Origin of the sequence: Duganella sp. LjRoot269 (genome assembly GCF_964254095.1) — a bacterium.
Lineage (GTDB): Bacteria > Pseudomonadota > Gammaproteobacteria > Burkholderiales > Burkholderiaceae_D > Rugamonas > Rugamonas hordei.
The window spans coordinates 4381640-4494681 of sequence record NZ_CAXUSL020000001.1 but is presented as its reverse complement, the minus strand read 5'-3'; the positions used below and the strand labels follow the sequence as shown (position 1 = coordinate 4494681).

97 protein-coding genes, 2 tRNA genes and 2 riboswitches (2 of these 101 running past the window's edge) are annotated in these 113042 nt (G+C 65.2%); of the genes, 56 read left to right on the top strand and 43 right to left on the bottom strand.

Annotated elements, in window-relative coordinates:
- The 3 genes in view from tssG to ACSQ3S_RS20090 are tightly spaced (at most 13 nt apart) and all read left to right on the top strand, a layout consistent with a single transcriptional unit that may run on beyond the window.
- Positions 1–768 carry the 3' portion of a type VI secretion system baseplate subunit TssG gene (tssG, locus tag ACSQ3S_RS20100; protein ID WP_436143545.1) on the top strand. 321 nt of this gene lie to the left of the window's left edge, so the window shows 768 of its 1089 coding nt (coding positions 322–1089); its start codon lies off the left edge, out of view; the stop codon is at positions 766–768.
- A gap of 13 nt (positions 769–781) precedes the next feature.
- Positions 782–3436: a type VI secretion system ATPase TssH gene (tssH, locus tag ACSQ3S_RS20095; protein WP_436143544.1), complete on the top strand. Its 2655-nt coding sequence runs from the start codon at positions 782–784 to the stop codon at positions 3434–3436.
- Positions 3437–3447: 11 nt separating this feature from the next.
- Entirely contained in the window at positions 3448–4134 is a 687-nt protein-coding gene (locus ACSQ3S_RS20090; RefSeq protein WP_353403816.1) for a hypothetical protein, read from the top strand.
- A 35-nt stretch (positions 4135–4169) separates the two neighbouring features.
- Here the strand turns inward: ACSQ3S_RS20090 and tssA are convergent, their stop codons facing one another.
- From tssA to ACSQ3S_RS20055, 7 genes are read right to left on the bottom strand one after another with little or no spacing between them, the layout of a single operon-like run.
- Positions 4170–5219, bottom strand: coding sequence for a type VI secretion system protein TssA (tssA, locus tag ACSQ3S_RS20085; RefSeq protein ID WP_436143543.1), 1050 nt, complete (start codon positions 5217–5219; stop codon positions 4170–4172).
- 15 nt (positions 5220–5234) lie between these two features.
- Positions 5235–5999 (bottom strand): OmpA family protein, encoded by a 765-nt coding sequence (locus ACSQ3S_RS20080; RefSeq protein WP_176651177.1) that lies wholly within the window; start codon positions 5997–5999, stop codon positions 5235–5237.
- A gap of 3 nt (positions 6000–6002) precedes the next feature.
- Complete coding sequence (gene tagF, locus ACSQ3S_RS20075) at positions 6003–6989, bottom strand: type VI secretion system-associated protein TagF (protein WP_176651176.1); 987 nt, start codon at positions 6987–6989, stop codon at positions 6003–6005.
- Positions 6986–10903 (bottom strand): type VI secretion system membrane subunit TssM, encoded by a 3918-nt coding sequence (gene tssM, locus ACSQ3S_RS20070; protein ID WP_436145056.1) that lies wholly within the window; start codon positions 10901–10903, stop codon positions 6986–6988. Before tssM ends, tagF begins: the two co-directional genes overlap by 4 nt.
- 28 nt (positions 10904–10931) lie before the next feature.
- Positions 10932–12389 carry a hypothetical protein gene (locus ACSQ3S_RS20065; RefSeq protein ID WP_436143542.1) on the bottom strand — a complete coding sequence of 486 codons (1458 nt, stop codon included), beginning with the start codon at positions 12387–12389 and terminating at the stop codon, positions 10932–10934.
- Between the two features lie 3 nt (positions 12390–12392).
- On the bottom strand, positions 12393–12656 hold the full coding sequence (locus ACSQ3S_RS20060) for a PAAR domain-containing protein (RefSeq protein ID WP_176651174.1): 264 nt from the start codon (positions 12654–12656) through the stop codon (positions 12393–12395).
- 9 nt (positions 12657–12665) lie between these two features.
- Positions 12666–13505 carry a M15 family metallopeptidase gene (locus tag ACSQ3S_RS20055; protein ID WP_353403820.1) on the bottom strand — a complete coding sequence of 280 codons (840 nt, stop codon included), beginning with the start codon at positions 13503–13505 and terminating at the stop codon, positions 12666–12668.
- Positions 13506–13678: 173 nt separating this feature from the next.
- Here ACSQ3S_RS20055 and ACSQ3S_RS20050 point away from each other — a divergent pair, with 173 nt between their 5' ends.
- Genes ACSQ3S_RS20050 through ACSQ3S_RS20035 form a run of 4 tightly spaced genes read left to right on the top strand, consistent with a single transcriptional unit; the run spans position 13679 to position 20174 of the window.
- Entirely contained in the window at positions 13679–14476 is a 798-nt protein-coding gene (locus tag ACSQ3S_RS20050) for a hypothetical protein (RefSeq protein WP_436143541.1), read from the top strand.
- On the top strand, positions 14473–17469 hold the full coding sequence (locus ACSQ3S_RS20045; RefSeq protein WP_436143540.1) for a type VI secretion system Vgr family protein: 2997 nt from the start codon (positions 14473–14475) through the stop codon (positions 17467–17469). The genes ACSQ3S_RS20050 and ACSQ3S_RS20045 overlap by 4 nt, the downstream gene beginning before the upstream one ends.
- Before the next feature lie 9 nt (positions 17470–17478).
- Positions 17479–19197: an esterase/lipase family protein gene (locus tag ACSQ3S_RS20040; RefSeq protein ID WP_436143539.1), complete on the top strand. Its 1719-nt coding sequence runs from the start codon at positions 17479–17481 to the stop codon at positions 19195–19197.
- Complete coding sequence (locus ACSQ3S_RS20035) at positions 19194–20174, top strand: T6SS immunity protein Tli4 family protein (RefSeq protein WP_353404447.1); 981 nt, start codon at positions 19194–19196, stop codon at positions 20172–20174. Before ACSQ3S_RS20040 ends, ACSQ3S_RS20035 begins: the two co-directional genes overlap by 4 nt.
- A gap of 99 nt (positions 20175–20273) precedes the next feature.
- Here the strand turns inward: ACSQ3S_RS20035 and ACSQ3S_RS20030 are convergent, their stop codons facing one another.
- Both ACSQ3S_RS20030 and ACSQ3S_RS20025 read right to left on the bottom strand, forming a co-directional pair.
- On the bottom strand, positions 20274–21632 hold the full coding sequence (locus ACSQ3S_RS20030) for a dicarboxylate/amino acid:cation symporter (protein WP_436143538.1): 1359 nt from the start codon (positions 21630–21632) through the stop codon (positions 20274–20276).
- 146 nt (positions 21633–21778) lie between these two features.
- On the bottom strand, positions 21779–22573 hold the full coding sequence (locus ACSQ3S_RS20025) for a 3-hydroxybutyrate dehydrogenase (protein WP_436143537.1): 795 nt from the start codon (positions 22571–22573) through the stop codon (positions 21779–21781).
- Between the two features lie 124 nt (positions 22574–22697).
- Here ACSQ3S_RS20025 and ACSQ3S_RS20020 point away from each other — a divergent pair, with 124 nt between their 5' ends.
- Genes ACSQ3S_RS20020 through ACSQ3S_RS20010 form a run of 3 tightly spaced genes read left to right on the top strand, consistent with a single transcriptional unit; the run spans position 22698 to position 26215 of the window.
- Positions 22698–23576: an alpha/beta fold hydrolase gene (locus ACSQ3S_RS20020; protein ID WP_436143536.1), complete on the top strand. Its 879-nt coding sequence runs from the start codon at positions 22698–22700 to the stop codon at positions 23574–23576.
- A gap of 28 nt (positions 23577–23604) precedes the next feature.
- Positions 23605–23955: a RidA family protein gene (locus ACSQ3S_RS20015; RefSeq protein WP_353404451.1), complete on the top strand. Its 351-nt coding sequence runs from the start codon at positions 23605–23607 to the stop codon at positions 23953–23955.
- Positions 23956–23962: 7 nt separating this feature from the next.
- Positions 23963–26215: a RelA/SpoT family protein gene (locus ACSQ3S_RS20010; RefSeq protein ID WP_176651166.1), complete on the top strand. Its 2253-nt coding sequence runs from the start codon at positions 23963–23965 to the stop codon at positions 26213–26215.
- A 5-nt stretch (positions 26216–26220) separates the two neighbouring features.
- Here ACSQ3S_RS20010 and ACSQ3S_RS20005 read toward each other — a convergent pair whose 3' ends face one another.
- Entirely contained in the window at positions 26221–26868 is a 648-nt protein-coding gene (locus ACSQ3S_RS20005; RefSeq protein ID WP_436143535.1) for a CatA-like O-acetyltransferase, read from the bottom strand.
- A complete protein-coding gene (locus ACSQ3S_RS20000; RefSeq protein WP_353404453.1) occupies positions 26861–27808 on the bottom strand; it encodes a cation diffusion facilitator family transporter in 948 nt (315 codons plus the stop codon). The genes ACSQ3S_RS20005 and ACSQ3S_RS20000 overlap by 8 nt, the downstream gene beginning before the upstream one ends.
- A gap of 151 nt (positions 27809–27959) precedes the next feature.
- Between ACSQ3S_RS20000 and ACSQ3S_RS19995 the strand changes: the two genes are divergently transcribed.
- From ACSQ3S_RS19995 to ACSQ3S_RS19940, 12 genes are all read left to right on the top strand, one after another.
- Positions 27960–28036: transfer RNA gene (locus ACSQ3S_RS19995), tRNA-Val, on the top strand.
- A gap of 57 nt (positions 28037–28093) precedes the next feature.
- Positions 28094–28170 (top strand) — tRNA-Val (locus tag ACSQ3S_RS19990).
- Positions 28171–28362: 192 nt separating this feature from the next.
- Positions 28363–30270, top strand: a complete 1908-nt coding sequence (gene thrS, locus ACSQ3S_RS19985; RefSeq protein WP_413449259.1) for a threonine--tRNA ligase — start codon at positions 28363–28365, stop codon at positions 30268–30270.
- A gap of 20 nt (positions 30271–30290) precedes the next feature.
- Positions 30291–30830, top strand: coding sequence for a translation initiation factor IF-3 (infC, locus tag ACSQ3S_RS19980; protein WP_071658961.1), 540 nt, complete (start codon positions 30291–30293; stop codon positions 30828–30830).
- A 212-nt stretch (positions 30831–31042) separates the two neighbouring features.
- Complete coding sequence (gene rpmI / locus ACSQ3S_RS19975) at positions 31043–31240, top strand: 50S ribosomal protein L35 (RefSeq protein ID WP_008449407.1); 198 nt, start codon at positions 31043–31045, stop codon at positions 31238–31240.
- 23 nt (positions 31241–31263) lie between these two features.
- Entirely contained in the window at positions 31264–31623 is a 360-nt protein-coding gene (rplT, locus tag ACSQ3S_RS19970; protein ID WP_090313948.1) for a 50S ribosomal protein L20, read from the top strand.
- A gap of 101 nt (positions 31624–31724) precedes the next feature.
- Positions 31725–32744 carry a phenylalanine--tRNA ligase subunit alpha gene (pheS, locus tag ACSQ3S_RS19965; protein WP_436143534.1) on the top strand — a complete coding sequence of 340 codons (1020 nt, stop codon included), beginning with the start codon at positions 31725–31727 and terminating at the stop codon, positions 32742–32744.
- Between the two features lie 116 nt (positions 32745–32860).
- A complete protein-coding gene (pheT, locus tag ACSQ3S_RS19960) occupies positions 32861–35287 on the top strand; it encodes a phenylalanine--tRNA ligase subunit beta (protein WP_436143533.1) in 2427 nt (808 codons plus the stop codon).
- A gap of 140 nt (positions 35288–35427) precedes the next feature.
- Positions 35428–35775, top strand: a complete 348-nt coding sequence (locus tag ACSQ3S_RS19955) for an integration host factor subunit alpha (RefSeq protein WP_019919772.1) — start codon at positions 35428–35430, stop codon at positions 35773–35775.
- Between the two features lie 17 nt (positions 35776–35792).
- A complete protein-coding gene (locus tag ACSQ3S_RS19950; RefSeq protein ID WP_176651161.1) occupies positions 35793–36209 on the top strand; it encodes a MerR family transcriptional regulator in 417 nt (138 codons plus the stop codon).
- Between the two features lie 145 nt (positions 36210–36354).
- Positions 36355–36987 carry a response regulator gene (locus ACSQ3S_RS19945; RefSeq protein ID WP_090313944.1) on the top strand — a complete coding sequence of 211 codons (633 nt, stop codon included), beginning with the start codon at positions 36355–36357 and terminating at the stop codon, positions 36985–36987.
- Between the two features lie 121 nt (positions 36988–37108).
- Entirely contained in the window at positions 37109–38686 is a 1578-nt protein-coding gene (locus ACSQ3S_RS19940) for a CHASE3 domain-containing protein (protein WP_436143532.1), read from the top strand.
- Here the strand turns inward: ACSQ3S_RS19940 and ACSQ3S_RS19935 are convergent.
- Complete coding sequence (locus tag ACSQ3S_RS19935; protein ID WP_176651159.1) at positions 38583–39392, bottom strand: Crp/Fnr family transcriptional regulator; 810 nt, start codon at positions 39390–39392, stop codon at positions 38583–38585. The two genes, ACSQ3S_RS19940 and ACSQ3S_RS19935, sit on opposite strands and share 104 nt — an antisense overlap.
- 228 nt (positions 39393–39620) lie before the next feature.
- Between ACSQ3S_RS19935 and ACSQ3S_RS19930 the strand changes: the two genes are divergently transcribed.
- From ACSQ3S_RS19930 to ACSQ3S_RS19890, 9 genes are all read left to right on the top strand, one after another.
- Entirely contained in the window at positions 39621–40304 is a 684-nt protein-coding gene (locus tag ACSQ3S_RS19930; protein ID WP_176651158.1) for a response regulator transcription factor, read from the top strand.
- Positions 40301–41362, top strand: a complete 1062-nt coding sequence (locus ACSQ3S_RS19925; RefSeq protein WP_176651157.1) for a sensor histidine kinase — start codon at positions 40301–40303, stop codon at positions 41360–41362. Before ACSQ3S_RS19930 ends, ACSQ3S_RS19925 begins: the two co-directional genes overlap by 4 nt.
- A 98-nt stretch (positions 41363–41460) precedes the next feature.
- Positions 41461–41901 carry a type IV pilin protein gene (locus tag ACSQ3S_RS19920; RefSeq protein ID WP_176651156.1) on the top strand — a complete coding sequence of 147 codons (441 nt, stop codon included), beginning with the start codon at positions 41461–41463 and terminating at the stop codon, positions 41899–41901.
- A complete protein-coding gene (locus tag ACSQ3S_RS19915; protein WP_436143531.1) occupies positions 41886–42524 on the top strand; it encodes a pilus assembly FimT family protein in 639 nt (212 codons plus the stop codon). The genes ACSQ3S_RS19920 and ACSQ3S_RS19915 overlap by 16 nt, the downstream gene beginning before the upstream one ends.
- Positions 42521–42961, top strand: a complete 441-nt coding sequence (locus ACSQ3S_RS19910; protein WP_353404466.1) for a type IV pilus modification PilV family protein — start codon at positions 42521–42523, stop codon at positions 42959–42961. Before ACSQ3S_RS19915 ends, ACSQ3S_RS19910 begins: the two co-directional genes overlap by 4 nt.
- A gap of 1 nt (position 42962) precedes the next feature.
- Positions 42963–44162 carry a PilW family protein gene (locus ACSQ3S_RS19905; protein ID WP_436143530.1) on the top strand — a complete coding sequence of 400 codons (1200 nt, stop codon included), beginning with the start codon at positions 42963–42965 and terminating at the stop codon, positions 44160–44162.
- Entirely contained in the window at positions 44159–44749 is a 591-nt protein-coding gene (locus tag ACSQ3S_RS19900) for a pilus assembly PilX family protein (RefSeq protein ID WP_436143529.1), read from the top strand. Before ACSQ3S_RS19905 ends, ACSQ3S_RS19900 begins: the two co-directional genes overlap by 4 nt.
- A 14-nt stretch (positions 44750–44763) precedes the next feature.
- Positions 44764–49356, top strand: a complete 4593-nt coding sequence (locus tag ACSQ3S_RS19895) for a PilC/PilY family type IV pilus protein (protein ID WP_436143528.1) — start codon at positions 44764–44766, stop codon at positions 49354–49356.
- A gap of 71 nt (positions 49357–49427) precedes the next feature.
- Complete coding sequence (locus ACSQ3S_RS19890; RefSeq protein WP_436143527.1) at positions 49428–51095, top strand: peptide chain release factor 3; 1668 nt, start codon at positions 49428–49430, stop codon at positions 51093–51095.
- A gap of 99 nt (positions 51096–51194) precedes the next feature.
- Here ACSQ3S_RS19890 and ACSQ3S_RS19885 read toward each other — a convergent pair whose 3' ends face one another.
- The 3 genes from ACSQ3S_RS19885 to xth are packed head-to-tail and all read right to left on the bottom strand — an operon-like array spanning position 51195 to position 53640.
- Positions 51195–52088 carry an NAD(P)H-hydrate dehydratase gene (locus ACSQ3S_RS19885; protein ID WP_436143526.1) on the bottom strand — a complete coding sequence of 298 codons (894 nt, stop codon included), beginning with the start codon at positions 52086–52088 and terminating at the stop codon, positions 51195–51197.
- A gap of 2 nt (positions 52089–52090) precedes the next feature.
- Positions 52091–52858, bottom strand: a complete 768-nt coding sequence (locus ACSQ3S_RS19880) for a histidine phosphatase family protein (protein ID WP_436143525.1) — start codon at positions 52856–52858, stop codon at positions 52091–52093.
- On the bottom strand, positions 52855–53640 hold the full coding sequence (gene xth / locus ACSQ3S_RS19875; protein WP_436143524.1) for an exodeoxyribonuclease III: 786 nt from the start codon (positions 53638–53640) through the stop codon (positions 52855–52857). The genes ACSQ3S_RS19880 and xth overlap by 4 nt, the downstream gene beginning before the upstream one ends.
- A gap of 104 nt (positions 53641–53744) precedes the next feature.
- Here xth and ACSQ3S_RS19870 point away from each other — a divergent pair, with 104 nt between their 5' ends.
- From ACSQ3S_RS19870 to ACSQ3S_RS19855, 4 genes are all read left to right on the top strand, one after another.
- Positions 53745–54017, top strand: coding sequence for a hypothetical protein (locus ACSQ3S_RS19870; protein ID WP_436143523.1), 273 nt, complete (start codon positions 53745–53747; stop codon positions 54015–54017).
- Positions 54018–54098: 81 nt separating this feature from the next.
- Positions 54099–54497, top strand: a complete 399-nt coding sequence (locus ACSQ3S_RS19865) for a GntR family transcriptional regulator (RefSeq protein WP_176651146.1) — start codon at positions 54099–54101, stop codon at positions 54495–54497.
- Positions 54494–55366, top strand: a complete 873-nt coding sequence (locus tag ACSQ3S_RS19860) for an ATP-binding cassette domain-containing protein (protein WP_436143522.1) — start codon at positions 54494–54496, stop codon at positions 55364–55366. Before ACSQ3S_RS19865 ends, ACSQ3S_RS19860 begins: the two co-directional genes overlap by 4 nt.
- Complete coding sequence (locus ACSQ3S_RS19855) at positions 55363–56832, top strand: hypothetical protein (RefSeq protein WP_436143521.1); 1470 nt, start codon at positions 55363–55365, stop codon at positions 56830–56832. Before ACSQ3S_RS19860 ends, ACSQ3S_RS19855 begins: the two co-directional genes overlap by 4 nt.
- Positions 56833–56843: 11 nt before the next feature.
- On the opposite strand, the gene ACSQ3S_RS19850 is transcribed toward ACSQ3S_RS19855, so the two are convergent.
- From ACSQ3S_RS19850 to ACSQ3S_RS19825, 6 genes are all read right to left on the bottom strand, one after another.
- Positions 56844–57575 carry a hypothetical protein gene (locus tag ACSQ3S_RS19850; protein WP_436143520.1) on the bottom strand — a complete coding sequence of 244 codons (732 nt, stop codon included), beginning with the start codon at positions 57573–57575 and terminating at the stop codon, positions 56844–56846.
- Positions 57576–57639: 64 nt separating this feature from the next.
- Positions 57640–58056: a cupin domain-containing protein gene (locus ACSQ3S_RS19845; RefSeq protein WP_176651142.1), complete on the bottom strand. Its 417-nt coding sequence runs from the start codon at positions 58054–58056 to the stop codon at positions 57640–57642.
- Positions 58057–58140: 84 nt separating this feature from the next.
- The gene (locus ACSQ3S_RS19840; RefSeq protein WP_436143519.1) at positions 58141–60054 is read right to left on the bottom strand and encodes a putative bifunctional diguanylate cyclase/phosphodiesterase; all 1914 of its coding nucleotides are present in this window, start codon (positions 60052–60054) and stop codon (positions 58141–58143) included.
- Positions 60051–60626 carry a YfiR family protein gene (locus ACSQ3S_RS19835; protein WP_436143518.1) on the bottom strand — a complete coding sequence of 192 codons (576 nt, stop codon included), beginning with the start codon at positions 60624–60626 and terminating at the stop codon, positions 60051–60053. Before ACSQ3S_RS19835 ends, ACSQ3S_RS19840 begins: the two co-directional genes overlap by 4 nt.
- A gap of 1 nt (position 60627) precedes the next feature.
- On the bottom strand, positions 60628–62643 hold the full coding sequence (locus tag ACSQ3S_RS19830) for a TonB-dependent receptor plug domain-containing protein (RefSeq protein ID WP_436143517.1): 2016 nt from the start codon (positions 62641–62643) through the stop codon (positions 60628–60630).
- Between the two features lie 90 nt (positions 62644–62733).
- Positions 62734–63069 (bottom strand): DUF6677 family protein, encoded by a 336-nt coding sequence (locus ACSQ3S_RS19825; protein ID WP_176651138.1) that lies wholly within the window; start codon positions 63067–63069, stop codon positions 62734–62736.
- 106 nt (positions 63070–63175) lie between these two features.
- On the opposite strand from ACSQ3S_RS19825, the gene ACSQ3S_RS19820 reads away from it, so the two are divergent.
- Together ACSQ3S_RS19820 and ACSQ3S_RS19815 are read left to right on the top strand one after the other, a co-directional pair.
- Complete coding sequence (locus ACSQ3S_RS19820) at positions 63176–63619, top strand: cache domain-containing protein (RefSeq protein WP_436143516.1); 444 nt, start codon at positions 63176–63178, stop codon at positions 63617–63619.
- A 6-nt stretch (positions 63620–63625) separates the two neighbouring features.
- A complete protein-coding gene (locus tag ACSQ3S_RS19815; RefSeq protein ID WP_436143515.1) occupies positions 63626–65257 on the top strand; it encodes a methyl-accepting chemotaxis protein in 1632 nt (543 codons plus the stop codon).
- On the opposite strand, the gene ACSQ3S_RS19810 is transcribed toward ACSQ3S_RS19815, so the two are convergent.
- From ACSQ3S_RS19810 to gcvT, 6 genes are all read right to left on the bottom strand, one after another.
- On the bottom strand, positions 65254–65661 hold the full coding sequence (locus ACSQ3S_RS19810; RefSeq protein ID WP_436143514.1) for a hypothetical protein: 408 nt from the start codon (positions 65659–65661) through the stop codon (positions 65254–65256). The two genes, ACSQ3S_RS19815 and ACSQ3S_RS19810, sit on opposite strands and share 4 nt — an antisense overlap.
- A 23-nt stretch (positions 65662–65684) precedes the next feature.
- Positions 65685–65942 (bottom strand): hypothetical protein, encoded by a 258-nt coding sequence (locus ACSQ3S_RS19805; protein ID WP_436143513.1) that lies wholly within the window; start codon positions 65940–65942, stop codon positions 65685–65687.
- Between the two features lie 8 nt (positions 65943–65950).
- Entirely contained in the window at positions 65951–66283 is a 333-nt protein-coding gene (locus tag ACSQ3S_RS19800; protein WP_436143512.1) for an ArsR/SmtB family transcription factor, read from the bottom strand.
- Positions 66284–66386: 103 nt separating this feature from the next.
- Positions 66387–69281, bottom strand: coding sequence for an aminomethyl-transferring glycine dehydrogenase (gene gcvP, locus ACSQ3S_RS19795; RefSeq protein ID WP_353404494.1), 2895 nt, complete (start codon positions 69279–69281; stop codon positions 66387–66389).
- Positions 69282–69381: 100 nt separating this feature from the next.
- Positions 69382–69762, bottom strand: a complete 381-nt coding sequence (gene gcvH, locus ACSQ3S_RS19790) for a glycine cleavage system protein GcvH (protein WP_436143511.1) — start codon at positions 69760–69762, stop codon at positions 69382–69384.
- A gap of 36 nt (positions 69763–69798) precedes the next feature.
- Entirely contained in the window at positions 69799–70926 is a 1128-nt protein-coding gene (gene gcvT, locus ACSQ3S_RS19785; protein ID WP_436143510.1) for a glycine cleavage system aminomethyltransferase GcvT, read from the bottom strand.
- A 75-nt stretch (positions 70927–71001) separates the two neighbouring features.
- Positions 71002–71110, bottom strand: a riboswitch (glycine riboswitch).
- A gap of 5 nt (positions 71111–71115) precedes the next feature.
- A riboswitch (glycine riboswitch) is annotated at positions 71116–71214 on the bottom strand.
- Between the two features lie 140 nt (positions 71215–71354).
- On the opposite strand from gcvT, the gene ACSQ3S_RS19780 reads away from it, so the two are divergent.
- Positions 71355–71915 (top strand): ATP-dependent Clp protease proteolytic subunit, encoded by a 561-nt coding sequence (locus ACSQ3S_RS19780; RefSeq protein ID WP_176651129.1) that lies wholly within the window; start codon positions 71355–71357, stop codon positions 71913–71915.
- A gap of 61 nt (positions 71916–71976) precedes the next feature.
- Here ACSQ3S_RS19780 and ACSQ3S_RS19775 read toward each other — a convergent pair whose 3' ends face one another.
- Entirely contained in the window at positions 71977–72189 is a 213-nt protein-coding gene (locus ACSQ3S_RS19775; RefSeq protein ID WP_176651128.1) for a hypothetical protein, read from the bottom strand.
- Between the two features lie 158 nt (positions 72190–72347).
- Entirely contained in the window at positions 72348–74150 is a 1803-nt protein-coding gene (locus ACSQ3S_RS19770) for a methyl-accepting chemotaxis protein (RefSeq protein WP_436143509.1), read from the bottom strand.
- 244 nt (positions 74151–74394) lie between these two features.
- Between ACSQ3S_RS19770 and ACSQ3S_RS19765 the strand changes: the two genes are divergently transcribed.
- On the top strand, positions 74395–76956 hold the full coding sequence (locus tag ACSQ3S_RS19765; RefSeq protein WP_436143508.1) for a DUF1631 family protein: 2562 nt from the start codon (positions 74395–74397) through the stop codon (positions 76954–76956).
- Between the two features lie 12 nt (positions 76957–76968).
- Here the strand turns inward: ACSQ3S_RS19765 and ACSQ3S_RS19760 are convergent, their stop codons facing one another.
- Together ACSQ3S_RS19760 and ACSQ3S_RS19755 are read right to left on the bottom strand one after the other, a co-directional pair.
- Entirely contained in the window at positions 76969–77634 is a 666-nt protein-coding gene (locus ACSQ3S_RS19760) for a LysE family translocator (protein WP_176651125.1), read from the bottom strand.
- Positions 77635–77653: 19 nt separating this feature from the next.
- On the bottom strand, positions 77654–78277 hold the full coding sequence (locus ACSQ3S_RS19755) for a glutathione S-transferase family protein (protein ID WP_436143507.1): 624 nt from the start codon (positions 78275–78277) through the stop codon (positions 77654–77656).
- A gap of 145 nt (positions 78278–78422) precedes the next feature.
- On the opposite strand from ACSQ3S_RS19755, the gene ACSQ3S_RS19750 reads away from it, so the two are divergent.
- The 7 genes from ACSQ3S_RS19750 (at position 78423) to ACSQ3S_RS19720 (ending at position 88614) form a co-directional block, all read left to right on the top strand.
- Positions 78423–79052, top strand: coding sequence for a phosphatase PAP2 family protein (locus tag ACSQ3S_RS19750; protein ID WP_436143506.1), 630 nt, complete (start codon positions 78423–78425; stop codon positions 79050–79052).
- Positions 79053–79151: 99 nt separating this feature from the next.
- Positions 79152–82679, top strand: coding sequence for a chromosome segregation protein SMC (gene smc, locus ACSQ3S_RS19745; RefSeq protein WP_436143505.1), 3528 nt, complete (start codon positions 79152–79154; stop codon positions 82677–82679).
- Positions 82676–83839, top strand: a complete 1164-nt coding sequence (locus ACSQ3S_RS19740) for a cell division protein ZipA C-terminal FtsZ-binding domain-containing protein (RefSeq protein WP_436143504.1) — start codon at positions 82676–82678, stop codon at positions 83837–83839. Before smc ends, ACSQ3S_RS19740 begins: the two co-directional genes overlap by 4 nt.
- Before the next feature lie 9 nt (positions 83840–83848).
- Positions 83849–86185 (top strand): NAD-dependent DNA ligase LigA, encoded by a 2337-nt coding sequence (gene ligA / locus ACSQ3S_RS19735; protein WP_353404502.1) that lies wholly within the window; start codon positions 83849–83851, stop codon positions 86183–86185.
- A gap of 15 nt (positions 86186–86200) precedes the next feature.
- A complete protein-coding gene (galU, locus tag ACSQ3S_RS19730; protein WP_176651119.1) occupies positions 86201–87103 on the top strand; it encodes a UTP--glucose-1-phosphate uridylyltransferase GalU in 903 nt (300 codons plus the stop codon).
- Positions 87100–87636 (top strand): peptide deformylase, encoded by a 537-nt coding sequence (gene def / locus ACSQ3S_RS19725; RefSeq protein ID WP_436143503.1) that lies wholly within the window; start codon positions 87100–87102, stop codon positions 87634–87636. The genes galU and def overlap by 4 nt, the downstream gene beginning before the upstream one ends.
- 12 nt (positions 87637–87648) lie before the next feature.
- A complete protein-coding gene (locus ACSQ3S_RS19720) occupies positions 87649–88614 on the top strand; it encodes an ion channel (protein WP_176651117.1) in 966 nt (321 codons plus the stop codon).
- On the opposite strand, the gene ACSQ3S_RS19715 is transcribed toward ACSQ3S_RS19720, so the two are convergent.
- From ACSQ3S_RS19715 to ACSQ3S_RS19705, 3 genes are all read right to left on the bottom strand, one after another.
- A complete protein-coding gene (locus ACSQ3S_RS19715) occupies positions 88611–89042 on the bottom strand; it encodes a hypothetical protein (protein ID WP_436143502.1) in 432 nt (143 codons plus the stop codon). The genes ACSQ3S_RS19720 and ACSQ3S_RS19715 overlap by 4 nt on opposite strands.
- Before the next feature lie 58 nt (positions 89043–89100).
- Complete coding sequence (locus tag ACSQ3S_RS19710) at positions 89101–90213, bottom strand: DNA topoisomerase IB (protein WP_436143501.1); 1113 nt, start codon at positions 90211–90213, stop codon at positions 89101–89103.
- Positions 90214–90286: 73 nt separating this feature from the next.
- A complete protein-coding gene (locus ACSQ3S_RS19705) occupies positions 90287–90514 on the bottom strand; it encodes a hypothetical protein (protein WP_436143500.1) in 228 nt (75 codons plus the stop codon).
- Positions 90515–90649: 135 nt separating this feature from the next.
- Between ACSQ3S_RS19705 and ACSQ3S_RS19700 the strand changes: the two genes are divergently transcribed.
- The 6 genes from ACSQ3S_RS19700 (at position 90650) to urtE (ending at position 97304) form a co-directional block, all read left to right on the top strand.
- On the top strand, positions 90650–91777 hold the full coding sequence (locus ACSQ3S_RS19700; protein WP_218087722.1) for a porin: 1128 nt from the start codon (positions 90650–90652) through the stop codon (positions 91775–91777).
- 77 nt (positions 91778–91854) lie between these two features.
- The gene (urtA, locus tag ACSQ3S_RS19695) at positions 91855–93054 is read left to right on the top strand and encodes an urea ABC transporter substrate-binding protein (RefSeq protein ID WP_353404588.1); all 1200 of its coding nucleotides are present in this window, start codon (positions 91855–91857) and stop codon (positions 93052–93054) included.
- Positions 93055–93149: 95 nt separating this feature from the next.
- A complete protein-coding gene (gene urtB, locus ACSQ3S_RS19690) occupies positions 93150–94715 on the top strand; it encodes an urea ABC transporter permease subunit UrtB (protein WP_436145055.1) in 1566 nt (521 codons plus the stop codon).
- On the top strand, positions 94712–95794 hold the full coding sequence (gene urtC / locus ACSQ3S_RS19685) for an urea ABC transporter permease subunit UrtC (protein WP_413449322.1): 1083 nt from the start codon (positions 94712–94714) through the stop codon (positions 95792–95794). Before urtB ends, urtC begins: the two co-directional genes overlap by 4 nt.
- Positions 95791–96600 (top strand): urea ABC transporter ATP-binding protein UrtD, encoded by an 810-nt coding sequence (gene urtD, locus ACSQ3S_RS19680; protein ID WP_176651111.1) that lies wholly within the window; start codon positions 95791–95793, stop codon positions 96598–96600. Before urtC ends, urtD begins: the two co-directional genes overlap by 4 nt.
- A gap of 5 nt (positions 96601–96605) precedes the next feature.
- Positions 96606–97304 carry an urea ABC transporter ATP-binding subunit UrtE gene (gene urtE, locus ACSQ3S_RS19675; protein ID WP_436143499.1) on the top strand — a complete coding sequence of 233 codons (699 nt, stop codon included), beginning with the start codon at positions 96606–96608 and terminating at the stop codon, positions 97302–97304.
- Here urtE and ACSQ3S_RS19670 read toward each other — a convergent pair.
- From ACSQ3S_RS19670 to ACSQ3S_RS19630, 9 genes are all read right to left on the bottom strand, one after another.
- Positions 97301–98107, bottom strand: coding sequence for a substrate-binding periplasmic protein (locus ACSQ3S_RS19670; RefSeq protein ID WP_436143498.1), 807 nt, complete (start codon positions 98105–98107; stop codon positions 97301–97303). The two genes, urtE and ACSQ3S_RS19670, sit on opposite strands and share 4 nt — an antisense overlap.
- A gap of 55 nt (positions 98108–98162) precedes the next feature.
- Positions 98163–99446, bottom strand: a complete 1284-nt coding sequence (locus ACSQ3S_RS19665; RefSeq protein ID WP_436143497.1) for a DUF445 domain-containing protein — start codon at positions 99444–99446, stop codon at positions 98163–98165.
- A gap of 25 nt (positions 99447–99471) precedes the next feature.
- Positions 99472–100377: a response regulator gene (locus ACSQ3S_RS19660; protein WP_436143496.1), complete on the bottom strand. Its 906-nt coding sequence runs from the start codon at positions 100375–100377 to the stop codon at positions 99472–99474.
- The gene (locus ACSQ3S_RS19655) at positions 100361–103756 is read right to left on the bottom strand and encodes a hybrid sensor histidine kinase/response regulator (protein ID WP_436143495.1); all 3396 of its coding nucleotides are present in this window, start codon (positions 103754–103756) and stop codon (positions 100361–100363) included. Before ACSQ3S_RS19655 ends, ACSQ3S_RS19660 begins: the two co-directional genes overlap by 17 nt.
- 68 nt (positions 103757–103824) lie before the next feature.
- A complete protein-coding gene (locus ACSQ3S_RS19650; protein ID WP_176651104.1) occupies positions 103825–104496 on the bottom strand; it encodes a flagellar brake protein in 672 nt (223 codons plus the stop codon).
- Positions 104497–104723: 227 nt separating this feature from the next.
- The gene (locus ACSQ3S_RS19645; protein ID WP_008449305.1) at positions 104724–105473 is read right to left on the bottom strand and encodes a pseudouridine synthase; all 750 of its coding nucleotides are present in this window, start codon (positions 105471–105473) and stop codon (positions 104724–104726) included.
- 30 nt (positions 105474–105503) lie between these two features.
- Positions 105504–108086 (bottom strand): [protein-PII] uridylyltransferase, encoded by a 2583-nt coding sequence (locus tag ACSQ3S_RS19640; RefSeq protein WP_436143494.1) that lies wholly within the window; start codon positions 108084–108086, stop codon positions 105504–105506.
- 6 nt (positions 108087–108092) lie between these two features.
- Positions 108093–108929, bottom strand: coding sequence for a type I methionyl aminopeptidase (gene map, locus ACSQ3S_RS19635; protein WP_353404521.1), 837 nt, complete (start codon positions 108927–108929; stop codon positions 108093–108095).
- 138 nt (positions 108930–109067) lie between these two features.
- Positions 109068–109931 (bottom strand): MHFG family PEP-CTERM protein, encoded by an 864-nt coding sequence (locus ACSQ3S_RS19630; RefSeq protein WP_436143493.1) that lies wholly within the window; start codon positions 109929–109931, stop codon positions 109068–109070.
- A 396-nt stretch (positions 109932–110327) separates the two neighbouring features.
- Here ACSQ3S_RS19630 and rpsB point away from each other — a divergent pair, with 396 nt between their 5' ends.
- The 4 genes from rpsB to frr all read left to right on the top strand — a co-directional run.
- Entirely contained in the window at positions 110328–111080 is a 753-nt protein-coding gene (rpsB, locus tag ACSQ3S_RS19625) for a 30S ribosomal protein S2 (protein WP_176651293.1), read from the top strand.
- Between the two features lie 116 nt (positions 111081–111196).
- Entirely contained in the window at positions 111197–112111 is a 915-nt protein-coding gene (tsf, locus tag ACSQ3S_RS19620) for a translation elongation factor Ts (protein ID WP_176651101.1), read from the top strand.
- 142 nt (positions 112112–112253) lie between these two features.
- The gene (pyrH, locus tag ACSQ3S_RS19615) at positions 112254–112970 is read left to right on the top strand and encodes a UMP kinase (RefSeq protein WP_176651100.1); all 717 of its coding nucleotides are present in this window, start codon (positions 112254–112256) and stop codon (positions 112968–112970) included.
- 27 nt (positions 112971–112997) lie between these two features.
- Positions 112998–113042 carry the 5' end (the start) of a ribosome recycling factor gene (gene frr / locus ACSQ3S_RS19610; protein ID WP_176651099.1) on the top strand. Its footprint extends 516 nt past the window's final position, so only the first 45 of its 561 coding nucleotides appear in the window; its start codon is at positions 112998–113000; the stop codon falls past the right edge of the window.

The window sequence follows — 113042 nt, the reverse complement described above, 5'->3', positions numbered from 1 at the left end:
AGCGGCACGCTGCCGGCGCACTACACCGAACGGATCGCCGCGCATGCGCTGTACCAGAAGGACGACGGCCCGCGCGCCTTTCTCGACACCTTTTCCAGCCGCGCGCTGGCGCTGTTCTATGAAGCGTGGCGCAAGTACCGGCTGGAACTGAAGTACCAGATCGACGGCAAGGATGGCTTCCTGCCGCTGCTGCTGTCCTTGGCCGGCATGCACCAGCCGTCGCTGCGACAGCGGCTGTCGGACGACGGCAACGGCGTGCTCGATGAGTCGGTGGCTTATTTCGCCACGGCGATGCGCCAGCGTCCGGCATCGGCAGTGCAGATCGCGCGCGTGCTGTCGGAGTACTTCCGTCAGCCGGTGCGCGCCGAACAATTCATCGGCTGCTGGTACGACGTGCCGGGCAGCCAGCAGACCACGCTGGGCATGGCCAACGCCGTGCTGGGCGGCGGCGCGATGGCGGGCGAGCGCGTATGGCAGCGCGACCTGCGCCTGCGCCTGGTGATCGGTCCGCTGGACCGGGAAGGCTACGAATCCTTCCTGCCCGGCGCCAAGGCGGCGCTTGCGCTGGAGAGCATGCTGACCATGTTCACCGGCCTGACGCTGGAATACGAGGTGCAGCTGGTGCTGCGCGCCGAAGACGTCGAAGGTGCGCGCCTGGACGAGCAGGGCAGCGGTGGACGCCTGGGCTGGGACAGCTTCCTGGTCACGGAGGCGCAGCAGCACGACCGCGGCGACGTGCGGTATGAAATACACGCAATGACATCATAAAAAGGACAACAACATGAGCACCAACCTGAAAACGCTGATCGGAAAACTCAACGATACCAGCCGCACCGCGGCCACGCGCGCGGCCAGCCTGTGCATGTCGCTGGGCCATTACGAGGTCGATATCGAGCATCTGTTCCTGGCGCTGCTGGAGCAGCCGGCCAGCGACGTGGCGCTGATCGCCCGCCACAGCGACATCAGCATCGGCCAGCTGGAAGCGGACTTGCGGGCGGAGGTCGGACGCTTCAAGACCGGCAACGCGCGCACGCCGGTGTTTTCGCCGCGCCTGCCCAAGCTGTTCGAGAACGCCTGGCTGATCGCGTCGCTGGATTTGCAGGACAACCCGCAGGCGCGTATCCGCAGCGGCCACCTGCTGCAGGCGATGCTGACCGAGCCGGAACTGGCGCAGCTGGCGGCGCGCAGTTCCAAGCTGTTTAGCCGCTTCGACGTGGAACAGATCAAGCACAATCTCGACAAGATCACCGCCGGTTCCGACGAAGCACCGCTGGCATCGTCCGCATCGCAGCCGGACGAGGGCGGCGATCCGGTCGGCGAACTGGCCGCGCGCGCACCAGGCAAGACGCCGGCGCTGGACCAGTTCACCACCAACCTGACGCAGCGCGCGCGCGAAGGCAAGGTCGATCCGGTGATCGGCCGCGACCAGGAAATCCGCCAGGCCATCGACATCCTGATGCGCCGGCGCCAGAACAATCCCATCCTGACCGGCGAGGCCGGCGTCGGCAAGACCGCCGTGGTGGAAGGACTGGCGCTGCGCATCGCGCAGGACGACGTGCCGGACGTGCTGAAATGCGTGGAGATCCACACGCTGGACATGGGCCTGCTGCAGGCCGGCGCCAGCGTCAAGGGCGAGTTCGAGAACCGCCTGAAGAACGTCATCGACGAAGTGAAGAAAAGCCCGCACGCCATCATCCTGTTCATCGACGAGGCGCATACGATGATCGGCGCCGGCGGACAGGCCGGCCAGAACGACGCGGCCAACCTGCTCAAGCCTGCGCTGGCGCGGGGCGAACTGCGCACCATCGCCGCCACCACCTGGGGCGAGTACAAGAAGTATTTCGAGAAGGATGCCGCGCTGGCGCGGCGCTTCCAGGTGGTCAAGGTGGAGGAGCCGAGCGAGGAACTGGCCTGCGCCATGTTGCGCGGCATGGCGCCGCTGATGGAGAAGCACTTCGGCGTGCGCGTGTACGACGAGGCGATCACCGAGGCGGTGCGGCTGTCGCATCGCTACATCATGGGCCGCCAGCTGCCGGACAAGGCCATCAGCGTATTAGACACCGCCTGCGCCAAGGTGGCGCTGGGCCAGAACGCGACGCCGGCCCGCATCGAACAACTGGCGCGGCAGATAGAGCGCATCGACGTCGAGGCCAGCTCGCTGGAACGCGAGCAGGCCGAAGGCGGCGCCGCACAGAAGGCGCGTCTGCAGGAGTTGCGCGAGACCCGCGCCGCAGCCGATGCGCAGCACAAGACCCTGTCCGAACGATGGGAAAAGGAAAAGGCGTTGAGCGCGAAGATCATCGCCGCGCGCGTCGAGGCGTCCGCACAGGCGGGCGATAGTGGCGGCCAGGGGCGCGATATCCAGGCGATGGTGGCGGAATTGCGCGAGCTGCAAGGCGAAACGCCGATGGTGCCGGTGCAGGTCGACGGTCACGTGGTGGCGGAAATCGTCGCCGGCTGGACCGGCATCCCGCTCGGGAAAATGGTCAAGGACGAGATCAAGACCGTGTTGCGCCTGAAGGAAATGCTGGAGCAGCGCGTGCTGGGCCAGCCGCATGCGATCGAGGCGGTGGCGCAGCGGGTGCGCACCTCGCGCGCCAACCTGGACGATCCGAACAAGCCGAAGGGCGTGTTCCTGTTTGTCGGCCCGTCCGGCATCGGCAAGACGGAAACCGCGCTGGCGCTGGCCGATGTGCTGTACGGCGGCGAGCGCAAGCTCATCACCATCAACATGAGCGAATACCAGGAAGCGCACAGCGTCTCCGGCCTGAAAGGTTCGCCGCCCGGTTATGTGGGCTACGGCGAGGGCGGCGTGCTGACCGAGGCCGTGCGCCGCAATCCCTACAGCGTGGTGTTGCTGGACGAAGTGGAAAAAGCCCACCCGGATGTGCTGGAGCTGTTCTTCCAGGTGTTCGACAAGGGTGTGCTGGACGATGCCGAAGGCCGCGAGATCGACTTCAAGAACACGATCATCATCCTGACGTCGAACGTGGCGTCGGCGGCGATGATGCAGGCTTGTCTGAACAAGCCGCAAGAGGAACTGCCGTCGGTGGAGGAGCTGGAGCAGCTGATACGCCCGCAGCTGATGAAGCAGTTCAAGCCCGCGTTCCTGGGGCGCCTGAAGGTGATTCCATACTATCCGATCGCGGACGATGTGCTGGTCGATATCATCAAGCTCAAACTGGGCAGGATCGAGCGCCGCATCGCCGCCAACCACAAGGCGGAGTTCAGCTACGACGAGGCGCTGGTGGAGGCGGTGCTGGCGCGCTGCACGGAGGTCGACTCCGGCGCGCGCAATGTGGACAACATCCTCAATGGCACGCTGCTGCCTGAGATCGCGGAATCGGTGCTGGCTCGTATGGCGGAAGGCGCCGCGATCGCGAAGATCAAGGTCAGCGCCAACAAGCAGGGTCAATTCAAATACACAGTCAAATAAGGAGAATTGCCATGAAACGCCAAGTTACCATCGCAGTATTGATGTCCACGCTGATACTGACGGCGTGCCAGAAGAAGGACAAGCAGGAGGAGGCACCAGCCGCCGCGCCGGCGCCGGCGGCAGCCCCCGCGCCAGCGCCTGCAGCAGCGGCGCCGGCAGCCGCGGCTCCGACCGCAGAGCAGGAAGAACTGGCCAGGAAACAGGCCTTGCTGGACTACGGCACCATGGAGGACAAGTACCTGAACGATCCGAAGGGGCAGTGGGCCGCGACGGCAAAGGCCAGTTCGACCTTCGGCGACGACAATGGCAGGGAGCCTTCGCCGGTCAATATGGCAAAGAACGCCGCCGGTCCATCGGATGACAACGATTGGAGCAACAACAACCAGGACAAGGGCTTCGACTGGCTGGAGCTGGGCTACGCCAAGCCGGTCAACGCGACCGAGGTCCGCGTCATCGTCCCGGGCGGCGACGGCGTAGAGGCGATCAACAAGGTGGAGTTGCAGGACACGGACGGCAAGTGGAACACCGTATGGTCCGGCATCAGCGACGTGAAGCAGGACCGGCGCGGCAACCGCACCTGGTTCGTGCGGACCTTCGACAAGACCGCCTACAAGGTCAAAGGCGTCAAGATCACCATCGCCAACAATATCCAGCGCGGCTACAAAAAGGTCGATGCGGTGCAGCTGGTCGGCGAATGACCGTGCCGGGGCCGTTAAGGCGGCCCCGGATTTTTTCAGTTCGGCGGCTGGACACCCAGCAGCTCTTCAATGTGGGCCAGTGACGCCTGGTCCTTCACCACAGTGCGCAGCCAGGTGTGCAGGTCCTGTTCGCCGGCCGCCGCCGCCTTGTCGGCGTAGTAGGACGAGGGGCTATGCGGCTCGGTGCGGCGGAAGAACTCCGCCACGGCGCGCAGCAAAGCCACCGCCTGCGCGCGGTTGGCGATGACGCCGGGTGCGGTGGGGGCCTGGACGTATTCGTTGCCTGATTCCGGCATCGGCATGCCGGGCAAAACCACTGGACCGCCCGGCGCGGCAGGCTGCGTGCCGTTCCCGGATACCGCATTGGCCGGCGCCGGCATCGCATGCAGCATCGCCTTCACCGCGTCGCGGGCGGAGGAAAACCCCGGGCTGTCGTTGCCGAGTTTTGCATCGGCCACGCGTTCCAGCTGCTCCAGCGCCTCGACGCAGAAGTGCGCGTCGGCGAGGAAGCTGGCGGCAAATTGCGCCGAGTTGTTGCGCCTGGCCGCTTCAATATCTGCCAGCTTGGGCGCGCGGTTTTGCAGCGCCTCGTCGTTGCTGGCCGCGCGCTTGCGGGCCTGCTCGAAATCGAGGGTGGAATAGTCGCCGTTTTCGGTCAGGCCGATCTCGCGCACCAGCGCCGGCGTGCGGGCCAGTATCCAGCCAAGGTTGCCGACGCGCTGGTCGTTGTCGCCATTCTCGGCTTCCGGATACAAGCCCTGGTCCCAGTATTGATCGCATAGGCCGGCCAGCAGCAGATAGCCTTCGCCCAGTCCGCGCAGCTGGTGGACACGCGCGCCGGCCTCGGTCAGCCAGACGGCCAGCCGCAGGTCCTTGCTGGTATTTTTAAGCAGGTGGGCGCAGCGGTCGACCACCAGCGGCCAGTCAGCCTCTTTCAGTTCGGTGACCCATTCGCCCTGGTCCAGCGACGGATCGTCGAATTTTCGCGCCTGCGCGATGGCGTCCAGTTCCGGGGAAAACGTCAGGTCGGCGCCGGCGGGCTGGGTGTCGTTGATAGGTTGCAGCAGCTCTTGTGCGGAATACATCGTGTCCTCTTGGGTTTATTGCGCCATGCGAAATTCAATGCGGCGGTTGCGCGCGCGGCCTTCGGTGGTGTCGTTGCTGGCGACGGGACGGTCCGGTCCCTGACCGCTGGCGGTCAGCAGGTCGCCGTTGATGCCGTGGCCCGACAGGTAAGCCTTCACCGCCTCGGCGCGCGCCTGGCTCAGGCCCTGGTTGGTGGCGCGCAGGCCGGCGCTGTCGGTGTGGCCGATGATCTCGACCTTGCGGTCCTTGAGCTTGCGCAGCGCGGCCACCATCTCGTCGAGGATGGCGCGGCCGGCTGGCGTCAGCTCCGCCTTGCCGCTTTCGAATTCGACGATGCGGTTGGCCAGTGCGCTATCGAGCACGCCCTGGTCGGCCGCCGATACGCGCAGGCCGTTGTTGACGGTATAGGTCGGATTCAGACTGGTGGCGATATTGCTGGCGATGCGCTGGCGGACGGCCTCGTTGCCCACTTCGCCGCGCAGGCTGACGGTGCTGCCGTCGATCTTCAACTGGCCGCGGCCGATCTGTTTCAGGTCGGCGGTGATCAGCTTTTGCACGTAGTTGTTCCAGTTGGCGGGCGTGGAGACCTTGTCGATGGAGATCTGGTCGACCACCTTGTCGGCGCCGTACACCTCGCGCAGTTTGGCCAGCACCGCCGCCTTGCTGGCTTCATCGGGCAAGGTGCCGCTGGCCAGCACCTGGCCAGGCTGCGGCGCGGCGGCCTGCGCGAACGCGGCGCCGGTGGACAACAGCAGCATGCTGAAAAGGAGAGTGCGCATGATTCAGGTTCCGATAAACGCCGCGCTGACGGATTCCAGCGCGGACTTGAGTGACAGGGAAGGTTGCGACAGATAGGTGGAGAGCTTCTTGACGCCGTAGTCGCTGTCGGCCTGCTCCTCGACCCATTCCAGTTCCTCGAAGGCGATCTGCCGTTCGCGCGCGGCCTGCGGATCCATGATGCCGTGCAGCGTTTGCGGCGACGCACCGCTGAAGCCGACCAGCAGCACCGACTGCTCGCGCAGGCGGGTGAGGAACAGCGCCAGTTCGAAATCGGCGCGCGCCAGGAACGGCGTGATCAGATGCATCCAGAACGCCGCCACCAGGTTGCGGTACATCGGATCCCTCGGCAGCGGCAGCAGCAGGGTTTTGTCCAGGCGGCTGGAACCGCTGGCCAGCACCGGCTGCAGCAGCATGCCCAGGGCCAGCAGCACCTGGCGCGCCGAGCCGCGAAAGCCCGCTTCCGCCAGCAGCATATCGAGTCCGCCCACGGTCTGCAGTTCGAGGAAGTCGTCGAAGCTGGCCTGGTAGGCGGCGCCGCGCAGATCCAGCTCGACCGCCTCGCTGGCCGCCAGCTGCAGCGGCACGGTGGGGTCGCCGGCGTTGACCACGCCGCTGCTCAGCGCCGCCAGCCGCGTCCACAGCCGGTTGAACACCAGCGGCGAAGTCGCGACGAAAGCGGCGGGATCCGCCACCTCGACGCTGCTGGTCATCAGGAAGGGGAATCGGCGCTGCGACTGGTCGCTGCTGGCGACGATGTGGCCGGCGATCGCGTGGCGCCGGCGCGGGCCGACGAAGGCGAAGTGCAGCGGTGCGACGGCGTCGTAGTTGAGTTTCCAGCGCGCGTCTGCGCTCATCAGGTCCATGGCCTGGGCCAGCCAGTCGTCCAGCACCTTGATCAAAGCCGGGCTGTCGCCGCCTTTGACGAAATCGCCGCGTCCGGGCACCTTGCCGAAGTAGCCGATGTTGGCGGTGGTGGCGCCGCGGCTCATGGCTGTGCTCCCGCGGTGCGGATCACGCCGACCGGCGCTGGCGCCGGCGCGGTGGCCGGCGCCGGGACTGGGGCAGATGCGGGTGCTGGCACCGGCGTGGCCGGCGACGGCGCCGATGGCGCCGGCGGAGCCAGTGGCGCCACCGGTGCGGCGGCGGTCAGCGTGTCCGGCAGGCGCAGGCGCTTGAAGCCTGCCGACTGCGGCACCGCAGCCGGTGCCGCTGGCGCCGGCGCTGTGCCGACGATTTTCAGGTTGGCGGTGACGGCCACGCCGGCATTGTCCCAGGTCAGTTCGAATACGCCGTTGTCCTTGCGCTTGCGCTTGGCGGCATCGACCATTTTCTTCAGGCCGAAATGCCCGGTCTCGTTAAACAGCACCACGCTGCGGCCTTCCGGCGTGATGGCGGTGACGCGCGCGCCCGGCACGCCCTGCGGATTCGGCCAGACCATGTGCACCCAAGGCTGCGGCTGGCCGCGCCAGCGCAGCGCCTGGCCGTCGATCTCGATGGTGAACTCGGTGGCGCTGACGCCGCCCAGCGCCTGAAGGTCGAAGTTGGTCTGCGCTTCGCCGCCGCTCGATGCGGCCGCGTTGGCGACGCCGTTGGCGGCCAGCGGCGCTATCCAGCCGGGGAAGCTGGCCACCACCGGCGGCGCCAGGTTGATGCCCATGTTGGCCCAGGTCTTGGCGCTGAGCGTGTCGCCGCGCCGTACCACCAGCGGCCCGATGGTGGTGTTGAAAAACTTGGCGATGGCGCCGTCCGGCCCGAACACCACGGCGATTTCGGCGTTGCTCGCTTCGGCGCGCGATTCGGTGGCGAACGGGTACTTGAGCGCCAGCGTCTGGCGGAACGGCTGCACGACCTGCGCCGCCCACACCTTGTTGATCTCGGCCTCGGTGGGCTGCACGATGACGGCAAAGGTTTGCATCAGCGGACGCACCAGCAGCGGACGGATCGCGGTTTTCTGCGCATCGGTCATCCCGGTCAGCATCTGCTCGTCGACGTATTTGAGGGCGTCGGCCAGTTCCGAGCCGCTGCCGTCCAGCGTCTGCTGCATCAGCTGCTTGGCGCCTGGTCCGGGGTCGCCCTGGTTCTTGATCTGGTTGAAGCGCCCGCGCAGCTTGGACAACTGCTCCATGTAGCCGCGCATCAGCGACGCATCCTTGTCCTTGGCCACCACCATGCGCGCCACGCCGGAGAACTCGCGGCCCACGGGACCGAGCGGCAGGGCGGCGTTCTGCACGTTGCCGGTGTTGTTGAGGTTGACGTTGAGCTGCGACGGCTTCTGGCGCAGGATGGTCTCCTTGAACCAGCCGGCCACGCCGCGTTGCGCGCGTTGCAGGCCTGCGTCCAGCAGCGACGGGTTGTCCCACGAGGTCTGCTCGTAGACGGTGTTCATCAGCTTGTTCATGGGCGAGGTTTGCGGATCGCCCAGGCGGTTCATGGCGCCGGCGGCCTGGTCGAAGTTGTTCAGGTCCTTGATCGTGACGCCCTGGACGAACTTCTGCCATTCGCGGGCATAGTCGTTCTTGTACAGCTCCACCAGCGATTTCTGGATTTGTTCCGGGCTGCCTTCGAGCGTCAGGTCGTCGCGGGACGAGGTTTTCAGCACCCAGTCGGCGCTTTGCAGTTCGCGGTTGGCCGCCTCGCGGAAGGCGTCCTGCACGAAGCCCTGCCAGGCCTGGCGGGTAAAGCTGCCCGGCACGGCGTAGCTGCCCAGGACCAGTTCCTTGTCCTGTTCGCCGACGATGGAGGCCACCGTCACCGCCGGGAAGCGGGTGGCGGCGCGGGCCTTGACGTCGGCGTAGACGCGTTCGCGCGCCGGCATGCCGCGCACCACGCGGCGCAGGTTGTCGCGGGTCTGGTCGACCAGCGCCAGGCGGGTGTCGATCTTCGGCCACGACGTATCGTTGATTTGCGACAGATAGAACGAGATCATGCGCTCGGCGCTGCGTATCATCTGCTCGCGCGACATGCTGCCGCGATTGGTGTCCAGCCACACGCGCCAGAAACGCGTCAGCTGGTCGTTCAGGTGGCCGGCTTCGGCGCGCGATTTATCGCCCAGCATCAGGTAGGTCTTCAGCGCATTGTAGGCGTCTTCCGCGTTGGCCGGGGAGGCGTCCTTGAACTGCTGCGCGCCGCTGTTGATGGCGGCGGCCGCCTCGGCCTGGGTGGCGTTGGGTGGCGCCGAGTTGCCGGAGCTGCCGGCTACCGTCACCGGCTTGTTCATCGGCTGCAGCTGGGCCGCGCCGCTGTTGACTTCCGCGAGGAAGGCTTCCAGCGACTGGCCGACCGGCTTGAGCATGATCTCGCGCACGCCGTTGAAGTATTCCTCGCGCAGCTTGCGGTCGAGCAGCGTGCCCTGGTACAGGCCCAGGCTGAGCGACAGCGGCCGGCTTTCCTCATGCTTGTCCAGCTGTTCGATGCGGTCCTGCAGGATCTCCAGCGCGGTGAAGCGCGATTGCAGGTCCATGGATTTTTCCTGCACCTTGATGGCCTGGTCCAGGTCCGCCTGCACATTGGCCACCAGCTGGCGGTTGTTCATGTACGACCAGCTCCAGCCGGCCAGCGCCAGGCCGGCCAGCGCGGTGGCGCCGAAGAAGGCGGCGTAGCGCACGCGGATCTTGGCCGGACTGGCGTATTGCGCCACCAGGTCCTTGTCGGCGAAGATCACGCGGCGGAACAGGTTGAGCAGGAAGTAGCCTTGCTGCTGGTGCGTCGCTTCCTGGTCGGCCGGCTTCAGTTGCAGGTCGAAGCGCTGCGCCACGCGCTGCGACGAGGCGGACACCGACTCGCCTTCCTGCAGGGCGCTGGTGAAGTAGAAGCCGCGGAACACGGGCTTGAACTGGAACGGGTTTTCCTCGAACAGCGTGGCGATGAAGGTGCGCAGCGGCGCCTTGATCGAATTGAACTCCAGCGGGAAGGTGAACACGCCGGGCGGCATGCGTTCGCGCCACTGCAAGGCCATGTTGGCGGCGCTCTGGTCTTTCAGGCCTTCGTACAATTCCTCGAAGCGGGCGTCGAATTGGTCCAGCACCTGCTCGCTGCTGGTGTTGCGGCTGTAGGGCAGGGTGGCGCCCCATACTTTGTCGCGTTCACCGCGTTCGCTGTCCTGGAAGAATTCGTTGAAGCCTGTGATCAGGTCGGCCTTGGTGAACACCACATACACCGGCGCATGCACCGCCAGCCGTTCGGTCAGTTCCTGCACGCGCTGGCGCAGGTTCTTGGCCAGATTGATGGCGAATTCCGGACGGTTGCGCGTCAGCTCGGCCACGCTGACGGCGATGATGATGCCGTTGATCGGCGCCTTCTTGCGATATTTTTTCAGCAGGTCGAGGAAGCCGAACCACTCGCCGCGGTCTTCGTCGACCACCGAGTAGCGGCCCGCCGTGTCGAGCAGGATGCCGTCGGTGGTGAAGAACCAGTCGCAGTTGCGGGTGCCGCCCACGCCCTGGACGATTTTGCTGTCGGCGAAGGGGAACTGCAGGCCGGAGCTGGCGATGGCCGTGCTCTTGCCGGCTGCCGGGTTACCGATCACCATATACCAGGGCAGCTCGTACAGCGCGGCGTTGCCGGAGGTCTGGCCCAGCTTGGAGTTCTTGATGGTGCTGATCGCATCGAGCATGCGGGTGCGCAGCGCTTCGGTTTCCTGGCGTTGCGCCGGATCGGCCTTGGTGGGCTTGGCCGCCTGCTGCTCCAGCATGTCGCCCAGTTTGCCGGCGGCGCGCTCGCTCTTGCGGCGTCGCCAGTACCAGACGGCGGCACCGAAGGCCAGTGCCACGGCCAGCACGATCCACGGCAGGGCGGTGGGCCATTGCAGCAGCGCGGCGGCGATGAACAGCAGCGCGGCAAAGGCCAGCCAGCCGATGATGATCAGCGTGCGGCGTTGGGTCAGGAATAGCCAGAATTTTTGCATCATGATAGGACTCGGTTGCTGTGAGTGGTCACGCCGCCAACGCTGGGCGCAACAGCGCGGCGTAGCGGCGATAGGGATCTTCGTTGCTGATGCAGAGGACGGGCGCGGCGCGGTCGCGCACCTCGGCGTCGGCCACGGCCAGCGCGGTCAGCCAGGTGACGGCGCCGCAGCTGCCGCAACTGGCGCCGATGCCGATGACGTCGGCGCCGGGATCGAGCTGCGGCGTGGCCGTGGTCACGACCTGCATCAATTCCGTCACGCGGCTGGTGCGGTGGCCGGTATCGGCGGCGACCAGTGCGACGGTGGCCGCGTCGGCCTGGCTGTCGTGCAGCACTTGCGCGGTGATGTCGGCCAGGCTGGTGTCGGTGTCGCGTTTGACGTCGTCGGCGGAAGCGCTGCGGCGGCTGGTGCCGACCGCCTGCAGCAGGCTGCCGCCGACGTTGCCGCCGGTGCCGCCGTCGATCGGGGCGGACGCCGCGTCGGCCAGCAGCAAGCCTGCCGCGCCTTCGCCGGGGATCAGGCCCTGCGGGTGGGCCGACGTGAACAGCGCGTTCTGGCTCGACAGGCGGTTGACGCCGTCCTCGCTCAGGTGCGAACCGGCGGCGATGACGATCGCCAGGCAGGGATGGCGGGCATCGCCGCAGCGTGCCAGCAGGGCTGCCAGCATCTGGCCGGCGTCGTCGCTGTCCTGGGCTTCCGGCGCCAGCAGCTGTTGCGGCCAGCCGGCCTGCGTCGTCAGGTAACGCAGCCATTGCTGCGCGAGGTGGCGCTGCTCCGGCTTCCATTCGAGCGGCCACATTGTCAACAACTGAAGGACGGGCGGAGCGGCTGCCGGTACCGCGTCGGGCGGCAGCAATCCTTGCTGGCGCTTCTGCTGTTGGTCCTGCCATGGCGCCAGCAACTGGTGACCGCAAGCTTGCGCGGCCAGTTCGCCTGTCACTGCGCTGGCGGCGGCCAGCGCGCGCCATTGGCCTGCATCGAAGCGCGGATCGCCCAGCCGGTGCAAGTTGCGCCATTCGTTCAATTCGTCGCGCAGCGCGGCGTCGTCGGCATTTGGCAGACGCGCGCTCATGATCGGGTAGCCGTCGTCGTCATACAGTTCGCGATCCAACCCGGGCCTGGCGCGGTTGCCGGCCAGCGCAGCGCGCAGTTCGTCGACCGAATCGCCGTGCGGTGCGCGCAGCGCGGTCGCGGCGATGGATAACGCGGGTGCCAGCGGCGGCGGGGCGGGCGTGTCCGACGCGGCCGAAGCCGATGCCGCGCCTGCGGCCGCAGCCGATCCAGCCGCAGCGGGCATGCTGACGCGGGCCCAGGCCTTGCGGCCCAGCCACCACGCGGCCAGCAACGCCAGCGGCAAGACCAGCATGTAGAGCGCCAGTTCGCTGGTGGCCGGCATGCGGTTGGTCTCGCGCCAGTACCAGATCGCGCCGCTCCAGCTGCCGCCGAAGGCGACGCCGGTCAGGGCGAGGTTGCGCAACACGGTCATCGCTTACACCTGGTCCAGTGTCGCTTGCTGGGCGGCGATCAGCGTCGCGCCGCAGGAGGTCTTGTCGCCGTGGCGCGCGACCGGCTTGCCGTCGACCAGCATGCTCGGATCGCCGCTGCTGATGGTGCCGTTGCCGTGGCGCGGGCAGGTGATCTTGTCGCCCACGCGGGCGATGCCCTTGCCGCCGCTGTCGCTCATCTGCGATGCCTCGACCACGGTGCCGTTGTGGGATGTTTTGTCGCCTAATACGATGACTGGTCCTGCCATGCTGCTCTCCTATTTTTTCATCACGCCGGGCTGGCGCAGTTCCGTGTGCCCGAAATCCATCATCTTCCAGCGGCCGCCCCAGGTCAGGCCCAGCGACTCGGCCACTTCGCCGTACAGCTGGTAGCCGCGCATGGCCCATGGGTCGCGTTCCGAGATTACCAGCCTGCCGTCGCGCAGGAACGCGCAGTCGGCGGCCAGGCCGTATTGGTGCCAGCTCTGGAAGGCGGCGGCGTTGGTGACGCTGCCGCCCATCGCTGCCAGCGTGTCCTGGCGCTCGGGGCTGCGGTAGCCTTCCAGCAGCGCCATGTCGTAGCCGTATTTCTCCTTCATGATGCGGAACGCCATCAGCAGGCGCTGCGCATACGCGCTATCGAGCAAGGCCCAGTCGCGACTGGCCGAGACCAGCATGGGCCGCGCCAGTTGTACCTCGGCGGTGCTGAACACGAGCGGCGGCAAGGCCGGCGGCGGCACCAGCTGCTCGCCTTCCAGCAGGCCGGCCACCTGCGGATTGATCTCGCGGGTGGGGGCGTCGAAACCGTTCAGCGCCGGTTTGCCCGCCAACAGCAAGGCCAGCATCGGCGGCACGGACAGCAGCGCCAAGCCACCCAGGCACAGCACGTAATGCTCGGCGAAGAAATCCCGCAGGCCGTGCGCCGAGGCGCGCCCCGTTTGCGTCCACGCGCCCAGATCCTGCCGGCGGCGCCGCGCCAGCCGGCCCAGGCCCTGCTGCAGGCGCGCGCCGGCGCCGGCCAGCGCGGCGATGACAAATTCGCGCCCGGACGGGAACAACACCATCCAGCTGATGAGGCAAGCCAGCACAAAATAAAGGGATACAGCCAGTAAAAACACGTCGTCCTCGATGCGCCGCCCGGCGCCAATATTAGTGTCTAAAAAGCATTGCTCTGGAGTATATATTAGAGTTATGACAATCCTGCGCACGATTGAAAAGCCTGTTTGCTATCCGTGCGTCACGTTTTTCTTGAATGTCGTAAAGTAATATGAAATTTACAAGGGAGCTTATTTTGCAACGTGATGATGAACGCCCGTCGCCCAGTGGCCGCCCCAGTTTGCTGTCCGAGGCGCAGCAGCCCGACAGCGGTCGCGGCGGCATATTGCATGGCCTGGAAGGCAAGCGTCCGGCGGCGGCCGCGCCATCGGGGAAACGGAGAGGCGGCAGGATGGAGCTCGCCGCGGCTGGCGCGGCGCTGGTTGCGCTGGCGGTGATGATAGGCGTGGCGGTGTGGATGAACAGCGATGACGAACCGGCGACGCCGCCTTCCGCCGCAGTCCCCGTTGCGCCGGCGATTGCCGAAGTCAGCGCGCCCGCCCCGGCGGCGCCGGTGGCGACCATCGTCGAGGATACCGCCGCCGTCAGCCCGCCGGCCGACAACACGCGGTCGCTGAAGGACTTGCTGAACGACACGCCGGCCACGCACGACCATGACGAGCTCAGCGCCGCGCTGGAGCGGCCGCACGCAACACCTGCGCCTGTACCGGCCAAGGTCAAGCTGGCCGAGCACAAAAAAGCCGAGAAGCCCAGGAAGCCGGTGCAAGTGGCCAAGAAGGCCGACGGTAGCGGCAAGCCCAAGCCTGCCGCCCAGGACAGCGACGTCACGCTGCTGGCCGCGCTGATGGCGCATGTTCAGTCAGGCAATCCCGGCAAGGCGCCATCGACGCCGGCTTACCAGCTCAAGCAATGCAGGCTGATGAACGAGGCCGGCGCCGCGCAATGCCGTGAACACTTGTGCTCGACCACCGCCCGCAAAGAGCCTGAATGTAAGGCGCAGCCGGCAACCGTCAAGACCGCTGCCGAATCATGAGCGTGGCGTTGATTGAGCGGATCACCGCGGCGCTGGCGCAGTTCTCCAGCGCCACCCGTTTGTACGAGCTGACGCTGGCGCAGGACGACAACGCCGAACTCGGCGCCGGCGGTCTGCTGGTCGAAGCGTTTGCCGCCGACGACGGCGTGCAGGACGCCGGCGCGCGCGACGTCATCGTGCTGTCGACCAACGCGCTGATCGACCTGGCGCCGCTGCTGGGGCAACAGGCCAGCCTCGCCGTCAGCCTGGCCGACGGCAGCCGCACGCAATTTCACGGCGAGATCACGCAGGCCGCCATGCTGGGCAGCGAAGGCGGCCTGGCGCGCTATCGGCTGCGGCTGACGCCGTGGCTGTGGCGGCTGAGCCAGGTGCGCAACAGCCGCGTATGGCAGGACAAGACGGTGATCGAGATCGTCGACGCCGTGTTCGAGGGCTACGCGCCGCTGGCGCAGTGGCGCTGGAGCGAAGAGACCGAACCCTTCATGGCCGACGCGGTGGCGCGCAGCTACTGCTGCCAGTACCGCGAATCGGACCTGGACTTCGTGCGGCGCCTGCTGATCGAAGAAGGTCTGGCCTGGCGCTTCGAACAGCTCGACGACGGCGTCGGCGTGGTGCTGTTCGCCGACAGCAGCCAGGCCAGCGCCACGCCGGAGGACGCCAGCAGCGCGGCCGGCGGCGGCATCCGCTTTCACGGCGTGCGCGCCGGCGAGGCATCGGACACCATCCAGGCGCTGCAGGCGCGGCGCCGCGTGACGGCATCGCTGACGACCCTGCTCAGCTACGACTACAAGGCCAAGCAGGCCGTGTCCGCCAGTACGCCGTCGCAGCTCGTTTCCGGCAAGCTGCCGGCGCTGGAAAGCTATGACGTGCCGGGTCAGTACGCCTACGCCAACGGCGCCCAGGCGCAGCGCTACGCCGACATGCAGATGCAGGGCCGGGAGGCCGCAGCCCAGTTGTGGCGCGGGCGCTCCACGGTGCGCACGCTGGCGGCCGGCACCCGTTTCAACCTGACGCAGGGACCGCTGCAATCGAGCTCGGACGCCGTGCCGGCCTATGTGGTGCTGCGCGTGCGCAGCGTGGGCGTCAACAACCTGCCGTCGCCGGCGCAGCAGGCGCTGGCCGAGTTGTTCGGGCCGATACCGGAACTGCTGCAAGAGATAGCCCTGGACCTCCCGGACGATTACGCACTGACCATCGCGCAAGCGCGTGAGACCGGCTACGCCAACAGCTTCGAGGCGGTGGCTGCCAACGCGGTCTGGCGGCCGCAGCTGCCGGGCAGCGACGGCCGCAGCCATCCGAAGCCGACCGCACGCGGCGCGCAGAGCGCCATCGTGGTCGGCGCCGACGGGCTGGCGCAGCCGTCGGGCGCCGACGAGCTATATTGCGACAAGCTGGGACGGGTGCGCATCCGCTACCACTGGCAGGACAATGCCGATGCCACCTGCTGGGTGCGCGTGGCGCAGCGCTCGGCCGGCGGTGGCATGGGCAGCCAGTTCCTGCCGCGCATCGGACAGGAAGTGCTGGTGCAGTTCATCGAGAACGATATCGACCGCCCGATCATCATCGGCGCGCTGTACAACGGCCAGGGCGAGGGCGGTGTGACGCCGACGCCGGGCGCGCAAAGCGCCGGCGCCGACCAGGCGGAGCGCTTCCAGCCGGCGGCCGACCATGCTCCATCGGGACAGGGCAACCTGGCAGGCGGCAACAGTCCCTTGTGGCACGGCGCCTCGGCCGACAGCGCCGGCCACCGCAACGCCGCCGCGCAGTGGGGCGTGCGCAGCAAGGAATTCGGCGGGGCCGGCTACAACCAGCTGCTGTTCGACGACACCGACGCGCAGGGGCGGGTGCAGCTGCGGTCCACGCACGCGGCCAGCGAATTATCGCTGGGCCACCTGATCCACAGCGCCGACAACTATCGCGGCAGCCTGCGCGGGCAGGGCGCCGAACTGCGCACCGATGCTTACGGCGCGGTGCGCGGCGGCGCCGGCCTGCTGATCAGCAGTTACAAGATCAATCACAGCGCCGACGTGCGCGACCCGGCCGGCGACAACGCGGCCGGCATCGCGCTGCTCAAGCAGGCGGTCAAGCTGGGCGAGACGTTCAGCGAGGCGGCCAGGACGCATCAGACGGTGGCGCTGGCCGGCCACGTCGGGGCGGCCAAGGCCGGTGCCAGCACGCTCGACGACAAGGCCGCGCCGCTCAAGGCGATGCTGACGGCCGTGTCCGGCATGGTCGGCAACGCCAGTATTGATGCGGCCAGGGCCGACGCCGGCGACAAGAAAACCGCGCCGGGCGACGACCAGCTGCCGCACGCCAGTTCGCCGATCATCGCCATCAGCGGTAAGAGCGGCATCGGCGTCACGGCAGGACAGGCGGTGCAGCTGGCCAACGGCGAGACGATCACGCTGATGAGCGGCAACGACAGCCAGTTCGTCACCGGTGGCCAGATGCGGGCGCACAGCGGCCAGGCGATCGGTGTGCTGGGCGGCGCGGTGAAGGCGGGCGATGGCGGCCTCGGCCTGCAACTGATCGCGGCCCAGGACGCCATCGACATCCAGGCGCAGGCCGACGAGTTGAAAGTGCAGGCGCGCGACGAGATCAGCATCGTCAGCGCCAATGCCGAGGTGGACTGGGCTGCGGCCAAGAGCATCAGCTTGTCGACGGCGGGCGGGGCGAATATCACCATTGAAGGTGGCAATATCACGGTGCAATGCCCTGGTAAATTGACCGTCCATGCTGGCAAGAAGGCGTTTGCCGGCCCAGCGAGCATGAACTCTGAGATGCCAGTTTTGCAGCGTGGGACTCTGGCGTTTGATGAAAAATTCCAATTGCTTGATCCATCAGGCGATCCCGTCAAGAACATGCGGTATGCGATCATGAAAGAAGATGGTGCGCGTATTGAAGGCGTCACTGATGGCGAAGGTCGAATCCCATTGCAGCAAGGATTCCGGCCGGAGAATATTCAGATCGTGATTTTAGGTATGTTGAAATAAGGATTGATCATGTCGTACGTGCCACCCGATAAAGAGCGTGCTCAGCAAGCCCAGCCTGGCACAAATGGCAAACCTACTTTTGACTGGCAACTAACCGGTACTAGCTTGCTGGACACAGTGAAATTGACCTTGCCGCCCATGGTCTCTTTGCCTGTCGTGTTCGTGCCTGGCATTATGGGTAGCAATTTGGCAGATCAGGACGGAGAGCCGGTCTGGCTTCTCAATAGCACAAAGGGGCAACCTATTGGTTTGGCTTGGCGTTGGGCGAGCAAAGGGCCTGGCGCGCGTCAGCAAGTGCTCCATCCGCAGCGGACCCAAGTCTATAGCGATGGAAGTGTTCCAAAAAAAATGGCGGGCATGGTGAGCCGGCGTGAAACCTATAAAGATCGCGGTTGGGGCGAAGTTGGCGAAACCAGTTATCACGAATTTCTGCTCTGGCTTGAAGATAAAATGAATGGGCAAGGATTTAACCCTGCCAAGTGGGATGATTTCTTTTATACCTCCGTCAGTGCCGCGCCTGCGCCAGGCGCACGCCCTCCTGAGCCCAAGCTGTATCCCGGCATTGCCATGGAGATGAACGGTTTGCCCAGGATGGCAGAAGAAGGTCATGTGACAGCGCCCGTGATGTCGGACGATTTGCTAAAGCGTGCAAAATGCAGGTTCCCGGTATATGCGTGTGGATACAATTGGCTTGCGTCCAATGAGGTGGCGGGAGCAAGGCTCAAAGCTCGCATAGAAACCATCATAGCGGAGAACAATAGCGGAGCGTTTAAATGTCAGCAGGTAATTTTGGTGACGCATTCTATGGGAGGGCTGGTAGCTCGCTTTTGCTCGCAATTGCCCGGCATGCAGGAAAAGATCGCCGGCATCGTACATGGTGTCATGCCCGCAGTAGGCGCTGCAGTTGCGTATCGACGATGCAAAGTGGGCATGCGCGACGAGGATTTTGGCGCGGCTCTGGTGATCGGCTCAACGGGACAAGAAGTGACTGCAGTATTTGCTCAGGCGCCGGGCGCGCTGCAATTGCTGCCGGCAAATGGGTATCGTCCACGTTGGCTGTCAGTATCAGATGCTCAAGGCAAGAATCTAGTCAATCTGCCTGCCGGCGATCCGTATGAGGAAATTTATCTGGTTAAGGACCGTTGGTGGGGATTGGTACGCGAGGAATGGCTGTCACCGACCAATGGAACACCGATCGATTGGAATGAGTTCAGCAAGAACGTCAAACGTGCAAAGGATTTTCATAGCAAAATCTCCGGCCACTATCACCCGCATACGTTTGTATATTACGGCGCAAGTGGCGGCCCGCAGGCCAGTTTTGAAACGATCAAGTGGAGCATGCGCAAAGGACTGCAGCCTGAAAAAGGGATGCGGCCAACAGAGCAAGAGATCTCCAGCTATACCCATCAGATGGTGCGGGAACAAGGGAGGAATGAGATTTTTGTTGGGGGAGAAACCAAGGTGCAGTCAACTTATGGCCCAGGTGGTGGTGGCGTGACCAGCTACGAAACCAGTTTTTGGGAGATTCAATCTGCTATGCAGGACGGAAATGGCGACGGCACCGTGCCGGCCAGCTCTGGTATGGCGCCACGCCGCGATGGAGGTACTAATATTCAACAGCAGTTTCGTCTGCAGGGATTCTCACATGAGCCGTCGTTCAAAGATCCAACTGCGCAGCGTGTGACCCACTATGCAATTACCAAAATAGCCGCAATGGCCAAACTATGAGAATTTTTGCTTGTTCTGTCCTGGTATTGATTGCTGCAGGATGTGATGGAAAAAAGACCGACGACCTAGCCCATTCGAAAATGAACCCAGTCATGAAAACACAGTGTATCGGCCGGAATCTTGTTGATCTGCCCGACGGATATGCGTTGAAAACCGGCGCGAGCGCCATGTTCACGCCAATACAGGATGCCGTGGAAAGCGCCAAGATTGATCTCCGTGTCACGCCGGTTACCGACATGGCGGCGTTTGTTGCTCAGGTCAAGGCGCGTCATGCTGAACTGGCCGCCGCCGGTTCTGGAGAGACAGACCGGCTTACACTGGCGCGGGAAATCTCCGATGGAGGTATGTTATATCGGGTCAGGGAGATCGATGATGCATATCAAAGCGAAATTCATTGGCTCTTACGTGACCAATATTTAGTTGCAACCATTCATTCTTATAAAAACCAAATGAATGAAGCGGAGGAGCTGCTATATTCTTTAATGAAAAATATCGCGTACCAAGGTGAGCCCGCAGCTGCTTCGAAAGCGTTTTGTTTCAGCCGCGTGGCGGTTGGTGGCAACTATCGCGCGGAATCCGCGAGTTTGCGTTTCAAGAATGCTCTAAGGCCCGATATCTCGTTTTCTATCGATGTGGATACCTTCAGACGGGACGATACTGAAACATTGCTGCAACGTGTAGGCGGTCCCAATTCCCTCTTGAGAAAGTTCAAGGCGAAAGAGTCGGTGCTGCGCAAGGGGGAATTGGAAGTGGCGGGAATGCGAGCACAAGAGTGGGGGGCGTCAATTATGCTTGGCGAGGACGAGGACGAGAAAAAACTTGGCCTGACGCTGGAAACCATGCGCCCAGTTCCCTCTCTGTCTGCACCCAAGATTCATTTGGAAATGGACGTGAGTGGCAGCAGCGCGCACGACGAGAAAGGAGCGCTTTTACTGTGGGACAGCGTCGTAAGAACTATACGCCAGCATCCGCACTAGCTCGGCTCTTAGCTGGAGAGTTTACATTCAAGGTTGTGGAATGAAAAAAACCCGCCGGGCTGCACAGCCGGGCGGGGAGCGGAAGGAAGGCGGGGGCGATCAGTGCGCGTGGCGGGTCAGCGGCTGCAGGTCGGGATCGGTCACGGTCGAGCCGGGATTGTTCAGCTCCTTGTGCAGCGTGTCGTGATTCAGTTCTTTTTCCCAGTGCGACACCACCACCGACGCCACGCCGTTGCCGATGAAGTTGGTCAGCGCGCGGCATTCGCTCATGAAGCGGTCGATGCCCAGGATCAGCGCCATGCCGGCCACCGGGATGGTCGGCACCACGGCCAGGGTCGCGGCCAGCGTGATGAAGCCGGCGCCGGTGATGCCGGACGCGCCCTTCGAGGTCAGCATGGCGACGCCGAGGATGGTCAGTTCCTGCGTCAAGGTCAGGTCGGTGTTGGTGGCCTGCGCCACGAACAGCGCGGCCATCGTCATGTAGATGTTGGTGCCGTCCAGGTTGAACGAGTAGCCGGTCGGGACCACCAGGCCCACCACCGATTTGGAGCAGCCCAGGCGCTCCAGCTTGGTCATCAGCGAAGGCAGCGCGCTTTCGGACGAGCTGGTGCCCAGCACGATCAGCAGTTCTTCCTTGATGTAGCCGATGAACTTGAAGATCGAGAAGCCGGTCAGGCGCGCCACGGAGCCCAGCACCACCACCACGAACAGGCCGCAGGTTAGGTAGAAGCAGCCCATCAGCGTGGCCAGCGGTTTGAGCGAGGCGATGCCGTATTTGCCGATGGTGAAGGCCATCGCGCCGAACGCGCCCAGCGGAGCGACTTTCATGACGATGGCGACCACGCCGAAGATGGCGGACGACAGCTCGTCGATGAGCTTGGTGACAGGCTTGCCGCGATCGCCCAGCAGCGACAGCGAGAAGCCAAACAGGATGGCGATCAGCAGCACTTGCAGGATGTCGCCCTTGGCGAAGGCGTCGACCACGGTGTTCGGGATGATGTTCATCACGAAGTCGATGGTGGACTGGTGCTTGGCTTTCTCGGTGAACTCGGCGATGGCCTTGGTGTCGAGCGTGGCCGGGTCGGCGTTGAAGCCGGCGCCCGGGCGCACGATGTTGGCGACGAACAGGCCGATCACCAGCGCGAAGGTGGAGATCACCTCGAAGTACAGCAGGGCCTTGCCGCCGACGCGGCCGATTTTCTTGATGTCCTGCATGCCGGCGATGCCGGAGACGACGGTACAGAAAATCACCGGCGCGATGATCATCTTGATCAGCTTGATGAAGCCATCGCCCAGCGGTTTCATGGCGACCGCATCGGATGGGTAGAAAGTACCCAGCAGGATGCCGCAGGCGATGGCGAACAGCACCTGTACGTATAGAATTTTATAAAACGGCTTTTTCACGGGATCTCCTCGCGTTCTTGTGAGGAGTTCATCATCCGTCAAAATAAGAGACATCACCATTGTGGTTAACCGCATTCATCGCGGTGATATCTCTTATGGAAGTTGCTACAAACCGGGCTCAGCGAGGCGTGGCGCCGAAGGCAGTGCGCCTGCACGGCGAGGTGCCACAACGAAGCTGGGGCCGGTTTTTAGCGACTTCCTTATTGTGCTACCCAGCCGCCGTCCATATTCCAGGCGACGCCGCGCACCTGCTTGGCCGCGTCGGAGCACAGGAATACCGCCAGCGCGCCCAGTTCCTCCGGCGTGACGAACTCGCCGGACGGCTGCTTGTCGGCCAGCAGCGCCTTTTTGGCGGCTTCATTGCTGATGCCATCCTTCTCGGCGCGCGCGTCCACCTGTTTCTGCACCAGCGGCGTCAGCACGAAGCCGGGGCAGATGGCGTTGACCGTCACGCCAGTGGTGGCCGTTTCCAGCGCGTTGGTCTTGGTCAGGCCGACCAGGCCGTGCTTGGCCGCCACATAGGCCGACTTGCCGGCCGACGCCACCAGGCCGTGGGCGGACGCGATGTTGATGATGCGGCCCCAGTTGTTGGCGCGCATGCGCGGCAACACCAGGCGCGACGTGTGGAAGGCCGACGTCAGGTTGATGGCGATGATGGCATCCCATTTCTCGACCGGGAAATCCTCGACATTGGCCACGTGCTGGATGCCGGCGTTGTTGACCAGGATGTCGACGCCGCCGAACTTCTCGCCGGCGTAGGCGATCATGGCTTCGATTTCCACCGGCTTGGTCATGTCGGCGTTGTGATAGCCGGCCTTGACGCCGAATTCCCGGGCCATATCCTGTTGCAGCTGTTCGATTTCGGCGGCGTCGCCGAAGCCGTTCAGCAGCACGTTGGCGCCTTCGGCCGCCAGCGTGCGTGCGATGCCCAGGCCGATGCCCGAAGTCGAGCCGGTTACCAGCGCTGTCTTGCCGCTCAAAGTCTTGTTTGTCATGGAGTCCTCTGCAGGGTTGGAGAATAAAATGGGGCTGCGCTACACTTCGGTAGGATTTTAAGTGCAACGCCCGGTAAAATGGTGATTCTGAACATCATTACATAAAAACTATCAAGGAAGCCGCATGTTCGAAGCGAAAATAAAGTCTGTTCAATGCCTGTCGCTGGCCGGTTTGCATCGCATGTCGTACAAGGAATGGGGCGACGCGGCCAATCCCAATGTGCTGGTCTGCGTGCACGGCGTGACGCGTGTGGGCGACGATTTCGACGCCATGGCGCGCGCGCTGGCCGGCGACTACCGCGTGATCTGTCCGGACATCGTCGGCCGCGGCCGCTCCGACTGGCTGAAAAACCCGCAGCTGTACCGCATTCCGCAGTATGTCAGCGATATCGTAACCCTGCTGGCGCGCGTGCTGCCAGAGGGCGAAAGGCAGAGCGTCGACTGGTTCGGCACCTCGATGGGCGGCCTGATCGGCCTCGGCCTGGCGTCGCTGCCGGGCAATCCGGTGCGCAAACTGGTGCTCAACGACATCGGCCCGGTGCTGGCGCCGGTCGCCATGCAGCGCATCGGCGACTACATCGGCCAGGACCTGCGCTTCGACACCTTTGAGGACGGCGCCAAATTCATCCGCGACGTGTCGCTGTCCTTCGGCCAGCACACCGAGGCGGAATGGCATAAACTGTGCAGCGATGTCCTGCGCCAGGACAAAGACGGTCATTGGGTGCGTCATTACGATATGGGATTGGCCACGCCATTCCGCTCGGCGACGCCGGAATCGGCCGATGCCGACCAGGCGATGCTGTGGGCGGCCTACGATGCGATCAAGTGCCCGACCTTGCTGGTGCGCGGCGCCGATTCCGACCTGCTGTCGCCGGAAACGGCGGCCGAGATGACGCGGCGCGGCCCGCAAGCCAGGCTGGTGGAGATTCCGAACGTCGGCCATGCGCCGACCTTCATCCACGAGGACCAGATCGCGATCGCCAGGAAATTCCTGTTGGGCTAACAATAAAAGAACGGTAAAGAAGAGAAGTATGGAAATCAAACGACTGCATGTAGGCAAACGCTTGTCCGAAGTGGCAATTCACAATGGCACCGTGTATCTGGCGGGCCAGATCGCCGAGGAAACGTCCGCCGACATCAAGGGGCAGACCCGCGAAGTGCTGGGCCATGTCGACCGCCTGCTGGCCGAATCGGGTAGCGACAAGACCTGCATCCTCAGCTGCCAGATCTACATCAAGGACATGGCCGACTTCGAAGGCATGAACGAGGAGTGGGACATCTGGGTGCCGAGCGGCCACACGCCGCCGCGCGCCACGGTGGAATCCAGGCTGGCCAATCCGGACGTGCTGGTCGAGATCGTTATCGTCGCTGCGCAGCGCTAGGGGCATCATGGTTTCCATCACCGCACTGACAAGCGCCGCATCGGAGCAGCTGGTCCAGGGATTGTCGCCCGACGACAGCGCGCGCATGCTGGCGGCGCTGGACTTCGCCAGCACCAGCTACGCCGACAAGACCAGCGCCGGCGGCCAGTCGGCATTTGACTTCTCGGTCGGCGTGGCCGGCACGCTGGCCTTCATGCGCACCGACGTCGAGACCCGCATCGCCGGCCTGATGTTCGAGCTGACCTTGCTGGACACCGCGCAGGCGGCCATCATCGAGCCGCGCTTCGGCCAGGAGGTCGGCGACCTGGTGGCCGGCGTGCGCCAGCTGATCCGCCTGCGCGAGCTGACGCAGACGCAGGGCCCGCAAGGCGCCGTCGCGCGCGGCCGCAACGCCGCGCAGCAGGCGGTGGCGCAAGTGGAAACCTTGCGCAAGATGCTGCTGGCGATGGCCTCCGACATGCGCGTGGTGCTGGTGCGGCTGGCCTCGTGCGTGACGACCCTGCGCTACTTCGCCGACATCAAGCTGTTCAACGACATGACCTGCGCCTACGGCCGCGAGACGCTGGACCTGTACGCGCCGCTGGCCAACCGGCTGGGGATCTGGCAGCTGAAGTGGGAGCTGGAGGACTTGTCGTTCCGCTTCATCGAGCCGGAGGCGTACAAGCGCATCGCCAAGATGCTGGAAGAAAAGCGCATGATGCGCGAAGGCTTCGTCACCAGCGCGATCGCGCGGCTGCAGTCGGAGATGGCCTCGGCCGGCATCCAGGCCGAGGTGTTCGGCCGGCCCAAGCACATCTACTCCATCTGGAGCAAGATGAAGGGCAAGGAGCTGGACTTCACCGACCTGTACGATGTGCGCGCCTTCCGCGTGATCGTGGCCGACGTCAAGACCTGCTACACGGTGCTGGGCGTGGTGCACAACATCTGGACGCCGATCCCGAAGGAATTCGACGACTACATCTCGCGGCCGAAATCGAACGGCTACCAGTCGCTGCACACGGTGGTGACGGCGGAAGACGGCCGGCCGCTGGAGGTGCAGATCCGCACGCAGGAAATGCACAGCTTTGCCGAGTACGGCGTGGCGGCGCACTGGCGCTACAAGGAGGAGGGCGGCTCCAACTTCGCCGGCCAGAAGTACGACGAGAAGATCGCCTGGCTGCGCCAACTGCTGGCGTGGAAGACCGACGTCGCCGACGCCGTGGTCGGGCAGGAAGACCAGCAGCGCGAATGGGTGGAAAAGCTCAAGGCCGCGGCGCTGGACGACCGCATCTTCGTGCTGACGCCTCAGGCGCGCGTGCTGGAATTGCCGGTCGGCGCTACGCCGGTGGACTTTGCCTACCACCTGCACAGCGATGTCGGTCACCGCTGCCGTGGTGCGCGGGTGGACGGCGTCATGGTGCCGCTGAACACGCCGCTGAAAAACGGCCAGACCTGCGAGATCATCACCGCCAAGGGCGCGCCCGGCACGGCCGGTCCGTCGCGCGACTGGCTCAGCGACGAATACACGGTGGCCACGCGCACGCGCTCCAAGATCCGCGCCTGGTTCCATGCGATCGACATGCAGGAAACGCTGTCGCACGGCCGTGCGATGGTGGAAAAGTCATTGCAGCGCGAAGGCAAGACTGCGGTCAACCTGGAGGCGCTGGCCAACAAGCTGGGCTTCGCCAAGGTTGACGACCTGTTCCTGTCGGTGGGCAAGGATGAGTTCAGCCTGCGCCACGTCGAGCAGGCGCTGCACGACACGGGCGAGCCGGCCGAACCGGAAGACGCGGTGGTGCTGGGCAAGAGCAAGGCGTCCAGCGTGGACCAGGGCGCCAAGTCGGGCGTGCTGGTGGTCGGCACGGACGGCCTGATGACGCAGCTGGCCAAGTGCTGCAAGCCGGCCCCGCCGGATGGCATCGTCGGTTTCGTCACGCGCGGCAAGGGCGTGTCGATCCACCGCGCCACGTGCAAGAACTTCGCCGAGATGCGCGCCAAGGCGCCGGAGCGGGTGATCGTGACGGAGTGGGGGCGGGCCGTATCGGACACGGTCTACCCGGTCGACATCTTCATCCTGGCGGGCGACCGCCAGGGGCTGCTGCGCGATATTTCCGAGATCTTCTCGCGCGAGAAGATCAACGTCATCGGCGTCAACACGCAAAGCGCGAAGGGCTATGCGCGCATGACCTTCACGGCAGAAATCGGCGCCACCGCGCAACTGCAAAAAGCGCTGAACGCCATCGCGGAAGTGACCGGCGTGCAGGAGGCCCGCCGGGCCTGATTGCTTCAGCGCGGCTGCATCGCTTCCGCCACTTGCGCGGCGATGGCTTCGGCCAGCAAATGCACGTGGTAGCCGTCGACGAAGCCGTGGTGGGCCAGCACCGACATATTCATCTCCAGCTTGCCGTCAGCGCGCGGATCGCTGAAGCGTCCCCACGCCAGCGATGGGATGTCGTAGCTCTTGTGGTGGTAGATAGGATGTTCGATCGCCACCAGTTTCAACCACGGCGTGCAGGTGATGTGGATGTTGCGCTTCTTGTCGAGCGGACTCAGTGCTTCGGTAGTGTTGATCAGCACGTCGCTGGCCTCGGCGATCCTTTTCGCCGCCACGCTGCGGGCGACGAATTCGTGCAAGTCCGGCGACATCGAGAAGCGTGCGAAGTTCAGGTTCTTGTCCTGGTTAAGCACCGTGTACGAGGCCATGAAATCGTCGATCTTGATGACCTCGCCATCCAGGATGCGGTACATGAAGTTGTCGATTCCCTTTAATGCATGCAGCACGCAGTACAGGAAGAAGTGGAACGGCGCCAGCTTGTGTTCCTTGCAGTAGGGCCGGAAGTCCGGCACGGTCAGTTCGAAACTCAGGTTGACCAGCGGGTTTTCAAATGAGGCAAAGGCATTGTATCGGTCGCGGCGTTTTTCGAAATTATGCATCGTGAGTGACTTCTGCTTGTAGGGTAATGTGGTCGATGCCATGCTTTTCCAGCAGCATGGTTTTGATGGCATGCAGGATATCGGGCCAGCGCGCGAGGTCGGTGATTTCGACGTGGCCGATCAGGGCCGGCTGGCCCGGCGACATGTCCCAGACGTGCAGGTCATGCACCGAACGAACGCCTGCCACTTGCTCCAGGTCCGCGCCCACCTTCAGGTAATCGATCTGATCCGGCACGCCCTCCATCAGGAAGTGGTATGACTCGCGCAGCACGTCGACGGTGGATTTCAATATCAGCAGCGCGACAAACAGCGACAGCAGCGGGTCGATCTGCATCCAGCCGGTGTAATAGATGACGGCGCCTGCGATCAGCGCGGCCACCGAACCCAGCAAGTCGCCGATGACGTTGACCAGCGCGGCACGGGTATTCATATTGCTGTCGCCGCGCGAAAGAATGTAGGCCAGCACTACGTTGATGAGCAGCCCGATCAAGGCCACCACGAACACGGTGCCGCCTTGCACTTCCTGAGGCTGAGAGAAGCGGTGCACCGCTTCATAAACAATCCAGCCCACCAGCAACAGCAGCGCCAGGCTGTTGACGAAGGCCGCCAGCGCCTCGGCGCGGCCGAAGCCGAACGAGTGGCGCGCCGACGGCGGCCGCTTGGCGATCAGTTGCGCCAGCAGGGCCAGGCCCAGCGCGGCGGCGTCGGTGACCATGTGGCCGGCGTCGGAAATCAGCGCCAGCGAGTTGGACATGAAGCCGGTCACCACCTCCACCACGGCAAATCCCAGCGTCAGCGCCAGCGACCACGCCAGCACCGACTGGCTGCGCTGCTCGTTAAAATGGACGTGCTTGGCGTCGCCGTCGCGGTGCTCGTGCAGGTGGGCGGAAGGCGAGGGCGGTAGTTCTACGCCAGTGTTGGCGCGGGTTTCGGCTTGCATGGGCTTCTTGTTCGAGTGGGAATACCCGTAGTTTAATGGATGCGGATGACCCGCGTATGGCATCTCACAGTAACTTCATAGTGCATTCTGTAAATGTTTCCTATGAATGCCCTTGTTTTTCTTCGGGACGCTCTCTATAATGCTGGTCTTCGGGCGGTTAGTTCAGCTGGTTAGAATACTTGGTCGACATCCAAGGGGTCGCAGATTCGAATTCTGCACCGCCCACCAGATTACGCAGCACAGTAGTAAAAAGCAGTAAAATTAGCAGTAATGAGTAGTACCCCCGGGCGGTTAGTTCAGCTGGTTAGAATACTTGGTCGACATCCAAGGGGTCGCAGATTCGAATTCTGCACCGCCCACCAGAACATGTAAGAGCGAGAAAGGCAATCCGGTTATGACACCGCGAACTACTACCAAGCTTTGGGAGTGACGCTAGTCGATCGGGATTCTTTTTGCTCAAAAAAAGAGAAAACGCGGCTAGCCCGCGTTTTTTTTCGTCCGCGTTTTTTATTGTTTGTTCTACACCTGGCCTGAGTGCCGAAATGGAGATCGTTATGCTTTCAGTTCGCCTTCCTGATGGTTCTGCCCGTGAATTCGACGGCCCAGTCACCGTTGCTCAAGTGGCGTCCAGCATCGCCACCAGCCTGGGCAAGGCTGCCCTGGCCGGCAAGGTCGACGGCAAAGTGGTGGATACCTCTTTCCTGATCGAGAAAGATTCCGATCTGGCCATCATCACCGACAAGGATCCCGAAGGCCTGGATGTGATCCGTCATTCGACCGCCCACTTGCTGGCCTACGCCGTCAAGGAGCTGTTCCCCGACGCGCAGGTGACCATCGGTCCGGTCATCGAAAACGGCTTCTACTACGACTTCTCATACAAGCGTCCATTCACGCCCGACGACCTGGTCGCCATCGAAAAGAAAATGACCGAGCTGGCCAAGAAGGATGAGCCGGTCACCCGCAAGGTGCTGCCGCGCGACGAGGCCGTGGCCTACTTCAAGTCCATCGGCGAAGCCTACAAGGCCGAGATCATCTCGTCGATTCCCGCCGACCAGGACGTCTCGCTGTACACCGAAGGCAGCTTCACCGACCTGTGCCGTGGCCCGCACGTGCCGTCGACCGGCAAGCTGAAAGTATTCAAGCTGATGAAGCTGGCCGGCGCCTACTGGCGCGGCGACAGCAAGAACGAGATGCTGCAGCGCGTCTACGGCACCGCCTGGACCAAGAAAGAAGACCAGGAACAGTACCTGTTCCAGCTGGAAGAGGCGGAAAAACGCGACCACCGCAAGCTGGGCAAGCAGCTGGACTTCTTCCACTTCCAGGACGAGGCGCCGGGCCTGGTGTTCTGGCATCCGAAGGGCTGGACCATCTGGCAGCAGGTTGAGCAGTACATGCGCAACAAGTACCAGGTCAACGGCTACCAGGAAGTCAAGGCGCCGCAGATCCTGGACTCCAGCCTGTGGGGCAAGACCGGCCACTGGGACAACTACCGCGAAAACATGTTCGTGACGGAATCGGAAAACCGTTCCTACGCGCTGAAGCCGATGAACTGCCCGGGCCACGTGCAGATCTTCAACAGCAATATGCGCAGCTACCGCGACCTGCCGCTGCGCTACGGCGAGTTCGGCCAGTGCCACCGCAACGAGCCTTCGGGCGCGCTGCACGGCATCATGCGCGTGCGCGGCTTCACCCAGGACGACGGCCACATCTTCTGCACCGAAGAGCAGATCGAGCCGGAAGTCGTGTCGTTCCACACGCAGGCGATGGAAGTCTACAAGGACTTCGACTTCACCAACATCGAAGTCAAGCTGGCGCTGCGTCCGGACAACCGCATCGGCACCGACGAAGTCTGGGACGAGGCCGAGGACGCGCTGCGTTCGGGCCTGCGTGCCTGCGGCGTGAGCTGGACCGAATTGCCGGGCGAGGGCGCGTTCTACGGTCCGAAGATCGAGTACCACCTGAAGGATTCGCTGGGCCGCCCATGGCAGGTCGGCACCATGCAGGTCGACTTCTTCATGCCGGAGCGCCTGGGCGCCGAATACGTGGCGGCCGACAACAGCCGCCAGGTGCCGGTCATGCTGCACCGCGCGATCGTCGGTTCGATGGAGCGCTTCATCGGCATCCTGATCGAGAACTACGCGGGCGCGCTGCCGATGTGGCTGGCGCCGGTGCAGGTGTCGGTGCTGAACATCTCCGATGCGCAGGCCGAATATGTGGCGCAAGTGGCTGAAAAGCTGCGCCGCAGCGGGTTCCGTGTACAGACCGATTTGCGCAACGAGAAAATAACCTATAAAATACGCGAACATTCCGTCCAAAAACTGCCCTACATCCTTGTAGTCGGCGATAAAGAGCGGGATGCCAACACCGTGGCCGTGCGGGCGCGGGGCAATGTCGATCTGGGCGTCATGTCCGTCGATGCCCTGATCGAGCGACTCCAGCAAGACGTCGCCAACAAAGCCTGATCGCACTGGCCTTTCATTAGATTTTAAAAGGAATCACCATAGCTACTGACAAGTCGCATCGCATCAATGGCGAAATCACTGCCCCTGAAATGCGTTTAAGTGGGGTCGATAACGAGCCTCTCGGTATCGTGAGTTTGGCCGAAGCCTTCCGCCTGGCGGAAGAAGCAAACGTCGACCTGGTTGAGATCGCGCCTACCGCGGTTCCGCCGGTCTGCCGTTTGATGGACTACGGCAAATTCAAGTATTCGGAGCAGAAGAAGGCTCACGAAGCGAAATTGAAGCAGAAAATCATCGCCGTGAAGGAAGTCAAATTCCGCCCGGGCACCGATGACGGCGACTACAATATCAAGCTGCGCAACCTCATCAAGTTCCTCGATGAGGGTGACAAAACCAAGATCACGCTGCGTTTCCGCGGCCGTGAAATGGCGCACCAGGATATTGGCTTCCGTATGCTGGAACGCCTGAAGGCCGATCTGGAGCCGTACGGCCAGGTCGAGCAGTTCCCGAAGATGGAAGGCCGCCAGATGATCATGGTCCTTTCGCCTAAGAAAAAGAAGTAATCTTGCCGTAAATGCAAGCATAAGGGGCGCCGAGGCGCCCCTTATAATTTGTGGTGCAGAATTGCAGCAACTGGTCTATAATTGCCGGCTGTTGTAAATGTAGTGGACTCGCATCTGCTGCAAAAACAAGTGAAAGCAGGCATCTAAGCGCAGCGTAGTGTTGCCACCTGCAATCCTGTTTGATATGGAGCTACCCAAGAGGGTAGATTGCTATGCCAAAAATGAAAACCAAAAGCTCCGCGAAAAAACGTTTTCGCGTGCGTCCAGGTGGTACTGTTAAGTCGGGTATGGCGTTCAAGCGCCACATTCTGACCAAGAAAACCACCAAAAACAAACGTCAGCTGCGCGGCACCCGTAACATCAACGCATCGGATGTCACGTCCGTCATGCGCATGATGCCAACCGCTTAATCTCACACTTTTAAGGAGTTACTATGCCTAGAGTAAAACGTGGGGTTACAGCTCGTGCCCGTCATAAAAAAGTATTAAACCTGGCCAAGGGTTACCGCGGTCGTCGCAGCAAGGTTTACCGTGTTGCCAAGCAAGCAGTCATGCGCGCTGGCCAATACGCCTACCGCGACCGTCGTAACAAGAAGCGCGTCTTCCGCCGTCTGTGGATCGCTCGTATCAACGCCGCTTCCCGTGAGCATGGCGTTACCTACAGCGTCTTCATGAATGGTCTGAAGAAAGCTTCGATCGAACTGGACCGTAAAGTCCTGGCCGATATGGCAGTGATGGACAAGCCGGCCTTCGCCGCGATTGTCAACGCTGTGAAAGCAAAAATCGCTGCTTAATACGCATTGATTTGGGATCGCAATCCCTGCGGGGGTTGCGCAGAGAACGGGGCAAAGGTATATACCTGTGCCCCGTTTTTGATTGAGGATAAGAAAAACGCATGGACTCCCTGGAACAACTCGTCGCCTCAGCAGTGCAGGATTTCGACGCGGTCAAAGATGACGCCGCCGCACTGGAAAATGCCAAAGCCAAATATCTGGGCAAGACCGGCCAGATCACCGAATTGATGAAGGGGTTGGGCAAGCTCGACCCCGAAGCACGCAAGGCGCAGGGCGCCCTGATCAATGCTGCCAAAGGGCGGATTGAAGCGGCGCTGACGGCCCGGCGCGACGCGCTGGCCGACGCCCAGATGCAAACCCGTTTGAACGCCGAGGCCATCGATGTCTCGCTGCCTGGCCGCGGCCGCGCCGGCGGCGGCATCCACCCGGTGATGCGCACCTGGGAGCGGGTCGAGGAGATCTTCCGCTCCATCGGTTTCGACGTGGCCGACGGCCCCGAGATCGAAAACGACTGGACCAATTTCACCGCGCTCAACAGCCCGGAAAACCATCCGGCCCGCTCGATGCAGGACACCTTCTACATCGAAGGCAACGACAGCGAAGGCAAGCCGCTGCTGCTGCGCACGCACACCAGCCCGATGCAGGTGCGCTACGCCCGCAGCCACACGCCGCCGATCAAGGTCATCGCGCCGGGCCGCACCTATCGCGTCGACAGCGACGCCACCCACTCGCCGATGTTCCACCAGGTCGAGGGCCTGTGGATCGCCGAGAACATCAGCTTTGCCGACCTGAAGGGCGTGTACCTGAACTTCGTCAAGGCCTTCTTCGAGACCGACGACCTGCAGGTGCGTTTCCGTCCGTCGTATTTCCCGTTTACCGAGCCGTCGGCGGAGATCGACATCGCCTTCGGTTCCGGTCCGCTGAAGGGCCGCTGGCTGGAGATTTCCGGCTCGGGCCAGGTACACCCGTCGGTGGTGCGCAACTTCGGCCTGGATCCGGAAAAGTACATCGGCTTCGCGTTCGGCTCCGGCCTGGAGCGCCTGACGATGCTGCGCTACGGGGTCGGCGACCTGCGCCTGTTCTACGAGGGCGACCTGCGCTTCCTGAAGCAGTTCAATTAAATACGGATGACGTCATTCCCGCGCGGGCGGGAATCCATGGAACGCCGGCCAAGCCGCTTCAGCATGGATCCCCGCTTTCACGGGGACGACGCGATAACTGACTAGAAAGTTTGATTATGCAATTCTCCGAAAACTGGCTCCGTACCATGGTCGATCCGAAGATGACTTCGGATGAGCTGGCCCATCTGTTGACGATGTCAGGCCTGGAAGTGGAAGAAGTCGAAGCCGTGGCGCCGCCGTTCTCCAACGTGGTGGTCGGCCTCGTGCGCGAAATGGCCAAGCACCCGAACGCGGACCGCCTGAACGTGTGCCAGGTCGATGTCGGCACCGGCACCTTGCTCAACATCGTCTGCGGCGCGCCCAACGTGCGCCCGGGCCTGAAAGTCGTCTGCGCGATGGCCGGCGCCATGCTGCCGCCCGGCGCCGACGGCAGGCCGTTTGAAATCAAGGTTGGCCAGCTGCGCGGCGTCGAGTCGCAGGGCATGCTGTGCTCGGCCAAGGAACTGAAATTGTCGGAAGAGGGCAGCGGCCTGCTGGAGCTGCCGGACGACGCCCCGGTCGGCCAGAACTTCCGCGACTACTACGCGCTCAACGACCTCAAGTTCACCATCAAGCTGACCCCGAACAAGGCGGACTGCCTGTCGGTGCTGGGCGTGGCGCGCGAAGTGTCGGCGCTGACCGGCGTGCCGCTGCATGCGCCGTCGTACCGCACCGCGGCCGTCAACAGCGCCGAAGTGTTGCCGGTGAAGATCTCGGCGCCGGACCTGTGCGGCCGCTTCTCCGGCCGCGTGATCCGCAACCTGAACGCCAAGGCCGCCACGCCGGACTGGATGAAGCAGCGCCTCGAGCGCAGCGGCCAGCGCTCGGTGTCGGCGCTGGTGGACATCTCCAACTACGTGATGCTGGAGCTGGGCCGTCCTAGCCACGTGTTCGACCTGGCCAAGATCCACGGCGGCCTGAACGTGCGCTGGGGCAAGGCCGGTGAAACGCTCAAGCTGTTGAACGGCAACACCGTCACCGTCGACGAATGGGTGGGCGTGATTTCGGACGACAAGGAAATCGAATCGCTGGCCGGCATCATGGGCGGCGACGCCACCGCCGTCTCGCTGGACACCGAGTCGATCTACCTGGAAGCGGCGTTCTGGTGGCCGAACGCCATCCAGGGCCGCGCCCGCAAGTACAACTTCTCGACCGACGCGGCGCACCGCTTCGAGCGCGGCGTCGACTATGCGACCACGGTCGAGCACCTCGAGCGCATCACCTCGCTGCTGCTGGAGATCTGCGGCACGCCGACCACCCAGGTGGGCCCGGTCGACGACCAGATCGTCAATCTGCCGAAGCGCGAGCCGGTCAAGCTGCGCACCGCCCGCGCGCAAAAAGTGATCGGCGTGGCGCTGGACGACCAGACCATCGCCGACATCTTCACCCGCCTGGCGCTGCCGTTCACGCTGGCGGACGGTGTGTTCTCGGTGACCGCGCCGTCGTACCGCTTCGACATCGAGATCGAGGAAGACCTGATCGAGGAAGTGGCCCGCGTCTACGGTTTCGAGAACATCCCGACCGTGGCGCCGGTGGCCGCCAACACCATGATCATCGCGCCGGAAAACACCCGCTCGCTGTTCGCCGTGCGCCACCAGCTGGCCGACCTGGGCTTCCAGGAAGTGGTCAACATGAGCTTTGTGGACGCGGCCTGGGAGCAGGATTTCGGCGGCAACGCCAACCCGATCAGGCTGCAGAACCCGATCGCCAGCCAGATGAGCGTGATGCGCTCGACCCTGGTCGGCAGCCTGGTGGCCAACGTGCGCTACAACCTGAACCGCAAGACCAGCCGCGTGCGCCTGTTCGAGATCGGCGCCATCTACCTGCGCGACGACAGCGTGGCCGACGGCGCGCTGACGGTGGCCGGCTATCACCAGCCGAAACGCGTCGCGGCCATGGCCTACGGCGGCGTGGCGGACGAGCAGTGGGGCCAGGACAGCCGCGCGGTCGACTTCTTCGACCTGAAGGCGGACCTGGAGCACCTGTTCGCGCCGCTGTCGCTGCGCTTCGTCAAGGCGGAGCATCCGGCGCTGCACCCGGGCCGCTCGGCCCACGTGCTGCTGGACGGCAAGGTCATCGGCTTCATCGGCGAGCTGCATCCGCGCTGGCTGCAGAAATACGAGTTGCCGCATGCGCCGGTGGTGTTCGAGGTGGATGTGGTTGCTTTACAGCAACGATCCGTGCCAGAATACGTGGAAATCTCCAAGTTCCCCGGCGCCACCCGCGATCTGGCGGTGGTCGTCAAGCAAGACGTTCCGGCACAGGATTTGCTGGACGCATTTAATGCAGTTGTGCAAACAAATCCACAAGGCAAGATCGTGCAAGCCATTGTTTTGTTTGATGAATATCGTGGTAAAGGACTGGAGTCGGACGAAAAATCGCTTGCTTTCCGCTTTAGCTTGCAAGATACTCAAAACACGCTGCAAGACGATGTGGTGGAAGCCGTGATGACCGCCGTTGGCGATGCGGCCAAGCAAAAACACGGTGCCCGTCTGCGCGCTTAAACCTCGATTTTTTGACCAATGGGAGTCCGGCCTACGCCGGACTCATTCGTTCCTAGATAAGGCAGGGCAGGAAAATTAATAATAACGACGTTGATTCCGCCGTACTCCAATCCGCATTGGCTGCCGATCTGCATCGGGCCATGCAGGTGGCCAAGGTACGCCAGGATGCGGAAAAAGATTTGCCTACGCTGACCAAGGCGGAGCTGGCCGAGCTGTTGTTCGAGCAGGTCGGCCTGAACAAGCGCGAGGCCAAGGACATGGTGGAGACTTTCTTTGACGAGATCCGCAATGCGCTCGAGCGCGGCGAGGCCGTCAAGTTGTCTGGTTTCGGCAACTTCCAGCTGCGCGACAAACCGCAGCGGCCGGGCCGCAACCCGAAGACCGGCGAAGAAATCCCGATCACGGCGCGCCGCGTGGTGACTTTCCATGCCAGCCAAAAACTCAAGGGCATGGTCGAAGAGAGCAATCCGATGGCGCGCGCCGCCTGAGTGAGAAATGAGCCGTGATGAACGATCGCCTCGCCAAGTCTGAACTGGTTGTGCTGCCGCCTATCCCGGCCAAGCGCTATTTCACGATCGGTGAAGTGAGCGAGCTGTGCGGCGTGAAGCCGCACGTGCTGCGCTACTGGGAGCAGGAGTTCACGCAGCTCAAGCCGGTCAAGCGGCGCGGCAACCGGCGCTACTACCAGCACCATGAAGTGCTGCTGATACGGCGCATCCGCGAATTACTATATGAACAGGGCTTCACCATCAGCGGCGCCCGCAATAAGCTGGACAGCCGTGCCTACGATGGCGCCGCGGCGGAGTATGATGGCGCTTCAGCTGTCAACGGTTCGGTGCCGGCAGCCGTTCCTGCTCCGTTGGACCGTGAAATGATACGCAGCGAACTGCTGTCGATACTGCGCCTGCTCAAGCCCGAGTAGCGCGCACCGCTGCCGCGGGCTGCGGACGGCGGAACGATTGCTGCTATACTTTCAATATTATTCATTTATCAGCGACGCTGATACTCGGTGGCGTGAAGTCCGGCGGGGCCCAAGGCACGACAGCCGGACATGACGAGGGGAAACAATGATACGCGTTGCCATTTGTGACGACCATCAGATAGTAAGAGCAGGATTCAAACAGATTTTTTCCGCGTCGGACGACTTCGACGTGGTGGCGGAGGCCGGTACCGGCCGCGAAGCGCTGGATATCGCCCGCCGCGAGATTTGCGACGTGCTGCTGCTCGATATCGCCATGCCCGACCAGAGCGGCATCGATACCTTGCGCACCATCCGCCAGGGCCAGCCGGATTTGCCGGTGCTGATCCTGTCCGGCTATCCGGCGCAGCAATACGCGCTGAACCTGTTCAAGATGGGGGCCAACGGCTACCTGAACAAGGAATGCGAGGCCGACGAGCTGATCACCGCCGTGCGCACCGTCTACCAGGGGCGCCGCTACGTCAGCTCGACCGTCGGCGAGCTGCTGGCGCAGAGCTTCGACCGCGATCCGAACACGGCGCTGCACACCGAGCTGTCGGACCGCGAGTTCCAGGTGTTCCTGCGGCTGGCGCGCGGCGCCACCGTGTCGGACATCGGCGTGGCGCTGTCGCTGAGCATCAAGACCGTCAGCACCTACCGCACCCGCATCATGGAAAAAATGGGCATGCAGTCGAATTCCGACCTCACGTATTACGCCATGAAGAACAATCTTCTGGATTGATATCCCTAGGGGTGCGCACTATTGAGGTGCGCCCCTGGCGCAGCTATTTCCTCAGCGGTCTATAATTCGGTAACGTGGCGCATCCCCGCCCCGGATTAACCAGTGAAGGAAACTCGTCAGGATGTATTTCACCGTCGAAACAGCGCCGCATCATCGCCTGCCGCTGTACAAGACCGTCTTGTGCGTGACCTGTGCGTTGCTGCTGATCGTCAACGGATTCAGCCTGTTCCACAACTTGCAAGCACTGCGCGGCGCGCAGGTACTGCTCGGACAAAGCGCGCGGGTGGCCGATCGCCTGCAATATCTGAACGTGCTGGTGCTCGATGCCGAGAGCAGCATGCGCGGCTATTTCCTGTCCGGCCGCGACGCCTACCTCGGGCCGACCAAGACCGCGCTGGCGGAAACCGAAATCGAGTTCAAGGAGCTGGAAAAGCTGCTGGCCGATAATCCTTCGCAACTGCGCAACCTGACGCAGCTGCACACGCTGGTGCGCCGCCGGCTGACCATCATGAGCCAGGCCATCGATGTCTACCGCGAGGGCGGGCTGGATGAAATCGTCAAGATCGCCAAGCTCAGCGACGGCCGCGCCAGCATGGACGAGATCCGCCTGCAGGTCGTCATCATGGAGCAGGAGCAGAACGAGACGATGGCCGCGCGCAGCGCCATGTTTTACCAGGAATACCAGAAGGCGGTGTTGCTGGGCATGGGCATCAACGCCGTCGCCATCGTCGTGCTGGTCATGTTCTACCAGCTGGTGCGGCGCAGTTTCGCCAACCGCGCGCAGGTCGAGCATGCGTTGCAGAGCGCCAATGAAAACCTCGAATCGCAGGTCCAACAGCGTACCGAGCAGTTGTCGGTGCTGTCGCGCCACCTGATCAGCATCAGCGAGGAAGAGAAGGTGCGGCTGTCGCGCGAACTGCACGATGAAATGGGCGCCAACCTGACCTCGATCAGCATGGACATCGCCGCCGTCACCCAGCAGCTGCACAAGACCGATCCCGAGCTGGCGGCGCAACTCAAGCGCGCCCGCGCCACGCTGGTGGAGACAGTCGAGATGAAGCGCCGCATCGTGGAAAATCTGCGGCCTAGCCTGCTCGACAACCTCGGCCTGTGCGCCGCGATCGAGAGCTATTGCAACGAGTTCAGCCGCCTGGCGCAGGTGCGCTGCGACTGCGACGTCGGCGAGGATATCGAAAGCGAGGCACGCCATTCCGGCGACCTGTCGATCGCGCTGTTCCGCATCGTCCAGGAATCGCTGACCAATATCCGCAAGTACGCCAAGGCCAGCCGCGTGTCGGTGACCCTGAACCGCAGCCAGGATGGCCTGATGCTGCGCATTATCGACGACGGTATCGGCATCGCCTCCAACACCATCGTCAAGCCCATGTCGCACGGACTGCTGGGCATGCGCGAACGGGCCTTGCTGCTTGGCGGCACGCTGAACATCCGCCGCGGCCGCAACGACGCCGGCACCTGCATCGAAGTGGCCATCCCCTTGCGAGCGCGGGAAGCGCCCGGCGAGGAACGCCGCGCCACGGCCGACGGCGAACCGGCCGCGCCCATCCCGGCGCTGCCGCCCGCCCTCAGCGCCGTGCTTAGCAGCGTGCTACATCCACCAGCAGACGGTCATACTCCGTCTTCGCCACCTTATAGCACTCACCCGCATACGCCTCCAAGCCTGACCGATCAAGCACAGTGATGTTGCCGCGGCGGTAGGTGATCAAGCCTTCGTCCTGCAGCTTGCCGGCGGCGGCGGTGATGCTTTCGCGGCGCACGCCGAGCATGATGGAAATCATTTCCTGGGTGACCTTCAACTCGTTCGATGGCGAACGGTCCAGGCGGTCCAGCAGCCAGCGGCACAGCTTTTGTTCGATCGAGCTGTGGCGGCCGCCGACGGCGTTCTGCGCCATCTGCGCGAACAGCGCGGTGTTGTAGCGCATCAGCAGCGCGGGCAGGGCGCCGCCCTGGTTGAAGGCGGCGCGCAGGTGCTGGGCCTTCATGCGGTAGCCGTAGCCGGCGGCCTGGACCACGGCGCTGCACATCGCGCGTTCGCCTTCGAACAGCGACACGCCGACCACGCCCTCATGGCCGACCACGGCGATCTCGGTGGTGGCGCCGTCCTCCATCACATACAGCAGGGACACGATGGCGGTGGTGGGGAAATGCACGTATTCCATGGCGCCGCCGAATTCGAACAGTTCCTTGCCGAAAGGAAGCGTCACCAGCTCCAGATGTTCAAACAGCGATTCGAGCACCTCGCGCGGCAGTGCGGCCAGCAATTCGTTCTGCTGGGCGCCGCTGACGCTGACAACAGGCCGTGACGCCACCTTGAATGCTTTCGAGCCCACGCGCGGGGCGCGCGGTGCTGCGTTTTTTTCGGTTGCGTTGACTTGGGTGTTGTTCATTTTGATCCTCACAATCTGCTATACAACGTGCTATACAAAGTCACCAAGTGCGTTCATTGGTGTTGGTGTAACTTTAGGGACTTTGTTAGATTGCGAACATAAGAGGAGCAGACGCACAAATGTAGGCTTGCAACATGGCGCTTTGTAGTCCTGGTCCTACACGGCCTCTGTTTTTCTCGTGGGGGCGCGTGCATAATGCACAAATTCATTCCGACTGGCGCACAGAACATGCACGTACTTGTAGTGGAAGACGACGCCGTCCTGGCCGATGGTTTGAGCCGGGTCTTGAGCGGGCACGGCATGGCGGTGGAGGTGGTCGGCAACGGCAGCCAGGCCGACGCCATGCTGCAGCGCGCCGAGCAGACCGAGGTGGTGGTGCTCGACATCGGCCTGCCCGGCATCGACGGCTTCGAGGTGGTGCGGCGGCTGCGCGCGCGCGGCAGCCAGGTGCCGGTGCTGCTGCTGACGGCGCGCGATGCGGTCGAGGACCGCGTGCGCGGGCTGGAGCTGGGCGCCGACGACTACCTGGTCAAGCCCTTCGCCACCGCCGAGCTGGTGGCGCGGCTGCGCGCGCTGGTGCGGCGCAACGCGCCCAAGCCGGCGGTGCTGGCGCTGGGCGACCTGGCGCTGGACCTGTCGGCCAAGCGCGCGCGCGTGCGCGACAAGACCATCGAGCTGTCGGTGCGCGAGTGGGCGGTGCTGGAGTACCTGTTGCAGCACGGTTCGCGCGTGGTGTCCAAGCAGCAGATCATCGACGCCATCCTGCCCTGGGGCGACGACCTGACCCTGAACGCGGTGGAAGTCTACATCTCGCGCCTGCGGCTGAAGATCGCCGACGCCGGCGTGTCGATCCGCACCATCCGCGGCTTCGGCTACATGCTGGAACTGGCGCCGGCGAGCGCGGGAACATGAACAGCATCCGCCTGCGGCTGCTGAAGTGGCTGATCGGCCCCATCCTGCTGATCAACCTGGCCGGCGGCGCGCTGGCCTACGTGCTGGCCTGGGCGCCGGCCGACGCGGTCAACGCCGGCGGCCAGCAGCGGCCGCCGATGCAGCGCGACCAGATACGGCAAGCCACGCTGCGCGCGCTGGTGCTGCTGGAAGTGGTGCTGACGGCGGCCTCGGTGGGGCTGGTGTGGTTTTCCGTCAGCAGCGCGCTGCGGCCGCTGAACCGGCTGCGCTCCGGCCTCAACGCGCGCGACGGCGACGACCTGGCGCCGATCGCCGCCGTCGACATTCCCTACGAGCTGGAGCCGGTGGTATCGGCCTTCAACGGCCTGCTGGACAAGGTGGGCGAGGGCGCGCGGGCGCGCCAGGAATTCCTGGCCGACGTCGCGCACCAGCTGCGCACGCCGCTGGCCGGCCTGAAGACCCAGCTCGAATGGCTGGGCGCGCGCCATGCCGAGCCGGACACGGCGCACTCGGTCAAGCTGATGCTGTCGGCCACCGAGCGCATGGCGCGCAAGGTCAACCAGCTGCTGGCCCTGGCGCGCGCCGAGCCCTCGCATTTTGAAAAGACCCGCCTCGAGCCGCTGGGGCTGGACGGGCTGGTCGAGGCGGCGATCCAGTCCTTTGTCGACCAGGCCTCGCTGAAGGCGATCGACATCGGCTTCGACCTGCAGCCCACGCCCATCACCGGCGACCGCTTCCTGCTGCGCGACCTGATCGACAACCTGATCGACAACGCCATCCGCTACACGCCGGCGCATGGCGCGGTGACCGTCAGCTGCCGGCCGGCCGGCAAGGAGGGCGAGGGCGGCCTGCTGGCGATCGAGGACAACGGCCCCGGCATCCCGCCGGCCAGGCGCGAGCAGGTGTTCAGCCGCTACGTGCGGCTGGACGACAAGACCCAGGGCAGCGGCCTGGGCCTGGCCATCGTGCGCGACATCGCCGCCGTCCACGGCGCCCGGCTGGTCATCGGCGACGCGGCCGGCGGCCGGGGCGCGCTGTTTTCCGTGCATTTCCCATAAATTTCGCGCTTGTCAGGAATTTGTCAGCATTTCCTCAGGGAAATGCAAGCTTGCTGGTCTAAACTTGCTCTCAAGGAAATTTAACCGGGAGAGCGACGATGAAACGTGTGGGCACTGGCGATACCAAGGGCTTTACGCTGATCGAAGTGATGATCACCATCGCCATCGTCGGTATCCTGACGGCGGTGGCCCTGCCGCTGTACAGCGACTATGTGATACGCGGCCGCCTGACCGAGGCGTTTACCGCGCTGGGCGGCGCGCAGCCGGCCGCCGAGCAGTTCTGGGCCAACGGCCGCACGTATGTCGGCTTCGACAGCGCGCTCAGCTTCCCGCCCGCCAGCGCCAACTTCACCTACACGCTGAGCAACGCCAGCGCCTCGGCCTACACGGTGACCGCCACCGGCCAGGCCAAGATGGCCGGCTTCAGCTACACCATCGACCAGAACGGCACGCGCGCGACCACCGCCACGCCAACCGGCTGGGGCACCAGCACCAGCTGCTGGGTCGATCACAAGGGCGGCTCATGCTCCACCAACTAACACTGACGCGGCGGGAGCGCGGCTTCACGCTGATCGAACTGATGATCGGCTTGACCATCCTGGGCATCATGCTGGCGCTCGCCATCCCCAGCATGGGCGGCTGGCTGGTGGCCAGCAAGGGCCGCGCCGCCAGCGAGTTCTACCTGGACGGCTTCGCGCTGGCGCGCCGCCAGGCGGTGTCGCACAACGCCGCCAGCCGCATCCAGCTGACCGTCAATCCGGACAACGGCCAGCTCGACTGGCAGGTGGACATCTGCTTCCCGGTGCCGGGCACGCCGTGCAACACCACCAGCGGCACCTGGTCCACCGTCGACGCTCCGGCCCCCGGCGATCCCCAGGGCGCCGCCGGCTTCAAATCGGTGTTCCGTCCCGCCACCGCCTTGCCGCCGTCCGAGGTGCTGCTGCCGAGCACGCTGCCGGACGGCGCCACCTCGGTCTACTACACCGCGCTGGGCTGGGTCGACACCGCCGTCGGCAACCGCCTGACGCAGCTGCGGCTCGACCCCGCCGCCAGCTATGCGCACGACATTCCCGTCGCGGCGCTGGCCATCTCGCTGGCCGGCATGCCGTCCAAATGCGATCCGACGCTGAGCGCCGGCGATTCGCGCGCGTGTCCGCCATGATGCCGCGTCCGACTCCCCGCCGCCGGCCGGCCGCCGGCCGGTTGCAACGCGGCATCGCCCTGCTGGAGGCGATGATCGCCATCGTCATCCTCGGCATCGGCCTGCTCGGCACCATCGGCCTGCAGGCGCGCGCCTACTCGGCGCTGTCGGACGCCGGCCTGCGCGCCGAAGCCACCTTGGCGGCGGACAAGCTGCTGGGCACCATCTCCGCCGATTCCGGCAACGTGGCCAGCTATGCGCTGGCCGCCGGCGGCACGCCCAGCACCGCCATGCAGCCGTGGGTGACGGAAACCAAGGCCGCGATCCCCGGCGCCATCATCACCGTCGTCGTCACGCCGGCGGTGCGCAGCAACCAGGTCGACATCACGATACGCTGGACCCGCAAGGCGGGCACGGCGGAAAACCGCCATCTGGTCACCGCCTATTTCGGATCCTGACATGCCTACCATTCTCCTCCGCCGCGCCGCCGGCTTCTCGCTGGTCGAACTGATGGTCAGCGTGGTCATCGGCCTGCTGGCCCTGCTGTTTGCCACCAAGCTGGTGGTCAGCGGCGAAACCAACCGCGACGCCGCGCTGGGCGGCTCCGACTCCATGCAGAACGGCATGCTGGCGCTGTACTCGCTGAGCAACGACGCCGCCCAGGCCGGCTGGGGCCTGAACGACACGCTGGTCGCCGGCTGCAACACCAGCTTCACCGACGCCAACGGCTATGCGCTCGATACGCTGACCGTGGGCGGCGTGGCCAGCACGCCGCTGGCGGCCGTGCTGATCCAGTCCAACGGCGCCAACCCGGACCGCATCTCGCTGTACACCGGCACTTCCGAGGCGGCGGTCGGCTCGGTGAAAACCGCCGGCAAGATTACCGCCGGCGACGTGGTGATCCCGACCTCGACCGCGTCGCCGTACGGCTTTGCCGTCGGCGACGTGCTGCTGGTCGCGCCGGAACCGGCCACGGCGGCCAATTCGCGCTGCTCGGTGGTGCAAATGAGCGGTACGCTGCCGGTGCCGAAGAATGACTGGCTGACCATCGCCGCCGGCGCCACCATGCGCTTCAACCCGGCCGGCGGCATGCCCAACGCCTACGCCCTCGGCGGCGGGCGGGTGTTCAACCTGGGCCGGCCGGAACGGCTGTCGTTCCACACCTGGTCGCTGGCCGGCGGCGTGCTGCTGCTGCGCGCCACCGACCTGGCCGGCGCCGAGACGGCGCCGGTGTCGGTGATCGACAACATCGTTTCCATCAAGGCCCAATACGGCTTCGACGCCCGTGTGCTGCCCAACTACAACCCGGCCTTGCCGCCGACCGGCAACGGCATGCAGGTGACCCAGTGGAGCAGCACCATGATCGACGCCGACAGCGACGGCACGGTGGGCGATCCGGGCGACTTCCAGCGCGTGGCGGCGGTGCGGCTGGCGGTGGTGGCGCGCGCCAAAAGCGTCGAGAAACCGGGTCCGGGCGGCTGCACGTCGACCGCCACGCTGCCGACCGTGTTCGGCACGGCCGCGCCGGCCGCCGTGGCGGCGGTGCCGGTGCAGGTCAACGTCGCCGTCACCGGCGACACCATTGACTGGAAGTGCTATCGCTATCGCGTGTTTGAAACCATCGTCCCTATCCGCAACGCGCAATGGAGACCGTCATGATCCGTTCCCGTCTGCGCCAGGCCGGCATCGCCTTGCCGGTGATGCTGATCATGCTGACCGTCATGCTGATCGGCAGCATCTACCTGCTGCGCTCGAGCACCTCGACCACGCTGACGGTGGCCAATCTGGCCTACGATTCCGCGCTCAGCAAGGAAGCCGACCTGGGCGTGCACCGCGCGTTCCAGTGGCTCAGCACCTTGCCGAGCAGGTCGGTGTTGAACGCCAACAGCCCCGGCGACGGCTATGTGGCCACGCTCGATCCGACCTGGACGGTCAGCAGCCCAGGCTTCTGGACCGGCTCGAAAAAACTGCCGGCCGACAACTCGGGCAACGTGGTCGAGTATGTGATCCACCGCATGTGTAATTTCGCCGGTCCCTACAACTCCACCACGCCGCAAAACACCTGCATGCTGACCGCGGCCAAGCAGGGCGTGGCCGCGCCGGTCGCGCTCGGCACCACGCTGGCGCAGGACGCTCCCGTCTACCAGGGGCAGCCCGAGCTGCACTATGTCGTGACGGCCCGTATCTTCGGGCCGCGCGGCGGCAACGTCATGACGCAGGCGGTGGTCATGATGGGGCCATTTTAAGCATAGGAACGATCATGAAACTGACACTGTCCGCGCTGCTGCGCGCCGTCCTCGGCCTGTCGCTGCTGGCGTCCGCCGCCGCGTTTTCCGCCCAGACCCAGATCGCCCAGGTGCCGCTGCTGAACATCACCGGTACCGGCACCGTCAAGCCCAACCTGATGCTGTTGTTCGACAACTCGGGCTCGATGGACCAGACCTACACGCCGGACTACGTCAACGACACGATCTGCCGCGGCGCCGCCACCTTTGCCGCCAGCCAGATCCCGTGCGACGTCGGCCATCCGCCGTTCATGAGCCCCGACTTTAACAAGCAATACTACAACCCGGCGATCCACTACGCGGTGCCGATCAAGTCCGACGGCAGCTATTACGCCGAGCAGACCAGCGCCAACACCAGCACCTGGACCGTGGTCTCGGGCGACGGCTTCGGCGCCCACAAGGCCGACATGTTCAACAGCAGCTCCACCTCCATCAGCCTGGTGACCGGCTTCCCCGACACCAAGTGGTGCGACCCGAGCAACACCTCGGACTGCAACGTCAACAGCACCAGCTATAACTACCCGGACAACCTCTACACCAAGCCGACCACCATCTACGGCGGCCCTTACTACTACACCATCGGCGTGGCCGAGTACTGCACCGACGCCACCATGACCAACTGCAAGGCGACGTCGGTGGGCGCGCCGGCGCCGTCCGGCTATCCGGTGCCGGTCAAGGTGCGCTGGTGCAGCGACGTCAACCTGACCACCTGCCAGGCCAAGCAGGTCGCCCCGTTCAAGTACCCGCGCTATTCGACGTCGGTGGCGTCGATCGCATCCTACGGCACCATCGCCATCGGTGCATCGAGCGGCGCCACGTCGATGACCGTCAACAGCGCGTCCATCACCGAAAGCGGCAGCACCGTGGTCACCCTGACCAACGGCGTGGTCACGGCCAGCACCGGCACCAATACCGCACTCAAGCGCCAGAGCGTGGCCAGCCTGCTCGCCTCCAGCATCAACAACAACGTCAGCACCGCCGCCAAGCGCTACCTGGCCTGCGTGCGCTCGCCGACCGGCGTGGCCAACGTGCCGGCCTGCAGCACGCTGGGCATCTCGCTGATCGCCGACAACATCGTCGCCGTGCTGGCGGTCAATTGCAGCGGCGCCACCAAGAACATCGCCAATTGCCCCGTGGTGGCCGACAGCTCGCGCGCCGGATGGCCCCTGGCCGTGTCGGTCACGACGCCGGTGCCGTCGACCGCGCTGATCAAGCTGGCCGGCACCACCACCAACACCAACGGCCTGAAGACCACGGTGTCCCTGGCCGGCACGGCGGTCGCGTCGAATATCTCCATCACCAAGAGCAAGGCGGCCAGCTTCACGGCCGGCGAAATCGTGGCCGCCATCGGCGTCGCCGGCAATGTGCGCGCGTACATGGGCGGCAACGCGGCCACCAGCGTATGCCAGGGCGCCAGTTCGCCCACCACGACCGTGTGCCTGGTGAACATCGCCGCCACCGGTAACGGCGAAGCGCCGGCGGCCACCGCCATTTCCGGCATCACCTTTACCAATACCAACAGCAGCGGCTGGGTCGACGGCATCCCGGTGGTGACGTCGGCCATGTCGTCGGGCACCAGCCCGAGCACCTTTGTGCGGGTCAACATCGTCTCCGGCCAGACCTATCCGAAGGGCGTCGACCGCAGCGACTGCGTGACCCAGGCGGGAGTCTGCACCTATAGCGAGGAAATGACCAACTTCGCCAACTGGTATGTCTATTACAAAAGCCGCCTGCAAATGATGAAGACTTCGGTCGGCATCGCCTTCTCGGCCATCACCGCCAACTACAAGGTCGGCTACGTCAAGCTGTCCAACGCCGGCGCCGGCAGCGCGATCGACCTCAAACCGGCCGACTTCACCGGCACCGCGCGCTCCAGCTGGTACACCGCGCTGTACAACACCACCACCTCGGGCTCGACGCCGATCCGCTCCGCGATGGACAACGTCGGCCGCATGTTCGCCAACCTGACGCCGTACAACTACGCGGCCGGCAGCGAAGTAGTGCAGTACCCGTGCCAGCAGAACTTCATGATACTGACCACCGACGGCTACTGGAACGGCTCGTCGACCGCGAATGTGGTCAACAACGACAACGTCGAGGACCCTTCGCGCTTCTGCACGGCCGCGCGCGGCTGCGTGGACAAGCGGGCGCAGACCCAGCCCTCGATCGCCGACGTGGCGCTGCACTGGTACAACGGCGGCTCCAGCACCGACACGGTATCGCTGCGGCCGACGCTGGAGCCGGACATGACCTCGCCCGGCTCGGTGCCGGCCGGCGCCGGCGAGAACACGCATTTGCACATGAACACCTACACGCTGGGCCTGGGCGTGGACGGCGTGATGAGCTACGAGCCTAACTACGACACCGCGCCCAAGCCGGGCGGCGACTTCTACAACCTGATCACCCAGGCCGCCAGCGGCTGCCCGTGGAACAGCAACCAGGCCTATGTCTGGCCGGATCCGGACGTCACCAACGGCGCCAGCACCGTGCAGGAACGGGTGGACGACCTGTGGCACGCGGCCATCAACGGCCACGGCAAGTATTTCAGTGCGTCGCAGCCGAAGGAGGTGGTCGACGGCCTGAGCGAGGCGCTGGCCAATATGCAGATCCGCATCGGCGCGGCGGCCGCGGCGGCGACCTCGACGCCGAATATCTCGCAGCAAGACAACGATATCTTCTCCGACACCTTTACCACCGTGAAGTGGTACGGCGAGCTGTCGGACAAGAAGATTGACCCGTCGACCGGCATCGTCGGCAATACGCCGACCTGGACCAGTTCGGACACGGTGGGCAAGAAGACCACGCCGGGCAGTCGCACGGTGTTGATGCTCAATACCGCCAACGCCAGCGCGCTGCGGCAGGTCGACTACGCCACCATGTCGGCGCTGGAGCAGGGCTGGTTCAGCAACAAGTGCACGTCGCTGTCACAGTGCACCTTGCTGTCGACGGCCGACAAGGCCATCGTCAACAACGGCGCCAACCTGGTCAACTACCTGCTGGGCTCCCAGCAGTATGCCGACGACAACCTGTTCCGCGCCTACACGCTGACCGACCATACGCCGGCGGGCGCCGCCGGCCCCATCCCCATCCTGCTGGGCGACATCGCCTCGTCCAAGCCGGCCTATCTGCGCGATTCGCGCAAGAACTACACCACCACCGGCTACAGCGACTTCAAGGACGAGTCGAAGAAGCGTGTACCGGCCGCAACCGTGTTCACCGCCGCCAACGACGGCATGCTGCACGCGTTCAACGCCGCCACCGGTGACGAGATGTGGGCCTACATGCCGCGCATCACGATGAAGAAGCTGTACGCGCTGGCCAGCACAACCTACGGCACCAACCACCAGTTCACCACCGACGGCTCGCCCGAGCTGGCCGACGTGCAGATCGGCGGCTCATGGGCCACCGTGCTGGTGGCCGGCCTGAACGGCGGCGGCCGCGGCTACTATGCGCTCGACGTCACCGACCCCTCCAATCCGAAGCCGCTGTGGGAGCTGTGCGCCGACCCGGTCGTTTGCAGCACCAACGATCCGGACCTCGGCCTGACCTTCGGCAACCCGCAGTTCGGCATGTGGAAGGGAAAATGGGTGGTGTTCCTCACCTCCGGCTACAACAATGTGCCCGGCGTGGACGGCGTCAACTCCGGCAGCGGCCAGGGCATCCTGTACATCGTCGACGTCGGCACCGGCGCCGTGCTGAAAAAGATTTCAACCCTGGCCGGCGACACCACCACGCCGTCGGGCCTGGCCAAGATCACCTCGATCAGCACCGACCCCAACATCGATCCGGTCACCACCTACATCTACGGCGGCGACAACCAGGGCCATATGTACCGCTTCGACCTGACCGACGCCAGCGGCGCCACCGTGCCGGTGGTCAAGATGGGCGATTCCGGCCCGCTGCAGCCCATCACCACCCGTCCCGACGTGACCTTGTGCGGCGTGACCACCACGGTCACGGTCGGCGGCGTCAGCACGCCGAGCACGACCGCGCAGCGCGTGGTGTTGTTCGGCAGCGGCCGCCTGCTGGACCTGCCGGACACGGCCAACACCGACACCCAGAGCCTGTACCTGCTGAAGGACAACGGCCTGCCGCTGACGATACGCGGCAGCGGCATGGTCAAGCAGACGCTGAGCCAGGTCGGCAGCGGCAGCAACATCACCTATGCGATCACCAGCAACGCGGTCGACCTGAGCACCAAGGACGGCTGGTACTTCGACTGGTCGCTGCATCCGGGCGAACGGATGAACCTCGATCCTCAGATCGTCAGCGGCGTGGCCAACGTGGTGACCAACCTGCCGACGTCCTCGTCGTCTTGCAACGTCGGCGGCTCGTCCAACGCCTACCAAGTCGACATCTGCACCGGCAACGCCTTGCCGGGCGTGCCGGCCGGCAGCATCCTGTCGAACACCTCGGCGGCGGTCGGCTTCATCATCATCCGGCTGCCGAACGGGCAGCTGAAGATGATCAGCACCCTGGCCACCGGCGAAACCAAGACCACCTCGCTGCAAGAGGGCAAGTCGGCCGAGGCGCACCGGGTGGGCTGGCGCCGGGTCAAGGGGGAGTAAAGAGTTCACACGGGGCGGCCAAGTATCGGTAAAATCGAGGGTTTTGCAAAACCGCCTCAGATCGCGAACAAATGGTCAACGATATCGAAAACGCAATACCCGAAAATAACGACGACGCGAACACCGCGGTCAGCGCCAAGACACCGGCGCTGATCGCGCGCGAAGTACAGCGCCGCCGCACCTTCGGCATCATTTCCCACCCGGATGCGGGCAAGACCACGCTGACGGAAAAGCTGCTGCTGTTCTCGGGCGCGATCCAGATGGCCGGCACGGTCAAGGCGCGCAAGAGCGGCCGCCACGCCACCTCCGACTGGATGGAGATCGAGAAGCAGCGCGGCATTTCCGTGGCTTCGTCGGTGATGCAGTTCGAATTCCGCGACCACGTGGTCAACCTGCTCGACACCCCGGGCCACCAGGACTTTTCGGAAGACACCTACCGCGTGCTGACGGCGGTCGACTCGGCGCTGATGGTGATCGACGCCGCCAAGGGCGTCGAGGCGCAGACCATCAAGCTGCTCGACGTTTGCCGCATGCGCAATACGCCGATCGTCACCTTCATGAACAAGATGGACCGCGAGACGCGCGATCCGCTGGAGCTGCTCGACGAGCTTGAATCGGTGCTGAAGATCCAGTGCGCGCCGGTGACCTGGCCTATCGGCATGGGCAAGAACTTCCGCGGCGTGTACCACCTGCTGAACGACGAGATCATGCTGTTCAAGGCCGGTGAGGAAAAGGCCGACGGCGCCTTCGAGATCATCAAGGGCATCGACAATCCGCGCCTGCAGGAGATGTTCCCGCTGGAGATGGATCAGCTGAAGATGGAAGTGGAGCTGGTGCACGGTGCCTCGCATCCGTTCGACCTGGAGCAGTTCCTGTCCGGCGTGCAGACGCCGGTGTTCTTCGGTTCGGCGATCAACAACTTCGGCGTGCGCGAGATCCTGTCGGCGCTGGTCGACTGGGCCCCGGCGCCGCGCGAGCGCGACGCCACGGTGCGCGCGGTCGATCCGAAGGAACAACCGTTCACCGGCTTCGTGTTCAAGATCCAGGCCAATATGGACCCGGCGCACCGCGACCGCATCGCCTTCCTGCGCGTGTGCTCGGGGCGTTTCGAGCGCGGCATGAAGGTCAAGCACCTGCGCCTGGGGCGCGAGATCAAGGTGTCGTCGGTGGTGACGTTCATGGCGTCGTCGCGCGAGCAGGTGGAAGAGGCGTACGCCGGCGACATCATCGGCCTGCCCAACCACGGCAACATGCAGATCGGCGACTCGTTCTCCGAAGGCGAGCTGCTGACCTTCACCGGCATTCCGTACTTCGCGCCGGACTTCTTCCGCTCGGTGCGCATCCGCAACCCGCTGAAGATCAAGCAGCTGCACAAGGGCTTGCAGCAGCTGGGCGAGGAGGGCGCGGTGCAGGTGTTCAAGCCGGTGCAGGGCGGCGAGCTGGTGCTGGGCGCGGTCGGCGTGCTGCAGTTCGAGGTGGTCGCCAGCCGGCTGATGAACGAATACGGTGTCGACGCGGTGTTCGAAGGCACCAGCATCAGCAGCGCGCGCTGGGTGTCCAGCGACGACAAGAAGGCGCTGTCGGACTTCGAGGACGCGCTGGGCCACAACGTCGCCTACGACGCGGCCGGCAACCTGGCCTACCTGGCCACGTCCAGCGTCAACCTGCGCCTGACGCAGGAACGCTGGCCGAAGCTGCAGTTCCACGCCACCCGCGAGCACTCGGCCAAGCTGGTCTAAACAAACCCGGGGTCAGATCTGACATTCGGACACGAACTCTACCGTAGCGGCTGTTACGGTAGAGTTCGTGTCCGAATGTCAGATCTGACCCCGGATTACTTAATGGGCCGCCATGGCGCGCAGCAGGGCCGGCACCTCGGCGCTGATCTCGCGCGCCAGGTAGCCCAGCGGGCCATGCTGCAGCGCCAGCTGTTCACCCGCCATCGCGTGCAGCGCCACGCCCCACGACGCCGCCTGTTCCAGCGCGGCGCCGCGTGCCGCCAGGCCCACGATCAATCCCGCCAGCACATCTCCCGATCCGGATATCGCCAGGCCGGTGTTGCCGCCCTGGTGACGCCATAGGCGGCCCGACGGCGCGGCGATCGCGGTCACCGGACCCTTCAGCGCCACGGTGGCGTGCCAGCGTTGTGCCGCCCGCCGCGCGGCCGCTTCGGGCTGGATGGTGATTTCCAGCTTGTCGGCGCCGCTCAGCGCGGCCAGTTCGCCGGCGTGCGGCGTCAACAGCACAGGCTGGTCGAAGCGGTGGCTGCCGTGGCTGGCGCGCACGATGCTCATGCCGGCGGCGTCGAGGATCAGCGGCACCTCGGCGCAGTGCGGCAGCAGCGCCCGCACCAGCACCGTGCTGGCCGCGTCGTCCTGCATGCCGGGGCCGATCAGCACCGCGCTGGCTTGGCGGCAGGCGTCGCGCAGGCTGTGCCCGCTGTCCTGCAAGCCGCCCTCGGCGGTCTCGGCCAGCCCGATCACGCGCGCTTCCGGCAGCGTGACGCCGATCTGCGGCGCCACGCCGGCGGCCGTGGCGATGGTCAGCTTGCCGGCGCCGGCGCGCAGCGCCGCGGCGGCCGCCAGCAGCAGCGCGCCCGGCATCTCGCGCGAGCCGGCGATGATCAGCACGTGGCCGCGCGTTTCCTTGTCGGCCTCCGCGTCCGGCATGGGCAGCGGCCAGTCGCGCAGCGCGGCGGCGGTGATTTCAATGATGTGTTCGGTGTCGTCCATGATCATGATTTGGGTGCGGCCGGCAGGTCCGGCTGATGGGTGACGGGCGTGCCGGACTCTTCGAGCGGCGCGACGAAATTGGCGCGCACCAGCACCAGCTTGCCGTGCTTGCCCGCGCCGGGGTCGTAACGGTATTCGGTGATACCGCAGTTGGGCACGTCGCCGGCGCGGTCGATCGCCAGGATCGCGTCCTCGTCCATGCGCTCCAGCAGGTAGCGGAAGCAGTTGACGATCACCTGGTGCGCGACGATCAGCACCCGCTCGCCGCGGTACTCGCGGGTGATGGTGTCTAGCGTGCTGCGCAGGCGCAGGATGACGTCGCACCAGCTCTCGCCGCCCGGCGGACGGAAATAGAACTTGCCCACGTGCTGGCGCTGTTCGGCCAGCTCCGGATATTTGTCGCGGATACCCAGCGGCGTCAGCCGGTCGAGGATGCCGAATTCTTTTTCGCGCAGGCGCTCGTCGGCCACCACGGCGCTCAGCCGGTCACGGTCCAGCGCGTCGAGCACCGCCTGCGCGGTGGCGCGCGCGCGGGCGTAGGGCGAGAACAGCACCACGCTGGGCCGCGCCTCGGCCGGCAGCGCGCCGAACCAGCCGCTCATCGCCACCGCCTGGCGCCGGCCCAGCGGCGACAGCGCGACGTCGACGTCGCGCCCGGCGATATCGATCAGCAATTGCGCGCCGGCTTCGGCGGCGTCGCGCGCGACGTTGCCGGCGCTCTGGCCATGCCGCGCCAGCCACAGCTGGTGCGGCCATTTCTGTTCGCTCATGAGCGCCCCTCCAGTTCGAGCTCCACCCATACCGGGGCGTGGTCGCTGGGCTTGTCGCCGCCGCGCACGTCGCGGTCGACCTCGGCCGCCTTCAGCGCCGGCGCCAGGGCGGGGCTGAGCAGCAGGTGGTCGATGCGCAGGCCGGCGTCGCGGCTGTAGGCGTTGCGGAAATAGTCCCAGAAGGTGTAAATCTTTTCGCCCGGATGCATGGTGCGCAGCGCGTCGCACCAGCCCTGTTCCAGCAGCCGGTGGAAGGCGGCGCGCACCTCGGGGCGGAACAGCGCGTCGTCGACCCAGCGCTCGGGCTTGTAGACGTCGAGCTCGGTCGGCATGACGTTGAAGTCGCCGGCCAGCACCACCGCCGCGCCGCTGTCGAGCAACCTGGCCGCGTGCACGATCAGCCGTTCGAACCATTGGAGCTTGTAGTCGAACTTGGGGCCGGGCGCCGGATTGCCGTTCGGCAGGTACAGGCCGGCGATCAGCACGCCGCCGACCACCGCTTCGATGTAGCGGCTTTGTTCGTCGTCCGGATCGCCGGGCAGGCCGCGCCCGACCTCGACCGGGGCCTCGCCGCGGGCCAGGATGGCGACGCCGTTCCAGCTCTTCTGGCCGTGCCAGACGGCCTGGTAGCCGGCCGCTTTGATAGCGGCTTCGGGAAACTTGTCCTGCGGCGCCTTCAGCTCCTGCAGACAGACGGCGTCCGGCCGAGCGCGCTCCAGCCATGCGAGCAGGGCGGGCAGGCGGCTGTTGATGCCGTTGACGTTGAAGGTGGCGATGCGCATGAGCCGATTATCAGTCAGCCGCGCCGCCGCCACCGTGCGTGGCCGCACATACCGCCGGCGTTGGCGGTACTAAGCTGGCGGCATATCTGGAACGAGGACGTGACATGGACAACAGCAAATCCGGACGCGTGGTCGGCATCATCCATCCATTGCGCGCGCCGCCGCCGCGTACGCCGGCCTGGCCCGGCTGCAATCCCCAGCCGCTGCGGCTGGTCGCCCGGCCCGACAAGGACATGGCGCGGGTGGTGGAAAACGGCCTCGCCTTGTACGCCTGCAAGGGCCACATCGCCGCGATCGACTATTTCGCCGCCCAAGGCGTGTCGCTGCGCACCATTTCGCGGGTGCTGTGGCAGCCGGAGCAGCGCCGCAACAGCTGACCCCTCCGCATATTTTTTGTTTGACAAGCCGCCGTTTGTAGTCTACTGTATTATTCAACTAATACACGAATACGACTGGCAATGACTTCCCATACCCCCTCCCTGTACACGATCGCGACCGGTTCGTCCGAGCCGATCTACCGCCAGCTGATCGAGCAGACCCGCCGCCTGCTGGCCGCCCGCGTGCTGGCGCCGGGCGACGTGCTGCCGTCCGTGCGCGAAGTGGCGCAGGCGCTGGCCGTCAATCCGATGACCGTCTCCAAGGCCTACAACATGATGGAAACCGAAGGCCTGCTGGCGCGCAGCCGGGGCATCGGCATGCTGGTGGCCGAGCGCAAGGCGGCGCCGCACAGCACGCACGAACGCGAAGCGCTGCTGCGGCCCACGCTGGAGCGGGCCGCCGCCGAAGCCCGTCAACTCGAACTCGATCCGGACGCCGTGATCGCTCTCTTTAATAAAATCCTGAAGGAAGAGAAATGAATGCATCGATCGTCAATGTCGCCAACCTGCATAAAGCGTTCGGCGGCCAGCAAGTGCTGCAGGGCGTGAACTGGGACATCGCGCCGGGCAAGGTGATCGGCCTGCTGGGCCGCAACGGCGCCGGCAAGTCGACCCTGCTCGAATGCCTGCTCGGGCTGCGCGAGGCCGACGCCGGCGCCAGCACGCTGTTCGGCCAGCCGGCCGCGCAGATCGGTGACGAGGCGCGCGCCAACATCGGCTACGTGCCGCAGAAGTCGGAGCTGTTCGAGTGGCTGACGCCGGCGCAGATGCTGGACTATTTCAAGGCGCTGTACCCGCGCTGGAACGAGGCCAAGGTGGCCGGCCTGATGGAGCGCTGGGGCCTGGCCGACTGCGCAGGCAAGCAGATCGGCCGCCTGTCCGGCGGCGAGAAGCAGCGGCTGTCGATCATCCGCGCGCTGGCGCACGATCCGCGCCTGCTGGTGCTGGACGAGCCGGTGGCCAGCCTCGATCCGGTCGGCCGCCGGGACTTCCTGCACGAGCTGGTGGACGGCGTCATCGAGCGCGATACGACGGTGATCTTCTCGACCCACATCCTGTCCGACCTGGAGCGGGTGGCGCTGGACGTGGCGTTCCTGCAGGGCGGCAAGATCACCTTGCAGGCGCCGCTGGATGAGCTGCTGGAGAGCACGCACCGCATCACCGGCAGCGCCGCCGCGCTGGCGCCGCTGCGCTTCCGCGACGAGATCGGCCGCCGGCAGGACCGCAGCGGCGGCGTCAGCATCCTGGCGCGGCTGAGCGGGCAGGAGGCGGCCGACCTGCGCGCCGGGCCGGAGCTGCGGGTCGAAACCCTGAGCCTGGAAGACCTGTTCGTCGAGGTGACCAAATGAGCGCGGCCTTCTACGACGGCTACGGCCAGATGATGCGCCAGGTGATACTGGACCGCTGCGGACGCGGCATGATGCTGCGCGTGAGCGCGCTGCTGGCGGCGGTGGCGATCGGCGCGCCGCTGCTGTTGCGACTGTCGCCGGCACTGCCGCGCTTCGGCGGCGCGGTCGCCGCCTGCGCTGCGGCGGCGGGCATCCTGCTGTGGTGCGGCACCTGGCTGCGCAGCGCGGCGCGGCAGAACCAGCCGGAGTACGCCGGCCTGGTGCCGCAACTGCGGCGCCGGCTGATGGTGCTGACGGTGCTGGTGCTCGTCGCCACGACGCTGCTGGTTTCGGCGCTGCTGGCGGCGGTGTTCGGCCATTTCGGCTACCTGCTGGCGGGTATCGGACTGTTTTGCGTGTACATGCTGTTCGTGCAGCGCTACATGCTGCTGGTGTTCCTGCCGTCGGCGGTGATCCTTGCATCGGTGTCGGTACAGCGGCGGCTGGAACAGCTGATCGGCATGGCCGCCGCGGCCGGCGAGCCGGTGGTGGCGGGCGTCGGCCTGATCGTGGTCGCTGCGCTGGGCGCATGGGGACTGCTGGCGGTGTTCCCGCGCGGTGGCGACAACCATTGGACATGGCACAGAAAGCTCAATGCGCGCCTGGCGCGCCAGCGCAACCTGGCGCCGTCGGCTGGCGCTCCCGCCGCCAGCGGCATGCCGCGCTGGGTGAAGTTGTGGTGCACGGCATCGGGCACCGTCTATCGGGCGACGCTGCGGCGCGACAACCGGCGCGCCGTCCCGGCATCGGCCGCGCGCATGATGATGCATACTGTGGGCGTCGAAGGCCATCACGGCGTCGCCGTCGGCGGCCTGCTGCTGCTGGCGTTGATGACGGTGCTGCTGGTGCTGTACCTGGGCCCGGACGTCCGCCTGGTGCAGCAAATGGCGCAGACCTCGGTGATCCAGATGTCGGTACTGTTGGCGCCATTGACCTACGCCGGCGGCGCGGCCTGCGCCATCAGCCGCCGCGGCACGGAGCAAAGCCTGTACCTGCTGACGCCGGGCGCCCCGCGAGCGGCCGCGCTCAACCGTCTGCTGGCGCGCACGCTGCTGACGCGCTTCCTGCTGGTCTGGCTGGCGGCCTTTGCCTGCGCGGCCGGGCTGGATGCGGCGATCGTCGGCGGCCCGCCGCTGCGCGGCGCGACCTTCGTGATGGCGATGGCGGTGCTGCCGTTCGGTCTCATACTGCTGCGCGACTACGCCGGCATGCCGTTCAGCTACAACCATACGATGATCCTGGGCGGCTGCTTTGCCGGGGCGGTGGTCTATCTGGTGGCGATGCAGGTCGAGCGCAGCGTGCCCGGTATGCCATGGTTCTGGCTGGGTGGCGCGCTGGCGCTGCTGTCGGTGCTGGCCATGGGACTGCGCTGGCAGCGCATGATGGCGCTGCCGCAGGCGTTCCCCGCAGGCCGGCTGGCGGTTTGACGCGCGGCCGCTCAGTTGGACTGCAGCACCAGCCCCACCGTGACGACCTGTTCGACGGCGCCGCGCGCCAGGCGCCGGCCCCAGGTGGCGTCGACCTGCAGGTGGTCGGGGATCAGCGCGTGGGCCAGGCCGAACTGGTAGCGCGAACCGGCGCGCTGCTGGCCATAGACTTCGGCCGTCAGCGAGTCGCGCTCGCCGAGCTTGAACTCGGCGCCGCTGCCCCAGGTGGCGTTGCTGCGGCGGGCGTCGGCCGGGCGCATCACGCCCAGGTTGACGTGCACCAGCACCGCATCGCCGCGCAGCGAAAAGCTGAGCGGCACGTTGGCCGACAGGTCGCCGTCGCCGCTGCGGCCGGTGCGGAACTGGTCGGCCAGCACCAGTCCCAGGCCCCAGCCGTCGGTCTCCAGCGGCTTGAACACCGTCTTGGCCTGCACCCGGCCGAAGTGCACGGTGCGGCTGTGCGGGCCGGCCGTGTCGTCGGCCCAGGCGCCGCCGACGGCCAGCTCCCAGTCGCCGCCGACATTGCAGGCCGGCGTGGCCCAGTATTCGTCGTAGTGCTGCGCATGCTGCGCGTAGGTCTCCAGCTGGCATTGGCCGGGCGCGGCAATGGCGGCATCGTCGACCGTCATCGGACGGCCGGCGTGGGCGCAGACGGGCGCCAGCAGGAGGACAAGGGCGGCAGGGGCGGCGTATGCACCGGCTGCGCGCAGCCGGGCGAGGGAAGTCAACATCATCATCATCATTACAGTTCAATATTCATTCGAGGCGCCGCCACTGTAGCGCCATCAGATGAAACTGTGATGACAACTATTTGGCGGCGGTAGCCAGCGGCTTGCCTTTTTCGACCACGTACACGCCGACCAGCTTGAGCGTACCGCTGCCGACGTTGAGGGCGTCGTGTACGGTGCCGGCCGGGATCACGAACGATTCGCCGGCCTTGACGCGGCGCGGGTCTTCGCCGTCGATGCGCAATTCGCCTTCGCCTTCGAGCACGTAGCTGATCTCGTCGCCGGGATGCGTGTGGCGGCCGGCGGTGGCGCCGGCGTCCAGCTCTACCCTGGCCACCACCGCTTCGCGGCCGGGCACCGAGACGTCGGCCTTCTTGATCACCGTGCGGCGTATCCCGGGGGCCTGGGCCAGCAAGGTGCCGGCGGCGCCGGCAAGCAGCAGGACGAACAGCGTGTTGCGAATCAGCGTGGTGCGGGCAAACGGAAGCGGTTTCATGGCGTGTCCTTTCGGCGGAAGGTACATCGAAGGCTGTCGTATGGCGGTGCGCAGGCAGATTGTACGACAGACGGTTCGGCGCCGCTAGCCGATGAAGCGGCGGCGTTCGCGCAGCAGCGCTTCCAGCTCGGGTGCGGCCATCGGCCTGGCGAAATAATAGCCCTGCATGATGTCGCAGCCGGCCTCGCGCAGGAACTCGACCTGCTGCGCGCTTTCGACGCCCTCGGCCACCACCGACAGGTTCAGGCTGTGCGCCATGGCGATGATGGCGGTGGCGATGGCGGCGCCGTCGCCCGGCACGTCGCTGACGAAGCTGCGGTCGATCTTCAGCTGGTCGATCGGGAAGCGTTTCAAATACGCCATCGACGAGTAGCCGGTGCCGAAGTCGTCGATCGACAGGTGGATGCCGGCTTCCTGGATGCGCTGCATCAGCGCCAGGTTGGCGTTGACGTTGTCCATCATGACACCCTCGGTGATTTCCAGCTCCAGCACGCCGGCCGGCAGCCCGGTTTCCTTGAGCAGCGCCAGCACCTCGTCCATCAGGCCGACGTCGCGCGTCTGCGCGGCCGACAGGTTGACGGCAAAGTGGGCGATGTCGTCGAACAGGCCCTGGCCGCGCCAGGCGGCGGCCTGGCGGCAGGCCGTCTGCAGCACCCAGCGGCCCAGCGGGACGATGACGCCGCTTTCCTCGGCCACCGGGATGAATTCGGCCGGGCTGACCGTGCCCAGCTCGGGGCAGGTCCAGCGGCACAGCACTTCGATGCCCGTCATGCGGCCGCTGCGCACGTCGATCTGCGGCTGGTAGTGCAGGGTCAGCTGGTTTTCCTGCAGCGCGCGGCGCAGATTGGCCTCCATCTTCAGGCGCTTGTGCGCGCGCAACGCCATCTCGGGCAGGAACATTTCGTAGCCGTTCTTGCCCAGGCTCTTGGCGTAGTACATGGCGGTGTCGGCGCCGCGCATCAGCGACAGCGCGTTGTCGCCGTGCGCCGGGTAGACCGCCACGCCGATGCTGGCGCTGACGTGCAGCAGGTGGTGCTCGATCTGGAACGGCTCGGACAGCGCGCGCAGGATCTTGCGCGCCACGGTGTCGGCTTCGCCGGCCGCTTCGGCCGCTTCGATGATGACCACGAACTCGTCGCCGCCGATGCGGCAGATGATGTCGTGCGCGCGCAGCGTGCCGCGCAGCCGCTGCGCCACCAGCTGCAGCAGCAGGTCGCCGCAGTTGTGGCCCAGCGTGTCGTTGACCACCTTGAAGTTGTCGAGGTCGAGCAGCAGCAGGCCGACCGCGGTGTGCTGGCGGTCGGCGCGCTTGAGGCAGGCGGCCAGCCGCTCGTTGAACTCGTTGCGGTTCGGCAGCGAGGTGATGGGATCGACGTGGGCCAGGTAGTGCAGGTGCTGCTCGGCCTTGCGCACGGCGGCGCGCATGCGCGCCACCAGCAGCCAGGCCAGGCCCAGCGCGGCCAGCGCGGCGGCCACGGTGAAGCCGGCAAAGCCGGTCAGGCGCTGGTACAGCGGCGCCAGCGAGGCGCGGATGACGACGCTGCCTATCATCTCGCCGTTGGCCGACACCGGTTCGAGCACCTCCAGCGTGGCGCCGCTGAATTGGCGCCGCTCGGCCAGCAGTTGCGGCGTCAGCGCGGGCGCGGCGGCGCCGTCGCGCCGGTAGCCGGCCAGCGGCCGGCCGGCGCGGTCCAGCACGGCCGCGCTTTGCACCGCCGGCGACAGCGCCAGCCCGGCCAGCGTTTCGGCGGCGGCGCGCTGGTCGCCGAACAGCAGCGCGGCGGTGCTGTTGTTGCCGGTCATGCGCGCCTGCACCTGCAGGTCGTCGAGCAGTGCGCCGCGCAGCGCGATGTACTGGAACAGCACCAGCAGCACGCCGGCCAGGGCCAGCGCGGCACCGGCCACCATCAGGTTGCTGCGCGCGACGCGGCTGCCCAGCGGGCCGGGCCGCAGCGAGATGTTCGGCAGCGGCGTGGGCGACTGCGGCGGCTTGCTCATTGCACGCTCCTGGCCAGGCGCAGCAGCTTGGAGCTGAGCAGCAGGCGGGCGCTGCGCACCGGGCCCAGGTCGGCGTCGAACACGACGCGCTTGTCTTCCATGAACAGCGACAGCATGGCGCCGGCGGCGGCGATCTGGCGGTCGTCGGCCACCGTCAGCACGCTGGCGAAGGTCAGGCTGCGGTGCAGCAGCGGCCAGCGCTCGCGGTCCTGGCGGTCCAGCACCAGCAGGTGGCAGCCGCGCGTGCTGTCGCCGGCCAGCGCCCGCACCGCCAGCCGGTGGCCGTTGACGGTCTTGTCGGCCAGCGCCTGCAGCGCGTCGAACAGCGTGTTGCCGGCGTAAGCGCACAACTGCAGCGGATCGCCGGCCGCCAGCGCGTCGGCCGGCCATTCGGCAAACACGGCGAAGTTGAAGATGTAGGCGGCCTTGAGCTGGTATTCGGCCACCGGCGTGGTGACCGGCGGCGGCACCTGCGTCCAGGCGCCGCCGCTGGCCGCCAGCAGCAGCGTGCACAAGGCGCCGCGCGACGCGGCGCGCAGGGTGGACGGGGAGAAAAGGTGCGCGACGGGCATGTCAGTAGGCCAGCGTCAGTTTGAGCTGCAGGCGGCGGCCGTCCTGGGCGATGGCGTTTTGCCGGTGCTCCTCGGCGGCCGGGTCGGCGTAGCGGCGGTCGAACAGGTTGTAGGCCGCCAGCGCGACGTCGCAGTGGCGCGTCAGCCGCTGCGAGTACAGGTTCAGGTTGGCCAGCAGGTGGGCGCCGCTGCGCCCGCCCTGTATCATTTGCCGCTGCCCGACGTACTGGGCTTCGACGCCGGCGCGCCAGGCGCCGGCCAGCGGCAGCGCCAGGTTGAGCTTGGCCAGCTGCGGCGGCGTGTTGACGCCGTCGCCGGCGCCGTCCTGGCGCACCCGCTGCCAGGTGTAGCTGGCGCGCAGCCGCGCCGAGTTGGCCCAGTTCTGCTCGTATTCGAGTTCGATCCCGCGCGCGACCGCCGTGCCGGCGTTGATGAACATCGGCAGCTCGCCGGTGTTGACGGCGGCGATCAACCCCGATACCTCGTTGCGGAAGGCCGACACGGTGAGCCGGCGGTTGCCCGCCAGCTGGCGCACCAGCGCCAGTTCGCTGCTGCGGATGCGCTCGCGGCCCAGCGCCGGATTGGCCAGCTGGCCGCCGGCGCCGGGCACCTGGTAAAAGCGCTCGTAGAGGTTGGGCGCGCGGTAGGCGCTGCCGTACATGGCCTTGACGGTGGTGGCGACGTCCCACTGCCGGACCAGCGCCAGGCGCGGGTTGAACACGCCGCCGCTGCCGGGGTGGTGGTCGTAGCGCAGGCCGGCGTTCAGCAGCAGCGTCGGCGTCAGCGCCACCTGGTCCTGGACGTACAGGCCGATGCGCCGGCCTTGCCGGTTCTGTTCCAGGTAGCTCTGCGCCGGTTCGAGGTCGAAGTTGAGCAGCCGCAGCCGGTAGTCGTCCTCGAAGTCCAGCCCGGCGAGCAGCTTGTGGCCGCCGGCGGCGGCCAGCGCGCGCAGTTCGCCGCCCCACCAGCGGCCGGTGCTGAGGTCGCGGTTGAGGGTGCGCAGTTGGTTATCGGTGACGTAGTCGCCCAGCGTTTCGTAGGCGCCCCAGTACAGCCGGGCGTCCAGTTCGGCCCGGGCGCCGAGCGCGCCGTGCCAGGCCAGGTCGGCATAGGTCTGGTCGTCGATGGTGCGCGAGCGCGGGTCGTTGAAGGCCTGGCTGAACGAGGCGGTCGGCACGCCCTTGTCGCGTTCGGCGTGCAGCAGGGTGGCGGTCCAGGCGCCGCGCGTGGCCTTGGCGTACAGGCGGCTGCCGCTTTCGTAATCGAGGCCGCGGGCCACGCCGTCGCTGCCGTCGCCGGCGTAGTCGGCGTAGAACAGGTCGCGGCCGTCGGTCTTGTAGCGGCTGGCCGACAGCAGCCAGTCGATGCCGGCGCCGTCGCGCCAGCCGTGGCTGGCGCTGGCGCGGCGCGCGCCGCCCTGGCCGCCGCTGACGCTGGCGTTGCTGCCTTCGAGGTCCTGGGCGCGGCGGGTGATGACGTTGATCACGCCGAAGAAGGCGTTGGCGCCGTAGATCGACGAGCCGGGGCCGGGCACGTATTCGATGCGCTCGACCAGCTCCAGGTCGAGCGGGAATTCGGCGCCCAGCGGGGCCTGGTCGTAGACGGCGTCGTTGACGCGGTTGCCGTCGATCTGCAGCAGGAAGCGGGTATTGTAGTCGCCCGGCCGCAGGAAGCCGTGGGCGCCCAGGTAGCTGTAGTTGCGGTCGTAGCTGACGTACAGGCCGCGCACGCTGCGCAGCGCGTCGGCCAGCGTGCGCCAGCCGTAGGCGCGGATGTCGGCGGCGGTCAGCACGGTCACGCTGGACGGCGCCTCGCTGGCGCGCTGGGTGAATTTGGAGGCGCTGTACACTTCCAGCGCCATCAGCTGTTCGAGCGGCAACGCGGTCAGGTCGGCGTCCTGCGGCGCGGCGGCGTGGTCGGTGCTATCGGCGGCGGCGTGGCGCGCGGGCGCCAGCGTCAGCAGCAAGGTCAGCGCGGCCAGCGCACGGCGCGGTGGACGCGGGATTTTGTTTCTCATAGATAAGATGGTGGCAGGTCGCGGCGCGCTTGTACAGGGGCGCGCGGCGGCTGCCGTGTTGCAATGGCGTTTCCGCAACAGGTAGCGGTGTCAGTGGCGCTGCTGGCGGCCCAGCCATAGCGCATCGAGCACCGAGCCGGCCCAGCAGACGATGCACACCAGCGCGGCGCCGTTGGTGGCTGGATTGTCAATACCGGAGGCGTTGACGCGTTCGAGGATGGCGAACGGGTCGAACGGCAGCTTGCCGCTGTTGATGTCGTCGACCAGCGTGCCGGCCAGTACCAGCGTGGTGCGCAGCAGGTAGCCGGCCGCCAGCAGCGTCGGCACGATGAACAGCAGGCCGCGCAGGCCGCGCCGCAGCGCCAGGTGGCCGAGGCCGGGGAACAGCAGCGCCGAGATCAGCGCCGCCTTGGTGGAGGCTTTCATGGGGTTCCTGTTGTTTCTTTGTCGGGCCGTGGTGGAATTGACTAAACGCAATATTAGGCCGGGTGGCGTGACGTAGATTACAACATCTTACCTGCCGGGGGGAATCATGCGCGCCTTGTTTGCCATCATCCTGCTGCTGAGCGGCCCGTACACTGCGGCCGCCGCCGCGCCCAACGAAAAAGACGCGGTCGCGCTGGCCGAGAAGGGCGCCCGGTTTGTCCGCACGCATGGCAAGGCGGCGATGATCGCGCGCATCAACAGCCGGGATCCGGAATTCAACCAGGGCGCGCTGTACCTGGCGATGCGCGACCTGGACGGCATCACCGTGGCCCATCCGACCACCGCGCTGATCGGCAAGAACCTGCTCGACGTGCCGGACGCCGACGGCAAGCCGTTCCGCCGGGAGATGGTGGCGGTGGCGCGCGGCCAGGGTCACGGCTGGGTCGGCTACAAGTTCCGCAACCCCGAATCGGGCAAGGTCGAGGCCAAGACCACCTACGTGCTGCGGGTGGGCGACGTGGCGCTGGAAGCCGGCATCTACAAGCACTGAGCCGCGATGCTCAGCAAACTGAGGATAGGTCCCAAGCTGCTGCTGGCGCCCGGCGTGGTGCTGATCCTGCTGATCATGCTGTCGGCGGGCGCCGGGCTGGGCATGGTGCGGCAGAACCAGCGGCTGGAGGACATGGTGCAGCAGCGCGCCGTGCGGCTGAAGGCGGCGGCCGACCTGGTGGCCGGCGCCCAGCACGCCCACACCGAGATCTACCAGCTGCTCACCTGGATCAACGCCAGCTTCTCGCCGCCGCGCATCGACGCGCTGGTGCGCGACATCCACGCCCGCCACGCGGCGCTGGACCGCCAGTTCGCGCAGCTGGAGATGGCCACCCAGAACTCGGCCGCCGAGCGGCGCTTCGTGGCGCAGTCGCAGGCCGCGCACGCGCTGTACGTCCAGGCCATCGCCGACGTCATCGAGCTGGCCATGGTGGACCAGTCGATGGCGGCCAACGCCATGTCCAAGGCCGAGCGCGCGTTCGACGTGGTGGCGCAGCGGCTGGAGCAGTTGTCGCGGCTGGAGCAGTCGCTCAGCGAGCGCGCCTACGCCGACGCCGAAGCCGAGTTCAAGTCGCTGTCGACCATGATGCCGGTGGTGGTGGCGCTGTCGATCGCGCTGTCGCTGCTGGTGACGATGGCGGTGCGCAACGCCATGCTGAAGGAGGTGCGCGAGATCGGCGCGGCGGCGGTCGACCTGGCCGAGGGCAACCTGACGGTGAAGAACCGGGTCTACGGCAAGGACGAAATCGCCGAGACGGCGCGCGCCCTGGACACCAGCATCCGCAACCTGAACACGACCTTGAAGACGATACTGGCGTCGGCGCAGTCGATCGACACCGCCTCGCGCGAGATCGCGCAGGGCAATGCCGACCTGACGCAGCGCACCGAGGCGCAGGCCAGCACGCTGGAGGAGACCAGCAGCTCGATGCAGGAGCTCAGCGCGACCGTGACGCAGACCGCGTCCAACGCGCAACTGGCCAACCAGCTGGCGCGCTGCGCCACCAGCTTCGCGGTGCGCGGCGGCAGCGTGGTGCAGCGGCTGGTGGTGACGATGGCGGCCATCCGCGGCAGCTCGCGCAAGGTGGTGGAGATCGTCGGCGTGATTGACGGCATCGCCTTCCAGACCAATCTGCTGGCCTTGAACGCGGCGGCCGAGGCGGCGCGCGCGGGCGCGCACGGGCAGGGCTTCGCGCAGGTGGCGGGCGAGGTGCTGACGCTGGCGCAGCGCTCGGCCACGGCGGCGCGGGAGATCAAGCTGCTGATCGCCCAGTCGGTGGCCGAGATCGAGGGCGGCAGCCGCTCGGTGGAGGAGGCCGGCGGCAGCATGGAGGAGATCGTGGCGTCGGTGCGGCAGGTGGGCGACATCATCGGCCAGATCAGCGAGGCCAGCGCGGAACAGGCGCAGGGCTTGCAGGACGTAAAACAGGCCATCGTCGAGATGGACCAGGTGACGCAGCAAAACCTGCTGCTGGTGGAGCAGGCCGTCGCCGCCGCGACGGGCCTGCAGCGCCAGGCCGTCACGCTGTCGGAGGCGGTGGCGACGTTCAAGCTGGACGAAGGACGCGATCCGCCCGGGTTGGTCCATCCTGCGGGCTCGCCCCGCGTGGCGCGCCTGCGTCTGGCGTCGGTGCGCAGCTAGGCGCTCACCCAGCGGTCGCCCGGCTGTTTCAAGTATTTATTGAACACATAGCCCCACGGCATGGCGATCGGGATGATCACCACCAAGGCTATCTCAATCAGGTTTTCCAGCATGGCCTGATCCAGCGGGCCTGCCTGCCAGGCCGGCAGCGCGACGACGACCAGCCACAGGACTTTCCAGCTCAGCTCCCACAGCAGCACGGGCAGCATCTGCAGCGGATAGCGGATGCCGAGCGCGCACAGCAGGCCGAACGCGGCCAGCATGCAGTTGACGAAGCCTTGCATCAGGCCCCACGGCTGGGCGTGATGGATCACGCCGGGCCAGATCACCAGGCCCAGGCCCACGGCGATGATCAGGTAGACGGTTCTCAGCATATACAGGCGTAACAACGATACTTGATGCATGGCGTGGCTCCTTAAAAAATGGATTACTCGACTTCCTTCAATACCTTCTCGACCTGCGCCAGCCGCGACTGGACGTCGGCCAGCGATGCGCCCATAGCCTTCAGCGCGGCTGCCGTTTCGGTCTGCGCGGCCGCTGATTTTTCGGCGATCTGCCGGTACTCCTCATCGTTCTCAAAACGCAGCCTGGCTTGCTTGACCGCAGCCAGCGCGCGCAGGCCGAAGACCGCGACGATGGCCGCCAGCGGCAGGGCCAGGGTTAACAAGTAGATGTGTTCGGACATGATGGCCTCTAGGTTTCAGTGTTGTTGGACAGGGTTTTCGCCGCCTCGGCGATCAAGGCCGGGGTCAGCTCGACGGCAAAGGCGTTCACTTCAAAATAGTTCAGCGCCTTGCCGTCGGTGGACAACTCCAGCTGGCTGGCGACCAGCCCGGCGTCCTCCAGCTTCTGCAGATGCAGGTGCAGCAAGGGCCGGCTGATGCCCAGCTCGCGCGCCATCTGGCTGACGTAGTTGCGTCCGCCCGCCGACAGGGCGGCGATGATGCGCAGCCGGTGCGGATTCGACAGCGCCGCCAGCATGGCCAGCAGCTGGTCTCCGGTGGGGGGGGGCGTTTTCGATTTCATGTGTAAAGAATATCTGACAGGTGTCAGCGTGTCAAACACTTTAGGCAAAAAAAAGCCCGGCGCGTGCCGGGCTTCGTGAGGAGCGGGTGATTTACCCGTAGTTTTACTCGTAGTCGCTCATCGGCGCGCAGCCGCAGAACAGGTTGCGGTCGCCGTACACGTTGTCGGCGCGGCCGACCGGCGGCCAGTACTTCTGCTTGCGCAGCGACGGCACGGGATAGGCCGCCACTTCGCGGCTGTACTTGCGCTCCCAGACGTCGGCCGTCAGCACCTCGGCCGTGTGCGGCGCGAACTTGAGCGGGTTGTCCAGCTTGTCGAATTCGCCGCTTTCAACCTTGGCGATCTCGCCGCGGATGGTGATCATGGCGTCGATGAAGCGGTCCATCTCGGCCTTCGATTCGCTCTCGGTCGGCTCGATCATCAGGGTGCCCGGCACCGGGAAGCTCATGGTCGGCGCGTGGAAGCCGAAGTCCATCAGGCGCTTGGCCACGTCCTCGTTGCTGATGCCGGTGGCATCCTGCAGCGGACGCAGGTCGATGATGCACTCGTGCGCCACCAGGCCGTCGTGGCCCGAGTACAGCACAGGGAAGTGCGGCGACAGGCGGCGCGCCATGTAGTTGGCGTTCAGGATCGCCGTCTCGGTGGCCGCGGTCAGGCCTTCGGCGCCCATCATCGCGATATACATCCACGAAATCGGCAGGATGCTGGCCGAACCGTACGGCGCCGCGCTGACCGAGCCGATGCCGGCGTTGTCGCGGATGTAGCCGTTCGAGCGCTGGTTGGGCAGGAACTTGGCCAGGTGCGCGCCGACGCCGATCGGGCCGACGCCAGGACCGCCGCCGCCGTGCGGGATGCAGAAGGTCTTGTGCAGGTTCAGGTGCGACACGTCGCCGCCGAACGAGCCTGGGGCCGCCACGCCGACCAGCGCGTTCATGTTGGCGCCGTCGATGTAGACCTGGCCGCCGTGGCCGTGGACGATCTCGCACAGTTCCTGGATGCCTTCCTCGAACACGCCGTGGGTCGAAGGGTAGGTCACCATCACGCAGGCCAGGTTCTTCGAGTGCAGCTCGGCCTTGGCCTTCAGGTCGGCCAGGTCGACGTTGCCGCTGGCGTCGCAGGCGGTCACCACCACCTGCATGCCGACCATGTTGGCCGATGCCGGGTTGGTGCCGTGCGCCGACGACGGAATCAGGCAGATGTTGCGGTGGCCTTCGCCGCGCGAAGCGTGGTAGGCCTGGATCACCAGCAGGCCGGCGTACTCGCCCTGCGAACCGGCGTTGGGCTGCAGCGACACGGCCGCGTAGCCGGTCAGCGCGCACAGCATCTCTTCCAGCTGGGCGATCATCTCGCGGTAGCCGACGGTTTGCGCGTCCGGCGCGAACGGGTGGATGTTGGAGAACTCGGGCCAGGTGACCGGGATCATCTCGGACGTCGCGTTCAGCTTCATCGTGCACGAACCGAGCGGGATCATGGTGCGGTCCAGCGCCAGGTCCTTGTCGGCCAGGCTGCGCAGGTAGCGCAGCATTTCGGTTTCGGAGTGGTAGCGGTTGAACACCGGGTGCGTCAGGTAGTCGCTGGTGCGCGCCAGCGATTCCGGGAACGAGCGCGAAACAGCCGCTTCGACGGTGTCGAAGTCCGGGCCGTGGGCCGGGCCGCCAACCGGATGCGCGAACACGGTCCACAGCAGCGCGATGTCTTCGCGGGTGGTGGTCTCGTCGAGCGACACGCCGACATGCGAGGCGTCGATCACGCGCAGGTTGACGCCGTGCGAATGGGCCGATGCGTGCAGCTGCTCGGCGTTCTTGACGGCGACGGTCAGCGTGTCGAAGTAGCTGTCGTTGACGACGGTGTAGCCCAGCGTCTTCAGGTTGGACGCCAGTACACCGGTGTAGCGGTGCACGCGCTTGGCGATCTGCTGCAGGCCTTTCGGGCCGTGGTAGACGGCGTACATCGACGCCATCACCGCCAGCAGCACCTGCGCGGTGCAGATGTTGGAGGTGGCTTTTTCGCGGCGGATGTGCTGCTCGCGGGTTTGCAGCGCCAGGCGGTAGGCCTTGTTGCCCTGGGCGTCGATGGTGACGCCGACCAGACGGCCGGACATGCTGCGCTTGAATTCGTCGCGCGTGGCCAGGTAGCCGGCGTGCGGGCCGCCAAAGCCCAGCGGCACGCCGAAGCGCTGGCTGTTGCCGACGACGACGTCGGCGCCCCATTCGCCCGGCGGCGTCAGCATGGTCAGCGCCAGCAGGTCGGCGGCGACCACCACCATCGTGCCCTTGGCCTTGATCGTGGCCACGTCGGCCGCGTAGTCGCGCACCGCGCCGTTGACGCCAGGGTACTGCAGCAGCACGCCGAAGGCTTCGCCGATGCCGGCCAGCTCGGCCGGATGGAAGCCGCGCACCTCGATGCCCAGCGGCTTGGCACGGGTCTCGACCACTTCGCGGGTCTGCGGCAGCACGTCGTCGGCGACGTAGAACACGGCAGATTTCGATTTGCCCACGCGCTGCAGCAAGGTCATGGCCTCGGCGGCGGCGGTGCCTTCGTCCAGCATCGAGGCGTTGGCGATGCCCATGCCGGTCAGGTCGGTGACGGTTTGCTGGAAGTTCAGGATCGCTTCCAGGCGGCCCTGCGAAATCTCCGGCTGGTAAGGCGTGTAGGCGGTGTACCAGGCCGGGTTCTCGAAGATGTTGCGCAGGATGACGCCCGGCGTCAGCGTGTTGTAGTAGCCCTGGCCGATCAGCGACTTGAGCACCTTGTTCTTCGAGGCGATCTTTTTCAGCTTGGTCAGCGCTTCCTGTTCCGGCATCGGCTGCGAGTACGCGCCCAGCGGCAGCGCGCCCTGGTTGCGGATGTTGGCGGGAACCAGGGCGTCGATCAGGGCGGCGCGCGAGGCGTAGCCGAGTACCGACAGCATGGCTTCCTGTTCGGCGGCGTCAGGGCCGATGTGGCGGGCGATGAAGGCGTCGCGGGCTTCGAGTTGGGTCAGGCTGGTGCGGGTCATGATATGGGGGCGGGGAGCTGAGTAAGTGAGCGGGACGGCAAATCAGCCGCTGCCGTCATTCCCGCGCAAGCGGGAATGACGGTGCGGCGTGGCGGCGAAATTACGCTTCGGTGGTCTTGCCGTAGGCGGCGGCGTCCATCAGGCCGTTGATCGCTGCGGCGTCGGCCGGCTTGATCTTGAACAGCCAGGCGCTGTAGGCGTCGGTGTTGATCGATTCCGGCGCGCTGGCCACGTCTTCGTTGACGGCCACGACTTCGCCGGCGATCGGCGCGTAGATGTCGCTGGCCGCCTTGACCGATTCCACCACGGCCGCGTCGTCGCCGGTGCCGTAGGTGGTGCCCACTTTCGGCAGTTCGACGAAGACGATGTCGCCCAGCGCGTCCTGCGCGAACTCGGTGATGCCGACGGTGACGGTGCCGTCAGACTCAGCGCGTACCCATTCGTGGGATTCGGTGTACTTCAGGTCTGCAGGAATATTCATGTAAGGCTCCAGAGGGTAGGTGTCAGGGGTACTAATTTATACAGCAAGGATTTTACCGTTACGCACGAACGGCAGCTTGACGACGGACGCCGCCAGCTTCTTGTCGCGGATCTCGACGTGCACGGTGTCGCCGACGGCCACGCCGTTGGGCACGCGCGCCAGCGCGATGGCCTGCTGCATGGTCGGGCTGAAGGTGCCGCTGGTGATCTCGCCGACGGCGTCGGTGCCGGCCACGACGACCTTCTGGTGCGCGCGCAGCACGCCGCCTTTTTCACGCAGGATCAGGCCGACGAACTGGGCATTCTGGCCCATCGCCTGCAGCGCGGCCTTGCCGATGAAGTCGCGCTCGGCGACCAGGTCGATGGTCCAGGCCAGGCCGGCGTCCAGCGGGTTGACGGTTTCGTCCATGTCCTGGCCGTACAGATTCATGCCCGCTTCCAGGCGCAAGGTGTCGCGCGCGCCCAGGCCGGCCGGCTTGACGCCCGCCGCGGCCAGCGCGTTCCACAGCTTCTCGGCCTGGTCGGCGGCCACGCCGATCTCGAAGCCGTCTTCGCCGGTGTAGCCGGTGCGGGCGATCATCGCCTCGCCGAACACAGGGCTGTGGGCGAAGGCCACGTTGAACGGCTTCATGTCGGCCGTGCCTTCCTTCGATTCCGGGATCACCTGCCATACCTTGGCGCGGGCGTTCGGGCCCTGCACGGCGATCAAGGCCATGGCGTTGGCGCCGTCTCCATCCCTGCGCTGGGTGATCGTCAGGCCGCTGCCGGTGGCGGTGTTTTGCTGCTGCATCCAGGCCACGTCTTTTTCGGCGGTGCCGGCGTTGACCACCAGGCGGAACCAGCTCTCGTTGATGAAGTAGACGATCAGGTCGTCGATGACGAAGCCCTGCGGGTTGAGCATGCACGAGTACAGCGCCTTGCCCGACACCTGCAGCTTGTCGACGTTGTTGGCCAGCAGGCCGCGCAGGAAGGCGCGCGCGTTGTCGCCCTTGATGTCGACCACGCACATATGGGCCACGTCGAACATGCCGACGTCGGTGCGCACGGCGTTGTGTTCTTCGATCTGCGAACCGTAGTTGACCGGCATGTCCCAGCCGCCGAAATCGACCATGCGGGCGCCGGCGGCGCGGTGGGCGTTGTTGAGTGGGGTAGCTTTGAGCGTCATGATTCCTCGGTCCAATTCGAATAGGGGTTAACAGAACATACAAGGAACGGCTAAAAAGCTGATTCCACAATGATCGCAGACCCCTCTGTCCTTGGTACCTGAGAGATTACGGAGAAATGGATCTCCGCGCGCCCCTTCGGTGGGCCGCCGGCGTATGCCGCGGCCGCTCTCCAGAGTTGAGCCAAACTGGCCCCTTGATCGGTCCTTTTGCCTGAGAGTTTTTGGGTAGTGCCCCTTCGGCGGCTGCTCCGGCGAATTCGCCCGGCAACCCTCTCCCGATCAAGACTCGGGAATATATGTCAGAAGGGCGATATTGTCAATCTTGACGGCAACGGTGGCAACAATACCCGCGCACGAATGAATGCAACAATAAGGCCCGCAAAACAACTATTTGCTAGAATAAACCACACCTATTCGAGAGCCCAGCCATGAGCCAAGATTCAACTACTTACGAGGGCCACGCGTGGTTCACCCTGTCCGGCGACGTCAACAGCGACATGGTGCGTCGCGTGTTCGACGCGGTCGCCGACATGACGGAGGACCGCATCACCACCGCCCATATCCTGATCCAGTCCAACGGCGGCTACGTCAGCGACGGCATCTGCCTGTACAACTACCTGAGCAAGCTGCCGATCCGCATCTGCACCTACAACGCCGGCGCGGTGGCCTCGATCGCGGTGATCCTGTTCCTGTCCGGCTCGGAGCGCTACGCCAGCGACACGGCGCGCTTCATGGTGCACAAATCGCACGCCAGCGCGCCGCACGGCGCCCGGCCGGACGCGCTGCGCATCATCGTCGAGGGCTTGCAGGCGGACGACGCCCGCACCGAGCAGATCCTGCGCGAGCACGTGCAGCTGACCGCCGAGCACTGGCGCATCCACGAATATTCCGATTTGCACCTGACGGCGTCCGAAGGCCTGGTGGTAGGGATGATCAATGAGGTGAAGGATTTCGCGCCGCCGCGCGGACAACGGGTGGCAAACATCTGATGCGGCGCCGGGGCTGGCGCCGCAGTGACCGCCGCTGGCCTCACCGGCCTCGCCGGCTTATTCAGCGGTCTTGATTACCGGAGCCGCCGGACTGTTTCTTGCCGTCGTTTTTGTGACTTTGACGGCCGGCCTCCACGTGCTGCTCATGGGTGCCGCCCTGCGTGCCGCCGCTGCTGCCGCGCGATCCGCTGGACGAACCCTGGCCGCCGGACTGCTTGCTGCTGCCCTGGTTGGAGCCTTGTTTACTACCGCCACCTTTTTGATTCGAGTTCATTTTGATTCCTTTGCGAAAGTGAAAGAACGTACTCGCCGGATTCGCGCCGACACTTGAAATTCCGCCGCGTTTCAGGTGTGGCAATGATGCGTTTTCGTGTAGGGGATCGCTATCGGAATTCCTCTTGGTGGCGTGTAGGAGCATGCCTTGCTGCCCGCTTAAAATTCCTCCCACTCGGCCTGCTGCGCGGCGCCGCTATTTCCTTTTGCGCGCTTGCCGCCGGCCGCCGCCGGTGCGCCGGCGCGCGCCTGCTTGCGGCGCTCGGCCGGCTTCGGCAACGCCCGCAACGGCTGCCGGACTTCCGCCGAGTCCGCCAGATCCACGGCCGGTTCGGCAAATTCGGCATCCGCAGCGCTGCCGCGCGCCGTCCGCCGCCCGCCTGGCGCCGCATGCCGCCCGGCGGGCGCGGCCTGCGCCGCGTCGCCATCAGGCACGGCAAACACCTCGATCGCCTTGCCCAGCTTGTCCGTCTCGCCGCGCATCGCCGCCGCGGCGGCGGCAGCCTGCTCGACCAGCGCGGCATTTTGCTGGGTTGCCTGGTCCATCGCCGCGATGGCCTGGTTGACCTGTTCCAGCCCGGTGGTCTGTTCGGCGCTGGCATCGGCGATCTCGCCGATCAGGCCGGTGACCCGCTTGACGCTGCCGACCACCTCGTCCATCGTATTGCGCGCCTGGTCGGCCAGCTGCGTGCCGCGCGCCACCTTGTCGACCGAATCGTCGATCAGCTGCTTGATCTCGCGCGCCGCCGCCGCGCTGCGCTGCGCCAGGTTGCGCACCTCGGACGCCACCACCGCGAAGCCGCGCCCCTGTTCGCCGGCGCGCGCCGCCTCGACCGCCGCGTTCAGCGCCAGGATATTGGTCTGGAAGGCGATGCCGTCGATGACGCCGATGATCTCGGCGATCTTCTTCGAGCTGTCGTTGATCGACGCCATGGTGCCGACCACCAGTTCCACGTCCGAGCCGCCGCGCACCGCCACGGCCGAGGCCGACAGGGCCAGCTGGTTGGCCTGCACCGCGTGATCGGCGTTTTGCTTGACGGTGGCCGTCAGCTGCTCCATCGCCGACGCGGTCTCCTCCAGCGACGCCGCCTGCTGCTCGGTGCGCGCCGACAGGTCCAGGTTGCCCTCGGCAATCTCCGCCGCCGCGCCGCCCAGCGCCCGCGCGCCGCCGCGCACCTGGCCGATGACCGCCAGCAGGCTGTCGTTCATATGCTGCATGGCCCGCAGCAGCTTGCCGGTTTCATTGTCCGACGTGACATCGATGCGGTTGCCCAGGTCGCCGTCGGCGATGCGCTGGGCCACCTGCATCGTCTGCCGCAGCGGCGTCGAGATCGAGCGCGCCAGCCACAGCGCCAGCAGCGCGCCGCCGAAGATCGCCGTGCCCAGCAGGCCGGCGGTGACCACCCGCGCGCCGCTGTACAGCTCGTCGGCCGCGCGGCCCGCCTGCTGGCTGCCGTCTATCTGCGCGGCCAGCAATTTGTCGAGCGTGCCGTTGAGCCCGTCCAGCAGCTGTTGCGAGCGGCCCTTCAGCAGCGCGCCGACCTGCTCGCGGTTGCCGGCGGCAGCCAGCGCGACCAGCTTGTCATGCTCGGCGCCGAACTCGCCGCTCTGGCGCAGCAGTTCTGCAGTCGCCGCCGGTGAGTCGTCCAGCAGCCGCGCCAGCTGTCCGCTGTTGGCGCGCAGCGCGGTCATCGCGTCGGCGAGCTTCCTGTCGGCATCGGCGATACTGTCCTTGTCGGCGACCACCACATGCTGCAGCTTGCGTACTTCCTGCAGATCGTTGCGCAGCGACAGCACGGCTATCGTCCGCGGCAGCCATTTGCCGGATAATTCAGACGAGGCTTGGTCGATGGCGCTCATGCGCGACAAGGCGCTGACGCCAAGCAGCACGCTCAGGCTTAGCACGGCGGCAAAAGCGGCCAGCAGCTTGCTGGACGTTTCCAGGTTATGTAAGAATTTCATGGTGATCCTTGGTGTCGGCGGAAGGCGGGAGGGGAGTTTGTTATGTTAAGGAAACCTCAACCTTGTCGTTTGAGTCGGGTCAACAGTGGCGGAAAAGTTGCTGAAAGTCAGGAAAATACGCAAAAAATCACACAGTCTTTCCATTCGTGTATTGCCATGTGGAAATAATGTGCAAGAATGTGGTATCCCGATTGAATACGCCTGAGCAGGTCCGACCATGGTTGCAACTTCCACAACATCCGCAGTGCCGAAAAAGACGGTTTCGCCGCGGCATGCCTTGCTGGAAGAGTTGATCGGCATCGCCACCAAGCATGCCGGCGACCAATACCTGGAACTGGCCACCAAGCTGGCCGGCGCGCTGATCGATGCCACCGACGGCGACACCCGCGCCATGCAGCTGCGCATCCGGGCCGGCAACCAGCTGCGCAACCGCAATTTCGCCTTCCTGCACCTGGCCAGCGGCACGCTGGAAAAGGCGCTGCGGCGCGAGATCGCCGAACTGGCGCCGGCCGCCAAGGGCCAGCCGCGCGAGGCCGAGCAGCCGCTGTCGCTGGTGCCGTACGAGGAAATGGACAACAAGGTGGCGCTGGGCGGCGTCAGCAAGCCGTTCGAGACGCTGTACTCCGATCAGTTGCAGACGCTGAACGTGCGCCTGGCGTTCCTGCTGGACCGCGACATCCTGCGCGGCAGCCAGAATCCGTTCCGTCCCGAAGTGTTCCTGGTCGCGCTGCAGCAGGCCTGGACCGAGTTCGACACCGAGCCGGAAGCGGCGCCGCTGCTGCAGCCGTTCATCAAGCCCGGCATGTTCATCGAGCTGGGTCCGATGCTCGACGCGCTGAACCTGGCGTTGCAGAGCAAGGGTGTGCTGCCGGGATCGGTGGACGGCTACAAGGGCCGCAAGACCGACAAGTCCAAGGCCGCCGCGCCGTCGCGCGTGCGCGGCAACCAGGCGGCGCTGGCGCAGCAGTTGCGCCAGTTCTTCGCCTCCAGCGACGTGGCCGGCTCGGCCGCCGGCGAGATCGTCGACAACATCGCCGGCGGCTTGCTGGGCGTCGACCTGAGTATTCCCGATCTGCCGATGTCGGCGCTCAACGCCGGCGCCGCATGGGTGCCGAATGCCGCCGGACGCGGCGCGGCCGACGGCGTCGTCGCGGCGCCGGGCTTCGTCGCAGCGGCCGGCTCCCAAGCGGTCGCTGCTGGCGGCTTTGCGCCTGTCGGCGGAGCGATGCAAATGCCGGCCGGCGCCATGCCCGCCGGGGCGGTGCAGGGGGCGGGCGGCGTCTGGGTGCAGGGCCCGGCGCAAGGCTTCGTGCCGGGCTTGAGCAATGAGGACGCGCAGCGGCTGTCGCAGATCGGCGCCAAGCAGCCGCTGCTGGCATACCTGGCCCAGCTGCAAAAAGCGGTTCCCTACGAATCCATCGGCACCCTGGGCGCGGTGGCCGGCGCGGCCTCCATCCCGGGCGTGGCGGCCTCGCCGATGCCGGCCGTGAACGGCGCGCCGGCTGCGACGGGCGATACGGCGGTTCCGGGCAATGTGTTCTACCTGCCCAACATCAAAGCCAGCATGCCGCAGGGCAGCTTGTCGCGCACCGATGAAAGCACGATCGACCTGCTGTCGGCGATATTCGACACTGTGTTCCGCGATCAAAACATCTCGCAGGAAATCCGCGACCTGATCCGCTTCCTGCAGATCCCGGTGCTGAAAGCTGCGCTGGTCGACAAGAATTTCTTCTTCCAGGAAGCCCACCCTGCGCGCCGCCTGATCGACCTGCTGTCGCGCATGGGCTGGGAGCAGCGCAAGGGGCCGGAAGACCCGCTGTTCCAGGCGATGCAGCGCAGCGTCGACCGCGTCGGCCGCGACTACGATCACGAACTGTCCGTCTTCACCGAGGCCGTCAACGAGCTGGAAGCGTCGATCCAGGCCGAAGAGCGCGCCGCCGCCACCGCCATCGCCGAGCCGATCGCCGCCGCGCTGAAGCAGGAAAAGATGTACGAAGCGGGCAAGCTGGCCAAGAACGCCGTCGCCTTGCGCATCGGCACCGGTGAAGTGATCGCCGTGGTCGAAGCCTTCCTCGAGCAGCGCTGGGTCTCGGTGCTGACCATCGCCTACAGCATCGAGGACGACAAGCCGGGCGCCGTCAACAACGCCACCAAGACCATGGACGACCTGATCTGGAGCGTGCGTCCCAAGCTCAACGCCGACGAGCGCAAGCAGCTGATCGCCAAGCTGCCCGGCCTGCTGTCGACGCTGAACAAATGGCTGGACGTCATCAAGTGGCAGGACGCCGACCGCCTGCAATTCTTTGCCGAGCTGGCCGAGTGCCACGCCTCCATCGTGCGTGCGCCGCTGGAGATGTCGGCGGAACGCCAGCTGGAGATTTCGATGCAGGTGGCCCAGCAGGCCGCCGAGCGCCGGCTGGAACTGCAAGCCAAGGCCGAAGCCGCGGCAAAGGCCGCCGAGGAAGCGCGCGCCCAACAGCAGCCCGATCCGGAAGAGGAGGACGCCGCCATCGAAGTCGACAGCCTGGCGCGCGGCATGTGGCTGGAGTTCGAGCAGGAAGACGGCGGCAGCCGCAAGGTCAAGCTGGCGTGGATCAGCCCGCTGCGCACGCTGTATATCTTCTCGACTGCGGCACGGCAGGAAGCGTTCTCGATGTCTGGCGAGCAGCTGGCCAAACGCTTCCGCGAGCAGACGGTGGAGGTGGTGCGCACCGAAGGCGTGGTTGCCGTCGCGCTGTCGCAAGCCCTAGCCCGCAACGCAGACAACGACGCCTCGATCGACCCGCCAGCCTCCGCCTTCGGTTGACGAAGGCCGTTCTTACTTCGAGTTGGTCAAGGTGAGCAGGGCGCCGCCCATGCCGACGAAAATGACGCCGGTGGTGCGCTTGGCCAGGCGGGTGCGGGCGATGCTTTGCTTGACGCTGCGCTTCAGCCACGACGCGCACGCCACGTAAAAGAAGTGGGACAGCAGCGTGCAGCTGGTGAAGGTCGACGTCAGCAGCAGGAAGCGCACCGGATCCACGTGATCCGGCGGCATGAATTGCGGGAACACGGCGGTGAAGAACAGGATCGCTTTCGGATTGCTCACCGCAACCAGCAGGCCGCTGCGGAAGGTGCTCAGCCGGCTGGCCTGGGCCGTCTCGGCCACGTCTTGCGCCGCCCCCGCCGTGGCGGCGGCCTGCGCCGTCTCGGTCACCAGTCGCGCGCCGCGCCAGGCTTTGATGCCCAGGTAAATCAGGTAAGCCGCCCCGGCCACCTTCAACGCGGCGAAAGCCAGCGCCGACGTCTTCAGCAGCAGGCCCAGGCCCGCCACCGCCGTCGTCGCCACGATGAACACCCCCAGCGCATTGCCTGCCGAACTGTAGAAAGCCCGCCGCGCACCCATGGTGGTCGCGGTCGAGATCGCCATGAGCACGCCTGGTCCCGGGCTGAACGCCGCGGCCAGCGAAACCGATAAAAATAACAGCCAGGTCGAAACAGTCATTGCTAAACTCCCAAAAAGGTCAGGGTAGGCCGTTGCGGCCGTGGGTGAGAAAACCGTCGCGCTCGCTCAAACGGTCGAACCAGGCATCGACCGACGCCAGGGCCGGCCGCTCCATCGGCACCGAGCGCCAGCGGTTTGCCGACAGCCCCAGAACGACGTCGGCCAGCGTCAATTGCCCGCCGCAGACAAAAGCACCGGTCTCCGCAAGTTGCGCATCGAGCATCCCCATCAACCGGTTCCATTCCGCCGCACTGGCGGCGATGGCGGCCGCGTCGGCATGCTTCGGGCTGCGTCGCACCAGCGCCATGAAAGCGTAGCGCCAGGAATTGTTCAGCTCCGTGGCTTGCCAGTCCATCCACTTCTCCACTTGCGCGCGCGGCATCGCCGTCGCTGGCAGCAGGTCGGTGCGGCCATGCTTGTGCGCCAGATAACGGCAGATGGAGTTGGATTCCCACAGCGGCTGCCCGTCGTCGACAATGACGGGCACCATCGCGTTGGGATTCAATCTCAGGAATTCCGGCGTGCCGGTCGGCTGGAAACCGCCGCCGTATTGTTCCAGTCGGTAGTCCAGGCCGATTTCGGCGCAGGTCCACAGCACCTTGCGGACATTGATGGAGGAGGATTTGCCAAGTATGGTAAGCATGGCAAGAGTATGCCACGCCCCGCAAATGGCTGCAGGCGGCCCCAAGCTTTCATTTCTGTCTATTGTTGCACGGCAATTTTAGTTAAAATGTGCCGGCATATGTTTTAATGATGGTGCAGTGCAAAAATAACGGATAGGCGATTAGATGATGATGTGGTGGCATAGCTTGAGTGTAGTGGGGAGTCTGGCGGTTACCGGACCGATCGGCGTGGCGATCGCCGTGTGGCTGATGGCCGGCAAGTCCTGGCGGCTGACGGCGGCCTGGGTCTTGCTGTTCGGCGCCGGCATGGCGCTGGTCGTGGCCACCAAGATCGCCTTTATCGGCTGGGGCATCGGCGTGCAGTCGGTCGAATTCGGCGGCTTCAGCGGCCACGCGATGCGCGCTGCAGCCGTGTTTCCCGTGGCCGGTTTCCTGGCGCTGCGTTCGTCGCCGCCGGCGGCGCGCCAGTGGGCCACTGCCGCCGGCGTGCTGCTGGCGGTGCTCATCGCCATCTCCCGCGTCCGCGTGCACGAGCACTCGATCTCGGAGGCGGTCTGTGGTTGCCTGCTTGGGTTGGCGGTGGCCGCCGCCTTCATCTGGTACGCCGGCGCCGAGGAACACATGGCGATGAGCCGCGTCCTGGTGATGCTGTGTCTGCCCATCCTGCTGGTGGCGCCGCGCGCCGAGCCGGTGCCGGCCGAACGCTGGATCACCCATGCCGCGCTGTATCTTTCCGGGCATGACCGGCCCTACACCCGGCAGATGTGGCAGCAGCCCCTGCCGCGATTGCGCTAGGCCAGGTGCAGCCTCCTGCCACGTATGCGTTTTCGGCCAGATTTGATACGCAAAATGGTATTATTGTGAACTTTTCCAGCCCACACTCCAGATAACAACGTGCGTCTATCTTCCATCAAATTGTCGGGATTCAAATCATTCGTTGATCCCACCAATTTCCAGGTGCCGGGTCAGTTGGTTGGCGTGGTCGGTCCTAACGGTTGCGGCAAGTCGAACATCATCGATGCCGTGCGCTGGGTGCTGGGCGAATCCAAGGCGTCCGAGCTGCGCGGCGAATCGATGCAGGACGTCATCTTCAACGGCTCCACCCACCGCAAGCCGGCCGGGCGGGCGTCGGTCGAGCTGGTCTTCGACAACAACGACGGCAAGGCCGCCGGCCAGTGGGGCCAGTACGCGGAAATCGCCGTCAAGCGCACGCTGACGCGCGACGGCACGTCGACCTATTACATCAACGGCCAGCCGGTGCGCCGGCGCGACATCCAGGACATCTTCCTGGGCACCGGCCTCGGCCCGCGCGCCTACGCGATCATCGGCCAGGGCATGATCAGCCGCATCATCGAGTCGCGCCCGGAAGAGCTGCGCGTGTTCCTTGAGGAGGCGGCCGGCGTCTCCAAGTACAAGGAGCGCCGCCGGGAGACCGAAAACCGGCTGCACGACACCCGCGAAAACCTGCTGCGCGTGGACGACATCCTGCGCGAGTTGAATTCGAACCTGGAAAAGCTGGAAGGCCAGGCGGCAGTCGCCACCAAGTTCCACCAGCTGCAATCGGACCAGGAAGAAAAGCAAAAGCTGCTGTGGCTGCTGCGCAAGATCGAGGCCGAGACCGAGCAGAAGAAATACTTCCGCGAGATGGAGCAGGCGCAAAACGATCTGGAGGAACAGACCGCCAAGCTGCGCAACGTCGAGCTGTCGCTGGAGCAGATGCGCCAGGCGCACTTCGCCGCCGGCGACCGCCTGCACACCGCGCAGGGCAGCCTGTACCAGACCAACGCCGAGATCGGCAGCCTGGAAGCGCAGATCAAGTTCGTCATCGAATCGCGCAGCCGCCTGCAGGCGCAGCTGGCCGCGCTGACCGCGCAACGCGACCAGTGGCAGCACCAGGCCACCGAGTACGGCGGCCAGATCGAGGAAGCGGAATTCACGCTGGAAGAGCTGTCGGCCAAGGTCGAGCAATCGCAGATGATGGCCGAGCAAAAGGCCGAGTCGCTGCCGATGCTGGAGCAGGTGTGGCGCGAGGCGCAGGTCAAGAGCACCGAGTCGCGCGCCCGCATCATGCAGGCGCAGCAGCAGCTGGAACTGGAGTCGGCGCACCAGCGCAACGCCAACAACATCCTCAACGGCCTGGCCGTGCGGCGCGAACGCCTGCAGCAGGAAAAGAGCGGCTTGAGCATGCCCGACAGCGCACACCTGAACAACCTGCGCCTGCAGCTGGAGGAAAAGCAGCAGGCGCTGGAAGAGCAGGGCTTCCTGCTGGAGGAAGCGCAGGAGCAGCAGCCGAAGCTGGAAGACGAGCGCCAGGCCGCGCAAAACCAGGTCAACACCGAAACCGCCGCCAACGCCCAGCTGGAAGCGCGCTTGAACGCGCTGCGCCAGATGCAGGAGCGGGTGCAGACGCAGGGCAAGGTCACGCCGTGGCTGCAAAAGCACGAACTCGACACGCTGCCGCGCCTGTGGCAGAAGCTCAACATCGAGGACGGCTGGGAGACCGCGCTGGAATCCGTGCTGCGCGAGCGCACCTCGGCGCTGCAGATGTCGAACATCGAATGGGCCAAGGCCTTCTTCAGCGACGCGCCGCCGGCCAAGCTGGCGCTGTATGCGCCGTCGACCGCCGTGCCGCCGACGCCGGTCGAAGTGGCCGGCCTGAAGCCGTTCCTGAACCTGCTCAAGCTGAACGACCCCGGCCTGCGCGGCCTGCTGCAGGACTGGCTGCACAATGTCTACGTCGCCGAGGACACGGCCGAAGCCTTCGCCGAGCGCGCCAAGTTGCCGCCGGGCGCCTTCTTCGTCACGCGCCAGGGCCACGCCGTCACGCAGGGCAGCGTGCGTTTCTACGCCGCCGACTCCGAGCAGGACGGCATGCTGGGCCGCCAGCACGAGATCGACAACCTCACCAAGCAGTTGCGCGCGCAGCAGATGCTGGCAGACGAGGCCCGCGCCCGCTCGGTGCGTGCCGATGCCGCCGTCTCCGAGCTGACGCGCAGGCTGACCGAATACCGCGCCAAGGTGCAGAGCCTGCAGCAGTCGGTGCACACGCTGCAGCTGGACGTGGTCAAGCTGTCCGAGATCGAGGCGCGTTTCAACCAGCGCAGCAACCAGATCGAAACCGACCTGGCGGAAATCGCCGCGCAGGAAGAAGAGCAGACCCAGATCAAGATGGAGTCCGAGGAAAAGTTCGAGCAGCTCGACATGGAACTCGGCAACCTGCAGGGCGACCACGAAGAGGGCCAGACGCTGTTCCTGGAAAAGGAGCAGCGCCTGGCCGACGCGCGCGAAGCCTTGCGCGACCTGGAGCGCGGCGCGCAGGAAGCGCAGTTCGCCGAGAAGTCCCAGCGCAGCAAGATCGAGGAATTCCGCCGCTCCATCGCCACCGCCACCGCGCAGGTGGCGCAGGTCACGGAAAGCCTGGAAGCGGGCCAGGCCGAATTGGCCAACCTCGAATCCGGCCAGGCCAATGAAGGCTTGCAGGATCTGCTGGACCGCCGCACCGCGCAGGAAAAAGCGCTGTCCGACGCGCGCCACGAACTCGATCAGATCACGCAGCAGCTGCGCATGTTCGAGGAAGGCCGCATGTCGACCGAGCGCGCGCTGCAGCCGCAGCGCGACAAGATCATGGAAATGCAGCTGAAGGAACAGGCCGCGCGCCTGAACCAGGAGCAGTTCGCCGCGCAGCTGGCCGAAGTGCAGGCCGACGAGGCGGCGCTGGCCGAGAAGCTGCATCCGGACATGAAGGCGTCCTACCTGCAGGGCGAAGTCACGCGCCTGACCAACGCCATCGCCGGCCTGGGCGCCGTCAACCTGGCAGCGCTGGACGAGCTGGCGACGGCCTCCGAGCGCAAGAACTTCCTCGACTCGCAGAACGCCGACTTGAACGAAGCGATCAACACGCTGGAAGACGCGATCGCCAGGATCGACAAGGAAACCCGCGACCTGCTGCAAGACACCTTCGACCGCGTCAACGGCCACTTCTCTGAACTGTTCCCCATCCTGTTCGGCGGCGGCCAGGCCAAGCTGATCATGACCGGCGACGAAATCCTCGACTCCGGTGTGCAGGTCATGGCCCAGCCGCCGGGCAAGAAGAACGCCACCATCCACCTGCTGTCCGGCGGCGAGAAAGCGCTGACCGCGACCGCGCTGGTGTTCTCCATGTTCCGGCTCAACCCGGCGCCGTTCTGCCTGCTCGACGAGGTCGACGCGCCGCTGGACGACGCCAATACCGAACGATTCTGCCGGATGGTCAAGCGCATGTCCGACCATACCCAATTCCTCTTCATCTCGCACAACAAGATTGCGATGGAGATGGCCAATCAACTGATCGGTGTGACGATGCAAGAGCAGGGCGTATCGCGCATCGTGGCGGTGGATATGGAATCCGCCGCAAACTTCGCTTCCGAGGCACAAGCAGCATGACAGACCTTCAAATGAGTTTGATCGGCATCGCCGGCGTATTCGTCGCCGGCGTGTTCACGTATAACAAAATTCAGGAATACAAGGCCAAGAAAAGCGTCGAACGCGCCTTCTCGACCGACCATGACGACGTGCTGATGCGCACCGGCGACGCGCCGGCTTCGTCATCCTCGTCATCCACCACGCGCCACGAGCCGAGCTTCTCGCTCGACGTCGATCCGCCTGGCGTGGCCGGTGGCGAAGCTGCCGCGGCCGCCGCGGCGCTGGGCGCGGTGGCCGCCGGATTCAGTTCGGCGTCTGACGATCCGTCGGCCGCCGCCGCGCTGGCCGCCCGCGCCAACGCCGCCTCGGCCGCCGCAGCCGAGCAGGCCACCGCGCTGGTCGATCCGCTGATCGATTGCCTGCTGCCGCTGGCGCTGGAAAGCGCGGCGCGCGGCGACAAGCTGCTGCCGGTGCTGCAAACCCTGCGCATGGTTGGCAACAAGCCGGTGCACTACATCGGCCTGGCCGTCAGCGGCGACTGGGAGCCCATCGTCCATGGCGGCGTCTACACCAAACTGCAGGGCGGCGTGCAGCTGGCCAGCCGCAGCACCGCGTTGAACGAACTGGAATACTCGGAGCTGGTCACGCGCCTGCGCGCGATGGCCGACGAAATCGGCGCCGAGCCGGAAATCCCGGACATGATCGAAGTGATGGCCGAAGCGCGCAACCTGCACCGCTTCGTCGCCGGCCACGACGCGCAACTGGGCGTCAACCTGCAATCGAACGGCGCGCCGTGGGCGATTTCGACCCTGCTGGGCGCGCTGGAAAAACAAGGCTTCGACGTGCGTCCCGACGGCCGCTACGTGATGCCGGACGGCGAGGGCGGCTTCCTGTTCTCGCTGTCGACCAACGTCACGCTGGCCGAGGAGACCACCTCGCGCCTGACCTTGCTGCTGGACGTGCCATGCGTGGCGCCTTCGCGTGATGGTTTCGGCGCCATGGTGGCCTGCGCCAAGTCGCTGGTCGGCCGCCTGGACGCGACCATCGTCGACGACTACAACCAGCCGCTGTCGGACGCCGCGTTGTCCGAGATCGCCGGCCAGGTGCAGGATTTCTACGCCGAGATGAGCGACGCCGACATCCCGGCCGGTTCCACCCGCGCACTGCGTTTGTTCAGCTAGGAAGTCGGCATGACGGAAGTGGATTACAAGACGCGCATAGCGTCGCTGAGCGCTGAACTGAACAAGCACCTGCACGCCTATCACGTGGAAGACGCGCCGACCATCCCGGATGCGGAATACGACAAGCTGTTCATCGAACTGCAAAAGCTGGAAGAAGCGCACCCCGAATTCGCCTTGCCCGATTCGCCGACCAAGCGCGTGGGTGCGGCGCCGCTGCCGCAGTTCGACCAGGTCACGCACACGGTGCCGATGCTGTCGCTGAATAACGGCTTTACCGAAGAAGACATCGAAAACTTCGACCGCCGCGTGCGCGAAGGGCTGGACGCCGCTGCCGCCGTTGAATACGCGGCCGAAGTGAAATACGACGGCCTGGCGATCAACCTGCGCTACATCGACGGCGTGCTGGTGCAGGCGGCCACGCGCGGCGACGGCTACACCGGCGAGGATGTCACCGCCAATATCCGCACCATCCGCTCGATTCCGCTGCGCCTGAACACCGCCACGCCGCCGTCCATTCTTGACGTACGCGGCGAGGTGTTGATGTTCAAGACCGATTTCGAAGCGATGAATGCGCGCCAGCGCGAGGCCGGCCAGAAGGAGTTCGTCAATCCGCGCAACGCGGCGGCGGGCAGCCTGCGCCAGCTCGACTCGCGCATCACGGCTTCGCGCAAGCTGAGCTTCTTTGCCTACGGCGTCGGCGCGCTGGAAGGGGCCGAGATGCCGCTATCGCATTCCGCGCTGCTGGACTGGTACCGTACGCTTGGTCTGCCGGTGGCGAAGGAAGCCACCGTGGTGCGCGGCTACGACGGCCTGATGGCTTACTACAAGCAGATCGGCGAAGCCCGTCCCACCATGCCGTACGAGATCGATGGCGTGGTCTACAAGGCCAATTCGCTGCAGGACCAGCGTCAGCTGGGCTTCGTCTCGCGCGCGCCGCGTTTCGCGCTGGCGCACAAGTTCCCGGCCGAGGAAGCGCTGACCGTCGTGCAGGCGATTGAAGTACAGGTCGGCCGTACCGGCGCCATCACTCCGGTGGCGCGGCTGGCGTCCGTGTTTGTCGGCGGCGTCAACGTCACCAACGCCACCTTGCACAACGAAGACGAGGTGCGCCGCAAGGATGTACGCGTCGGCGATACCGTCATCGTGCGCCGCGCCGGCGACGTGATTCCGGAAGTGCTGGCCGTGGTGCTGGAGCGCCGGCCTTCGCCCGAACCTGAAGCCTACGTGCTGCCGAAGACCTGCCCGGTATGCGGCTCGCACGTGGTGCGCGAAGAAGGCGAAGCCATCGCGCGCTGCTCCGGCGGCTTGTTCTGCTCGGCCCAGCGCAAGGAGGCGATACGCCACTTCGCCGGCCGCCGCATGATGGACATTGAAGGCTTGGGCGACCGCTACATCGACAACCTGGTCGAACACGGCAAGGTGCAGCGCGTCGCCGACCTGTACGCGCTGAAGCTGGACGATCTGCTGGAAATGAAGCGTCTCGCCGATGAACGCGACGGCACGACACCGGAGACTGTCGCGCAGGGCAAGATCGCCACCAAGTGGGCGGACAATCTGCTGGAGGCCATCGCAGCCAGCAAGAACCCGCCGCTGGAACGGCTGCTGTTCGCGCTGGGCATCCGCCACGTCGGTGAATCGACCGCCAAGACGCTGGCCGAGTGGCTGGGCCGCTTCGACCTGGTCCGCCGCGTGCCGGCCGCGCTGCTGCGCGTGCTGCCCGATATCGGCGGCATCGTCGCCGACTCGATCGCCGACTTCTTCGCCGAGCCCAAGAACCAGGAAGCGATCGACGCGCTGCTGGCGGCCGGCGTGGCGCCCACCGGCGAACATCCGCCCAGCGCCAAGCTGCGCGAGAAGCTGGACACGGTCAAGCTGATGGCCGCGCTGGGCATCCCGAAACTGACGGAACCACGCAGCAAGCAACTGGTCGAACAGGAAGTGAATCTGAAAGTGCTGGCGCACCTGCCGGTGTTTGACGTGTTCGGCCTGCCGGCCGCGGTGGCGGACTCGCTGGCCGACTGGATGCGGCAACCGGGCCACCGCGAGCAGGTCAAGGCGCTCGACGATTTGCGCAGCGATTTGCTGGACCAGCTGCCGGAACAGGCGGCTGAAGGCGCGCTGACCGGCAAGACCTTTGTCCTGACCGGCACGCTGCCGACCCTGAGCCGCGACCAGGCCGGTGCCATGATCGAGGCGCAGGGCGGCAAGGTGTCCGGTTCGGTCTCGAAGAAAACGCATTACCTGGTCGCAGGCGCCGATGCCGGCAGCAAGCTGGCCAAGGCGCAGGAACTTGAAGTCACCATACTGGACGAGGCGGGCCTGTTGGCCTTGCTGGCGGCCGGATAAAAACAAAGAAAAACCATGTCCAAGATTACCAAAGCTGTATTCCCGGTCGCCGGCCTCGGCAGCCGCTTTCTCCCCGCCACCAAGGCGCAGCCGAAAGAAATGCTGCCCATCGTCGACAAACCGCTGATCCAGTACGCGGTGGAGGAGGCCGTCGCCGCCGGCATCACCGAGATGATCTTCATCACCGGCCGCAACAAGCGCGCCATCGAAGACCATTTCGACAAGGCCTACGAGCTGGAAGTGGAGCTGGAGCGGGCCAACAAGCACGCATTGCTGGAGCTGGTGCAGAACGTGATACCCAAGCACGTCAACTGCATCTACATCCGCCAGTCCGAGCCGCTGGGCCTGGGCCACGCGGTGCTGTGCGCGCGTCCCATCGTCGGCAACGAGCCGTTCGCCGTGCTGCTGGCGGACGACTTCATGGATACCCCCGACGGCGTCAAGCCGGTGCTGGCGCAGATGACCGAGCTGTACGCCTACGAGCGCTGCAGCATCCTGGCGGTACAGGAAGTGGCGCCCGCCGCGACCCGCCAGTACGGCATCGTCAGCGCCTCGCCGTACCAGCCGAAGCTGGAACTGGTGCATGGCATCGTCGAAAAACCGGCGCCGGCAGAGGCGCCGTCGACGCTGGCGGTGGTTGGCCGCTACGTGCTGTCGGGCCGCATCTTCGACTACCTGGCCAACATCGGCGCCGGCACCGGCGGCGAGATCCAGCTGACCGACGGCATCGCCGCGCTGATGCAGGACGAGCGCGTGCTGGCCTACCGCTACGACGGCCAGCGCTACGATTGCGGCTCCAAGCTGGGCTACCTGAAGGCGATGACGGCGATGGGCCTGAAGCACGCCGAGACCGGCGACGAATATTGCGAGTTCCTGCGCGAGATCCAGTGCGGCATCGTGAATGGAGGCGGTAAATGACAGTTCGTGAAATTCTCAGGATGGGCGATCCGCGCCTGTTGCGCGTGGCCGAACCGGTCACCGAGTTCGACACGCCGGCAATGCGCGAGCTGATCGCCGACATGTTCGACACCATGCATGCCGCCAGTGGCGCCGGCCTGGCCGCGCCGCAGATCGGCGTCAACCTGCAGCTGGTGATCTTCGGCTTCAGGCAGAACGCCCGTTATCCCGATGCGCCGCAGGTGCCGGAAACGGTATTGATCAATCCAGTGCTGACGCCGCTGGCCAACGAGATGGAAGAGGGCTTCGAAGGCTGTTTGTCCGTGCCCGGCCTGCGCGGCAGCGTGCCGCGCTTTACCTCGTTGCGCTACGAGGGCGTCGACCAGTTCAACCAGCCGATCAGGCGCGACGTCGACGGTTTCCACGCGCGCGTGGTGCAGCATGAAGTCGACCATCTGCTGGGCGTGCTGTACCCGATGCGCATCACGGATTTTTCCAAATTCGGCTACACCGAGGTGATGTTCCCGGATCTCGATCCCAACGACGACGATTGAGGCGGGGCGGCCATGACTGAAGGTCCGGTGCGCGTACCGGCGCAAAAGGTGGTGCGTCCAAGAGTGGGCAACGAGCGCGGCGTGTTCCAGATGGGGACTTCGCAGATCAAGCGGGTCGGCATCGGCCGCTGGTACTGGGGCGACATCTATCACTGGATGCTGACGCTGAGCTGGCCGCGCTTCTTCCTGCTGATCGGCGCGCTGTACCTGGTCACCAACCTGGTGTTCGCGCTGGCCTTTTTCCTGGTGCCCGGCTCGGTATCCAATGCGCGGCCGGGCTACTTCCTCGACACGGTGTTCTTCTCGATCGAAACGCTGGCCACCGTCGGCTATGGCTACATGAATCCCGGTTCGACCTACGGCCACGTCGTCGCCTCGATCGAGATCCTGCTGGGCATGGTCGAAGTGGCGACGGTGACGGGCCTGCTGTTTGCGCGCTTTTCGCGGCCGACGTCGCGCATCATGTTCTCCGATGTCGCCGTGATCACGCCGTTCAACGGCGTGCCGACGCTGATGCTGCGCACCGGGAACGAACGCGGCAACCTGATACTGGAAGCGTCGGTGCGGGCCACGCTGATACGCCGCGAAACGACGCTCGAAGGGCAGATCTTCACCCGATTCTACGACCTGACCCTGGAGCGCGAGCACTCGGGTGTGTTCGCGCTGACGTGGACGATCCTGCACAAGATCGACGAATCGAGCCCGTTCTGGGGCAAGTCGCAGAAGGACCTGCACGATGAAGGCGCCACGCTGTCGGTCGCCGTATCCGGCACGGACGACACGCTCAACGATTTCGTCCACGCCCGCCAGACCTACGCGGCCGAGCACATCTTCTTCAACCACCACTTCGCCGACATCATGTCGGACAAGCAGGAGGGGAATGTGCGCATCCTCGACTACAGCAAGTTCCACGACATCTATCCGGACGGCTCCGAAGGCGGCAACATGCCCGGCGCCGCGCTGGCGCATCCGGGCTAGGCTTCCTCTTCGGCGCCCAGCAGGTCGCGCGCGTTCAGCAGCGCGTAGACGATTTCGGGATGGTTGCGGAAGCAGCGGCGCACGGCGGCCGGCAGGTTCTCGCGCGTGCGGCGGCACAGGCCGGGCTGCTCGACCAGCTTGATCGACAGGCCCATGACGGTACTGACGCCGTTTGCGCTGGGCGTGATGGTCAGTGTGACACCCAGCTGTTCCTGGATGCGCTGCTTGAGATGGCCCAGCTGTTCGTAGGTGGTGACGGATTCGATGCGCTCAATCAGCACCTTCTCCTGGTCGCGGGTCAGGCGCAGCACGCGGATGTCTGTGTCGTCCGGCGCCCGGTCCCAGGCCTGCAGCAAATCGTCGCGGCCGCACTCGCAGGCCCCCGGCGGGCACTCTTTACGAATCGGAAAAGGCAGGGCTTGAGGCATATCGCAACGGCTGTTCGGTCTGGGGCGAAAACTCGCCGGAGCTAAATTCTACTCCTATTTACCTGGCCGGGGCCGTTTGCAGACGGTGCTGCAACAACGCCAGCACCGCCGCCTCTTCGGGCCGCAGCGCGTGCACGTCGTGCTGCAGCTCATCGCGCGCGCGGCGGCGCAGCGCCTTCAGCATGGTGCCGTCGAGGTAGGACTCGATCACCGCCGGATGCACATAGCATTTGCGGCAGATGGTCGGCGTGTTGCCCAGCTTTTTGGCCACCGATTCGATCGCCTGCACCACGTTCTTCTTGGCCTGTGCCTGGGAGTCGTATTTTTCGTATTCATGCAGCGCCACCGCCGCCAGCACCGTGCCGGACCAGGTGCGGAAGTCCTTGGCGGTGTAGTCCTCACCGGCGATGGATTGCAGGTATTCGTTGACGTCGGCCGAGCCGATGCTGTGCGGGTTGCCGTCGTCGTCGACGTACTGGAACAACTCCTGCCCGGGGAGGTCGCGTACGCGGCGGATGATGGCGGCCAGCCGCCGGTCCTCCACCTTGACCGCATGGTGCACGCCGCTCTTGCCGCGAAAACGGAACTCGACGGTGCCGCCGTCCAGCCGCACATGGCGGTCGCGCAGCGTGGTCAGTCCGAAGGATTTGTTCTCGCGCGCGTACTCCTCGTTCCCTATCCTCATCATCGTCGCTTCCAGCAGGTGGATCACGGTGGCCAGCATCTTCTCGCGCGGCAGCCCGGGCAGCCGCAGCGCGGCATCGACCGCGCTGCGGATCGCAGGCAGCGCCTTGCCAAAGCTGAGCAGGCGTTCATACTTGGAGTCGTCGCGGTGCGCGCGCCAGCGCGGATGATAGCGGTACTGCTTGCGGCCGCGCGCATCGCGCCCCGTCGCCTGCAGATGGCCCAGCGGCTGGCGGCAGATCCACACGTCGGTCCATGCGGGCGGGATCACCAGCGACTTGATGCGCGCCAGCGTGTCGGCATCGGTGACGGCGTGGCCGTCGGCGTCGACATAGTGGAAATGCTTGCCCCGTTTGCGGCGGGCATAGCCCGGCTGGTCGTCGTGGACGTAGCGCAGCCCGGCCGACCTGGCGGCGGCGGGAGCATTGGACGGGGCGGGGGCGGCGGTGCCGGCCGGACCGGCCGCCGCTGGCATATCGCGCTTCATCGCTATCCTTGTGGGGCAGATTATCGGGAATCGTACCCGCCGGTCCGCAGCGACGTTGTGCGCTAGCGCACGCTTATTCCAAACGCTTCAGGCGCTGGCCGACGATGCCCCACCGGCAGGCTTCGCCGTCGACGGTGCCGGTCAACGCCCAGCCGGTGCCGATCTTCTCGACGCCGATCTCGCACTCCAGCTCCTTTGCCAGCTGCTCGGCCCAGCCGCGCGCCGCGCCCTGGCCCTTGAACAGCTCATTGCCTTCGTAGATCACGGTGGCGTCGAATACAGGGGCGGCAAAGATGGTCATGGTGGTATTCCGAAAAAGTAAGCCGTTATTGTGCCACCAAATTGTGCCGTCGGCGCCACTACGTCATTCAACGTATTCCTTGCCGCTTGTCTGCTAGCTAATCTTGCAACATCCAAAACCAAGAGGGAGAGCAAGATGGGGTTGAAAAAGGGAGTGCTGCTGGCGGCAGCGGCGGTGGCGGCGGTCGGCGGGCTGGGTGAGGCGCAGGCGGGTGCCACGATCAATTTTGGCGAAGACAAGTCGGTCAGCGTCGGTTTCGGCATGCGCGAGAGCTTCACCAGCGCGGAAAACGGCGCGCCGAACGGCACCGACCGTTCCAGCGACTTCAATCTGGATTCGGCGCGGCTGTTCTTCGGCGCCTCGCTGAACAAGAACATCAAGGGCATGCTCAACACCGAGTGGGACGGCGACAAGATCCGCATCCTCGACGCGGCGGGGCAGTTCGCCATTTCGCCTGAGCTCAACATCTGGGCCGGCCGCCTGCTGTCGCCGTCCGACCGCGCCAACATGGCGGGGCCTTACTACTCGCTGGGCGGCGGCTACTGGGCCGGCGTGGCTTCGCGCTACGGCTACAACGGCGGCATCTTCCGCGGCCGCGACGACGGCGTGGTCGTCTGGGGCAATGCGGGCGAGGGCGGCAAGCTGGGTTATTCGTTCGGCGCCTTCGAAGGCCACACCTTCGGCATCGGTTCGCTGACGCAGTCGCAGGCCAAGGCGGCAGGCGTCAAGGCCGACGACTCGCTGATGTACGCGGGCCGCGTGCAGTACGACTTCTGGGACGCGGAACCGGGCTACTACGGCACCGGCAACTACATCGGCGGCGCCGACATCCTGGCCATCGGCGTCGCAGGGCGCTACCAGAAGGACGGCATCCTGACCATCGCCAAAAACGGCAAGTACAGCGCGTACAACGTCGACTTCCTGCTGGAGAAGCGTATCAAGGGCTCGGGCGCCTTTGCCGTGGAGGCGGCCTGGTACGACTACGACACCGACGACATCATCAAGTCCGAACAGGGCAAGGCATATTCCGCGGGCGCCTCGTTCATCTTCGAGGACAAGGTCGGCTGGGGCAAGTTCCAGCCATTCGCGCGCTGGCAGAAGTTCAGCGCCGACACCGACATCGACACCAAGCAGATCGACGCCGGCGTGAACTACATCATCGACGGCTACAACGCGCAGATCAGCGCCGTGTACTCGAAGACCAAGGTCACCAAGGCCGCCGACCTGGACAAGTTCTCGGTCACCTTGCAGCTGCAATTCTAACTTTCACAGGGAGCTATCACATGCAAAATCGTCGCAACTTCATCGGCACCTTGAGCCGCATCGCCGCAGCCGCCACCATGCTGGCCTCGGGCGTGAATGTTTACGCCGCCGACACCATCAAGGTCGGCATCCTGCACTCGCTGTCGGGCACGATGGCGATTTCCGAGACCTCGCTGAAAGACGTGGCCTTGATGACCATAGACGAAATCAACGCCAAGGGCGGCGTGATGGGCAAGAAACTGGAAGCGGTGGTGGTCGATCCGGCCTCCAACTGGCCGCTGTTCGCCGAGAAGGCGCGCGGCCTGATCGCGCAGGACAAGGTGTCCGTGGTGTTCGGCTGCTGGACCTCGGTGTCGCGCAAATCGGTGCTGCCGGTGTTCAAGGAGTTGAACAGCCTGCTGTTCTACCCGGTGCAGTACGAGGGTGAGGAACTGGAGAAGAACGTGTTCTACACCGGCGCGGCGCCCAACCAGCAGGCGATACCAGCGGTGGAGTACCTGATGAGCAAGGAGGGCGGCGGCGCCAAGCGCTTCGTGCTGCTGGGGACCGACTACGTCTATCCGCGCACCACCAACAAGATCCTGCGCGCCTACCTGAAGAGCAAGGGCGTGAAGGACAGCGACATCGACGAGGTCTACACGCCTTTCGGCCATTCGGACTACCAGACCATCGTCGCCAATATCAAGAAGTTCTCGGCCGGCGGCAAGACGGCGGTGATCTCGACCATCAACGGCGATTCCAACGTGCCGTTCTATAAGGAGCTGGGCAACGCCGGCCTGAAGGCGACCGACGTGCCGGTGGTGGCATTCTCGGTCGGCGAGGAAGAACTGCGCGGCGTGGACACCAAGCCGCTGCTGGGCCACCTCGCGGCATGGAACTACTTCGAGTCGGTGAAGAATCCGGTGAACACGGAGTTCATCAAGAAGTGGAAAGCCTACGCGGTCGCCAAGAAACTGCCGAACGCGAACACGGTCGTGACCAACGACCCGATGGAAGCGACCTACGTCGGCATCCACATGTGGGCGCAGGCGGTGGAAAAGGCCAAGTCGACCGACACCGACAAGGTGATCGCGGCGATGGCGGGGCAGACCTTCAAGGCGCCGTCGGGCTTCACGCTGACGATGGACCCGACCAACCACCACTTGCACAAGCCGGTGTTCATCGGCGAGATCCGTCCGGACGGCCAGTTCAGCGTCGTATGGAAGACGCCGGGCCCGGTGCGCGCCAATCCTTGGAGCCCGTACATTCCGGGTAACGAAGGCAAGCAGAAGCTGTAAGCGGCAGGGCCGGCGCAGCGCGGCAGCCGCATCCCGCGCCGCCTGCCGCCGGCCCGCATCACCTGAGGATAAGCATCTTGAAAAAACTCCTGCTCATGGCCTGCCTGTTGTTGTCCGGCGCCTTGTCCGGCGCGGCACACGCCACCATCGATCCCGCCCTGCTGGCGCCACTGGCGGGCGATGACCCGGACGCCCGCGTCGAAGCGATCGTCAAGATCGGCGCGCTCGCCAACGACGACGCCACGCGCCTGCTGACGGCGCTGAAGAACGACGCGCTCTACACCACAGCCGACGGCCGCATCTACATCGTCACCGACGACAAGGCCTACAATCCCGCCACCGGCACAAACGGTCCGCTGCCCGAGGGCCTGGACGGCCTGATGGTCAACAACCGCCTGCGCGGCGCCGCCGACGATGCGCTGTCCGCGCTGAAGCTGTTCTCGCCGGACCGCGCGTTGCGGCTGGCGGCGGCGACCGAGCTGCAAAAGAGCGTCACGCTGGTACAGGCTCCGCTGGTGGAGAAAGCCCTGGCCAAGGAGCAGGACGCCGACATCCGCCCCGTGCTGCAACTGGTCGTGGCCACCGCCAACCTGCAATCGCCGGACGGCATCCGCCGCAAGGCCGCCGTCGAGGCGCTGGCCGAGAGCAGCAACGCCAACCTGCGCCCGCTGCTGCAATCGATGCTGGCCGCCGAGCCGGACGAAGGCGTGCGCGTGGCCGTCGCCCACACCTTGCAGGCGCTCGACAGCCGTCTGGCGCGCACCGAATTTATCGGCAACGTCTTTTACGGCATCTCGCTGGCCAGCGTGCTGCTGCTGACGGCATTGGGCCTGGCGATCACCTTCGGCCTGATGGGCATCATCAACATGGCGCACGGCGAACTGCTGATGATAGGCGCCTACACCACCTATCTGTGCCAGCTCGGCTTCCGCAACTACTTCCCGTCGGCGCTGGATTGCTACCTGATCGCCGCATTGCCGGCCGCGTTCCTGGTCACGGCGGCCGTCGGCATCGCGCTGGAGCGCACCGTGATCCGCTGGCTGTACGGCCGTCCGCTGGAAACGCTGCTGGCCACCTGGGGCATCAGCCTGATACTGATGCAGGCGGTGCGCACCATCTTCGGCGCGCAGAACGTCGAGGTGGCCAATCCGTCGTGGATGTCCGGCGGCGTGACGGTGCTGGGATCGCTGGTGCTGGCGTATAACCGCATCGTCATCATCGTGTTCGCGCTGTTCGTGGTGGGCGGCGTCTGGCTGATCCTGAACAAGACCCGGCTCGGACTGTTCGTGCGCGCAGTGATGCAGAACCGCCGCATGGCCGGCTGCGTCGGCGTATCGACCGCGAAGATCGACATGATGACCTTCGGCCTCGGCTCCGGCATCGCGGGCTTGGGCGGCGTCGCCTTGTCGCAGCTGGGTAACGTCGGACCGGACCTGGGCCAGAGCTATATCGTCGATTCCTTCATGGTCGTGGTGCTGGGTGGCGTCGGCCAACTGGCCGGCACCATCATCGCCGCGCTGGGCCTGGGCGAAGCGAACAAATTCCTGGAACCGGTGGCGGGCGCGGTGCTGGCCAAGATCGCCATCCTGGTCTTCATCATCATGTTCATCCAGAAGCGGCCGCAGGGCCTGTTCGCCATGAAAGGCAGGAGCGCCGAATGACTCATCCATCCTTGTTTTCGCGCCGGGCGTGGAGCGGCATCGCCGCCTGCTGCGCGGTGCTGGCGGCGCTGCCGCTGCTCAATCTGGCCTTCCCGGACGGCCACGCGCTGCACGTGCCGAGCTACATGGTCAGCCTGGTCGGCAAATTCATGTGCTACGCGCTGGCCGCGCTGGCGCTCGACATGGTGTGGGGCTACGCCGGCATCCTGTCGCTGGGCCACGGCGTATTCTTCGCGCTGGGCGCCTATGCGCACGGCATGTACCTGATGCGCGCCATCGGCAGGGAGGGCGTGTACCAGAGCGACCTGCCGGACTTCATGGTCTTCCTCGACTGGAAAACCTATCCGTGGTTCTGGAGCGCGACCGACAGCTTCTGGTACAGCCTCGCGCTGGTGGTGCTGGTGCCGGGCGTGCTGGCCTTCGTGTTCGGTTTCTTCGCCTTCCGTTCCCGCATCAAGGGCGTGTACTTCTCGATCATCACGCAGGCGATGACGTATGCCTTCATGCTGCTGTTCTTCCGCAATAACACCGGCTTTGGCGGCAACAACGGCTTCACCGACTTCAAGCGGATACTGGGCTACTCGATCAGCGCGCCCGGCACCAAGGCCACGCTGTACCTGGTCACGCTGGCCGCGCTGGCCGGCTCGCTGCTGCTGTGCCGCTGGATCGTCCAGTCCAAGCTGGGCCGCGTGCTGCAGGCGGTGCGCGATTCGGAGTCGCGGCTGATGTTCATCGGCTATAACCCGCTGTGGTTCAAGCTGTTCGTGTGGACGCTGTCGGCGGTGCTGTGCGGGATCGCCGGCGCGCTGTACGTGCCGCAGGTGGGCATCATCAACCCGTCCGAGATGTCGCCGGCGAACTCGATCGAGATGGTGATCTGGGCGGCGGTCGGCGGGCGCGGCACGCTGCTGGGACCCATCATCGGCGCGTTCTCGGTCAACGGCTTGAAGAGCTGGTTCACCGGCGCCTTCCCCAACCTGTGGCTGTTCGCGCTGGGACTGATCTTCATCCTGGTGACGCGCTATCTGCCGCAAGGCATAGCGGGACTGGCGGCGCGGCTGCGCAAGGAGCAGGCATGAGCGCCAACGAACATCTGAACATATCGTCAGGCCGGGTTTCGGAGCCGGGACTGGACACCACGCACGGCGCCATCCTGTATCTGGAGGAGATCACCGTGTCGTTCGACGGCTTCCGCGCGCTGAATAAACTGAGCCTGGATATCTCGGTCGGCGAGCTGCGTTGCATCATCGGGCCGAACGGCGCCGGCAAGACGACGATGATGGACGTCATCACCGGCAAGACGCGGCCGACCTCCGGCACCGCGTTCTTCGGCCAGACCATGGATCTGAGCCGCATGACCGAGTACCAGATCGCGCACGCCGGCATCGGCCGCAAGTTCCAGCGTCCGACCATCTTCGAGCAGCACACGGTGTTCGAGAACCTGGAGCTGGCGATGAAGACCGACAAGCGCGTGCGGCCGACGCTGTTCGCGCGGCTGTCGTCCGAGCAGCGCGGCAAGATCGACGAGATCCTCAAGCTGATACGGCTGAACGGCAGCGAGCGGCGGCTGGCGGGGCTGCTGTCGCACGGCCAAAAGCAGTGGCTGGAGATCGGCATGCTGCTGATGCAGGAGCCGCAGCTGATCCTGCTGGACGAGCCGGTGGCCGGCATGTCGGACGCCGAGACGGCGCGCACGGCGGAGCTGCTGAATGAATTGCGCGGCAAGCACTCGATCATGGTGGTGGAGCACGACATGGCCTTCGTCACCGAGATCGCGCAGCAGGGCGTGGTGACGGTGCTGCACGAAGGCTCGGTGCTGGCGCAGGGCACGATGTCGCAAGTGCAGTCCGACGAGCGGGTGATTGAAGTCTATCTGGGGCGCTGAAAAATATGCTGCAAGTTGAAAAAATCAACCAGTACTACGGTTCCTCGCACACCTTGCGCGGCGTATCGCTGGAGCTGGAACGGGGCAAGTGCATGGCACTGCTGGGCCGCAACGGTGTCGGCAAGACCACCTTGCTCAAGTGCCTGATGGGCGTGCTGCCGGTATCGGCCGGCACGGTCAGACTGGAGGGATGCGACATCACGCGCATGGCGCCGCACCAGCGGGCGCGGTCCGGCATCGCCTATGTGCCGCAGGGTCGGGAGATCTTCGCCCGGCTGACGGTGGAGGAAAATCTGTTGATGGGGCTTGCCACCCACAGCGGCAAGAAAGCGTCCACCATCAAGGGCGAGGTGTACGAACTGTTCCCTGTGCTGAAGGATATGCTGCACCGGCGCGGCGGCGACCTGTCCGGCGGCCAGCAGCAGCAACTGGCGATCGCCCGCGCGCTGCTGGCCGAACCCAAGCTGATCATCCTCGACGAGCCGACCGAGGGTATCCAGCCGTCGATCATCAAGGACATCGGCAACGTGATCCGGCTGCTGCGCCAGCGCGGCGACATGGCGATACTGCTGTGCGAACAGTACTTCGATTTCGCCCACGAGCTGGCGGACCAGTTCATGGTGCTGTCGCGCGGCGAGGTGGTGGCCTCCGGCGCCCAGGCCGCGATGAACGACCCTGACGTCAAGCGCCACCTGGCGGTCTAGTGAGTCTTGAAGAAGCCGCGGGCGATGTTGTCGATTTCGCCGGTGCGCTTCATCTGGTAGATGATGGTGTCGAACTGCCTGACGAAGTCTGACTTGTACGTGAACTTACCGTTGTCGCGGTCCGTGAAGCCGAGGAAGCCTTGCTCCACCGCGATGACGGTCGCTTCGGCCAGTTCGGCGTGGGCGCCGCCTTCGTCGTATTTGCCTTCGGCCTTGAGCTGGTTGAGCGTCCACTGGATCGAGACGCGGTCGTTGATGTAGCAATCGATGCGTTTCATGCCCAGCTTGAGAATGTTGGTGGCGCTGTCCTTGCCTTCCTCCACGCGCAGGCTGCCGGCGCGTACCGCCTTCTCGAAGGCCTCGCCGCCGACGATGAAGCCGGCGTTGTTGCCTATCGTGAGGCCGTAAAAATCCTCCGGCCAGCGCTTGCGCGGCTTAGCCGCCAGCACATCCTTGCGGCAGACGGCGGCCACGCGCTCCTCGTACAGCGGCAGCGAGTATGGCCAGGTCCACGGTTCGTCCTTGGTGTTCAGGTAGGGCGGATACAGCGCGAAGCCGGCGCCCGACCGGATCAGCGCCATGCCGCGCTTCCAGGGCACGGCCTGCACGTCGATCTTGTAGCCGCGCATGCGGGCGAAGGCGGCGCGGACGATCTCGTAATACAGGCCGGCGGGCTTGCCGTCTTTTTCGTAGGAGTAGGGCGGATAGCCGGCGTCGGCGTAGATCGTCACCGGAATATCGGCGGCCCGCGCGGACGCGGCGCATATAGCGAGGAATACGAAGGTAAGACGGAATTTGGTCACGCCGACGGCCCGTATCGTTAATCGGATGTCAAACGGTTCAATCCTAACATGAGAGTCAGTAGTGCAGCCAGGCGCCGGCCATCCCCATCACCTGCGAGCTCGCATACAACAACAGCCCGATCAAGCCTCCCACCAGCGTTCCGTTGACGCGGATGAACTGCAGGTCCTTGCCGATGTTGAGTTCAATCTGGCGTGACATGTCCTTTTCGTCCCAGGCTTTGACGGTGTCGCTGATATGGCGCGTCAGGAAGCGCGAGAAGGCCGGCGCCAGTGTCTGGGCCATGGAGGCCAGGTGCTGGTTGAGCGAGGCGCGCATCTCGGGGTGGCTTAGCAGCTCCTCGCTGAGCCACTGGCTGGCTTTGACGATGCCGTCGTTGAGTTTGGAGTGCTCGGTTTCGATGTCGTTCTTTACCCACGTCCGCACGCCGATCCACAAATCCTTGATGTAGGTGTTGAAGACGTCGCCGTCGCGCAGGTAGCGCTTGAGGTCCTCGCCCTTGGCGATGAAGGCGGGATCGGACTGGAGGCGGACCACGAAGTGCCGCACCATGTCGTCGAAGCGGACGCGCAGCTTGTGCCCCTTGTCCGCCGCGACGTTTTCCATGATGTTGTTCAAGGTGTTGGCGATCATGACGGCGCCGTTTTCGCTGAGCCAGGAGGTCGGCAGCACCAGTTCCATGGCGGCGTGTTCGCGCTTGAGCCAGGCCGCGATCAGGCCGGCGATCAGCTCGCGGCTGGACGGCTTGTTCATCATCGCGATCAGCGCCGCGATGCCGTCGTCGAGCAGTTCCTGGTGGCGGCCGTCCTTCGTCAGTCCATCGAGCAGGCCGCCCAGCGCCTGCGACAGCTCCAGCTTGTCGACGGCCGCGTCGAGGGCGTCGCGCAGCAGCTTCTGGATGCTGGCGTCGTCCGCCATCGACAGCATTTCCGGCACCAGCTTGATCAGGTACGAGGACAGGAAGCGGCGGTTCTCCGGCCGTTCCAGCCATTGCGCGACATTGGTGGCGGGATCGTTTTTCAGTATGACCTCGGCCAGCGCCTCGGGCTTGAGGAACTTGTCCTCGACGAAGCCGGCAAGGTTGTCGGCGATTTTGTTCTTGTTATTGGGGATGATGCTGGTATGGCGCGAGATGAACGGGATGGGCACCTTGCGGAACAGCGCCACCACCGCGAACCAGTCGGCCAGCGCGCCGACCATCGCCGCCTCGGACACGGCGCGCACGCCATCGACCCAGAAGCCGCGCGGCAGCAGGGACGTGATGATGAAGACGGCCGTCGCCGCCGCCAGCAGCGCCAGCGCCAGCCGCTTGGATTGCCGTAGTTCGTGTTCTTTGGTCATCCATCAAGTGTAAGCCAAATCGCAATCAGGCGAGTTTCGTCAGCGCGACGGAGGCTGCTGAGGTGCGGGTTTCCACGCCCAGTTTGACGAACACGTGTTCCAGATGCTTGTTGACCGTGCGCGGGCTGGTGCCGAGGATGTCGCCGATGTCGCGGTTGGTCTTGCCCTTGATGACCCAGTTCAGTACCTCCGATTCGCGCTGCGTCAGCTTGAAGGACGCCATCAGCTTTTCGATTTGCGCGGCGTCCGATTCCTCGCGCAGCACGATCATCCACTGCGCGTTTTCGCTGAACTCCGCCGCCGAGAAGATCAGCCGCCGCGCGCCGCGTATCAGCGCCAGCGGCGGGTGCGACTGGCCCTGGCTGTGCGCGGCCTGCGTCGCTTCCAGCCACGGGGCCAGCTCGCCGTCGACCGCGTAGCCCTGCATCAGCGTGCGTGCCAGCGGGGTTTGCCAGACAATCTTGCCGTCGCGCGGCGTCATCGCGATGACGGCGTTGCCAAAGGCGTCCAGCGCGCTGCGGGCCTGGTCCATCAGCTGCGCCGTCTGCATGTGGGCGGCGATCCGCGCCAGCACCTCGCTGGTGCGCAGCGGCTTGGTGACGTAGTCGTTGCCGCCGGCGGCAAACGCCGCCACCACGTGTTCGGCTTCGGTCAGACCCGTCATGAAGACCACCGGGATCTGCTTCGTCGCCAGGCTGGCCTTGAGCCGGCGGCAGGTTTCGAAGCCGTCCATGCCGGGCATGATGGCGTCCAGCAGGATGATGTCCGGTTGCGCCTCGGCGGCGCGCTGCAGGGCCGCTTCGCCGTTGTTGGCGACGAGGACCGTGAAGCCTGATTCGTCCAGCGCGTCGTGCAGCACGGCCAGGTTTTCCGGAACGTCGTCCACCACCAGGACGATATTGCCGCGCGCGGGTTCAATGTTGAAGTTCATCGCTCTTGTTCCTCAGGACGAAATCGGCCATCGCATCCAGCTGGAAGCGAGCCGCGAAATTGCGCATGGTTTGCGTGAAGTGCAGGTAGCGCGCGTCGAGCGCGCTGATTTCATCGAGCTTGTTCTGGATGCCGCGCACGTAGCCGATGCGTATCAGTTCATTCAGCGCTTCCAGGTGCGCGGCCGGCGGAAACACCAGCTGCGCCAGTTCCGGCGCGGCGGCCGCCACCTCGATGCCGATGCCCGGCTGCGTGATCCATTCCAGCGTCAGCCGCCGGCCTATCCAGTCCAGCAGCTCGGCCACGTTGACCGGTTTGACGATGAAGTCCGCCGCCGTGATGCCGGCCGCGTTCTCCATGCCCTTGTCGAAGGCGTTGGCCGAGACGATGGCGATCGGCACCGTGGACAGCTGTCGGCGGCGCAGGATGTAGCTCGCTTCCCAGCCGTCCATGGCCGGCATCGCGAGGTCCATCAGGATCAGGTCCGGCTGGAACGACGCGTGCAGGTCCAGGCATTCGAGACCCGACTCGGCCAGCGCCACGTCGAAGCCCAGTGGCGCCAGTATGTTGAGCAGCATCTCGCGGTCGACCCGCTCGTTGTCCACCACCAGGATGCGGCGGCGCGGGCCGCGATAGCCGGTGCGCTGGCGCTCGGGCTGCTCCAGCTCCTTCAGCTCCCTGCCGGAGACGTGCACGCTGGGCAGGAACAAACGGATGTGGAATACGCTGCCTTGTTCGGGCATGCTGCGGATATTCAGTTCGCCGCCCATCAGCTGCGTCAGCATCTTGGAGATCGGCAGTCCGAGGCCGGTGCCGCTGGCGTTGGCGTGCGCGCTGGCGCTGCCGCGCGAGAACGGCTCGAAGATGTGGTCGATCTCCTCCTGCAGGATGCCTGGTCCGGTGTCCTCGATCTCGAACGAGGCCATCTCGCGCGCGTACTGCAGCCGCAGCACGATGCCGCCGCTGCTGGTGAACTTGACGGCGTTGCCGAGGATGTTGATGAGGATTTGCCCCAGCCGCTTGCGGTCGGCGCGCACGATGCGCGGCAGCGCGCCGGTCAGCTCGTAGCGGAAGCTCAGCCCCTTGTTGGCCGCCTGCAGTTCGAACATGCGCACGATCTGGCCGATGAAGTCGGGGAAGTTCAGCTCCTTCATGTCGAAGTTGAACTTGCCGCCTTCGATGCGGGCGATGTCCAGCGTGCCCTCGATCAGCGACAGCAGGTGCTCGCCGCTGCTGCGGATCACGCGGATCGCCTGCTGGCGGTGCTCGGGGATGGACGGATCGTTGTCCAGCAGTTGCGCGTAGCCCAGTATCGAATTGAGCGGCGTGCGGATCTCGTGGCTGATGCCGGCGATGTAGCGGCTCTTGGCCTGGTTGGCCTGGTCGGCGGTCTTCTTGGCCTGCTGCAGCTGGGCGTCGGTCTGGCCGTGCAGTTCGATCTCGCGCGTCAGCAGGCCGGTCTGGCGGTTCGATTCCTCCTGCGCCACGCGGCGGCTTTCGCTGGTCAGCACCAGCCACCAGGCGACGATGCCGCTGGTGAGCAGCAGCGCCGCGAAGATCTTGAAGAACACCAGTTGCAGCTGCGGCAGCAGCGCCGCGTCGCCGGCCGGCAGCACCGATTGCTCATGGTAGTAGATCAGGCCGAGCAGCGCGCCGAGGAACAGCACGGTGACTATCATCAGCAGCAGGTAATGTCCCAGCCCGCTGCTCAGGTAGCGCGCCAGCGACTGCGGCAGCATCGCGCGCATCGCGTCCTGCCATTGCGCCGACACCTTGGCGTGCGGCTTGCAGACGTCGTTGCAGCGCGCGTCGAGGCAGCAGCACAGCGAGCAGATCGACCCCTGGTAGGCCGGGCAGTGCGCCATGTCCTCCGACTCGTATTCCTTTTCGCAGATCACGCAGGTCTTGCTGTGCACGTGTTCCTGCTTGCGGGCGATGTAGTACTTGCCTTTGGTCGCCACGGCGATCAGCGGCGAGGCCACCAGCGCCGTCAGCAGCGCGATGAAGGCGGAGAAGGCCTGCGCCTGCTGGCCGAACAAGCCCATGAAGGCCGCCACCGACAAGGCCGACGCCAGCAGCATGGCGCCGACGCCGACCGGATTGATGTCGTACAAATACGCGCGACGGAATTCGATGCCCTTGGGGCTCAGGCCCAGCGGCTTGTTGATGACCAGGTCGGCCACCACGGCCGTGATCCACGAGATGGCGATGTTCGAATACAGGCCCAGCACCTGGTCCAGCGCCTGAAACACGTCCAGCTCCATCAGCAGCACGGCGATCAGCGCGTTGAACACGGCCCACACCACGCGGCCCGGATGGCTGTGCGTCAGCCGCGCGAAGAAGTTCGACCACGCCAGCGAGCCGGCATAGGCGTTGGTCATGTTGATCTTCACCTGCGAGATGACCACCAGCAGCGCCGTCGCCAGCAGCGCGACCTGCGGCGAGGCGAACACCTGGCCGAAGCCGGCCAGGTACATCTGCGTCGGGTTGACGGCCTGCTCCAGCGGCACGGCGCTGCTGATCGCCAGGAAGGCCAGCAGCGCGCCGCCCAGCATCTTGGCGATGCCGAGCAGGATCCAGCCCGGCCCCGCGACCAGCACGCCCAGGTGCCAGCGCAGGCGGTTGGCGGCGGTCTTCTCCGGCATGAAGCGCAGGAAGTCGACCTGCTCGCCGATCTGCGTGATGAGCGCCACGCCGACCGCCGTGGCGGCGCCGAACATCAGCACGTTGAAGTGGCCGTTCTGGCCGGAGCGGCCGGCGTAGGCCAGCAGCTGCGCCGGCAGTTCCGGCTGCTTCTGCAGGATGGCGATGAAGGGCAGGGCCATCAGCACCAGCCACACCGGCTGCGTCAGCATCTGGATGCGGCTGATCAGGGTGACGCCGTGGGTCACCAGCGGAATGACCACCAGCGCGCTGGCCATGTAGCCGAGGTAGAGCGGCAGGTGGAAGTACAGCTCCAGCGCATAGGCCATGATGGCCGCCTCCAGCGCGAACAGGATGAAGGTGAACGAGGCGTAGACGAACGACGATATCGTCGAGCCGATGTAGCCGAAGCCGGCACCGCGCGTCAGCAGGTCCATGTCGACGCCGTACTTGGCGGCGTAGTAGCTGATCGGCAGGCCGGTCAGGAAGATGATCAGGCCGACCGCCATGATGGCCCACAGCGCGTTGATGAAGCCGTAGTTGACGGTGATGGTGCCGCCTATCGCTTCCAGCACCAGGAACGAGATCGCGCCGAACGCGGTGTTCGAGACGCGGAACACCGACCATTTGCGGAACGCGCGCGGCGTGTAGCGCAGCGCGTAGTCCTCGATGGTTTCGTTGGCCACCCAGGTGTTGTAGTCGCGCCGGATCTTGACGATGCGCTGTGTTGTAGTCATGCCGGGCCCATAAAAAAAAGCAGCTGTGTAAGCTGCTTTTTAAGCAATTTATGTGCCGGACCAGGGGGCTAGCGCTGTTTGCTGGTGCTGAGCTTGTCCAGCAGGCGCGCCAGTTCTTCCTGCATCACCGGCGACAGGTTGATGAACTGGCAGCCGATCTGCACCTGCTCGCCCAGCAGGAAGGAGCGGAAGGTGCGCGACAGCCGCACTTCCAGGTCGGCGATCATCACCGAATCGGGGCCCAGCTCGAGCCGCACGCGCTGCAGCTTGCGGCCCACGTACAGGCCCTGGCAATCGCGCGGCGGGGCCCGCATGCCGACGCCACCGGCCGAGAAGTCGTACAGCTGCAGCTCGTAGGGCTTGCCGTTCAACACGAACGAGGCCATGTAGTAGATGCCCAGCGGCGTTTCCAGCCGCGTCGACGAGCGGCGGTTCAGCACCAGGCACTTGGTCGGGAAGTCCAGCGGGATCAAGGTCGGTTCGTCCGGCTGCGACGCCCAGTCCGGCGACGTCAGCTTGAACTGCACCTTGGCCGAGCGCAGCCAGGCGACGAAGGTGGCCTCGCCGGGCGGGATGACCTCGCCCTCGTTGAGCTCCAGCACGAAATAGGGATTTTCCGGGTCGACCGACTTGATGCGCGCCATCACCACATTGGTGGAGCTGGCGGGATAAATGGAGATCGGATCGCCGTTGTCGGAGAGCAGGGTCAATGAATCACCGATATCATGCTCGTCGGTCATGTCATGTGGCTTCGAACCCGCCGGTATTGGTTCCACAGCATCTTTTAGGCTGGGAGGGCCGCGGCGAAATTCATTTGGTATGGGATCGTTCACGACGGCATATCTCTTTGATAATGACTTCTACAATGCGAGGTCGATCTACACAGTTTACAATTTATTCGCGCTCTTGGCTTGCTAATTGGCAAGAATATTTCAGTAAATGTGCATTCTTTTCCACGATGTCCAGGTCAGAACTGCTCTTCCGGGCGCAAATAGCGCCACTGGCCGACCGGCAGGTCGCCCAGCTTGACTTTGCCGATGCGAACCCGTTTCAAGCCGACAACTTTCAGGCCCACCATGTCGCACATGCGGCGGATCTGGCGTTTCTTGCCTTCGCGCAAGGTGAAGCTGAGCTGGTCGTCGTTTTGCCAGCGCACCTTGGCCGGCAGCAGCGGCTTGCCGTCCATCCACAGGCCATGGTTGAGCTTTTTGAGGTCGCTGTCGGGCAGCTTGCCCGGCTTGGTGTACTCGACGCGCACCAGGTATTCCTTGTCGACGTCGGTGGTTTCGCCGATCAGGTGCTTGGCCACGCGGCCGTCCTGGGTCAGCACCAGCAGGCCGACCGAATCGATGTCCAGGCGGCCGGCCGGCACCAGCGAGCGCAGCTGCGTCGGGTGGAAGATTTCCGGCGACGGATCGTCCGGCCAGCGGTTTTCCGGCTTGACCAGCACCACGGCCGGCTGGTAGCCGTCCTCGGCCTGGCCGCTGACGTAGCCCATGGGCTTGTTGATCAGCACCGTCACCCGCTTGGACTGCTCGGCGGCGGCCTGGCGCTCGACGGTGACGCGCTGGCTCGGATAGATCTTGGTGCCGAGTTCGGAGACGACCTGGCCGTCCACCCGTACCCAGCCGCGCGCTATCCACTCGTCAGCCTCGCGGCGCGAGCACAGGCCCAGTTCGGACATGCGTTTGGACAGGCGTAATAATTCTTCTGACATGATGCGTTTTCTATAGAGAGTGAAGCCAGTTTATACCTTGATCGCGTCCAGCAGGTCGGTTTCAAGCTGGATCTGGCTGCGGGCGTTGCTCAGCGTGGCGCCGTCGATCAGGAACACGTCCTCGACGCGCTCGCCCAGGGTCATGATCTTGGCCGTGTGCAGGTTGATCTTGTACTTGGTCAGCACGTTGGCGATCGAGTACAGCAGGCCGGTGCGGTCGTTGGCGGCCACCGACAGCAGGTAGTACTGGCCGCGCTCGTCCGGCCGCAGGTCCACCGTCGGCTGGATGGGGAAGGTGCGCGACAGCCGCGACAGCCGGCCCTTGCCCGGCGCCGGCAGCGGCTCGGGCGTGGTCAGCACGCCGCACAGCTCGTGCTCGATCAGGCTGATGATGTCGCGGTAGCTCTTGGCGAAGTTCTGCTCGGTGACCAGGAAGGTGTCGAGCGCGTAGCCGTGGCGCGTGGTGTGGATCTTGGCGTCGAGGATGCTGAAGTTCTTGCGGTCGAAATAGCTGCAGATGCGCGCGAACAGGTCCGGCTGGTCCTTGATGTAGACGGCCACCTGCAGGCCTTCGCCGATCGGCGCCAGCCGGCATTTGACCACCGGCCTGTCGCTGGTGAAGCGGTCGTACAGCGCGCGCGTCTGCCAGGCGATGTCGGAGGCGTCGTGGCGCAGGAAGTAGGCGACGTCGAGCTGCTTCCAGAACGCTTCGTGCGCGTCCGGCGGCAGACCGTACAGGCGCAGGGTCGCCAGCGCTTCCTGCTGGCGGTTCTTCAGTTCGTGGTCGGCGCTGTGCGGCTCGCCGCCCAGCACGCGCAGCGTGATGCGGTACAAGTCCTCGAGCAGCTTGGCCTTCCACGCGTTCCACACCTTCGGGCTGGTGCCGCGGATGTCGGCCACCGTCAGCAGGTACAGCGCGGTCAGGTGGCGCTCGTCCTTGACCACCCTGGCGAAGGAGGCGATGACGTCGGGATCGGACAGGTCCTGCTTTTGCGCCACCTGCGACATGGTCAGGTGGTTCTCGACCAGGAACACCGCCAGTTCCGTGTCCTCGTCGCTGAGGCCGTGGTCGCGGCAGAACTGCTCGGTGTCGGCCATGCCCAGCTTCGAGTGGTCGCCGCCGCGGCCCTTGGCGATGTCGTGGAACAGCGCGCCCAGGTACAGCAGCCACGGTTGCGGGAAGTTGGCCATCAGCTGGCTGCAGAACGGGTATTCGTGCGCGTGCTCGGCCATCGAGAAGCGGCGCATGTTGCGCACCACCATCAGGATGTGCTGGTCCACCGTGTAGACGTGGAACAGGTCGTGCTGCATCTGGCCGACGATCTTGCGGAAGTTGGGCAGGTAGCGGCCCAGGATGGACATGTCGTTCATGCGCCGCAGCGCGTGGATGATGCCCACCGGCGCCTGCATGATGCGCAGGAACAGCGCGCGGTTGACCGGATCGGCGCGGAAGGCGGCGTCGATCTTGAAGCGCTCGTGCCACAGCGCGCGCGTGGTGCGCGAACTCATGCCCTTGAGCGACGGCCGCTCGGTCATCAGCACGAAGATCTCCAGCATCGCCGACGGCGTCTTCTCGAACGTGTCGTCGGCGCTGATGTCGATCAGGCCGTTGACGTCGTTGAAGCGCTCGTTGATGCGCACCGCCTCGCCGGATTTGGGGAATAGCCGCTCCTCGATGTTCTGCAGCAGGATGGTGTTCAGTTGCGTGACCGTCTTGGCGGCCCAGTAGTAGCGCTGCATCAGGTATTCGCTGGCGCGGCGCATGTGCACGCCGCTGCCGGTGGCGGTCAGGCCCAGCGATTCGGCGATGGCCGTCTGCACGTCGAACACCAGCCGGTCTTCGCGCCGGCCCGCGTGCAGGTGCAGGCGCACGCGGATGTCCTTGAAGGCGCGCTCCTTTTCCATCAGCTGCTTCGCCTCGGTCTGCGTGATCAGGCCGGACGTGGCCAAGGTGCGCCAGGAATTGGCCAGGCCGGCGGCCTTGACCATCCACAGGATCACCTGCAGGTCGCGCAGGCCGCCCGGGCTTTCCTTGCAGTTCGGCTCCAGGCTGAAGGCGGTGTCCTCGTATTTGGCGTGGCGCTGGCGCATCTCCAGCACCTTGGCGTGGTAGAAGGCGCGCGGGTCCATCGCCGCCGTGTAGCGCGCCTGCAGCTGCGCGAACAGCGGCTCGTCGCCGCAGATGATGCGCGCTTCGAGCAGGCTGGTTTGCACCGTGATGTCGGCCGCCGACTCGGTCAGGCACTCGTCCACCGTGCGGATGCTGTGGCCGATCTCCAGGCCCAGGTCCCACAGCAGCTGCACCAGTTCTTCCAGCTTTTCGGTGGTGGCGGCGTCGGGCGGCTGTTCCAGCAGGATCAGCAGGTCGACGTCGGAGTAGGGGAACAGCTCGCCGCGGCCGTAGCCGCCGACGCCGATCAGGGCGGTGTTGGCCGGCAGCCGGGCTTCATGCCAGGCCGTGGTCAGCACCGCGTCGACGCTCTGGCGCAGGCTGCGCAGCAGCTTTTCCGGCATGCCGTCGGCCTGGAAGCCGGCGATGACGACCTGGCGGTCGGCTTTCAGCTGGCGCTTGAGTTGCTCGCGCAGTTCCTTCTTCATCGCGGCGGTCGACATCCGGGCTTACGCCGCGACCGGCGCGGCGTTGGCCGGCGCCGCGCCGGTGATGAACGCCGGCGGCGGCGGGCTGCCGGCCGACAGGGTCAGCACTTCGTAGCCGGTCTCGGTGACCAGGATGGTGTGTTCCCACTGCGCCGACAGGCTGCGGTCCTTGGTCTTGATGGTCCAGCCGTCGCCCATTTCGCGGATTTCGCGCTTGCCGGCGTTGATCATCGGCTCGATGGTGAAGATCATGCCCGGCTTGAGCTCGTCCAGGGTGCCCGGACGGCCGTAGTGCAGCACCTGCGGCTCTTCGTGGAAGATCTTGCCGATGCCGTGGCCGCAGAACTCGCGCACCACGCTGTAGCCGGCTTTTTCCGCGTGCTGCTGGATCACGTGGCCGATGTCGCCCAGGTGCGCGCCCGGCTTGACCTTGGCGATGCCCAGCCACATGCACTCGTAGGTGATGTCGGACAGGCGCTTGGCCATGATCGACGGTTCGCCGATGAAGAACATGCGGCTGTTGTCGCCGTGGTAGCCGTCCTTGATGACGGTGATGTCGAGGTTGACCACGTCGCCGTTCTTGAGCACCTTGTCGCCCGGGATGCCGTGGCAGATGACGTCGTTGACCGAGGTGCAGATGGCTTTCGGGTAGGGCGTGTAGCCCGGCGGGCAGTAGTTCAGCGGCGCCGGGATGGTGCCCTGGACATTGACCATGTATTCGTGGCAAAGGCGATCCAGCTCACCGGTGGTCACGCCGGGCTTGACGAAGGGCGTGATGTAGTCGAGCACTTCGGAGCCCAGGCGGCCGGCCACGCGCATGCCTTCGATATCTTCAGCGGATTTAATGGAGATGGACATAGTGGATCGCAATCAGCAAGGTAAACGGTAAAAACGCAGGCGGCGAGCGGACAGGGTCGGCTCGCGGCGTGCAGTAGGTTGAAATTATAAACGACAGCCGCCTCTTCGCGTGCGGAGATGCACGGTGGGCGGAGCAGCTCAGTCCGGCTGGGAGCCGCCTTGCTTGCGCCGGGCGCGGCGGGCGGCGAAGCCGACCAGGCCGAGGCCGGCCAGCAGCATGGCCCAGGTGTCCGCTTCCGGCACTGGCGCCGGGGTGAGAAAATCGGTGTTCTCGTCCTCGTCGAAGGAGGCAAACGGCGAATGGCGGCCGTAGAGACCGGACAGGCGGCCATGCGCGTCGATCTGGAATTCATCCTCGTCGAGGTTGAATTCCTCCACGCCCTGGCCGGCGGCCTGGCGCGCCAGCTTGTCGGCTGCGTCCCGGGCGGCGTCGATGTGCTTGTCGCGTTCGGCGTCGCTTTCATCGGCGGGCATGTCGTGCGGCTCGGCGTCGGCAAGGCCCAGATCCTTGCTATTGAGCCGGTCGCCCAGGTTGCGCGGGGCGTGGCCGGTCGGCGCCGCACGCGGTCGTTCGCCGCCGCTCTTTGCCAGCGCCGCCGTCGGCAGGCGCGAGATTCGGCTGACGTTGCCGCAAATCTTGGGCACCAGGATGCAGTGCTGGTCGACGCAATAGACGGCGGCCGGTTCCTGGTGGTTTTCCGTCCACTTGCTGCGGGTGACGGTGGCGCACACGGAGGCGGCGCCGAAGTGCATGTCGCGGATCGCCGGGTCGTACTGGTTCTTGCCGCTGATGCCGTCGCGGGTGATGGTGACCATGTCGTCCGGCTGCTGCTCCTCGATGCGGCGGCGCAGCGTGCTGCGCACGGCGGCCGGAATATCGGTATAGCGGTCGATGGCGTCGCCGCTGCGGCCCTTGTAGGGATTGACACCGGGGTGGTCCCAGGAGCAACTAGGCTGGGCAGCTGAGGCTGCGGCAAGCGTCACGGCAAGCAGGATGGACATGGCGGAGGTCTTTCAGTAATGGAGCACTACTTCTGGATTAATAGTTATTGTCATGCATTAATGTTTTCCGGATGATATTACATTTTAGGCATGGGTGGCGTATCCGGATCGTATTTTTATTTGATTCGGCGCAATTTGGTGCGCAGGCGTTGCGGCGGGCCCATTTCGCACCACGATGTGGCGGGATGCTCGCCAGGGTGGTGCAAGGGCGTGGCCGGTGCGTGCGACGCTTGCCTAAGTGGCTGTTTTCAGGGTAGAATCTCGGGTTGCTTGAATTCGGTTTTGAGCAATGTTGCAAAAATCCCGTGGAAATCCACATTAATAAACGCGAATCCGGTCGACAAGGGTGCCTATATGGTGACTGATCGGATTCCAGACCCAACCCTGGAGTTTAATATGTCCGTAACTATGCGCGAAATGCTGGAAGCCGGTGTCCACTTCGGTCACCAAACCCGTTTCTGGAATCCAAAGATGGCTCCGTTCATCTTCGGCCACCGCAACAAGATCCATATCATCAACTTGGAAAAGACGATGGGTATGTATCAGGAAGCGATGAAGCACGTGAAGCAGGTCGCTTCGAACCGCGGCACCATCCTGATGGTCGGCACCAAGCGTCAAGCGCGCGAAATCATCGCTGCCGAAGCGGCACGCGCAGGCGTTCCTTTCGTTGACCAGCGTTGGCTGGGCGGCATGCTGACCAACTTCAAAACCATCAAGACCTCGATCAAGCGCCTGAAGGACATGGAAGCCCAGATCGAAGACGGTTCGGTAGAGAAGCTGTCGAAAAAAGAAGCGCTGATGTTCCAACGCGAAATGATCAAGCTGCAGAAATCGATCGGCGGCATCAAGGACATGGGCGGCGTTCCTGACGCAATCTTCGTCGTTGACGTTGGCTACCATAAAGGCGCGATCACCGAAGCCGCTAAACTGGGCATTCCAGTCATCGGCGTGGTCGACACCAACCACTCGCCAGAAGGCGTTCAGTTCGTCATTCCAGGCAACGATGACTCGTCGAAAGCCATCACTCTGTACGCCCGCGGCGTGGCAGATGCCATCCTGGAAGGCCGTGCTGCCGCAGGTAACGAAGTCGTTGAAATGGTGAAAGCCGCTGCCGGCGACGAATTCGTCGAAGTTTCCGAACAGGCTTAATCGTTCGCAGCAAGCAGTAGGAAAAAAGGGGTGGCCAACAGCTCCCCCTTTTTTTTAACGTAAATGGTTAGAGCGCCGCTCACCATCCCCCCGAACACCGAATACAGGAGAATCACATGGCAGCAATTACTGCAGCAATGGTAGGCGAACTGCGCGCGAAGACTGACGCGCCGATGATGGAATGCAAAAAAGCACTGACCGAAGCCGAAGGCGACATGGGTCGTGCGGAAGAGATCCTGCGCGTCAAGCTGGGCGGCAAGGCATCGAAAGCTTCGGCACGCATCACCGCCGAAGGCGTGGTCGCCACCTACATCGCCAACGGCGTGGGCGCGCTGATCGAAGTGAACTCGGAAACCGACTTCGTCGCCAAGAACGACGACTTCCTGAACCTGGCCAACACCGCCGCCAAGCTGGTCGCCGAAAACAACCCGGCCGACGTCGCAGCCCTGCTGGCACTGCCAGCCGGCAACGGCCAGACCCTGGACGAAGTGCGTTCCGCACTGATCGGTAAAATCGGCGAAAACATGTCGATCCGCCGCTTCCAGCGTTTCGAAACCACCGCCAAGCTGGCTTCGTACCTGCACGGCACCCGCATCGGCGTGATGGTCGAATTCGACGGCGCCGACGAGCAAGTGGGCAAGGACGTGGCCATGCACATCGCCGCGATGAAGCCGGTGTCGCTGTCGGCCGACCAGGTTCCTGCCGAACTGATCGAAAAAGAGCGTTCGGTTGCCAAGCTGAAAGCTGACGAAGATGCCGCCGCCGCCGTGGCCGCCGGCAAGCCAGTGCAGCCTGCCGACATCGTCGCCAAGCGCCTGGAAGGCTCGGTACAGAAGTACCTGAAGGAAGTGTCGCTGCTGAACCAGGCTTTCGTGAAAAACGACAAGCAATCGATCGAGCAGATGCTGAAAGAAAAATCGACCACCGTCAAAGCCTTCACCATGTACGTGGTAGGCGAGGGCATCGAGAAGAAAGTCGACGATTTCGCCGCCGAAGTAGCCGCACAGATGGCTGCTTCCCAAGGAGCGTAATTCAGAAAACGGGCCGAGAGGCCCGTTTTTTTAGCCCGACCCAAGCAATCTTGGCTGTAACACCAGTTGTCCCCGGCGCCAGGCAAGGTATCATGGGCGCCGGCAGCCTTACCGAATCAACCCAACTTAGGAGCCCCGTCTCATGTCAAAACCAGCCTACAAGCGCGTCCTCCTCAAATTGTCCGGCGAAGCCCTGATGGGCGATGATCCTTACGGCATCAACCGCGGCACGATCGAACGGATGGTCGCCGATGTGGCCGAGGTCGCGAAACTGGGCGTGGAACTGGCGATCGTCATCGGCGGCGGCAACATCTTCCGCGGCGTCGCCCCCGGCGCCCAGGGCATGGACCGCGCCACCGCCGACTACATGGGCATGCTGGCCACCGTCATGAACGCGCTGGCGCTGGCCGACGCGATGCGCCATGTCGGCATCACCGCGCGCGTGATGTCGGCCATCGGCATCGAGCAGGTGGTGGAGCCGTATGTGCGCCCGAAAGCGCTGCAGTACCTGGAAGAAGGCAAGGTCGTCGTGTTCGCGGCCGGCACCGGCAACCCGTTCTTCACCACCGACACCGCGGCGGCGCTGCGCGGCTCGGAAGTGAGCGCGGAAATCGTCCTGAAAGCAACCAAGGTCGACGGCGTCTACACCGCCGACCCGAAGAAGGACCCGAACGCCACGCTGTACAGCTCGATCACCTTCGACGAAGCCATCGCCAAGCATCTGCAAGTCATGGACGCCACCGCCTTCGCGCTGTGCCGCGACCAGAAGCTGCCGATCAAAGTGTTTTCCATCACCAAGCCCGGTGCGCTGATGCGCGTCATCATGGGCGAGGATGAGGGTACACTGGTTCACGTTTAAATAATATTCCGATACAGGAGAGCAGCAATGTCCGTAGCTGACGTTAAAAAGAATGCGCAAGAGCGCATGATC

What these genes read in the sequence shown, in the direction of transcription:
- tssH (WP_436143544.1), top strand. Translation starts at nt 782, where the DNA reads ATGAGCACCAACCTGAAAACGCTGATCGGAAAACTCAACGATACCAGC.
- ACSQ3S_RS20090 (WP_353403816.1), top strand. Translation starts at nt 3,448, where the DNA reads ATGAAACGCCAAGTTACCATCGCAGTATTGATGTCCACGCTGATACTG.
- tssA (WP_436143543.1), bottom strand. Translation starts at nt 5,219, where the DNA reads ATGTATTCCGCACAAGAGCTGCTGCAACCTATCAACGACACCCAGCCC.
- ACSQ3S_RS20080 (WP_176651177.1), bottom strand. Translation starts at nt 5,999, where the DNA reads ATGCGCACTCTCCTTTTCAGCATGCTGCTGTTGTCCACCGGCGCCGCG.
- tagF (WP_176651176.1), bottom strand. Translation starts at nt 6,989, where the DNA reads ATGAGCCGCGGCGCCACCACCGCCAACATCGGCTACTTCGGCAAGGTG.
- tssM (WP_436145056.1), bottom strand. Translation starts at nt 10,903, where the DNA reads ATGCAAAAATTCTGGCTATTCCTGACCCAACGCCGCACGCTGATCATC.
- ACSQ3S_RS20065 (WP_436143542.1), bottom strand. Translation starts at nt 12,389, where the DNA reads ATGACCGTGTTGCGCAACCTCGCCCTGACCGGCGTCGCCTTCGGCGGC.
- ACSQ3S_RS20060 (WP_176651174.1), bottom strand. Translation starts at nt 12,656, where the DNA reads ATGGCAGGACCAGTCATCGTATTAGGCGACAAAACATCCCACAACGGC.
- ACSQ3S_RS20045 (WP_436143540.1), top strand. Translation starts at nt 14,473, where the DNA reads ATGAGCGTGGCGTTGATTGAGCGGATCACCGCGGCGCTGGCGCAGTTC.
- ACSQ3S_RS20040 (WP_436143539.1), top strand. Translation starts at nt 17,479, where the DNA reads ATGTCGTACGTGCCACCCGATAAAGAGCGTGCTCAGCAAGCCCAGCCT.
- ACSQ3S_RS20035 (WP_353404447.1), top strand. Translation starts at nt 19,194, where the DNA reads ATGAGAATTTTTGCTTGTTCTGTCCTGGTATTGATTGCTGCAGGATGT.
- ACSQ3S_RS20030 (WP_436143538.1), bottom strand. Translation starts at nt 21,632, where the DNA reads ATGTCTCTTATTTTGACGGATGATGAACTCCTCACAAGAACGCGAGGA.
- ACSQ3S_RS20025 (WP_436143537.1), bottom strand. Translation starts at nt 22,573, where the DNA reads ATGACAAACAAGACTTTGAGCGGCAAGACAGCGCTGGTAACCGGCTCG.
- ACSQ3S_RS20020 (WP_436143536.1), top strand. Translation starts at nt 22,698, where the DNA reads ATGTTCGAAGCGAAAATAAAGTCTGTTCAATGCCTGTCGCTGGCCGGT.
- ACSQ3S_RS20015 (WP_353404451.1), top strand. Translation starts at nt 23,605, where the DNA reads ATGGAAATCAAACGACTGCATGTAGGCAAACGCTTGTCCGAAGTGGCA.
- ACSQ3S_RS20010 (WP_176651166.1), top strand. Translation starts at nt 23,963, where the DNA reads ATGGTTTCCATCACCGCACTGACAAGCGCCGCATCGGAGCAGCTGGTC.
- ACSQ3S_RS20005 (WP_436143535.1), bottom strand. Translation starts at nt 26,868, where the DNA reads ATGCATAATTTCGAAAAACGCCGCGACCGATACAATGCCTTTGCCTCA.
- ACSQ3S_RS20000 (WP_353404453.1), bottom strand. Translation starts at nt 27,808, where the DNA reads ATGCAAGCCGAAACCCGCGCCAACACTGGCGTAGAACTACCGCCCTCG.
- thrS (WP_413449259.1), top strand. Translation starts at nt 28,363, where the DNA reads ATGCTTTCAGTTCGCCTTCCTGATGGTTCTGCCCGTGAATTCGACGGC.
- rpmI (WP_008449407.1), top strand. Translation starts at nt 31,043, where the DNA reads ATGCCAAAAATGAAAACCAAAAGCTCCGCGAAAAAACGTTTTCGCGTG.
- rplT (WP_090313948.1), top strand. Translation starts at nt 31,264, where the DNA reads ATGCCTAGAGTAAAACGTGGGGTTACAGCTCGTGCCCGTCATAAAAAA.
- pheS (WP_436143534.1), top strand. Translation starts at nt 31,725, where the DNA reads ATGGACTCCCTGGAACAACTCGTCGCCTCAGCAGTGCAGGATTTCGAC.
- pheT (WP_436143533.1), top strand. Translation starts at nt 32,861, where the DNA reads ATGCAATTCTCCGAAAACTGGCTCCGTACCATGGTCGATCCGAAGATG.
- ACSQ3S_RS19955 (WP_019919772.1), top strand. Translation starts at nt 35,428, where the DNA reads ATGCAGGTGGCCAAGGTACGCCAGGATGCGGAAAAAGATTTGCCTACG.
- ACSQ3S_RS19950 (WP_176651161.1), top strand. Translation starts at nt 35,793, where the DNA reads ATGAACGATCGCCTCGCCAAGTCTGAACTGGTTGTGCTGCCGCCTATC.
- ACSQ3S_RS19945 (WP_090313944.1), top strand. Translation starts at nt 36,355, where the DNA reads ATGATACGCGTTGCCATTTGTGACGACCATCAGATAGTAAGAGCAGGA.
- ACSQ3S_RS19940 (WP_436143532.1), top strand. Translation starts at nt 37,109, where the DNA reads ATGTATTTCACCGTCGAAACAGCGCCGCATCATCGCCTGCCGCTGTAC.
- ACSQ3S_RS19935 (WP_176651159.1), bottom strand. Translation starts at nt 39,392, where the DNA reads ATGAACAACACCCAAGTCAACGCAACCGAAAAAAACGCAGCACCGCGC.
- ACSQ3S_RS19930 (WP_176651158.1), top strand. Translation starts at nt 39,621, where the DNA reads ATGCACGTACTTGTAGTGGAAGACGACGCCGTCCTGGCCGATGGTTTG.
- ACSQ3S_RS19925 (WP_176651157.1), top strand. Translation starts at nt 40,301, where the DNA reads ATGAACAGCATCCGCCTGCGGCTGCTGAAGTGGCTGATCGGCCCCATC.
- ACSQ3S_RS19920 (WP_176651156.1), top strand. Translation starts at nt 41,461, where the DNA reads ATGAAACGTGTGGGCACTGGCGATACCAAGGGCTTTACGCTGATCGAA.
- ACSQ3S_RS19915 (WP_436143531.1), top strand. Translation starts at nt 41,886, where the DNA reads ATGCTCCACCAACTAACACTGACGCGGCGGGAGCGCGGCTTCACGCTG.
- ACSQ3S_RS19910 (WP_353404466.1), top strand. Translation starts at nt 42,521, where the DNA reads ATGATGCCGCGTCCGACTCCCCGCCGCCGGCCGGCCGCCGGCCGGTTG.
- ACSQ3S_RS19905 (WP_436143530.1), top strand. Translation starts at nt 42,963, where the DNA reads ATGCCTACCATTCTCCTCCGCCGCGCCGCCGGCTTCTCGCTGGTCGAA.
- ACSQ3S_RS19900 (WP_436143529.1), top strand. Translation starts at nt 44,159, where the DNA reads ATGATCCGTTCCCGTCTGCGCCAGGCCGGCATCGCCTTGCCGGTGATG.
- ACSQ3S_RS19895 (WP_436143528.1), top strand. Translation starts at nt 44,764, where the DNA reads ATGAAACTGACACTGTCCGCGCTGCTGCGCGCCGTCCTCGGCCTGTCG.
- ACSQ3S_RS19890 (WP_436143527.1), top strand. Translation starts at nt 49,428, where the DNA reads ATGGTCAACGATATCGAAAACGCAATACCCGAAAATAACGACGACGCG.
- ACSQ3S_RS19885 (WP_436143526.1), bottom strand. Translation starts at nt 52,088, where the DNA reads ATGGACGACACCGAACACATCATTGAAATCACCGCCGCCGCGCTGCGC.
- ACSQ3S_RS19880 (WP_436143525.1), bottom strand. Translation starts at nt 52,858, where the DNA reads ATGAGCGAACAGAAATGGCCGCACCAGCTGTGGCTGGCGCGGCATGGC.
- xth (WP_436143524.1), bottom strand. Translation starts at nt 53,640, where the DNA reads ATGCGCATCGCCACCTTCAACGTCAACGGCATCAACAGCCGCCTGCCC.
- ACSQ3S_RS19870 (WP_436143523.1), top strand. Translation starts at nt 53,745, where the DNA reads ATGGACAACAGCAAATCCGGACGCGTGGTCGGCATCATCCATCCATTG.
- ACSQ3S_RS19865 (WP_176651146.1), top strand. Translation starts at nt 54,099, where the DNA reads ATGACTTCCCATACCCCCTCCCTGTACACGATCGCGACCGGTTCGTCC.
- ACSQ3S_RS19860 (WP_436143522.1), top strand. Translation starts at nt 54,494, where the DNA reads ATGAATGCATCGATCGTCAATGTCGCCAACCTGCATAAAGCGTTCGGC.
- ACSQ3S_RS19855 (WP_436143521.1), top strand. Translation starts at nt 55,363, where the DNA reads ATGAGCGCGGCCTTCTACGACGGCTACGGCCAGATGATGCGCCAGGTG.
- ACSQ3S_RS19850 (WP_436143520.1), bottom strand. Translation starts at nt 57,575, where the DNA reads ATGATGATGATGATGTTGACTTCCCTCGCCCGGCTGCGCGCAGCCGGT.
- ACSQ3S_RS19845 (WP_176651142.1), bottom strand. Translation starts at nt 58,056, where the DNA reads ATGAAACCGCTTCCGTTTGCCCGCACCACGCTGATTCGCAACACGCTG.
- ACSQ3S_RS19840 (WP_436143519.1), bottom strand. Translation starts at nt 60,054, where the DNA reads ATGAGCAAGCCGCCGCAGTCGCCCACGCCGCTGCCGAACATCTCGCTG.
- ACSQ3S_RS19835 (WP_436143518.1), bottom strand. Translation starts at nt 60,626, where the DNA reads ATGCCCGTCGCGCACCTTTTCTCCCCGTCCACCCTGCGCGCCGCGTCG.
- ACSQ3S_RS19830 (WP_436143517.1), bottom strand. Translation starts at nt 62,643, where the DNA reads ATGAGAAACAAAATCCCGCGTCCACCGCGCCGTGCGCTGGCCGCGCTG.
- ACSQ3S_RS19825 (WP_176651138.1), bottom strand. Translation starts at nt 63,069, where the DNA reads ATGAAAGCCTCCACCAAGGCGGCGCTGATCTCGGCGCTGCTGTTCCCC.
- ACSQ3S_RS19820 (WP_436143516.1), top strand. Translation starts at nt 63,176, where the DNA reads ATGCGCGCCTTGTTTGCCATCATCCTGCTGCTGAGCGGCCCGTACACT.
- ACSQ3S_RS19815 (WP_436143515.1), top strand. Translation starts at nt 63,626, where the DNA reads ATGCTCAGCAAACTGAGGATAGGTCCCAAGCTGCTGCTGGCGCCCGGC.
- ACSQ3S_RS19810 (WP_436143514.1), bottom strand. Translation starts at nt 65,661, where the DNA reads ATGCATCAAGTATCGTTGTTACGCCTGTATATGCTGAGAACCGTCTAC.
- ACSQ3S_RS19805 (WP_436143513.1), bottom strand. Translation starts at nt 65,942, where the DNA reads ATGTCCGAACACATCTACTTGTTAACCCTGGCCCTGCCGCTGGCGGCC.
- ACSQ3S_RS19800 (WP_436143512.1), bottom strand. Translation starts at nt 66,283, where the DNA reads ATGAAATCGAAAACGCCCCCCCCCACCGGAGACCAGCTGCTGGCCATG.
- gcvP (WP_353404494.1), bottom strand. Translation starts at nt 69,281, where the DNA reads ATGACCCGCACCAGCCTGACCCAACTCGAAGCCCGCGACGCCTTCATC.
- gcvH (WP_436143511.1), bottom strand. Translation starts at nt 69,762, where the DNA reads ATGAATATTCCTGCAGACCTGAAGTACACCGAATCCCACGAATGGGTA.
- gcvT (WP_436143510.1), bottom strand. Translation starts at nt 70,926, where the DNA reads ATGACGCTCAAAGCTACCCCACTCAACAACGCCCACCGCGCCGCCGGC.
- ACSQ3S_RS19780 (WP_176651129.1), top strand. Translation starts at nt 71,355, where the DNA reads ATGAGCCAAGATTCAACTACTTACGAGGGCCACGCGTGGTTCACCCTG.
- ACSQ3S_RS19775 (WP_176651128.1), bottom strand. Translation starts at nt 72,189, where the DNA reads ATGAACTCGAATCAAAAAGGTGGCGGTAGTAAACAAGGCTCCAACCAG.
- ACSQ3S_RS19770 (WP_436143509.1), bottom strand. Translation starts at nt 74,150, where the DNA reads ATGAAATTCTTACATAACCTGGAAACGTCCAGCAAGCTGCTGGCCGCT.
- ACSQ3S_RS19760 (WP_176651125.1), bottom strand. Translation starts at nt 77,634, where the DNA reads ATGACTGTTTCGACCTGGCTGTTATTTTTATCGGTTTCGCTGGCCGCG.
- ACSQ3S_RS19755 (WP_436143507.1), bottom strand. Translation starts at nt 78,277, where the DNA reads ATGCTTACCATACTTGGCAAATCCTCCTCCATCAATGTCCGCAAGGTG.
- ACSQ3S_RS19750 (WP_436143506.1), top strand. Translation starts at nt 78,423, where the DNA reads ATGATGATGTGGTGGCATAGCTTGAGTGTAGTGGGGAGTCTGGCGGTT.
- ACSQ3S_RS19740 (WP_436143504.1), top strand. Translation starts at nt 82,676, where the DNA reads ATGACAGACCTTCAAATGAGTTTGATCGGCATCGCCGGCGTATTCGTC.
- ligA (WP_353404502.1), top strand. Translation starts at nt 83,849, where the DNA reads ATGACGGAAGTGGATTACAAGACGCGCATAGCGTCGCTGAGCGCTGAA.
- galU (WP_176651119.1), top strand. Translation starts at nt 86,201, where the DNA reads ATGTCCAAGATTACCAAAGCTGTATTCCCGGTCGCCGGCCTCGGCAGC.
- def (WP_436143503.1), top strand. Translation starts at nt 87,100, where the DNA reads ATGACAGTTCGTGAAATTCTCAGGATGGGCGATCCGCGCCTGTTGCGC.
- ACSQ3S_RS19720 (WP_176651117.1), top strand. Translation starts at nt 87,649, where the DNA reads ATGACTGAAGGTCCGGTGCGCGTACCGGCGCAAAAGGTGGTGCGTCCA.
- ACSQ3S_RS19715 (WP_436143502.1), bottom strand. Translation starts at nt 89,042, where the DNA reads ATGCCTCAAGCCCTGCCTTTTCCGATTCGTAAAGAGTGCCCGCCGGGG.
- ACSQ3S_RS19710 (WP_436143501.1), bottom strand. Translation starts at nt 90,213, where the DNA reads ATGAAGCGCGATATGCCAGCGGCGGCCGGTCCGGCCGGCACCGCCGCC.
- ACSQ3S_RS19705 (WP_436143500.1), bottom strand. Translation starts at nt 90,514, where the DNA reads ATGACCATCTTTGCCGCCCCTGTATTCGACGCCACCGTGATCTACGAA.
- ACSQ3S_RS19700 (WP_218087722.1), top strand. Translation starts at nt 90,650, where the DNA reads ATGGGGTTGAAAAAGGGAGTGCTGCTGGCGGCAGCGGCGGTGGCGGCG.
- urtA (WP_353404588.1), top strand. Translation starts at nt 91,855, where the DNA reads ATGCTGGCCTCGGGCGTGAATGTTTACGCCGCCGACACCATCAAGGTC.
- urtB (WP_436145055.1), top strand. Translation starts at nt 93,150, where the DNA reads ATGGCCTGCCTGTTGTTGTCCGGCGCCTTGTCCGGCGCGGCACACGCC.
- urtC (WP_413449322.1), top strand. Translation starts at nt 94,712, where the DNA reads ATGACTCATCCATCCTTGTTTTCGCGCCGGGCGTGGAGCGGCATCGCC.
- urtD (WP_176651111.1), top strand. Translation starts at nt 95,791, where the DNA reads ATGAGCGCCAACGAACATCTGAACATATCGTCAGGCCGGGTTTCGGAG.
- urtE (WP_436143499.1), top strand. Translation starts at nt 96,606, where the DNA reads ATGCTGCAAGTTGAAAAAATCAACCAGTACTACGGTTCCTCGCACACC.
- ACSQ3S_RS19665 (WP_436143497.1), bottom strand. Translation starts at nt 99,446, where the DNA reads ATGACCAAAGAACACGAACTACGGCAATCCAAGCGGCTGGCGCTGGCG.
- ACSQ3S_RS19660 (WP_436143496.1), bottom strand. Translation starts at nt 100,377, where the DNA reads ATGAACTTCAACATTGAACCCGCGCGCGGCAATATCGTCCTGGTGGTG.
- ACSQ3S_RS19655 (WP_436143495.1), bottom strand. Translation starts at nt 103,756, where the DNA reads ATGACTACAACACAGCGCATCGTCAAGATCCGGCGCGACTACAACACC.
- ACSQ3S_RS19650 (WP_176651104.1), bottom strand. Translation starts at nt 104,496, where the DNA reads ATGACCGACGAGCATGATATCGGTGATTCATTGACCCTGCTCTCCGAC.
- ACSQ3S_RS19645 (WP_008449305.1), bottom strand. Translation starts at nt 105,473, where the DNA reads ATGTCAGAAGAATTATTACGCCTGTCCAAACGCATGTCCGAACTGGGC.
- ACSQ3S_RS19640 (WP_436143494.1), bottom strand. Translation starts at nt 108,086, where the DNA reads ATGTCGACCGCCGCGATGAAGAAGGAACTGCGCGAGCAACTCAAGCGC.
- map (WP_353404521.1), bottom strand. Translation starts at nt 108,929, where the DNA reads ATGTCCATCTCCATTAAATCCGCTGAAGATATCGAAGGCATGCGCGTG.
- ACSQ3S_RS19630 (WP_436143493.1), bottom strand. Translation starts at nt 109,931, where the DNA reads ATGTCCATCCTGCTTGCCGTGACGCTTGCCGCAGCCTCAGCTGCCCAG.
- rpsB (WP_176651293.1), top strand. Translation starts at nt 110,328, where the DNA reads ATGTCCGTAACTATGCGCGAAATGCTGGAAGCCGGTGTCCACTTCGGT.
- tsf (WP_176651101.1), top strand. Translation starts at nt 111,197, where the DNA reads ATGGCAGCAATTACTGCAGCAATGGTAGGCGAACTGCGCGCGAAGACT.
- pyrH (WP_176651100.1), top strand. Translation starts at nt 112,254, where the DNA reads ATGTCAAAACCAGCCTACAAGCGCGTCCTCCTCAAATTGTCCGGCGAA.